Here is a 108,045-nt window from a genome sequence, read left to right as displayed (position 1 = left end):
CTCCGTCACCCTCGCTACTCCAAGGCCAGCATTTGAATGATGTTTGTCATGGGCAGCGGATGGTTGGCGGATTTTTTCATTTTAGGGCTTGACTTTTAATAGTTAGTCTTCGTACAGTTCACACAGGGCCAGCTGCAGGTCGGTCAGCTGGCAGGTCAGGCTGGCAATCGTCTCGGGCAGACGGGCTGCTTCCTCGGCCTGCTGGCGCTCTTTTTCCCGCGCGGCCAATTCTTCTTCCGTATAGCGGATGTATCTCTGCACCGGCACCTGTTCGGTCCATGCGGCCTGCGCAGGCACGCCCGGCACGTCGATGACCTTCCGCACATCCCTGCCGCCGCCGGGATACTCCGTTACGGTCTCGTAGTGGCTCACTTCTTCCACGCCTTCCACGGCGGGGTGCTCCACTGGCTCGGTGTCGTCCACCAGATACCCAAGCGTCAGGTCAGGGTTTTCAATGGCTGCGCCGTTCTCGTCAATGATCTTCATGGTTCAAAACCTCCTTTCTCAGGCCACGCGCCGCCAGATGTGCACATAGTAGGCGGCAGGCTGCACGGTGGCGCTGCGGCCGTAGATGGCATTAGACTTGGACGCATCCAGACTGAACTTATATACATCAGAAAAGGAATTGTATTCGCCCGTAGATGCGATCAGATCGCCGGCAGTGAATGCGCCGGATACCTTATGTTCACCCTTTTTTACATCCGCGACAAAAGAGCCTGTGATGTTCGGCAGTCCGGCCTTTACTGTTGTGCCTGCCGCGTGGCTTCTGCTGGCACCCATCAGCACGCGGTCGGATGCGATCTGCTCCCATGTGCCGCCAAACCGGGCGGCGGGACTGGTGGGGTCGGTGCTCTGGTAGATGCTGCCCACCGGGTAGGCAGCGGAGCTGGGTGCGGCCAGCAGAGCATCGACATCTTCCTTTGTATAATAGGAAGAAAAATCGGCACCGAAGGTGCGCAGGGCGTTTGCCTTTTCGGCAGCGGTCCATTCCCCGGCGGCTGCGGCGGTGGTCAGAGCCTTCTTCACGCCATAAGGCAGCAGGGCTGCGGTCAGCGGCAGAAGTGCATCCGTCATGCTGTCCAGCTGTTCGCGGGCAGCTGGTGCGATGATCAGGGTTCCGTCGCTGCGCACGTTGATGCCGCAGGCGGGGTCCACCCGCACTGCGCCGGGGGCCGAAGCCGTGGGCACCGTGCTGCTGCGCAGATAGGGCGACAGATCCGGCATGGCGGCAGTATCGGTCAACACGGCCCCGGTGTTGGGGTCCACGCTCAGCACCCGAAGCAGCTGGCCGGAGACCGGAACTGCCGGGCAGGGAAGCGCCCCCACATCCTGCGCCGTCAGTTTTACGATGCCGCTTTTGCCGTTCACGCTCACTACCTGACCGTCGGTAGGCACCAGCTCCTCTGCCCGTGCGGCAGCAGCCTCGGCACGGGCTGCACAGCGGGATGCAGCGGCACTGTCGGCGCTGGTGCGCTGTGCCGCGGTCTGGGCCTGTGCCGCATTGGACGCCGTGCTTGCAGCACTGGCTGCGGCACGCTGTGCGGCGGTGGAGGCGCTGCTGGAGCTTTCCAGCACGCGGGCCACGAACTGCTCATACTGCGAGGGCGGCAGCTCTTCCGCGCCGCCGTCGGTGGGCAGGATGGCGTAGGTGTCGTAGCTGCCGGGCCGGGTATAGGCGGCGTAGCCGCTGGCATCGATGGCTGCCAGCATCCACTGTCCGCCGGTGCTTCCGGTCAGGCGGCGGTCCACGGTGACGCAGTGCTGCGTGTCCAGTGAGACCGGTGCCAGCAGGGTGCCGTCGCTGCGGCGCAGGTAGAGCGCAACGGTGCACCCGGCCCATGCTTCCGGCAGCGTGAAGCACAGCTCGTCCACACCGGCAGCGTTCTGTGCACCGAGGTGCAGGCGGTGCGGCTGGGACAGAAATTCGGTGCCGCCGCACTGCCTTTGAATGATCTTGATGTTCACTTGAAAACCTTCCTTTCTGTTTTTTGTTTGATTGTACAGCCGCTGCCCGGCAGCTGCCAGTGTGGTCTTTTGCTGCACAAATTTCTGTGCTTCGGCATTTTGCCGGGAGGCGCTTTTCATGAGTAATTCGCACAGTTCTTTGTGGGTGAAAAATGGGATGAAAAAGAGGTGGCTTTGTACGGAAAACCAGCGATTTTTGGCCGCTTGCCGCATGGGAAAACGAACCCAAAAGTGCAGTTTCCGGTGCAAAAAGTCCAAAATAAATGTTAAAAATTCGTGAACAAAACACCCCAGAAAACAGGTCGAAAATCGGAAGGAAATAACCGAAAAAACAATATTTTGGAGAAAACAATGTTAAAGTTGCACAAAAAATAACGTCAAAAAACTAACAAAGTATGAGAAGGTGATTTGACAAATGGCCATTGGACTGGTAAAATAAGAGCCGCTCAACGGAACCAACAGACGTTGCAGCGTTTAAAATTTATCTGGATGAAGTAAAAAGCCGTCTTATATACGGCGCGGCGCGGGCAGATGGGGTCCGGGCCGGGAGGGTAACTGCACCCTCCGCAGCGGAGTCCAAATTGTATACGATGCTCGATTTTACCAAAAAGAGGGCATCGTATTTGATTGTGGGGCCAGATGGCTTCTGCCCGCCCTGCAGTCCGGGCGGCCGGGGCATGAAAAACATGTCCGCAGCCGCAGCCAATTTTGAAAAGAGAGGAGTTGTCTCGTATCGCTTCCGTAAAATTGAAGAAAGCATTGTCTGACTGCAAGCATGCAGTCTCTCCCCGTGTGCTGGCGTTTTGTGTCATGGTCGTGTGCCTTGTGGCTACACTCAGTGTGACCGCTGCGAATCTGCGGCTGACCTACGTCACAGACTCCAATGGTGCCCGGCAGGTGATCCTCACCTCCGAGACCGACCCTGCACAGGTCATGAACCTTTCCGGCATCCAGTCCGAAGAGGGCGATCAGGTCTATTACACGGCCTACAGCGGCAACCTTGCCGCCCTGAACATTGAGCGCGCATTCTCCGTCAGCATCACTGCCGACGGTCAGGAGTACCCCGTCAAAATGGTGTTCGGCACCGTGGCGGATGCCCTGAAGCGTGCCGGTATCACCCTGGAGGGTGACGACTACACCGAGCCTGCTCTGGACCAGCTGGTGAGCGCAGGTTCCACCATCACGGTGCACCGCGTGGACTACACCGACCGTGTGGAGACGCAGGCCATCCCCTACGATACCGAGTACGTCTACACCAGCCTGTATTTCCGCAACACCGGCCGCGCCACCACGGTGCGCCATGGTGCGGAAGGCCAGCAGACGATCACCACCCGCGACCGCTATGTGGACGGCGAGCTGGAAAACAGCATCGTGGTGGATTCCACCACCACTGTGGAGCCGACCAACCACATCGTAAAGACCTATGGCGCAGGCGCGCCGGTCTCCCCGCTGACCGGCCCGGACGGCACCACCAATGCACCCGCCTCTTACAGCAAGGTGCTCACCGGCAAGGCCACCGGCTACTATTCCAAGACCGGCAAGGGTTCTTCCGGTCTGGGTCTGGGCTACGGCACTGTGGCTGTGGACCCGGATGTGATCCCCTACGGCACCAAGCTGTATATCACCTCCACCGACGGCAAGTTCGTGTACGGCTATGCGGTGGCTACCGATACCGGCATTGCCGTGCAGAAGGGCCAGATCCTTGTGGACCTGTTCTACGAGACCTACGCCGAGAGCGTGATCAATGGAGCCATTCAGGTGAACGTCTACGTGGTGGACTGAGCAGGCTGAAAAGAACCGGGGAAACCGGAACTGAAAATTTTCAACAGAAACAGAGAGCTTCTGTACACCTTCCCTTTGGGAGGGTGCGCAGAGGCTCTTTTTTATTGTCAGATTGGCAGGATTCACCATAAAATTTGTAAAAATTTAGCGGGTATGTATATAAGAGAAAAATATCAATGAAAAGATTATGGTAAATTTTACAGTAAAATGCGGCGAAACTCTTGAAAAACAGACCGAAATTCTTTAATATAAAAGGGTAAAAAGCTACAGGTGCGCTTTGTGCATCTGTACGGGGAGGAGCAGTCTATGAAACCGACCGAGGAGAAGATCCAGAGCAATGCATCGGACCTGCCGGTGTATCTGTTCAAACAGGGCAATAACTGTGAAGCATACCGCTACTTTGGCGCACACATGGAAACGCGTGCCGGTGAAGCAGGTGTGGTGTTCCGCGTGTGGGCACCCCATGCTGTAGCCATCAGCGTGGTGGGCGACTTTAACAGCTGGAAGCCGGGCAGCCACCCGATGCGCAAGGTGGATGGCGATTCCGTATGGGAATTGTTCATCCCGGGCATGAAGGAATATGATGTTTATAAATACTGCGTGACCACCCGCGCAGGTGATCTGGTCTATAAGGCCGATCCCTATGCGTTTCACGCCGAGACCCGCCCGTCCAACGGCAGCAAGGTCTACGATATCAGTGGTTTTGCGTGGCACGATGATGCATGGCAGGCAGCACAGAAAAAGGCTGATGTGATCAACAGCCCGATGAATATTTACGAGATGCACGCCGGCAGCTGGAAGATGAAGGAGGGCGGCAAGCCCTACAATTATTCCGAGCTGGCAGACGAGCTGATCCCGTATATCACAGAGATGGGCTATACCCATGTGGAACTGCTGCCGGTCATGGAATATCCGTTTGACGGCAGCTGGGGCTATCAGGTCACCGGCTATTTTGCACCCACCAGCCGCTACGGCACCCCCAAGGACCTGATGGCCTTTGTGGATAAGCTCCATGCCGCCGGCATTGGTGTGATCATGGACTGGGTGCCTGCTCACTTCCCGAAGGATCAGTTCGGCCTGTACAACTTTGATGGCGAAGCCTGCTACGAGGACCCGAATCCGAAGCGCGGCGAACATAAGGAGTGGGGCACCATGGTGTTCGACTTCGGCCGCAGCGAGGTGCAGAGCTTCCTGATCTCCAGCGCACTGTATTGGCTGGAGCAGTACCATATCGACGGCCTGCGCGTGGACGCGGTGGCATCCATGCTGTATCTGGACTATAACCGCAAGCAGGGCGAGTGGGAGCCGAACAAGGACGGCGGCAAGGAAAATCTGGAGGCTGTTGCTTTCCTGCGCAAGCTGAACGACACCGTGCTGGGCCGTCACCCCCACAAGTACATGATCGCGGAAGAATCCACTGCATGGCCCATGGTCACAAAGCCTGCTTCGGACGGCGGCCTTGGCTTCAACTTCAAGTGGAACATGGGCTGGATGAACGATATGCTCAGCTACATGAAGACTGACCCGCTCTTCCGTTCCGGCAACCACAACAAGGTCACCTTCAGCTTCTTCTACGCCTTCAGCGAGAACTTTGTGCTGCCCATCAGCCACGATGAGGTGGTGCACGGCAAGGGCAGCCTGATCAACAAGATGCCCGGCGAGTACGACGCCAAGTTTGCAAACCTGCGCACCTTCTTTGGCTACATGATGGCCCACCCGGGCAAGAAGCTGCTGTTCATGGGTCAGGAGTTCGGCCAGTTCGCCGAGTGGAACGAGACAAAGCCGCTGGACTGGATGCTGCTGGGCTACGATAAGCACACCGAGCTGCAGACCTACGTCAAGACCCTGAACGCCTTCTACAAGGAGCATCCCGCCTTCTGGCAGGTGGATTACAGCTGGGAGGGCTTCCAGTGGATCGTGCCGGATGACTCGCAGCAGAGCGTCATCGCCTTCCTGCGCAAGGACACTTCCGGCAAGCAGATCCTTGTGGTGTGCAACTTCAACCCCGTCCTGCGCGAGGGCTACACGCTGGGCGCACCGGTGGCAGGCTCCTACAAGGAGATCCTGAACAGCGACGATGCAGAGTTTGGCGGTTCCGGCGCAGTCCACAACAAGGCCGTGCGCACCCACAAAAAGCCGATGCACGGGTTTGAGCAGAGCATCACCATCACCCTGCCGCCCATGAGCACCCTGTATTTTGAAGTGCCCGCCAAGCGCACCCGCAAGGCCGCAGCGGACAAGACCGATAAGGCGGGAAAAAAGACCGCAGCCAAAAAGGCAAAGACCGCTGCGGAGAAAGCTGCAGCAAAGGTGGTAAAGAAGCCGGGCCGCAAGCCCAAGGCAGAAGCTGCCGCTGCAGAGGAAAAACCGGTGAAAAAGACCGCCCGCAAGGCAAAGGTTGAGCCGGAAAAGGCCGAGGAAGCACCCAAAAAGTGCGGCCGCAAGCCCAAGGCAGAGGCAGAACCCAAGGCGGAAAAAGCACCCGCAAAACGCACCCGCAAACCGAAGGAGCCCAAGGAATGACCCGGCACTTCGGCCGACCCATACCGCACATGTTGACGCTCATTTCCGAACAACGGAAATGTTAATGTTAAAGGGGAGAATAAAGCTATGGCAAAAGAAATTGTGGCAATGATCCTTGCCGGTGGACGTGGCTCGCGCTTGTACGCGCTGACACAGAAAACGGCAAAACCCGCAGTGTCCTTCGGCGGTAAGTACCGCATCGTGGACTTCCCGCTGTCCAACTGCGTGAACTCCAACATCGACACCGTTGGCATCGCGACCCAGTATCAGCCCCAGAAGCTGAACGAGTACATCGGCAATGGCCAGCCCTGGGATCTGGATCGTCTGCACGGCGGCGTGCACACCCTGCCGCCCTACGAGCAGGCAAAGGGCACCGACTGGTACAAGGGCACTGCAAACGCCATCTACCAGAACATCGGCTTCATCGACAGCTACGATCCCGAGTATGTGATCATCCTGTCCGGCGACCAGATCTGCAAGCAGGACTATGCCGACTTCCTGCGCTTCCACAAGGAAAAGGGCGCAGAGTTCTCTGTGGCTGTTATGGAAGTGGACTGGAAGGAAGCCTCCCGCTTCGGCCTGATGGTGGCTGACGAGAACGACCGCATCACCGAGTTCCAGGAGAAGCCCCCGGTACCCAAGTCCAATCTGGCTTCCATGGGCATCTACATCTTCAACTGGGATGTGCTGAAGAAGTATCTGGAAGAGGACGAAGCAGACCCCAACTCTAAGAACGATTTTGGCATGAACATCATCCCCGCCCTGCTGCGCGACGGCCGCAAGATGTACGCCTACCGCTTTGCCGGCTACTGGCGTGACGTGGGCACGATCGACAGCCTGTGGGAAGCCAACATGGAAGTGCTGGACCCCGAAAACTCCGGCATCGATATCTTCGACGAGAAGTGGAAGATCTACAGCCGCAACCCGGTCCTGCCTCCGCAGAAGATCGGCCCCCGCGCTGTGGTGCAGGATTCTCTCGTCACGGAGGGCTGCAAGATCTACGGCAATGTGCATCACTCTGTGCTGAGCGCAGGCGTTGTTGTGGAAGAGGGCGCTACCGTTGAGGACGCAGTCCTGATGGACGGCGTTGTGGTCAAGGCTGGTGCTGTTGTCAAGCGCTGCATCCTGGCGGAGGATGTTGTGGTCGGTGCAGGTGCACGAGTGGGCGGCGATGGCCCCATTGCCCATGTGGGCACCGGCCTGACCGTCGGCGCAGGCGCAACCGTCAAGGAAGGTGCCAAAGTCTTTGAATCCGTCAAGGAGGGTATGGAAGTATGCTGAGCCAGAACACCAATGCGTTGGGTATTATTTTCCCCAACAGTTATGATAATACCGTCCCCGAGCTGGTGACCGAGCGCGCAATGGCTTCGATCCCCTTCGCGGGCCGCTACCGTATGGTGGACTTTGTTCTGTCCAGCATGGCAAACTGCGGTATCTCCAATGTCTCCATCGTGGTGCGCAAGAACTACCACTCCCTGATGGATCATCTGGGCACCGGCCGTGAGTGGGATATGGCCCGCCGTCACGGCGGCCTGAACATCGTGCCGCCTTTCGCTGAGAAGGGCGTGCGCATCTATTCCGGCCGTGTGGAAGCTCTGGGCTCCATCATGAACTTCCTGGAGAACCAGAAGGAAAAGTACGTGGTTATGAGCGATGCCAATGTTGCTCTGAACTACGACTTCAACGCCCTGCTGGCCGCCCATCAGGCAAGCGGTGCCGATGTGACCGTCGCTTACCAGAAGACCGAGATCCCCGAGGGCCGCAAGAATGACAACTACACCCTGACCGTTGATGCCGACGGCCGTGTGACCGAGCTGCTGTTCAACGATTACCGCCCCGGCGTGCAGAACCTTGACCTGAACATCTATGTTCTGGAGCGCGAGACCCTGCTCAAGCTGGTCCGGGATGCAACCTCCCGCGGCCTGATCTACTTCGAGCGCGATATTCTGGCCCACAATGTCAACATCCTGAACATCCACGCTCTGGAGTACACCGGCTATGTGGCACATGTCTGTGACATGAAGAGCTACTTCGACGAGAACCTCAAGCTGACCGATGACGAGAATCTGGAAAAGCTGTTCCCCAAGAAGAGCCCGGTCTACACCAAGATCCGCGACGACAACCCCACCCGCTATGTGCCGGGCTGCAAGGTGACCGACTCCATTCTGGCCGACGGCTGCGTCATCGAGGGCACAGTGGAGAACTGCGTGCTGTTCCGCGGCGTCAAGGTCAAGAAGGGTGCCGTCGTCAAGAACTGCGTGCTGATGCAGGATACCGTTGTGGAAGCCAATGCCGAGCTGGACTGCGTTGTTACCGATAAGAACGTGAAGATCACTGCCGGCAAGAAGCTGTCCGGCACCGAGAGCTTCCCGGTGTACGTGCAGAAGAAGCACACCGTCTGATTTTACTGAGTTATCCATAGGGGCGGCTTCCTCCCCGGTAGCCCCTCTTGAGAGGGGCGGGGGCATCTGTGTGCCCCCGCCTGCTCTTTTGTAAAAATGGTTCGTGCTGCCTGCAAGGGCGGTGGGGGAGAACGAAAATATCCCACTATATGGAAGGAGCGATCCTATGAGAATCCTGTATGCTGCTTCGGAAGCTGCCCCTTTTGCAAAGTCCGGCGGTCTGGCCGACGTTGCGGGTGCCCTGCCCAAGGCTCTGGTCAAGGACGGCGTGGATGCCCGCGTCATTATGCCCTTGTACGGCGACCTGAAGTTCCGTGATACGCTGGAGTACGTGACCAATTATTCCGTCCCCGTGGGCTGGCGCAGCCAGTACTGCGGCCTGTTCAAGACCGAGCGGAACGGCGTGACCTACTACTTCCTGGACAACGAGTATTACTTCAAGCGCCGCGGCCTGTACGGCTTCTACGATGACGGCGAGCGTTTCGCCTTCTTCTCCCGCGCCGTTTTAGAGACCCTGTTCTACATCGATTTCACCCCCGATATCATCAACTGCAACGACTGGCAGACCGCTCTGGTGCCGGTGTACCTGAACCTGTACTATCGCCATCTGGATAAGTTCAACCGCATCAAGACCATCTTCACCATCCATAATATCGCTTATCAGGGCAAGTACGGCACCGACATTCTGGAGGACACCTGCGGCATCGGCCGCCGCGACCAGCACATCGTAGAGTACGACGGCTGCGCAAACTTCATGAAAGGTGCTTTCGAGACTGCCGATAAGATCACCACTGTCAGCCCCACCTATGCCATGGAGATCCTCGACCCGTGGTTCAGCTATGGTCTGGACGCTCTGCTGCGCGAGAAGCAGTACAAGCTGTGCGGCATCCTGAACGGCATCGATACCGATTCCAACGATCCCGCTACGGATAAGAACATCCCCTTCAACTACGACATCACCAACTTTGAAGAGGGCAAGGCAAAGTGCAAGGAAGCCCTGCAGGATAAGTTCGGCCTGAACAAGGACGGCAGCCCCGTCTTTGCCATGGTCAGCCGCATGGTCGGCATGAAGGGCTTTGACCTGGTGCAGAGCATCGCCGATGGCCTGGTGGATCGCGGCATCGAGCTGGTCATTCTGGGCAGCGGCGAGAGCCAGTATGAGAACTTCTTCTCCGACCTGTGCGCACGCCATCCGGGCCGCGTTGGCACCTACATCGGCTTCGAGCCGGCCCTGTCGCAGGAGATCTACGCAGGCGCAGATGCCTTCATCATGCCTTCCAAGAGCGAGCCCTGCGGTCTGGCACAGATGGTGGCCTGCCGCTACGGCACGCCTCCCATCGTCCGCGAGACCGGCGGTCTGCGCGACTCCATCCACGACAGCACCATGGGTGAGGGCAACGGCTTCACCTTTGCGGGCTACAATGCCCACGAGCTGTATGTGGCCTGCTGCAACGCACAGAATGCTTACTATGACAAGGAGAACTGGAAGAACCTCGTGCATCACTGCATGGAGTGCGATTTCAGCTGGGATGTCTCCGCCAAGAGCTATGAGGGCCTGTACAACGAGACCGCAAACCTCTGGTAATGTCCTGAAAACTGCATAACGGCTGCCGCCCGGTTCCCAAAGAGCCGGGCGGTTTTTTTGTGTGACCCTCTCAGCTTCGCTTCGCTCAGCAGCTCCCCCGAAAGGGGGAGCTTTATTTGTGCTGCCCGAAAGATGCATAAAAGCTCGCCCTTCGGGAGAGCTGGCGCGTCAGCGCCTGAGAGGGTTCGCCCGTTTTTTGCATTCTGCACAACAGATCCATCAAACTTTTGGTATTGATGTGCCCGCAGACGCACAAACTCCATACAGGGCGTACAGTTACGGCATTAGTGTAAACAAACTATGAAATTTTACTAGAAAACAGTGGAAAATTGATTGAAAAAACGGCCGGTTTGAATTATACTATCGTTATAAGATTTTTCGCTGACTGCAAATCCTTGGCAAAGAATCCAGAATCTGGCTTTTGCAAAGGCACATCACACAGGGAGGAAACGCAGGTTGAAGGGCTGGTATAAGGCACTGGAGGATCTTGTCTGGCTGACCCAGCTGGGCCTGAATATGCTGCTGCCGCTGGTCATGTGTCTGGGCGGTGCATGGTGGGCGGTGAACAACTGGAGCTGGCCGGAATGGGTGTTCCTGCCGGCCATCCTGCTGGGGCTTGCTGCCGGGGCACAGAACTTCTGGTATTTTGCAAAGGAACACATGGACCGCACCAAAAAGGAAAAACCAAAGCGGGTGGGGTTCAACTCGCATCAGTAAACTTAACAGGAGGTTTCCCTTTATGAAACTGCAGCCGGAATCCAAAAAGGAGCTGACCCGCATCGCCTGCGGCACGGCCATCTGTACCGCCGTCATGTGGGTGATCTTTGCAGCTCTGCACCTGGTTGGCTGGGTGAAATTTGATTACACTGTTGTTCTGGGCAGTCTCATCGGCGCGGCCGTGGCCATCGGCAACTTTGCGGGCATCTGCCTCGTGTGCCAGAAGGTCATCGACGAGCAGGATGAGAAACGGCGCAAAGCGACATTGCAGGCTTCCTACAATGTCCGGATGCTTTTGCAGGCGGTGTGGATCATCGTTGCCATCGGGGCACCGGTGTTCCAGCCGTTTGCCGGTGTTCTGCCGCTGCTTTTCCCGCGCGTTACGATCTACTACCTGCAAATAACCGGAAAGTACAAGCCTCTTGCACCGGCCGGGCCTTCGGTGGACGTCTCTGTGGAGGACGACCCCGAACCCGCACCGGAGCCGGAAGCTGAACCCCGTGACGAAGGGGGTGAAACGTAACAAATGGAACTGAACGGCGCAAAGATCCTGTATACCATCCATACGGACATCCCCCTGCTGGGTGATTTCAAGATCTCCCAGACCTTAGTCAGTACCTGGATCGTCATGGCGCTGCTTTCGGGTCTTGCCATCTGGCTGGGCAGCAACCTCAAGCTGGAAAATGTCTCAAAGCGGCAGGCCGCCGCCGAGTTCATCGTAGAACGGCTGGATCAGTTCGTGCACGACAACATGGGCTATCACTTTGATAAGTATATCCCGCTCATCGGCGCGATCTTCGCTCTGAGCATCGGCTGCAACCTCATCAGTGTCATCGGCCTGTGGAGCCCCACAGCCGACCTGAACACCGAGGCGGCGTGGGCCATTGTGGTGTTCGTGCTGATCATGTACTACAAGATCAAGACCAACGGCATCCTTTCCTACCTGAAAGGTCTTTTGGACCCCATCTTCATCATGGCACCCATCAATGTGCTGTCGGAGGTTTCCACCCCCGTCAGTATGGCGTTCCGTCACTTTGGCAACATCTTGTCCGGTACGGTCATTTCCACACTGCTGTACTGGGCGCTGGCAAGCCTGAGCCACGTCATTTTCGGCTGGCTGCCGGGTGCCTTGAGTCAGATCCAGCTGTTCCAGATCGGCATCCCGGCCTTTACGGGCCTGTATTTCGACTGGTTCGGCGGCTGCATTCAGGCGTTCATCTTCTGCACCCTGACCGCAATTTTCATCAAACGTGCTGCCGGTGAGGACTAAGCCCTCACAACGGCATCTCCCAAAACAAAAAACTTTTTTGGAGGACAAATCTTATGACTGACTTTCAGTACCTCGCTCGTGGTATCGCTCTGGCAGGCTGCGGCATCGGCGCAGGCTGCGCACTGATCGCAGGTATCGGCCCCGGTATCGGCGAAGGCAACGCAGCAGCTGCTGCCTGTGAAGCTGTGGGCCGTCAGCCCGAGTGCAAGAGCGACGTTACCAGCACCCTGATCCTGGGCGTTGCACTTTCCGAGACCACCGGTATTTACGGCTTCGTCACCGGCCTGCTGCTGATCTTCCTGGCACCCGGTATGTTCATGAAGTTCCTGGCATAAGCGGAACCTTTTACAAAATAACGAAAGGAGACGCTTATGGAACTGTACCAGGCGTTGATCACGCTGGACGGCTGGACCTTTCTGGCCCAGATCTGCAACCTGATGATCCAGCTGTTCATCTTCAAAAAGTTCCTGCTGAATCCGGTCAAAAACGTGATCGCAGAGCGCAAGGCGAAGGCAGACAGCCAGATCGCCGATGCCACCAAGCTGCGCACCGAAGCCGAAGCCATGAAGGCAGAGTACGAGCAGAACCTGCAGAATGCCCGCACCGAGGCCAACGAGATCGTTGCCAATGCGCAGAAGACGGCCACCGCCCGCGGCGAAGAGATCGTGGGCGAGGCCCGCGCGCAGGCTGCTGCCCTCAAGCAGAAGGCCGAAGCCGACATTGCGCAGGAGCGCAAGAAGGCCGTGAACGAGGTCAAGGACGAGATCGGCGGCATCGCCATGGAGATCGCCTCCAAGGTGGTGGAGCGTGAGATCAGCGAGAAGGACCACAAGGATCTGATCGACGAATTTATCAAAAATGTGGGTGAAGCATCATGACCGAGACTGCAAGGATGTACGGCGGAAGCCTGTACGATCTGGCGGCGGAGGAAGGGCTGGAGGCCCGCATTCTGGGTGAGCTGGACGAAGCCGTGGCGCTTTTTAAGGCAAACCCGGACTACCTGCATCTGCTCAGCACCCCCAGCATCCCGAAAAGAGAGCGCTGCGGCCTGCTGGATGAAGCACTGCGGGATCAGGTCCACCTCTATGTGCTGAACTTTTTGAAGATCCTGTGCGAGAAGGGCACCCTGCGAGAGCTGTCCGGCTGTGCACGGGCTTACCGTGTGCGCTACAATCAGGCACACGGCATTCTGGAAGCAACGGCGACCACTGCAGTGGCAATGACGGAGCAGCAGGCAAAGAGCCTGCACGAAAAGCTGGAAAAGCTCACCGGCAAGACCATCGACCTGAAAACAAAGGTCGATCCGGCAGTGCTGGGCGGCATCCGGCTGGATATCGAAGGCACCGAGCTGGACGGCACGGTGCAGAACCGTCTGGCGGCCCTGCGCAGGGACATTGCTTCCGTGACACTGTGATCGAATTTCCACCCGAAAGATTTTTAAGAATTGAGTGGTGAACAAACAAAGATGCAACTGAAACCTGAAGAGATCTCCAAGATCATCCGTGCGCAGATCAAGCATTACGAAAATGCCATTGAGCAGAGCGAGACCGGCACGGTCATTATGGTGGGCGACGGCATCGCCCGCGCCAGTGGTCTGGAAAAGTGCATGGCAGGTGAGCTGCTTCAGTTTGATAACGGCGAATACGGCATGGCCCAGAATCTGGAGGAGAACACCGTCTCCATCGTTCTGCTGGGCTCCGACGTCGGCATCAAGGAAGGCAGCACTGTCAAGCGCACCGGCAAGGTGGTGTCCGTGCCGGTGGGCGAAGCCATGATCGGCCGCGTGGTCAACGCGCTGGGCCAGCCCATCGACGGCGCAGGCCCCATCGAGACCACCGAGTTCCGCGCCATTGAAAGCCGCGCTCCCGGCATCATCGACCGTCAGCCGGTCAAGGAGCCGCTGCAGACCGGCATCAAGGCCATCGACTCCATGATCCCCATTGGCCGCGGCCAGCGCGAGCTGATCATCGGCGACCGCCAGACCGGCAAGACCACCATCGCCTCCGATACTATCATCAACCAGAAGGGCAAGGATGTCATCTGCATTTACGTTGCCATCGGTCAGAAGCGCTCTACCGTGGCAAACCTTGTGCAGAGCCTGACCGAGGCCGGTGCTATGGGCTACACCATCGTGGTGTCCGCAACGGCATCCGAGCTTTCGCCCCTGCAGTATATCGCACCCTACTCCGGCTGTGCCATGGGCGAATATTTCATGCATCAGGGCAAGCATGTCCTCATCATCTACGACGATCTGTCCAAGCACGCCGTGGCCTACCGTGCACTGTCGCTGCTGATCCGCCGTCCCCCGGGACGTGAGGCCTACCCCGGCGACGTGTTCTATCTGCACTCTCGTCTGCTGGAACGCGCGGCCAAGCTCTCCAATGAGCTGGGCGGCGGCAGCCTGACGGCTCTGCCCATCATCGAGACGCAGGCGGGCGATGTTTCCGCCTACATCCCCACGAATGTCATTTCCATCACCGATGGTCAGATCTTCCTGGAGACGGAGCTGTTCCACTCCGGTGTCATGCCGGCAGTCAACCCCGGCATCTCGGTGTCCCGCGTGGGCGGCAATGCCCAGATCAAGGCCATGAAGAAGGTCGCCGGCACCCTGAAGCTGATCTACTCCCAGTACCGCGAGCTGCAGAGCTTTGCACAGTTCGGTTCCGATCTGGATGCCGACACCAAGGCCCGCCTTGCACAGGGCGAGCGCATCGTGGAAGTGCTCAAGCAGAACCGTTCCGCTCCCGTGCCTGTGGAAAAGCAGGTGGCCATCCTGTATGCGACCATTCACGATCACCTTGTGAAGGTCAAGGTGCCGGACGTGGCCGAGTATGAGAAGGGCCTGTACGAATATCTGGACAACAATGCTGCGGGTGCCGCCGTCATGGAGACCATCCGCACCACCGGCAATCTGGATAAGGACACTGAGGAGCAGCTTAAGAGCGTGCTCACAGCCTATACCGACAGCTTCGTCAAGGCGCACTAAGGAAGGAGGCGTAACGCATGGCTGGTTCCATGAAGGACATCAAGCTGCGCATCAAAAGCGTAGAGAGCACCATGCAGATCACCAAGGCAATGGAACTGGTGGCTTCCTCCAAAATGCGCCGCGCCAAGGAACGGGTGGAGCACAGCCGCCCCTACTTTGAAACGCTGCATGAGACTTTGACCAAGATCGCCGCGGCCGACCCCCGCGCCCGCAACCCCTACCTGCGCCGTGACGAAGTGAAGCGCACCCTGCTCATCGTCATTGCAGGCGACCGCGGCCTTGCCGGCGGATACAATTCCAACGTGCTCAAGCAGGCCGGGGCCGAAGAAGGCGAAGTGCTGGTGCTGCCCATCGGCAAGCGTTCGGCAGAGTATTTCGTCCATCACGAGGTGCCCCTGTTCACGCAGGAGGTGCTGCTGGCGGCAGATGTCTCGGTGGGCGAGTGCTTCCAGCTGTCCCGCCAGATCACGGAAGGATATCTCAAGGGCGAGTACGATGCGGTAAAGATCTGCTACACCCGGTTCGATTCCATGATGACCCAGACCGCAGCCACCATGGAGGTGCTGCCGCTGTCCATCGAACCTACCGAGCAGCAGAAGGCGGATGCCCGCCGCAGCCAGATCCTGTACAAGCCCAGCAGCGAGGAAGTATTCAGCGCAATCATCCCGGAGTATGTGGCAGGCATCGTCTACGGTGCCGTGTGCGAGAGCGTAGCCAGTGAGTTGGCAGCCCGCCGCACTGCCATGGATGCCGCCACCAAGAACGCCGGTGAGATGATCGACCATTTGAACCTGTATTATAACCGTGCCCGTCAGGCTGCCATCACGCAGGAGATCACCGAGATCGTGGCCGGCGCGGAGATTTAAAACCTATCAAAAAGGAGTTGTAGCCTATGTCCGAAAAACATATCGGCAAGGTGCTCCAGGTCATCGGCCCGGTGCTGGACATCCAGTTTGAGGATGGCCAGCTGCCGGAGCTGCTCAACGCCATCGAGATCGACAACCACGGCGAAAAGCTGGTGGTCGAGGTGGCACAGCACACCGGCGATAACGTGGTGCGCTGCATTGCAATGAACAGCACCGATGGTCTGGTGCGCGGCACCGAAGCCGTGGATACCGGCGAACCCATCAAAGTGCCCGTGGGCGACCAGTGTCTGGGCCGCGTGTTCAACCTGCTGGGCGAGCCCGTGGACAACAAGCCCGCCCCGGCCCCGGAGGCCTACTGGCCCATCCACCGCCCTGCTCCCAGCTACGAGGAGCAGCAGTCCACCACCGAGATCCTCGAGACCGGCATCAAGGTCGTGGATCTGATCTGCCCCTACGCAAAGGGCGGCAAGATCGGTCTGTTCGGCGGTGCAGGCGTCGGCAAGACGGTCCTAATCCAGGAGCTGATCTATAACATCGCCACCGAGCACAACGGCTACTCGGTGTTCACCGGCGTTGGCGAGCGCACCCGTGAGGGCAACGACCTGTACGGCGAAATGACCGAGAGCGGCGTTATCAACAAGACTGCGCTGGTCTATGGCCAGATGAACGAACCCCCAGGAGCCCGTATGCGCGTGGCACTGTCCGGCCTGACCATGGCGGAGTATTTCCGCGATGTGAAGAATCAGGATGTGCTGCTCTTCATCGATAACATCTTCCGCTTCACGCAGGCAGGCTCTGAGGTGTCCGCACTGCTGGGCCGTATGCCCTCTGCCGTCGGCTACCAGCCCACGCTGGCCACCGAGATGGGCGCTCTGCAGGAGCGCATCACCTCCACCCGCAAGGGTTCCATCACCTCGGTGCAGGCCGTCTACGTGCCCGCCGATGACCTGACCGACCCGGCCCCTGCCACCACCTTTACCCATCTGGATGCCACCACGGTCCTGAGCCGTGACATTGCTTCGCAGGGCATCTACCCCGCTGTGGACCCGCTGGATTCCACCAGCCGCATCCTCAGCCCGGAGGTCGTGGGTCAGGAGCACTACGAGATCGCCCGCGCCGTCCAGAAGGTGCTGCAGCGCTACAAGGAGCTGCAGGACATCATTGCCATCATGGGTATGGACGAGCTGAGCGAGGAAGACAAGCGCACGGTCAGCCGCGCCCGCAAGGTGCAGCGCTTCCTGAGCCAGAGCTTCCACGTGGCAGAGCAGTTCACCGGTATGCCCGGCCAGTATGTGCCGCTCAAGGAGACCCTGCGCGGCTTCAAGATGATCCTGAACGGCGAGTGCGACGAGCTGCCTGAGAGCGCATTCCTGTTCGCGGGCACCATCGATGACGTGTTCGCAAAAGCGAAGAAAGGGTAAACCATGACGACCTTTCATCTGACGGTGGTCACGCCGGACGGCTGCGCCTTTGACGGGCAGGCCGAGCGCATCGTCTGCCGCGCCATTGACGGCGATCTGGCCATCCTTGCCAAACACGGGGATTACTGCACCGCGCTGGGCATGGGCGAAGCCCATATCGTGGATGCCGAGGGCCAGCGCCGCCGCGCCGCCTGCATGGGCGGGCTGCTGAGCGTGCTGGATGGCGAAGTGCGTCTGGTCGCCACCACATGGGAGTGGGCCGAGGAGATCGATCAGGCCCGCGCCGAGGCTTCCAAGAAGCGCGCGGAGGAGATCCTTGCGCAGAAGAACCTCGACAAGCGGGACTACGAGCTGGCTCAGGCGCGTCTCAAGCGCGCACTGGTGCGTACCTCTATCCACTGAGATAAGAAAAAAGGAGCCATTGCACAACCTGTGCGGTGGCTCCTTTTGCGTGCATGATGAAATTAAAATAAGATTTCCGCTGAACATGCCCAGAGCGAATGCGGAGGGCATTTAAATCGTAAAGACGTTACATCATATTTGCCTTCTCGATCAGGTTACGGATGTGATGGGCCAGCATCTCCACCGCAGCGGTGTTCTCGCCGCCGTTGGGCACAATGATGTCTGCGTTGCGCTTGCTGGGCTCTACAAAGGCCTCGTGCACGGGCTTGACGGTGGTCAGGTACTGATTGATGACGCTGTCCAGACTGCGGCCCCGCTCCTTCACATCCCGCACCAGACGGCGCAGGATGCGCTCGTCGGCATCGGTGTCCACATAGATCTTGTAGTCGAACAGGGCGCACAGCTCCGGCTCCACAAAGGGCAGGATGCCTTCCACGATCAGCACCGGTGCGGGCTCGATGTGCTGTACCTTGTCGCTGCGGTTGTGGTTGGAGTAGTCGTACACCGGGCAGTCGATGGCGCGGCCTGCCTTCAGCTCCTGCAGATGGTAGATCAGCAAAGCGTTGTCAAAAGCATCCGGGTGGTCGTAGTTCAGCTTGCAGCGCTCCTCAAAGGGCAGCTCGTCGTGGCGCTTGTAATAGCTGTCGTGGGAGATCAGGCGCACTTCATCCTCGCCAAAACGCTCCTTCAGCCGCAGAGCAAGGGTGGTCTTGCCGCTGCCGGAGCCGCCTGCAATGCCAATGATCAGATTATTCATAGGGGTCCCTCCTGCATCATCCTGCCGCTTTGGGTGGAAAAAAGGGCAGGAATGGATTATAATAGGTGCAAAGCTGCCTGTCCGGGACACAGCGCCGGGCGGGTTTGTTCCTGTACATCATAACACAAACCGGCACATTTTTACAGCCCCAGGGCTGCAAATGTGTGAGATAAGGGAAAATGCCATGCAGAAAAAACAATTTCAGCAAAATATGAAGGACAAGGTCCGGGTGTTTGAGGATGGCGGCATCCGCCTGCTCAAACGGGGACAGAAGGGCGTGGTACACGCTATTTTCAGCCGTTTTGGCCTAGTGCTGGTTCTGCTGCTTTTACAGGCGTTCGCGCTGTTCAGCCTGCTGCAGTGGTTCGGCGAGCTGCTGCCGCATTATTTTGGCGGCACCCTGCTGGTAACAGCGGCAATGATGGTCTATCTGCTCAATCAGGACATGGACAACAGCGTGCGCATCACATGGCTGGTGGTCACAGCGCTGATGCCGGTGCTGGGCGTGCCGCTGTTCTGGTACACCAAAAGTGATGTGGGCCACAATGCCCTGAAGCGCCGCCTGCTGGATCTGGAGGGCCAGACCCGCGCCCAGCTGCCGCAGAATGAGCAGACCGTGGAGCTTTTGCAGGAGCAGGCACCCGAAGCGATGCCGCTGGCACGGTATCTGCGGGGCAAGGGAGGCGGATTTCCGGTCTATGCCGACACGGTGGCCACCTACTTCAACGGCGGCGAAGCTATGTTCGATGAAATGCTGCGCCAGCTGGAAACGGCAAAAAAATACATCTTTCTGGAATATTTCATCGTGGATGAAGGCCTGATGTGGGGCCGCATTCTGGAAGTGCTGGCCCGCAAGGCGGCGCAGGGGGTGGATGTGCGGGTAATGTATGACGGCACCTGTGAGTTCTCCACCCTGCCGCGGGATTACCCCAGCCGGCTGGAAGCGCTGGGCATCCAGTGCAAGGTGTTCTCGCCGGTCACGCCCTTTGTTTCCACCCACTACAACTACCGCGACCACCGCAAAATTCTGGTCATTGATGGCCAGGTGAGTTTTACCGGCGGCGTGAATCTGGCAGATGAGTACATCAACCACATAGAAAAGTATGGCCGCTGGAAGGACTCGGCCCTGATGCTGGAAGGCGAAGGCGTGCGCTCCATGACGGCACTGTTTTTGCAGATGTGGAGCATCCTGTGCCAGCCGGAGTTTGAGCAGTTCCTGTCCGATCCCATCCCGGCGGCAGCAAACGCCAAGGGCTTTGTGGTGCCCTACGGAGACTGCCCGCTGGACGGTGAGCGGGTGGGCGAAATGGTGTACATGGATATGCTCAACCGCGCCCGGAAGTATGTGCACATCATCACGCCGTATCTGATTTTAGACGGCGAGCTGGAAACGGCCCTGCGCTTTGCGGCAGAGCGCGGTGTGGATGTGCACCTGATCCTGCCCGGCAAGCCGGATAAGTGGTTCGTTTATGCACTGGCCAAGACCCACTACAAGGCGCTGATTTCTTCGGGTGTGAAGATCAGCGAGTGGCAGCCCGGCTTTACCCATGCGAAGATCGTGATCGCCGACGGCGTGGAAGCTGTGGCGGGCACCATCAATCTGGACTACCGCAGCCTGTACCATCACTTTGAAAACGCGGTCTGGATGCGCGGCACCGACTGCATTGCCAACATGGAAGCGGATTTTCAGGATACGCTCACCCGGTGCCGCAGGGTGGAGCAGACGAAAGAAAGTATCTGGCAGGGCAAAAAGCTGCTGCATCTGGCGGGCATCCTGCTCAAGTTTATTGCGCCGCTGGTGTGAAAGACTTCCTCCGTTATGGCTGCGTAATCAGACTGGAGAAGCTCTGAATACAAAAAGGCCCACTGCCTTTCGACAGCGGGCCTTTTGTTACCGATTTAAATAAAAATCAGCGCTTAGTTCTGCTTCATGCGAGCAAAGCAGTCAGAGCAGTAGACCGGACGATCCTCACGGGGCTGGAAGGGGACCTTGCAAGCCTTGCCGCAAGCTGCGCAGACAGCATCGAACATCTGACGCTCACCGCTGTTGCTGCGTGCGCCGCCGTTCTTGCGGGCGTCACGGCAGGGCTTGCAGCGCTGGGGCTGATTCTCGAAGCCGCGAGATGCGTAGAACTCCTGCTCACCAGCAGTCCAAACAAATTCCTTACCGCAGTCCTTGCAGACCAGAGTCTTGTCTTCAAACATAGTAGTATCTCCTCTTTAGTTAGTTCTTGCCCACGGAAGGATTGTAACCATACCTTTGGTTTTGGGACCATCGCGCTGATCAGTAAGCTTACCAGGGGCTTGAATGAATGGACGTCCTCCAATTGAGGACTTTTCTATTGTACCGTTCTTTTTGAAATTTGTCAACCAAAAAACAACCATTCGCCTTGTTATTTGTATAGATAGCACAATCCGACAGGGCTGATTTGGGTAAAATAACTGCCGGAAGATGAAAAAGGGGCTGCCGCACATTCCGTGCAGCAGCCCCTGCAAAGCCCTTTGGAAAACGATTACTTCTCGAGGACTTCCTTGGTGTCGCGGGCGATCATCAGCTCCTCGTCGGTAGCAATGACCAGAGTGCGCACCTTTGCGCCCCAGGCAGTGATCTCGCACACATCGCCCACGGGGTGCTTGTTCTTCTCGGTATCGATGCGGATGCCCAGCCAATCCATGTGGTGGCAGACCTTTGCACGGGCAATTGCATCGTGCTCGCCGATGCCGCCGGTGAAGACGATGGCATCCACGCCGCCCATTGCAGCGATGTAAGCGCCAACGGTCTTCTTGATCTGGTAGTTCAGCATGTCGGAAGCCAGCTGTGCGCGCTTGTTGCCGGCAGCAGCTGCCTCTTCCACGTCACGCTTGTCGCTGGAAACACCGGAGATGCCCAGCAGGCCGGACTTCTTGTTCAGGATCTCGTCCAGCTCGTGGCCGGTGATGTTCAGGGTGTACTTCAGGTAGTTGACCACAGAGGGGTCCAGGTCGCCGCAGCGGGTGCCCATCATCAGGCCGGCCAGCGGGGTCATGCCCATGGAGGTGTCCACGACCTTGCCCTGATCCACAGCGGCAATGGAGGAACCGTTGCCCAGATGGCAGGTGATCAGCTTCAGGCGCTCAATGGGCTCTTCCAGATACTCGGCAGCCTTGTGAGCAACGTACTTGTGGCTGGTGCCGTGGAAGCCGTAGCGGCGCACGCCGTACTTCTCATAGTACTCATACGGAATGGCGTACATATAAGCCTTCGGAGGCATGGTGCTGTGGAAAGCGGTATCGAACACGGCCACCATGGGGATGTTGCCGAACACCTTGCGTGCGGCCTCGATGCCCAGAATGCCGGCGGGGTTGTGCAGGGGAGCCAGAGGGCTCAGCTCGCGGATGGTCTCGATGACCTCGTCGGTGATCAGGCAGCTCTCCTTGAACTTCTCGCCGCCGTGCACGACACGGTGACCGATGGCATCGATCTCGCTGACGTCGTTGATGCACTTGCCTTCGCCGGTGGTCATCTTCTTCACGACCTCGGCAAATGCCTCGGTGTGGGTGGGGAAGATGGCGGGCGTGGTGGCCTTATGGCCGTTGGCCTCGTGGGTGATCATGCTGCTTTCCATGCCAATGCGCTCGCACAGGCCCTTGCACAGCACCTTCTCGCCGTCCATATCGATCAGCTGATACTTCAGGGAAGAAGAGCCGCAGTTAATAACCAGAACTTTCATCTGTGTTGCCTCCTGTATGTTTTTGGTCTGCCCTCTTTTTAAACCTGAGGACAGAATTTTACAGATTCCTGTGTTTATTATATAATAGGGTGGGCGGCTTTTCAAGCCGCAACCCGGGCAAAGCGGTAAAGCTTGTGTACAAGGTTTTTGTACATCCTGCCCACAAATGCGCAAAACCACTGCAGTTTTCTGTATATACGATATAAATTTAACAATCTTTCCGAGGGCGCAGCAGCCCTGCAGAGGAGCTTATCTATGAAATTTGCCGGTATCATTGCAGAGTACGACCCCTTTCACAACGGCCATGCATGGCAGCTGGCGCAGGCAAAAGCGCTGGGAGCACAGCATGTGGCGGTGGCCATGAGCTGCGGGCTGACCCAGCGCGGCGCACTGCCTCTGCTGCCGGAAGCGGTGCGGGTGCAGGCCGCCCTGCAGTGCGGGGCAGATCTGATATTTGCCCTGCCTGCGCCCTGTGCCTGTGCGGGGGCAGAGGCTTTTGCCCGGGCGGGGGTGCGCATCCTTGCCGCCGCCGGGTGCGATGCGCTGGTGTTCGGGGCAGAGACGCCGGACGCAGCCCTGCTGATGGAAGCTGCCCGGGTACTGAACAGCGAGGCCTACCGCACCGAGCTGAAGCGCCGGCTTGCAGCCGGTGCCCGCAGCTTTGCGGCGGCGCGGCAAGCGGCGGTGGAAACGCTCTGCCCTGGCACGGCACTGGCCGCGCTGTTGGATAAGCCCAACAACAATCTGGCAGTGGAATACTGCAAGGCCATTCTGGAACAGGAGGCACCCATGACCCCGGTGCCGCTGCCCCGCGTGGGGGCGGGCCACGGGCAGGCCCTTGCCGAAAGCGGCCACGCACAGTTTGCCAGTGCCAGCGCGCTGCGTGCCCTCTGGGCAGAGCAGGGCGCGGATGCGCTGACTCCTTATGTGCCGGAAAAAGCACTGGGGCTGTATAAAAAAGCGGAAATCGACGGAATGTATACCGACTATGCCGCTGCGGGCCGGTGTGAGCTGGCTCTGCTGCGGGCGGCCTGTGCACGACCGGAACCTTTTGCCGCAGTGCGGGGCGTTTCCGAGGGGCTGGACCACCGGCTGGAAAACGCCGTGCGCAGCTGCACCGGCCTGCCCCAGCTGCTGGACGCGCTGACCACTGTGCGTTACCCCCGGGCCCGGATGCGCCGCCTTGCCATGGATGCAGCACTGGGCTATACGGCAGATACCGTGCCTGCCCTGCCGCCCTATCTGCATTTGCTGGGGGCAAGGCGGGAAGCACTTGTGCTGCTGAAGCATGCATCCCTGCCGCTGAGCCACTCGCTGGCAAAGCTGGAAAAAGAAAACGATGCCTGCGCCCGCATGGCGGCGGCACAGGCAGGAGCCAGCGATTTTGGCGCACTGTGCCGCCGGGTGCCCGGGCCGATGGGGGGAGTATATCGTCAAAAAATTATCTTTTTGACGAATTGACAAAAAATAATCGAAGAAATTTTATGCAGAAACACTTGTGCCCGGACGGTTTGTGGTGTATGATTAAAGCAATGCAATGTTGGATACAACAAATGAGAACGGAATCAGAAAACTGCACGCAATAAGGAGGAAACTTCATGGCACTTCACGTTCTGGACGAAGCCAACCGCTGTCTGGGCTGCAAAAAGCCGCTGTGCCAGCAGGGCTGCCCCATCCACACCAACATCCCGGAGGTCATTCGGCTGCTCAAGGCAAACCAGATGGACGAAGCTGGCAGGATGCTGTTTGAGAATAACCCGCTGACCACCGTTTGTGCGTTGGTGTGCAACCACGAGAACCAGTGCGAGGGCCACTGCGTGCGCAACCGGATGCCCAGCCACGACCCGGTGCACTTCTCCATTATTGAGGACTACATTTCCACGACCTACGCCAACAAAATGACCGCCGGCCCTGCCCCCAAAAATGGCATGAAGGCGGCAGTCGTTGGCTCCGGCCCGGCGGGCCTGACCATTGCGGTGCTGCTGGCACGCTGGGGCTACGATGTGACCATCTTTGATGCCCGCGATAAAATTGGCGGCGTCATGCGCTACGGCATCCCCAACTATCGCCTGCCGGACAGCGTGCTGGACGATTTCCAGTACCGCCATCTGGAGCTGAAGGGCATCAAGGTGCGGCCCAACACCACCATCGGCAAGACCATCACCATCGATGATCTGTTCCGCGACGGCTACAAGAGCGTGTTCATCGGTGCCGGTCTGTGGAAGGCAAACGCCATGCATATCAAGGGCGAAACTTTGGGAAATGTAGCCTTTGGCATCGATTATCTGGCAAACTCCAAGGCGTTCCGTCTGGGCAGCGATGTTGCGGTGATCGGCGTGGGCAACTCTGCCATGGACTGCGCCCGCACCGCCATCCGCAACGGTGCCCGCCACGTCACCTGCTATGCCCGCCGCGACGAGAGCTGCATCAGTGCTTCCGAGTACGAGGTGAGCTATGCAAAGCTGGAGGGCGTGGGCTTCCGCTTCTGCAAAGCACCGGTGGAGATCCGCGAGAACGGCCTGATCTGCCGCGATACCGTCAAGGGCGAAGATGGCAGGTTCACTCAGGTGGAGGGCAGTGAGATTTTCTACCCCCACACCGGCGTCATCGTCTCGGTGAGCCAGGGCTCGGAGAGCAACCTCGTCAAGACCACTACCGGCATCGAGACCAACCAGAAGGGTCTGCTCACCGTCAGCGAGGACGGCAGCACCACCCGCGAGGGCGTATTTGCCGGCGGCGATGCCGTGATGGGCGCACGCACCGTGGTGGAGGCGGTGGCTGTGGCCAAGAAGGTGGCCGAGAGCATGGATGCTTACATGAAGAGCCTGCCTGCAGAAGAAGTGGCTGACCCCTACGCCAATATCCCGGTGTTCCAGACCCCCACCTCGGACGTGCTGGCAAAGCAGGAGATCTGACGAAATAAAGACAAACTTGGAAGAAACTGTAAAGCTTTTGCGTCTTTGCCGATCTTTGCCGCTCCGTTTGTTGACGGGGCGGCTTTTGCCTTGTATACTATTCATATACTTGTTTATGATTTGTACAAACTGGATATAAAACGGTGAAAGGCGGTGGACGCTATCCTGAAAGCATCCCTCCCGAAACTGCGGGAAAAACTATTGGAAGCGCTGCAGGCAGTGCTGCCCATTGCAGCCATCGTGCTGGTGCTCTGCTTTACCATTGCGCCGGTGTCGCCCAGCATCCTGCTGTGCTTTTTGCTGGGGGCCGCCATGATCGTGGTGGGCATCATGTTCTTCACACTGGGCGCGGAGATGAGCATGACCCCCATGGGCGAGCGCGTGGGTGCGGTGATCACCAAAAGCCGGAAGCTGCCGGTGATCTTGGGCATCGGCTTTCTGCTGGGCTTCCTCATCACCATTTCGGAGCCGGACCTGCAGGTGCTGGCAAATCAGGTGCCCTCCATCCCGAACCGCACCCTTATTTTATCGGTGGCGGCGGGCGTGGGCCTGTTTCTGGTGTTTGCCTTCCTGCGTATGCTCATTGGCATCTCGCTGCCAAAGCTGCTGGTGCTGTTCTACGGCATGATCTTTCTTCTGGCGGCGTTTGTGCCCAAGGAATTTCTTGCTGTGGCCTTTGATTCCGGCGGCGTGACCACCGGCCCCATGACGGTGCCCTTCATCATGGCACTGGGCGTGGGTGTGTCAGCTATCCGTGGCGACCGCCACGCGGCGGACGACAGCTTTGGTCTGGTGGCCATGTGCTCCATCGGCCCCATTCTGGCAGTGCTCATTCTGGGCATCGTGTTCCGCGCCTCGGACAGCACCTATATCCCGCCGGTGCTGCCGGAGGTGAGCGATTCGGTGGAGCTGTGGCAGCTGTTCCATGTCAGCCTGCCTACGTATCTGGAAGAGATCGCTGTCTCGCTGCTGCCCATCATCGTGATGTTCGGCATTTTTCAATTTGTGGCTCTGCACATGGACCGCCGGTCGCTGGGCCGCATTGCGGTGGGTCTTGCGTATACCTACGTGGGCCTTGTGCTGTTCCTCACCGGCGCAAATGTGGGCTTTATGCCCGCCGGTAATTATCTGGGTCAGGTGCTGGCCGGGCAGAGCTTCCGCTGGATCATCATTCCCATTGGAATGCTCATCGGTTACTTCATCGTCAAGGCCGAGCCGGCCGTCTATGTGCTGAACAAGCAGGTGGAAGAGGTGACCGACGGTGCCATTTCGGCCAAGGCCATGGGCATGGCACTCTCGGCAGGTGTTTCCATCTCGGTGGGCCTTGCCATGGTGCGGGTGCTCACCGGCGTTTCCATTTTGTGGTTCCTCGTGCCGGGCTATGTGTTTGCCATCGGCATCTCCTTTGTGGTGCCAAAGCTGTTCACCGCCATTGCATTTGACGCGGGCGGCGTGGCATCCGGCCCCATGACGGCCACCTTCCTGCTGCCGCTGGCACAGGGTGCCTGCGTGGCCGTGGGCGGCAATATCGTCACCGACGCTTTCGGCGTGGTGGCCATGGTGGCCATGACCCCGCTCATTACGGTGCAGCTGATGGGCCTTGTGGCACAGCTGCGCACCCGCAAGGCCCGGCGGCTGCAGCCTGCGGCCATGGGTGCGGCCTTTGCCGGTCTGCCGGACGATGATATCATTGAACTGTAAGGAGGGCGCGGCATGAGTTCGTTGTTTTTGATGGTGACCATCACCGACCGCCGCTCCACCGATGCCTTTTTGCAGCTGTACCAGCAGCGCGGCGTGGATGTGAACCTGCGCACGGTGGGCAGCGGCACAGCGGTGCGGGAGACTCTGGCCACGCTGGGTCTGGAAAAGACCGAGAAGGCCGTGCTGCTGGCGGTGGTGACAGAGGATACATGGAAGGCCGTCCGGACAGACCTGCGCCGCAAAATGCGCATCGACGTGCCGGGCACCGGCATTGCATTCACGGTGCCGCTGAGCAGCATCGGCGGCAGAAGGGCGCTGATGTTCCTCACCCAGCACCAGCCGCTGACATTGAAGGAGGAGAGCACCTTGAAGGATACCCGTTACGAACTGCTGCTGGTAATTGCCAATCAGGGCCACACCGGCACCATTATGGATGCCGCCCGCGCAGCAGGTGCTGGCGGTGGCACGGTGATCCACGCCAAGGGTACCGGCATGGAAGGCGCAGCCCAGTTCCTTGGCGTGGAGCTGGTGAATGAAAAAGAGCTGGTGCTCATCGTGGCCCGCACGCCGGAAAAGAACCGCATCATGAAAGCCATCATGGACGGTGCCGGGCCAAAGGCGGGTGCGATCGTGTTCTCGCTGCCGGTGACGGATACCGCCGGTCTGCGTCTGCTGGAGGACGAGGAACCGGTGCAGGAGACTTCTGCGCAGTAAACAACAAAAAGTAATTTATTCCGGGATTATTCCGCATTTATGGGCGAAACGCTTGATAAATGCGGATTTTTTCGTTATCATAGAAGAAAGAAATTCAAGAATGAGGGACAAAAGATGATAAAGCTTTCATATGAGCAGCAGATCGCATTCAATTCGCTGTCCATCATCGTGGGCAATGCACTGTATGCGCTCACGGTGGTGCTGTTTCTTGTGCCGTCAGGCCTGATCACCGGCGGTGCCACCGGCATCGCACTGGGCATCAACCGTGCATTGGGACTGCCGGTGTCCGGTGTGTTGTTCGTCATCAACATGACCATGCTTACGGTGGGCTGGGTGCTGCTGGGGCGGCACTTTGCCATCACCACCATTGCCAGCACCGTGCTCAGCCCCCTGTTTCTGGCCCTGTGGGAGCGGGTGTTCACAGGCTTTGTGCTCACCGATGATCTGGTGCTCAACACCATTTTTGCAGGCCTCGGCGTAGGCATTTCGCTGGGCATCACCATCCGGGCAGGCGCATCCACCGGCGGCATGGACATCCCTCCGCTGGTGCTGAACAAATATTTCCACATCCCGGTGTCGGCCAGTATGCTGGTGTTCGATATGCTCATCCTCTGCCTGCAGGCGGCGTTCAGCCCGCTGCAGCAGTGTCTGTACGGCATCGTGATGGTGATCGTGTATACGGTGGTGCTGGACAAGGTGCTCATCTTCGGCACTACCCGCACTGAGGTAAAGATCATCAGCCAGCACGCCGATGATATCCGCGAGGCCATCTTCACCCAGCTGGACCGCGGTGTGACCGTGCTGCATGGCGAGGGAGGCTACAGCCACGAGCCGGAGCAGGTGCTGCTGAGCATCGTGAGCAACCGCCAGCTGCCGAAGCTGGAAAAGCTGGCCCATGCCATCGACCCCACCTGCTTTATGATCGTGAGCCATGTGACCGAGGTGAGCGGGCGCGGCTTCTCGCTGGATAAGAATTACCAGTAAACGCTGAAAATCCCAGCAGATACTTGAAAAACAGTACCGGTTTAGGGTATAGTATAGAAGAACGGTAGGTTATGCCGTGATTTTACCCAACAGGAAAGGAAAACCATCATGTTTGATATTTTCAATATGCTCAAGAAGGAAGAACACAAGGACGCAAAGCAGGTGACCCGCGAGACCATCATCGGCGATATCCTGGATATGGACCAGACCACCGCTCCCTACTTCATGGAGATCGGCATGCACTGTCTGGGCTGCCCTGCATCCCGCGGCGAGAGCATCGAGGAGGCCTGTGCTGTCCACGGCGTGGACTGCGATGAGCTGATCGAGAAGCTGAACGAGCATCTGGCCGCAAAGAAGGCATAAATTGCTGCCCACACTGGATGCGCGTCTGGCTGCCGCCGCAGAGCTTGTGCGGCCGGGAGAGCCGGTGGCAGACATCGGCTGCGACCACGGCAAGCTGACGGCGGTGCTGGCGGCTTCGGGAAAATACCCGAAGGTGATCGGTGCCGACCTGCGGCCCGGCCCGCTGGCAAAGGCAGAGCAGACGCTGGAACATGCAGGCTGTAAAGACCGCGCTGAGCTTCGGCTTGGCGACGGTCTTTCTGTGCTTACGGAGAACGAAGTAGGCAGCATCGTGCTGGCTGGCGTTTCCGCCCAGACCACTTGGGAAATTTTAGAGAAAGCCCCGTGGGTGTTCACCGTGGGAGGGCCGCGGATCATCATGATCCCGGCCACCCGCCACGACGCGCTGCGCCGCTGGTTGTGGGAGCATGGCTTCTCCTTTGCAGCCGACCGCCCGGTGCAGGCGGCGGGCCGCTGGTACGCGGTGATGGCGGCGGAGTACACTGGCAGGGTGTATGCGCCCACCTTTGCCGAGTGCCTGTTTGGCAGTACGGGAGAGTGGCCCGAGGGAAAAGGCTACGCCGACTGGCAGAAGGCAAAGCTGCCCCGGATGCGCCTTGGCGTGCCGGATGGCAGTCCGCTTGCCGCCGAGATCGATGCAATTTTAAAAGAGGGGACAGAAGGATGACAACAGTACGGCAGGTATACGAAGCAATGCAGGCCATCGCGCCGCTGGAGCTGGCGGAACACTGGGATAATCCCGGCCTGCTGGTGGACTGCGGCGGGCAGATGCACCGGGTGCTGGCAGCACTGGACATCACCCCCGAAGTGGTGGCCGAAGCCGCTGCAAAGCAGTGTGAGATGATCGTGTCCCACCACCCGGTCATTTTTGATCCGCTCAAAAAGATCGGCCCGCAGGATGTGCCTTTCCAGCTGGTGCAGGCGGGCATTTCTGCCATCTGTATGCACACCAATCTGGATGCTGCCGAGGGCGGCGTGAACGAAGTGCTGGCAGGCATCTTTGACATGAAGAATATGGAAACCTTTGCCGAGGGCTGCGGCCGTGTGGGAGCCATTGAAGAAATCGCGGTTCCGGAGCTTGCCCGCAAGGCACAGCAGGAGCTTGCTGCGCGCTGCAACCAGCCGAAGAACGGCCCGGCGGTGCAGGTGAAGTTTGTGGATGCGGGTAAGCCGGTCAAGCGCTTGGCGGTCATCAGCGGTGCGGGCGGAAGCCTGTTTGCAGATGCCATTGCTATGGGCGCGGACTGCCTGCTGACCGGTGAAGCCAACCACCACCACGCCATCGATGCCAAGCGGCTGGGCCTTTCGCTCATTACGGCGGGCCACTATGCCACCGAATTTCCGGTGACTGCCGCCGTGGCTGCAAAGCTGCGCGCCGCCCTGCCGGAGCTGGAAGTGCTGGTGAGCACTGAAAACCGGGATCCGTATACGTATTTATAAGGGAAAGCTGCTGCTTTTTCTTGCAGCGATTTTCCGGCTGAGATGAAGATTGCCGCTGCAGCCTCTTCTGTGAAAGAGTAATTCGGCAAAGCCCGTAGGCTTGGCCGAGTTACAAATACAAATAAAAATTCCGCTGATTATGGCCAAAGCGAATGCGGCGGCCATTTAAAATCGTTAAATGAGGTAAACACTATGGCATTGGATGCCGCGACACTGGCCCTTACGGCAGCAGAGCTCAAAGCAACGCTGACCGACGCCAAGATCGCAAAACTATTTGAACCCACCCGTGATGAGCTGGTGCTCACCCTGCGCACCCGCACGGATACCTATGCGCTGCTGCTTTCGGCCCGCAGCGGTTCCGCCCGCGTGTGCCTGACCGAAGAAAGCTTTGAAAACCCGGAAACGCCGCCCTCCTTCTGTATGCTGATGCGCAAGCATCTCACCGGCGGCAGGCTGCTGGACGTGCACATGGAGCCGGGAGACCGCATCGTCTATTTTGATTTTCAGTGCACCAACGAGATGGGCGACCTTGTGCGCAACACCCTGTGTGCCGAATTGATGGGCCGCTACTCCAATCTGGTTCTGGTGCAGAACGGCAAGATCATTGACGCACTCAAGCGCGTGGATTTTGAGGACAGCGATGTGCGCCAGCTGCTGCCGGGCCTGCCCTACACCACGCCGCCCAAGCCTGCAAGACCGGACTTCCTGCTGGTGAGCAGTGCGTCCATCGTGGCAGCAGCCTGCCAGAGAGATCTGCCGGTGGCAGATGCCCTCAACAAGACCGTGGCCGGTGTTGGCCCGGTGGTCTGCCGCGAAGCTGCATGGCGTGCCTTTGACGGCGAACATCTGCCCGCCAATGAGCTGACCGAGGAACAGAAGCGCAAGCTTATGGCTGCCATCGACGAGCTGAAGGAAGAGCACGCAACCGGCGGTACGCCCTGCAGCGTCACCGACCCCAGCGGAAAGCCCATCGAGTATACCTTCTTCCGCCCGCAGCAGTACGGCGAAAAATATATTATAAAGGAGTGGCCCTCCTTCAACGCCATGCTGGAGGGCTACTACGCTGAGAAGGACCGCGCGGAACGCCTGCGCACCAAAAGCAAGGAGCTGCACAAGGCGGTGCACAATATGTACGAGCGCGCCGTGCGCAAGCAGGCCGCCCGTCAGGAAGAGCTTGCTGCCAGCGGCAAGAGCGAAAAGCTGCGTCTGTACGGTGAGCTGCTCTCGGCAAACCTCTATCTGGCCCAGAAGGGCATGAAGAGCATCACCGTGCCCAACTGGTACGACGAGGGCAAAGAGGTGACCATCCCGCTGGACCTGCGCTTCACCCCCAGCCAGAACGCTCAGAACTTCTTCAAAAACTATAAAAAGAAGCAAACCGCCGCCCGGATGCTGGTGGATCTGCTGGCAGAGGGTGAAAAGGAGATCGCCTATCTGGAAACGGTGCTCTACGAGGTGGAGTCCGCTTCCGGTGAAGCGGCCCTTAACGAGATCCGGGCAGAGCTGAAGAGTCAGGGCTACCTGAAATACTACAAGCAGCGGGATAAGCGCCAGAAGCCTGCAGATTTCCTGCGGTTCACTTCCACCGATGGCTTTGAGATCCTGGTGGGCCGCAACAACGCCCAGAACGACAAGCTCACCCTGCACACCGCCCGGGGCAAAGACCTGTGGTTCCATGTGCAGAAGGCCCCCGGCAGCCACGTTGTGGTCATGAGCCGGGGCGAGGAGATCCCGGACACCACCAAGCAGGAGGCCGCGGAGCTGGCAGTCATCTACTCCAGCACCTACAAGGCAGGCACCGGCGCCAAAGTGGCGGTGGACACCACCGAGGTGAAAAACATCTGGAAAGCCAGTGGTGCCAAACCCGGCATGGTGCTGTACGAGGTGTACACCACGGTCTACATCACGCCCCGGGATGAGCTGGCGGAACAGCTGAAGAAGAGATAAAAAACGAACTCCTTCAGGCGCTTACGCGCCAGCTCCCTCACGGAGGGAGCCCTTGGCAGTACGGAAAAGTTTCCCTCTTTGCCAAGGGCCCTCCCTTTGGGAGAGCTGTCACGAAGTGACTGAGAGGGTGAGGCCGCTTCCCTTTATATAATAGGTATAATCCGCAGCAAAACCGTCCATACTACCTCTGCAAAAGCGGGGCAGGGGAGTTTTCCACCGGCAGAAAAGCCTGCGGATTGTGCATCTTGCACAGAAAATGCGCTCTTTGACAAAACGGAGAAAATAAAAAAGAAAATTCGTTCTTTTTTCTAAAAAACACTTGCCAAATGCACGAGGGTGTGATAGAATAACTCTCGGCTGCAAAGGGCTTGTGCGATACAAGTCGTGCAGGCCAGCGATATGCGTAGATGCGGGAGGTTGTCATCCGGCGATAGCTGCGATGGGTTATTTCCGCGGAGTATGTCCGATCTTAGAACCGGGCGAAAGAATTACTGACAGCGATGGAATACGTTCCCTCGGCAGAGAAGTTACTCCTCTGCGAAACGGGCGGAACCAATGTTCGGATTTGATTTGCTAATATGTTTCCGGGAGAACTGCCATGCGGTTCACCGGTTTTTATAGTGCCAAATCGAGGAACACCCGGAACTGTGTAGAGCAATTTATCGGCTCGCCTAGGGCAAAATCAATTTTTTCAGGAGGCGTAAGCAATGGCAGTCAAAGAGAAAATCAGAATCCGTCTGCAGAGCTATGATGCTCAGCTGATCGATGCCGCAGCAGAGAAGATCGTGGAGACCGCAAAGCACACCGGTGCACGCGTGTCCGGCCCCATCCCCCTGCCCACCGATCGTGAGATCGTTACCGTTCTGCGCGCTACCCACAAGTACAAGGATAGCCGCGAGCAGTTCGAGAGCCGCACTCATAAGCGTCTGATCGACATTCTGAAGCCGTCCAACAAGACGGTCGAGGCTCTGATGAGCCTCCAGCTCCCCGCTGGCGTGGACATCGAGATCAAGCTGTAAAAGACACTCGATCAAATTCGATGCCCTCGTTTCCCGAGGGGTCATGTTGGCAGTGACGTGCGCTGCCAACCAATAACCTTTACAGGAGGAAAAGAAAATGGTTAAAGGCATTATCGGCAAGAAAGTCGGTATGACCCAGCTGTTCGACGCGAACGGCAAGGTCGTTCCCGTCACCGTCATCGAGGCTGGTCCCTGCACCGTCGTGCAGAAGAAGACCGTCGAGAGCGATGGCTACCAGGCTGTTCAGCTGGGCTTCGGCGAGGTTTCCGCCAAGAAGGTCAACAAGGCAGCTGCAGGCCACTTCAAGAAGGCAAACGTTGCCCCCAAGAAGACCCTGCGCGAGTTCCGTCTGGAAGATGTTTCCGCAATGAACGTTGGCGACGTGCTGAAGGCTGATGTCTTCGCAGAGGGCGACAAGGTGGACGTTGTGGGCGTTTCCAAGGGCAAGGGCTACCAGGGCGTTATCAAGCGCTACGGTCAGCACCGTCTGCGTGAGAGCCACGGCACCGGTCCTGTTGCTCGTCATGCAGGTTCTAACGGTTCCACTTCTACCCCTGCTCGCGTGTTCCCCGGCAAGCGCCTGCCCGGCCACATGGGCTTTGTGCGCGTCACCGTGCAGAACCTGACTGTTGTCAAGGTTGACACCGAGAACAATCTGATCGCTGTCAAGGGTGCGGTCCCCGGTTCCAAGGGCACCATCATCACTCTGGCCAACAGCGTGAAGGCGTAAGGAGGAAAGCTACAATGGCAAAGTTTAACGTAGTCGATATGAACGGTCAGCATGTTAGCGAGATCGAGCTTTCCGACGCCGTGTTCGGTATCACCCCGAACGAGAAGGCTGTCCACATTGCTGTGGTGAACTTCCTGGCCAACCAGCGTCAGGGCACCCAGAACACCAAGATCCGCATGGAAGTTTCCGGCGGCGGCAAGAAGCCCTGGCGTCAGAAGGGCACCGGCCACGCTCGTCAGGGTTCCATCCGTGCACCGCAGTGGACTCACGGCGGCGTCGCTCTGGGCCCCAAGCCCCGCAGCTACAACTACCACATCAACAACAAGGTCAAGCGCCTGGCTCTGCTGAGCGTGTTGTCCGACAAGGCTGCCAATGGCAACATGGTCGTTGTTGACAAGTTCGCTTGCGATGAGTACAAGACCAAGACCGTGGTTGCAATGCTGAACGCTGTTGGTGCCGGCAAGAAGAACCTGCTGGTCAACGAGACTGTCGATGCAAAGTTCGTCAAGAGCGCTGGCAACATTGCCGGTGTGAAGACCACCTTCGCAGGCAGCGTGAACACCTACGATGTGCTGAACGCCGACAAGCTGATCATCAGCGTCGACGCAGCTAAGAAGCTCGAGGAGGTGCTTGGCTAATGAAAACCGCACATGATATCATCCTGAAGCCGGTCATTACCGAGAACTCCATGGCTGGCATCGCTGACAAGAAGTACACCTTCAAGGTCGCTACCGATGCTACCAAGGTCGAGATCGCTCAGGCCGTTGAGGTCCTGTTCCCGGGCGCTAAGGTCGCAAAGGTCAACACCATCTCTGTGCGCGGCCGTTTCCGCCGCCAGGGCATGCACGCCGGTTACACCGCTGCATCCAAGAAGGCTATCGTGACCCTGACCAAGGACTCCAAGGAAATCGAGTTCTTCAACAGCATGGTCTAAGCCGAACCCGCCGAGGGTTCCTCTATGGGGATATGACCCCGATAATAATTCATAAGATAAACAAAGGAGAATAGCACTATGGCTATCAAGAAGTATGGCCCCACTACTCCGGGCCGCCGCGGCATGACCGTCACGGATTACAGCGTCCTGTCTAAGGTCGCTCCCGAGCGCAGCCTGCTGGAGCCCATGAAGAAGCACAGCGGCCGCAACAACACCGGTCGCATCACCGTCCGTCATCAGGGCGGCGGCAACCGCACCAAGTATCGTGTCATCGACTTCAAGCGTCAGAAGACCGATATGCCCGCTACCGTCAAGACTCTCGAGTACGATCCGAACCGCAGCGCATTCATCGCTCTGGTCGAGTACACCGATGGCGTCAAGAGCTACATCATTGCTCCCGATGGCCTGAAGGTGGGCGATGTGGTCATCAGCAGCAAGTCTGCCGACATCAAGCCCGGCAACTGCCTGCCCTTCGAGAACATCCCCGTCGGTACCATCATCCACAACATCGAGCTGTATCCCGGCCGCGGCGCTCAGCTGGTTCGTTCCGCTGGCAACATGGCTCAGCTGATGGCTAAGGAGAACGGCTACGCTCTGGTTCGTCTGCCCTCCGGTGAGATGCGCAACGTGCCCGTGAACTGCACCGCAGTCATCGGTCAGGTTTCCAACATCGACCACGAGAACGTCAACCTGGGCAAGGCTGGCCGCAAGCGCCACATGGGCGTTCGTCCCGGCAGCCGTGGTACCGTCATGAACCCCTGCGACCATCCCCACGGTGGTGGCGAGGGCCGCGCACCTGTTGGTCACTCCGGTCCTATGACTCCCTGGGGCAAGCCCGCTCTGGGTCTCAAGACTCGCAAGCATCATAAGCGCTCCGATAAGCTGATCGTGAAGCGTGCAGGTAAGTAAGAGAGGAGTTTAAGACAATGGGTAGAAGCATTAAAAAAGGACCTTTCGTCCAGGCTGCTCTTATGAAGCACGTTGAAGCGATGAACGCTTCCGGCAAGAAGCAGGTCATCAAGACCTGGAGCCGCGCCTCCACGATCTTCCCCGAATTCGTTGGTCACACCTTTGCCGTTCACGACGGCCGCAAGCATGTGCCTGTGTATGTGACTGAGGACATGGTTGGCCACAAGCTGGGTGAGTTCGTTCCCACCCGTACCTTCAAGGGCCACACTGGTAATTCTAAGTAATAGAGGGAGGAACACAACATGGAAGCTCGGGCAATTCTTCGTTATGCCCGCATTAGTCCTCGTAAGGTGTCTATCGTTATGGACCTGATCCGTAACAAGCCCCTGGACGAAGCGCTGGCAATCCTGCAGTACACCCCGAAGGCAGCTTGTGAGCCCCTTCTGAAGCTGGTGAAGTCTGCAGCCGCTAATGCGGAAAACAACTTCAATATGGACAAGAACAACCTCTACGTCGCCGAGTGCTACGTCTGCCCCGGCCCGACGCTGAAGCGCATGATGCCTCGTGCACAGGGCCGCGGCTACCGCATCCTGAAGCGCACCAGCCACATGACCGTTGTTCTGAAAGAGAAAGAGTAAGGAGGGAAAACAATGGGCCAGAAAGTAAATCCGCACGGCATTCGTGTCGGCGTTATTAAAGACTGGGACAGCCGCTGGTTTGCCTCCAAGAAGGATTTCAGCGATAACCTCGTCGAGGACCACAAGATCCGCACTGAGCTGAAGGCTCAGCTGAAGGATGCTGGTGTGCCCAAGATCGAGATCGAGCGTACTGTGGACCCGTCCACTTCCGCTCCTCGCGTAACTGTCAACATCTACTGCGCTAAGCCCGGCATGGTCATCGGCAAGGGCGGCGAAGAGCGCGTTGCTCTGCAGAACAAGCTGACCAAAGAGTATGGCAAGACTGTCATCGTCAACGTCATCGAGGTCAAGAGCGCTGCTACCAACGCTCAGCTGGTTGCTGAGGATATCGCTCGTCAGCTGGAGAACCGCGTGACCTTCCGTCGTGCCATGAAGCAGTGCATGCGCAATGCCATGAGCCCCCGCGATCGCGCAACCGTTCCCGCAAAGGGCATCAAGGCAATGTGCTCCGGCCGTCTGGGCGGCGCTGATATCGCTCGTACCGAGAGCTATCACGAGGGCACCATCCCCCTGCAGACCCTGCGTGCTGACATTGACTACGGCTTTGCAGAGGCTGCTACCACCTACGGCCGCATCGGCGTCAAGGTGTGGGTCTACAAGGGCGAAGTCCTGAAGAGCGCTAAGACCGCTCAGAAGAAGGAAGGAGGCAACAAGTAATGTTACTGCCTAAGCGTGTTAAGTACCGCCGCGTCCAGCGCGGCCGCATGACCGGCAAGGCTACCCGCGGCAACGTGGTGTGCCAGGGCCAGTACGGCCTTGTTGCTCTGGAGCCGGCATGGATCTCTTCCACCCAGATCGAGGCTGCTCGTGTTGCCATGACTCGTTACATCAAGCGTGGCGGCAAGGTGTGGATCAAGATCTTCCCCGATAAGCCCGTGACTGAAAAGCCCGCTGAGACCCGCATGGGTTCCGGTAAAGGCTCTCCCGAATACTGGGTCGCTGTTGTGAAGCCCGGCCGCGTTCTGTTCGAGCTGGCAGATGTCGATGAGGCAACTGCTCGTGAGGCACTGCGCCTGGCTATGCACAAGCTGCCCATCAAGTGCAAATTTGTTGTCCGTGAGGACTCCGTGAAGGAGGATGGCACCAATGAAGGCTAATGAACTCCGCGAAATGCAGACCGCAGAGCTGACCAGCAAGCTGGCAGACCTGAAGGCCGAGCTGTTTAACCTGCGCTTCCAGCATGCCATCAACCAGCTGGAGAACCCCGGCCGCATCGAAGCAGTCAAGAAGGACATCGCCCGCGTGATGACCGTTCTGGCTGAGAAGCAGTAAGGAGGTTAAACGATGGAAGAACGTAATCTGAGAAAGACCCGCGTCGGCGTCGTCGTGTCCGACAAGATGGATAAGACCATCGTGGTTGCCGTTAAGGATAGCGTGCAGCACCCCCTGTACAAGAAGATCCTGAAGCGTACCGCCAAGTTCAAGGCTCGTGATGAGCAGAACGAGTGCGGCATCGGTGACCGTGTTGAGATCATGGAGTGCCGCCCCCTGTCCAAGGATGTGCGCTGGCGCCTGGTCCGTATCGTTGAGAAGGCAAAGTAATTTGCCCGCTGCTTTGAACAGTTTGAAAGGAGATATCTGATATGGTTCAGATGCAAACTTATCTCAAAGTTGCCGACAACACCGGTGCCAAGGAGCTGATGTGCTTCCGCGTGCTGGGCGGCACCCGCAAGAGATACGCAAACATTGGTGACGTCGTGGTCTGCTCTGTCAAGAAGGCAGCCCCCGGCGGCTCCGTTAAGAAGGGCGACGTTGTGAAGGCTGTCATCGTGCGCAGCAAGCATGGCGTGCGCCGCGACGACGGCTCCTACATCCGTTTCGATGAGAACGCCGCCGTTATCGTTATGGCCGACAAGAGCCCCAAGGGTACCCGTATCTTTGGACCCGTTGCTCGCGAGCTGCGTGATGCCGGCTACACCAAGATCCTGAGCCTGGCTCCGGAATCGCTGTAAGGAGGTTTTAAAAATGAATAATCTTCATGTTAAAACCGGCGACAACGTTATGATCATCAGCGGCAAGGACAAGGGCCACACTGGTAAGGTCCTGCAGGTCAGCCCCTCTGAGAACAAGGTCATCGTTGAGGGCCAGAACATGGTTACCAAGCACGTCAAGCCTCGTCGTCAGGGCGAGCAGGGCGGCATCGTCAAGGCTGAGGGTGCTATGTACGCATCCAAGGTCATGCCCATCTGCCCCAAGTGCGGCAAGGCCGTGCGTGTGGGCCACGTCGAGAAGGACGGCAAGATGGTTCGCGTCTGCAAGAAGTGCGGCGCTGAGCTGTAAGAAAGGAGTAAGGAACAATGGCTCGTTTGAAAGAACAGTATGTCAATGAAATTGCTCCTGCTCTGAACTCCAAGTTCGGTTACAAGAGCGTTATGCAGATCCCCAAGCTGGACAAGGTCGTCATCAACGTTGCCTGCGGCGAAGCCAAGGACAACGAGAAGATCCTGGAAGCTGTCATGAAGGATCTGGGCCAGATCACTGGCCAGAAGGCAGTTGTGTGCCGTGCCAAGAAGAGCGTTGCTAACTTCAAGCTGCGCCAGGGCACTCCCATCGGCTGCAAGGTCACCCTGCGCGGTGAGCGTATGTATGAGTTCGTCGATCGCTTCTTCAACATCGCACTGCCCCGTGTCCGCGACTTCCGCGGCATCAACGGCAACGGTTTTGATGGCCGCGGCAACTTTGCATGCGGCATCAAGGAGCAGATCATCTTCCCCGAGATCGACTTCGAGAAGGTCGATGCAGTCCGCGGCATGGATGTCTGCTTTGTCACCACTGCCAAGACTGACGAAGAGGGCAAGGAGCTGCTGAAGGCTCTGGGCGCTCCGTTCGCAGAGAACAACTAAGGGAGGAGATTTCTACAATGGCTAAACTGTCTATGAAGCTGAAGCAGTCTCGTCCTGCTAAGTTCTCTACCCGTGCATACACCCGCTGCCGCATCTGCGGCCGTCCCCACTCCGTGCTGCGCAAGTACGGCGTGTGCCGTGTGTGCTTCCGTGAGCTGGCCTACAAGGGCGAGATCCCGGGCGTGAAGAAGGCTTCCTGGTAATCAAGCCAGAGGGCCGGATAATTTGTCGGATATCCGCCCCGGGGCAACGATGTTTCGGGGCGGTATCATTATAAAACAAACGAGAGCTAATCTAAGGAGGTTAGTGGCAAATGCAGATTACTGATCCTATCGCGGACCTGCTGACTCGCATCCGCAACGCTAGCACTGCCAAACACCCTTCTGTGGAGATCCCCGCTTCCAACATGAAGAAGGCTATCTGCCAGATTCTGGTTGACGAGGGCTACATCAAGGGCATGCAGGTCAAGAACGACACCGTTCAGGGCACCATCGTTGTCACCCTGAAGTATCAGGCTAACGGCGAGCCCGTTATCGCTGGTCTGCGCCGCGTGTCCAAGCCCGGCCTGCGCATCTACACCAACTGCGAGGATATGCCCAAGGTCATGAAGGGCCTGGGCACCGCAATCATTTCCACCTCTAAGGGCATCATGACTGATAAGGCTGCACGTGCTGCACACGTCGGCGGCGAAGTCCTGGCCTACGTGTGGTAAGAAAGGGGTAAAAGACAATGTCGAGAATTGGAAGAAAACCCATCGTCATTCCTGCCGGCGTTACTGTCACTGTCGATGAGGCAGCACATCACGTCGCCGTCAAGGGCCCCAAGGGCAGCCTGAATTCCAACTATCATCCCCTGATGACCGTCAAGGTCGAGGGCAATGAAGTTCTGGTTACCCGCCCCAATGACGAACCCCAGGCCCGCAGCCTGCACGGCCTGACCCGTACCAACATCGCCAACATGGTGAACGGTGTTGTGAACGGCTACGAGAAGAAGCTGGAGATCGTGGGCGTCGGCCTGCGCTGCCAGAAGCAGGGCTCCAACCTGGTCATGAACCTGGGCTTCTCTCATCAGGTGAACATTCCTGATACTGAGGACTGCACCATCGTGTGGCAGGATCCCAACCACTTCACCGTTACCGGTATTGACAAGCAGAAGGTCGGCCAGTATGCTGCCGAGATCCGCGCCAAGAAGCCGCCCGAGCCTTACAAGGGCAAGGGCATTCGCTACGAGGGCGAGGTTGTCAAGCACAAAGAAGGCAAGGCCGGCAAGGGCAAGAAATAAGGTAAGGAGTGAAAGACAATGGTTAAGCAGATCGACAAGAACGAAGCTCGTCTTCGTCGTCATCGCCGCGTTCGTAACAAGATCAGCGGCACCGCAGCACGTCCTCGCCTGGATGTTTTCCGCTCCGCCAAGCACATTTACGCTCAGATCATCGATGATGAGCAGGGCGTGACTCTGGTGTCGGCTTCTACTATGGACAAGGACTTCAACGGCAACGGCGGCAACGTCGAGGCCGCTGCTGAGATCGGCAAGAAGATCGCAGCAAAGGCTCTGGAAAAGGGCATCACCGAGGTCGTGTTCGACCGTGGTGGCTACGTTTATCATGGCCGTGTTAAGGCCCTGGCTGATGGCGCCCGTGAGGGCGGCCTGAAGCTGTAATGAGAGGAGGAAACACATTATGGCTATGAGAAACCGTGAAGACGACGGCATGATCACCAAGGTTGTCTCCATCAACCGCGTTTCCAAGACTGTCAAGGGCGGCCGCATCATGAAGTTTGCCGCTCTGGTTGTCGTGGGCGACGGCAAGGGCACCATTGGTTACGGCATCGGCAAGTCCGGCGAAGTGCCTGAGGCAATCCGCAAGGGCGAAGCTGCTGCTAAGAAGAACATGCACAAGGTTGCCCTGAAGGGCACCACCATCCCCCACGAGATCGTCGGCAAGTACGGCGCAGGCGCCGTTCTGCTCAAGCCGGCTGCACCTGGTACCGGTATGATCGCCGGCGGCCCTGTGCGTGCCGTCATTGAGGCTGCTGGCATCAAGGACATTCGTGCGAAGTCTATGCGTTCCAACAACCCCATCAACGTTGTTTCTGCTACCTTCGCAGGTCTGTGCGGCCTGGTCAGCGCTGAGTCTGTCGCTGAGAAGCGCGGCAAGACCGTGAAAGAAATTCTGGGTTAAGGAGGTAACAAACCATGGCAGATAAGATGCTCAAGATCGAGCTGAAGAAGAGCCTGATTGGCCGCGGCGCTAAGCAGATCGCTACCGCTGAGGCTCTGGGCCTGAAGAAGCCGGGCGACGTTACCGTTCAGCCTGACAATGCCGCTACGCAGGGCAAGATCGCAAAGATCGGCTTTATGCTCAGCGTCACCGAAGCCTAATAGCAGGGGGTATACGCATAATGAAACTTCATGAATTGCACGCGATTCCCGGCGCAAACAAGGCTGTGACCCGCAAGGGCCGCGGCATTGGCTCCGGCAATGGCAAGACTGCCGGCTTCGGCAGCAAGGGCCAGAAGGCCCGTTCCGGCGTGAAGCACGCTGGTTTCGAGGGCGGCCAGATGCCTCTGGCACGCCGCCTGCCCAAGGTTGGCTTTAACAACATCTTTGCTACCCAGTACGCCATCGTCAACGTGGCTGATCTGGAAGCTGCTTTCAATGCCGGCGATGTCGTCGATACCGAGGCTCTGAAGGCAAAGGGTCTGGTCAAGAAGACTCTGGACGGCGTTAAGGTTCTGGGCAACGGCGAGCTGACCAAGGCTCTGACCGTGAAGGCCGCAGCCTATTCCGCTTCTGCCAAAGAGAAAATCGAGAAGGCAGGCGGAAAGGCTGAGGTGATGTAAGGTGTTCCAGACATTCCGTAACGCATGGAAGATCCCCGAGCTTAAAAATCGTCTCCTGTTCACGCTGGCGATCCTCGTGGTGTACCGTCTGGGCTGTGCCATCCCCGTTCCGTTCGTTTCCGGCTCTGCGCTGACGCAGATGTTCGCAAACGGCGACATGCTCTCCTATCTGAACATGATGAGCGGTGGTGCTCTGGCCCGTTGCACGCTCTTCGCGTTAGGTGTGACACCCTATATCAACGCCTCCATTATTGTGCAGCTGCTCACCGTGGCAATTCCCGCGCTGGAAAATCTGGCAAAGGAAGCCGACGGCCAGCAGAAGCTGCAGCAGATCAACCGGTACGCAGGTGCTGTGGTCGCTCTGATCATGAGCATCGGCTACTACTTCGTGATCCGCAATATGGGCGCACTGAAGTACGTTTCCGGCGGTGCCGGCATCTTTGCCGCCATCGTCATCATCGCAACCTTTGTGGCCGGCGCACAGCTGATCACATGGTGCGGTGAGCAGATCGATGACAAGGGCATCGGCAACGGTGTCTCGCTCATCATCTTTGCTTCGATCGTCTCCAACTGGTCTTCGCTGTACACCTCTGTCAAGGGTCTGCTGACTCAGGCAGCGTCCGGCAAGCCCCAGTACTACTTCTTCCTGCCGCTGCTGATCGTGCTGGCACTGGTGGCTGTGGTCTTCGTGGTCGTCATGACCAACGCAGAGCGCCGCATCACCATTCAGTACGCAAAGCGCGTGGTAGGCCGCAAGCAGATGGGCGGTCAGAACAGCTATCTGCCCCTGAAGCTGAACATGAGCGGCGTTATGCCCATCATCTTCGCTTCGGCTCTGGTGTCCATCCCGGGCACCATCGGCAGCTTCCTGCAGATCGACCAGCAGGCACACCCGGTGTGGTATGCATTCTTCCACACCTTCAACTACACCTCCTGGCTGTACGTTGTGATTTACCTGCTGCTGATTCTGGCATTCAACTACTTCTATGTGGCCATCCAGTACAACCCCGTTGAGATCGCCAACAATCTGCGCCGCAACAACGGCTCGATCCCCGGCTTCCGTCCCGGCAAGCCGACCAGCGATTTCATCACCCGCACCCTGAACAAGATCACCCTCATCGGTGCCATCTTCCTGGCTGCGGTGGCTGTGCTGCCGATCATTCTGGGCAACCTGACCGGTATGAGCATCCAGCTGGGCGGTACCAGCCTGCTGATCGTGGTCGGTGTGGCACTTGATACCACCCGCAGCCTCGACAGCTTCATGACGATGCGCAACCACAAGGGCTTCCTTGGTTGATCCACAATAATTAAGATGTGAGAAAGCACTGGAAAGGAGAGTACGCTCGAACTTTTCAGTGCTTTTTTACTTTTTTGGAGTTTACATCCTCTAGCAAAGGAAAGGAATGATCCTATGAATCTGATCCTGTTGGGCGCACCTGGTGCTGGTAAGGGCACTCAGGCCGAGATCATCTGCGCCAAGCTGAACATCCCCTCCATCAGCACCGGCAACATTCTGCGCGCTGCTGTCAAGGAAGGCACCGAGATGGGCCTGAAGGCAAAGAGCTTTATGGACGCTGGCGCTCTGGTGCCCGATGAGGTCATCATCGGCATCCTGAAAGAGCGTCTGGCTCAGCCGGACTGCGCAAACGGCTTTATCCTGGACGGTGTGCCCCGCACCATCGCTCAGGCCGAGGCCATCGAGACCATGGGCATCCGCATCGACAAGGTGCTGGAGCTGCAGGTCGAGGACAATGTGATCGTTGACCGCATGAGCGGCCGCCGCGTCTGCGAGAAGTGCGGCGCAAGCTACCACATCGTCAACAAGAAGAGCAAGGTCGAGGGTGTATGCGACCTGTGCGGCGGCAAGACCGTCATCCGCAAGGACGACCAGCCTGCCACCGTGCTGGATCGTCTGAAAGCATATCATGAGCAGACCGAGCCTCTGGTGGAGTTCTACCGTACCCGCGGCAAGCTGGCAGAGATCAAGTTCTGCCCCTCCATCGAGGAGACCACGGCTGAAGTCATGAAAGCTTTGGAGGCATAATCGTGATTCAGATCAAAAATGCGAAAGAGCTGGACGGCATGCGCAAGGCAAATGCCCTGAGCGCAGCTGCCCTGAAGTACGGCGGTGAGCATATCGAAGCAGGTATGACCACATGGGAATTGGATAAGCTGATCTACGACTTCATCGTGAAGCACGGCGGCACCCCTAATTTCAAGGGTCTGTATGGCTTTCCGGGCACGGCCTGTATCAGCCTGAACGATACCATCATCCATGGTATCCCTTCGCATGACATCGTCATTCGTCCCGGTGATATCGTCAGCATCGACACCGGTGCAAAGATCGACGGCTTCAACGGCGACAATGCCTGCACCTATGCGGTGGGCAAGGTCGATCTGGAAGCACAGCGCCTGCTGGATGTGACCAAGGCTGCTCTGTATAAGGGCATCGAGCAGGCTGTGGCCGGCAACCGCATCGGCGACATTGGCTATGCCGTGCAGAGCTACTGCGAGGATGCCGGTTTCTCGGTCGTCCGCGAGTTCGTGGGCCACGGCACCGGCCGTGAGCTGCACGAGGACCCGGAAGTGCCCAACTACGGCCATCAGGGCCGCGGCCCGCGCCTTGTGCCCGGCATGACCATTGCCATTGAGCCCATGATCTGCCAGTACGACTGCAAGATCACCCAGTCCAAGGACGGCTGGACCGTCAAGACCAAGGACGGTGGTCTGGCTGCGCACTTTGAGCACTCCAATGCGATCCTGAAGGATCACACTGAGATCATGACCCGCTTCTGGGATGACCCGGATTTTGACCCGGAAAAGTTCAGCCTGAAGTAAGCTGATCCCTGAAATATGAGAAGCGCCGCCTGTGAAGAGCAGAAATGCTCCGCCGCAGGCGGCGTTTTTGCAGGGACAGACCTGCTGTTTGTGCAATTATGACAACTTTTGGTGAAAAAGTTTCATCTTTGCGGTGGAGAAAAACCAAGACCGGGGAGAGAAAGGACAGCTTTTGAATTTCGAGAATTTTTTATCGGAAATACGGAAAAAAGCTCTTGCAAATTGACAACAAAAGGTGTATAATCTATAAATGGCTGTGGAAGCCAGATACTTCCTCGGCGGACAGGGATTTTCTGCCCGTTTTGCGGATTTTGTGCCGCGAAAGATGAAGTATGTGGCGATCATCGCCGCCTGTCCGTCTGTGGACCGGCACTGGAACTGGAGAACGCTGAAGCGGCAAGCTGCGGTCAAACGGGCGCAGGCACGTGAAAACCGCGGCGCTTTCAGGGTTCCAAGGCAAAGGCACCGGTTCAGGTTCAACGACAAACTGAGCAGATCCAATGAGGAGGCAAATAGCTTGTCTAAGGAAGACGTTATCGAGATCGAAGGCATTGTGCGTGAAGCCATGCCCAACGCCATCTTTAAGGTGGAAATGTTGAGCGAGGATAAGAACACCGGGAAGCTCACTCCCAGCGGTCACATCCTCTTAGCGCACATCTCCGGCAAGCTGCGGACCAATTTCATCCGTATCCTGCCCGGGGACAAGGTTACCGTGGAAATGTCGCCCTATGATCTTTCTAAGGGCCGCATCACCTGGCGCTCCAAATAAGCACCAGGGTATCAACCAAAAGGAGGTTCAACATCATGAAGGTCAAGCCTTCCGTGAAACCCATCTGCGAAAAGTGCAAGGTCATCCGCCGCAAAGGCCGCGTGATGGTCATCTGCCAGAACCCCAAGCATAAGCAGCGCCAGGGCTAATTCGGGCGCCTGGGGGTCAAGTGCGTAGAGTCCCGGCGCAGACCCCGACACTGACATGGGATGATTTTTGGAGGAAACTACTATGGCACGTATTGCCGGCGTTGACCTGCCCCGCGAGAAGCGCGTTCAGGTGGGTCTCACCTACGTTTATGGTATCGGCCAGACCACTGCTAACAAGATCCTGGAAGCAACTGGCATCAACCCCGATACCCGCGTCAAGGACCTGACTCTGGAAGAAGAGGCTAAGATCCGTGACTACATCGATCAGGCTAACATCATCGTTGAAGGCGACCTGCGCCGCAACGTTGCTCTGGACATCAAGCGCCTGGTTGAGATCCAGTCCTTCCGTGGCACCCGCCATCGCAAGAATCTGCCCTGCCGCGGCCAGCGTACCAAGACCAATGCACGTACCTGCAAGGGTCCCAAGCGCACTGTCGCTAACAAGAAGAAGTAAGGAGGATTTGAGAAATGGCAAGTGCAAATAATGCCAAGAAGGGCGCTAATGTCCGCATGAAGCGCAAAGAGCGCAAGAACATTGCTGCTGGTCAGGCTCATATCCAGTCTACCTTCAACAATACTGTTGTCACCATCACCGACCTGCAGGGTAATGCAGTGTCTTGGTGCTCCTCCGGCTCCCTGAACTTCCGCGGCAGCCGTAAGAGCACTCCGTTCGCAGCCCAGTCTGCTGCTGAGACCGCAGCCAAGGTTGCTATCGAGCATGGCATGAAGACCGTTGAGGTCTACGTCAAGGGCCCCGGCGCTGGCCGTGAGTCCGCTATTCGTGCGCTGCAGGCTACCGGCCTGGAAGTCACCCTGATCAAGGACGTGACTCCCATCCCCCACAATGGCTGCCGTCCCCCGAAGCGCCGTCGTGTCTGATCGAAGGAGGAAATTGAATTATGGCAAAGAATACGCAGCCTATCGCAAAGCGTTGCAAGGCCCTGGGCATTTCTCCTGCGGTCATGGGCTATGCAAAGAAGAATACCACCCGCAACTCCAATGGCAACATGCGCAAGAAGCAGTCTGAGTACGCATCTCAGCTGAAGGAGAAGCAGAAGGTCAAGTTTATCTACGGCGTTCTGGAAAAGCAGTTCCACAATGCTTACCTGCGTGCTGAGGCCCGCCCCGGCAAGACTGGTGAGAACCTGCTGCAGATCATGGAGTGCCGTCTGGACAACGTCGTGTTCCGTCTGGGCTTTGCTCAGACCCGCCGCGACGCTCGTCAGCTGGTGTCCCACGCTCACTTCACCGTCAACGGCAAGAAGGTCAACATTCCTTCTTACCAGGTGAAGGCTGGCGACGTGATCGAAGTGCGCGAGTCCAGCCGCAGCTCTGCAAAGTTTGCAAAGCTGACCGGCCCCGAGGCTCCCGTTGTTGCTCTGCCCGCATGGCTGAACCGTGAGACCGGTTCTCTGAAGGGTGTTGTCGCAAAGCTGCCCGAGCGCAGCGATATCGACTACGAAGTCGCAGAGCACCTCATCGTCGAGCTGTACTCCAAGTAATCCATTAAGAAGGCTGGGCCTTCCCCATGGACGGCTCACTTTCGCATTCTTTTCTTTGAAAGAATTTAATAATGGGCCGGCGGCAGCGCCGGTTTGACAAGGAGGGCATAGATATGATGGAGATTGAACGTCCCAAAATCGAAACGGCAAGCCTGTCCCCGGACGGCCGCTACGGCAAATTCGTGGCAGAACCGCTGGAGCGTGGCTTTGGCATCACACTGGGCAATAGCCTGCGTCGTGTGCTTCTTTCCTCTCTGCCCGGTGTCGCCGTGACCAGCGTCAAGATTGATGGCGTGGTTCACGAGTTCTCCACCATTGAGGGCGTCAAGGAAGACGTTACCGAAATTGTCCTGAACCTGAAGGGTATTGCTGCAAAGCTGTACACCGATGGTCCGAAGACAGTGCGTGTTGAGGCAGTCGGCCCCTGTGAGGTCACCGCTGACAACATCAAGCAGGGCGACGACATCGAAATTCTGAACCCTGAGTGGCACATCGCAACCCTGGGCGAGGGCGGCAAGCTCGTCATGGAGCTGACCTTCGATAAGGGCCGCGGCTATGTGCCCGCAGAGCGCAACAAACAGGCTATCATCGAGAAGAACGATATCAACACTCTTCCCGTTGACAGCATTTACACCCCTGTGCTCAAGGTGAACTACAACGTCGAGAGCACCCGTGTTGGCCAGGCGATCGATTATGACAAGCTGACCATTGAGGTTTGGACCGATGGCACGATCAATGCGCAGGAAGCCGTTTCTCTGGCTGCCCGTGTGCTGACCGAGCACCTGAACCTGTTCGTCAACCTGTCCGATGAGGCAGCCGGCGCTGAGATCATGGTGGAGAAGACCAACGACGACAAGGAAAAGGCTCTGGAAATGACCATTGAAGAGCTGGATCTGAGCGTGCGTTCCTTCAACTGCCTGAAGCGCGCAGGCATCAACACGGTGGAAGATCTGGTCAGCAAGAGCGAGGACGAGATGATGAAGGTCCGCAACCTCGGTCGCAAGAGCCTGGAAGAGGTCATGGCAAAGCTGGATTCTCTGGGCTTCAAGCTGAACACGGATGACGATAACTAAAAATAATTAAGGAGTGAAACGGGATGCCCGGTACCAGAAAGCTCGGTAGAACCAGCGACAGCCGCAACGCTATGATGCGCGCTATGGTTACCTACCTGTTAGAGAATGGCAAGATTGAGACCACTGTCACTCGCGCTAAGGACGTTCGTTCCATGGCCGAGAAGATGATCAGCCTTGGCAAGGCAAGCGACCTGCACACCAAGCGTCAGGTTTATGCCTACATCACCAAGGAAGATGTTGCAAAGAAGCTGTTTGATGAGATCAGCCCCAAGTACGCTGACCGCAACGGCGGCTACACCCGCATCATCAAGATCGGCGCTCGCCGCGGCGACGCAGCTGAGATGGCAGTTCTGGAGCTCGTCTGATCTGCTCTGACTGTTTGATACAGTGTTCAAAAGCCCTTTCCCAGCAATGGGAGAGGGCTTTTTTTGCGTGGCATTTTCATTGCTTCTGAATGTTCCCGGGAATAGCGGGCCAAACCGCAAACATTTTCACAATTCCACTAAAAACTCGAACCTATTTTCTAGCAAAATGCCTCTTGATATGTTGTATGGGGGGGTAAACTTAAAGAGCAGACGGTGCCTTTTGGGGTGGGTGCCTGCAAAATAACAAACGAAAAGAGGAAGAGAACATGAGAAAAAAGAGTACGAGACTTCTCAGTGCAGCACTTGCGGTGTGCATGATGCTGTCGGTTCTGCCGGTGGGCGCGTTTGCGGCGGAGCCGGGGGCGGCAGAACCGGAAAATGGCGTGAGTGCGCAGGAAGAGACGGAACCCTACCGCTTGAAAGGCGGGGAGACTGTTAATGATACATTTGTAGCAGCGCATGGCGATGTGTATGAACTGAGCGGACCCTATACAAAGAGTATCACGGTCTATACGACAAAAAATGTTACGCTGAACATTGTTGGTAATGTGGATGTCAATATGGGGTCTGCACTGCTGAATGTGAAGGATGCCCGCGATTTGAAGATCAATGCAGGGCAGTATGAAGTCGTTGCAAAAGTGAAAAATACAGATGCCGCCGCTTTTATGAATTTGAATGCCTCGAGTGCAACGGTGGTTGTTCAGAACGGACGTTATCTGGATGGTGAACAACGTCTATCTTTTTTTACCGTTGTCGCGGGAACACTTGAACTGAATGACGTGTATATTGCCGCGAAAAAAACGACTTTCCCGATTTTGAATGGCAGTGAAGTTTATATCAATGGCGGTGACTTAACTGCAGAAGGGTATTACATGGTATACAATGCACCATGGCCTTGGGCGGGAATTGAAAAGGCAGGAACTGTTATTATAGACGGTGCAAAAATAAAAAATGGATTCGTCGGTAGTGAAAACGGAAGTGTTGAAATTAAGAACAGTACTTTGGAAAATAATGACGGATATTGTGTTTCAATTGAGGGAGGAACGATTACCCTTAACAATGTAAACGTATCCGCGAAGGGTGAAGAAAGTCACAACAGCAGAGTTTTGGATTTATGTGGAAAACTTTATGATGATACGGCGAAAGAGATACGGATCACAAACGGAGGAACTTATGAAGCACTTGCGGGCGGAATGACTGTGGTTTTTGGCGGAGGTCTGAATGCAGATGTTACGCTGGATAATATTACGATTAAAAACGGTAAATACGGTGTTGACTGTCGGGTAGATAAGAAACACGAACTGTTCATAAAGAATGTGACCTTTGAGGGCAACGATACAGATATATATTTGTCTAGTGGGGAAGATAGTGAGGAGTTTGGAAATCCGTATGTAACGATTGACCCGACCTTTACGAGCGAGGCAAAAATTGAGGTGCAAAATCCCTACGAAGGCAGACGAATCACGACATACACGAATGGAAAGGCATACCAGAAAAACCTGAAGCTGACCAGTGCGAACCCGGGCTATGTTATCGGTTACAAAAATGATTATAGAGGAGAGTATCGTTACCTGACCCGTGGCTATTATGTGGATTCTGAGAAGGCTGTAGCCACCGCAGAAATAAACGGCGAGCTGAATCAGCTGGACAGTACAAAGCTGATTGCAAAAGATACGGAAGTAACGCTGAAAGCAGCGGATACAGCACCTAAGGGCAAGAAGTTCAAAGGCTGGAAGCTGTATAAAGTCGTAAATGGTACTGAGACTGAAATCACGGACGGAACAGAGCTTTCAAAGCTGCTGAAGAATGGCACCGAAACCACTGCGACCCTGACCATGCCCGCCTATAATGTTAAGGTGGAACCGTATTATAGCAATATTCCGTATAATATCACGGCTGTAAACTGCACTGTGGATAAGACCGAAGCTCCTATGGGCGATACTGTAACAGCAACGCGCAGGGCGCTGAAAGCCAACGAGCGCTTTATCGACTGGACGGTGAAGGTGAATGGTGTTGAGCAAGACACGGACACCTTCCTGACCCCGGACGCGAACGACCCCGCCAAAGTGAGATTTACCATGCCGGCTGAGAACGTGGAAATAAAGGCAAACTTCAAGGGGATTCCCACGCTGAACACCACTCTGAGGGTCGGCGATCATGTGACTGCGAACATTGACGGCAGCGATGCGTCCGTACCGAGCGGCAGCGCTGTGCCGGTGGGTGAAACCGTGCACCTGACAGCCACTGTGCCGGATGGACAGCACTTCATCAGCTGGACGGTGCTGGTAGGCGGTGAGGAACAGAAAGCAGACACCTTCCTGACGACCCCGGACGCGAACGACCCCGCCAAAGTGAGCTTTGTCATGCCGGCTGAGAACGTGGAAATAAAGGCAAACTTTGCGAGCAACCCCACTCTGAACCCCACTCTGAGGGTCGGCGACCATGTGACGGCGACCATTGAAGGCAGCGATGCGTCCGTACCGAGCGGCAGCACTGTGCCCGTGCCAAAGAATAAAATTGTGCACCTGACAGCCAATGTGCCGGATGGACAGCACTTCATCAGCTGGACGGTGCTGGTAGGCGGTGAGGAACAGAAAGCAGACACCTTCCTGACGACCCCGGACGAGAACGACCCCACCAAGGTGACCTTTACCATGCCGGATAAGAACGTGGAAGTAAAGGCAACCTTCGCGGAGGACCCCATTCCTGAACCCGACCCGGTTGGACCCAGCGATACCGGCAACATTCAGGGCGCGATCTCTGCTGTGGTCGTGGGTGCTGCCGCAGGTGTTATCATTTACGAAGCCGGTACCGGCATCTACCGCGTCATCAATATGCCCAGCATCCCCATGCCCTCCAACCGCATCGAGCTGGCCGAGCTGCTGTGGGAGCACGCCGGGAAGCCGGAACCTGTGAGCACCGCTCTTTACAGCGACATCGAGCAGGACGACACCGATGCCCAGAAAGCTGCTCACTGGGCTGTGGAGCAGGGCCTGATGAAGGACGATGCGGACAACAATAAATTCCACCCGGCCTTCCCGGTCAGCAAGCTGCGCACCTGCCTGACCTGGAACGCCGCAAAAGAAAAAGGCTTGTTTGCCAAGACCGAAGAATAAAAATCAGGACCCCGAGGGGGCTGCTGCACCAAATGTGGTGCAGCAGCCCCTTTTCTCGTTTTCGGGTGTTGGAATTGCGCCCGCCCCGTGGTATACTGACAATAGCATGTTTTCGGCCTTTGGCCGGACAAGTTTTCCACACAGAGGAGGCGCAGCGGTTGAAACATCCGAATCATTTTGGCCGGTGGTTGGCTTGCGTGCTGCTGTGCCTGCTTCTGGCAGGCTGCAGCATGCCCGGTGAACAGGTGCAGGTGGAAGAGCTTCTGCGTGCGCCCAAGCTTTCCGGCGATTACGGCGATGTGCAGACTGCCCTGAACGACTGGCTGGGGGAGAGCGCACAGCTCAAATATCCCATGCAGGGCGACCTGCTTTCGCCTTTCCTGCTGCAGGATCTGGACGGTGACGGCAGGCTGGATGCCGCCGTGCTTTACACCACCGCCCAAAGCTCCAACGTGTGCATTGCCATCCTGCAGAAGGATGATGCCGACATCTGGCATGTGCGCCAGAACGTAGAGGGCCTTGCGGACACGGTAGAGTCGGTGGGGCTGGCCCAGCTGCAGCCCGGCGATGCCACCCAACTGGTGGTGGGTTATACAGCGGCACAGGGCGACCATTATCTGGCGGTGTATTCCTACACCGACGGCGTGCTTTCCACGATCCTGGAGCAGCAGTACCAGCAGTATCTGGTGGAGGATATCACCGGCGGCGGCAATCAGGACCTGATCCTGATGTCTACGCTGGAGGACGGCGGCGTGCAGATCGAACTGCTGACCGTGGATAAAGAGGGCAGCTTCCAGCAGGTGGCTGTTATGGGCCTTTCCGCCAATCGGTTCGCCGGCTGCGCCTCGGTGGCGGCGGGTGTGGGTGCGGACGGCAGGCATTATCTGGTGCTGGATGGCTGGACCGGCATTTCCGGCAACAATCTGGCCAGCGTGCTGCTGCGTTTTGACGAGGACACGCAGCAGATGGTGCCTGCCGATCAGATCAGCACCGAAAAGCTTTACACCGCATCCCTGCGCAATGTGCCCAGTCTGGTCAGTCAGGATCTGGACGGCGACGGCATCGTGGAGATCCCCACCCAGCCGGACGAAGCGGGCCTGCTGAACATGAGCCAGAGCCGCCGCATGGATTTTATCGTGTGGATGGACTATACCAGCCCGCACCCGGAAAAAAGCTTCGGGCTGCTGGACGAAGAGACCAACTGCTATATCGAGCTGCCCATGGAGTGGGAGGGCAACCTTAAACTGACCGACAGCGAACAATATGATGGTGCAGTGGAGCTGCGCACGATGGACGAAGACCAGCTGGTAATGACCCTGCGTCTGGTGCGCACCACCTCCAGCCTGAAGGGCTGGACCCGCCTTGGCATCGTGGCATCCCGCCAGATGCAGGCGAAGCTTGCCCCGGATGTGGAGATCCGTGATAAAAATTACCGCCTGTCCAAGGCGCTGTATCTGCTCAACTAAAGAACGGAGGAACAGTTCATGGTACGAGTGCTTGTCGTTGAAGATGAAGCCAACATCCGCGAGATGATCGCGCTGAACCTGCGCCTTGCGGGCATGGAGGCTGTGGAGGCCGAAAGCGCCGAGGCGGCTCTGCCGCTGCTGGAGAAGAAGCCGGGCTGCGATGCGGCCATTCTGGATGTGATGCTGCCGGGCATGAACGGCTTCTCCCTGTGCGAGACCATCCGCCGCACCGATCAGAAGATCGGCATTATCATCCTCAGCGCCAAGGGACAGGAGCAGGACAAGATCCGCGGCCTTTCTATTGGTGCCGATGACTATATGACCAAGCCTTTCAGCGTAAGCGAACTGCTGGCCCGTGTGAAAGCGCTGTGCCGCCGCGTCGGCCGTACTGCAGGCGGGGACGAAAAAGAAAAGGAAAACCCGCTGGGGATGCTCACCAGCGGCGAATTTGTGCTGGACGAGAACCGCCGCGTGCTGCTCAAGGCAGGCCAGCCTATTGAGCTGACGCAGGTGGAATTCCAGATCATGGAGCTGTTCTTCCGCAACCCCGGCATTGCGCTGGTGCGCGAGAAGATCTTGAAGGGTGTGTGGGGCGAGAACTATTTTGGTGACGTGAAGATCGTGGATGTGAACATCCGCCGTCTGCGCATGAAGGTGGAGGATGAACCCAGCCATCCCACCCATATCCTTACTGTGTGGGGCTACGGTTACAGATGGGAAGAATGAGAAGCGGGATCACCCGCCGGTGGCTGCGGGGCAACCTGCTCATCACCGTGCTGCTGGTGCTGCTGGCCGAAACCATGTTCCTGTACAACTACACACGCAGCTATTATAACAGCGTGCAGCAGACCATGTACCGGCGGTTCTCTTCGGTGTCCGGCCAGCTGAAAATGTACACCGGCGATACGGTGCAGAGCACGGCGGCTACCCGCAGCGTGGCCCTGCGCCGCATGGTGGAGCAGTTTGCCGATAAGGACAAATACGAGTTCATGCTGCTGGACAGCTATGGCGGGGTCATTGCGTCCTCCAGCGGCACAAATGCGGACGGCATTGTGACCGGCATCGACTTTGAGCAGGCGCAGGAGGCTTCTGATGGCCTTGGTGTGGCGGTCTACCGCACCCAGTCCGGCGAGCTGGTGATGGCGGCCTGTTATCTGGTGCCCTATGCTGCCGAGGATGTGGCGGCGATGCGTCTTGTCACCAGCCTGACCCTTGTGGGAGCGCAGATCAAGAACGCCATCGCGGTAAGTGTTGTGATCGCGGCGGTGATCCTTGCTTTCACCGTGATGTCCGGCCTGTACTTCATCCGCAGCATCGTGGTGCCGCTGGGACAGGTGGAGCGCACCGCAGCCAGCATCGCCCGGGGTGAGCTGGATGTGCGCCTGCCGGTCACCGGCAACGAGCACGACGAGGTGGACCGCCTGCGCGGCACCATCAACCAGATGGCCGAAGGGCTGGAAGAGACCGAGAAGATGAAGAACGAGTTCATCAGTTCCGTCTCTCACGAGCTGCGCACGCCGCTCACCTCCATCCGGGGCTGGGTGGAGACCCTGCGCACACTGGACGACCCGGCAGACGAGAACTACCGCAAGGGCCTTGAGATCATCAACAATGAGACGGGCCGCCTGTACAACATGGTGGAAGAGCTGCTGGATTTCAGCCGTCTGCAGAACGGCCGCATCCGTATGGACTGCCGCCCGCTGGACCTTGTGGCAGAGCTGACCGATGCGGTGCTGTTCTGTGAAGCACGCATCCAGCGCGAGGGCCTTGTGCTCAGCTACACCGAGCCGGAGGAGATGATCCCGGTCTATGCCGACCCGGACCGTCTGCGGCAGGTGTTCATCAACATCATGGACAACGCCATCAAGTACTCGGCCCCTGGCGGGCGCATCACGGTCAAGCTGTGGGCGGGCGAATACAAGGCTTTTGCGGAGATCATCGATCAGGGCCGCGGCATCCCGCCGGAAGACCTTGAGAATGTCAAGACCAAGTTCTACAAGGGCAGCAATTCGGTGCGGGGCAGCGGCATCGGCCTTGCGCTGGTGGATTCCATCATGACTGCACTGGACGGCACCATGGACATCAAGAGCACGCTGGGCCGCGGCACAGTGGTCACACTGGGCTTGCCGCTGTACCATAAGGCGTGAAGATTTTGTCACAATTCTGTGGTAAAATAACCGGGAAAAATATGATCCGATAGGAGAACCCAATGAATCAACCCAAAAAGGAACGTTTTAAGACCAGCGTCGGCGGGCAGGCGCTGATGGAAGGCATCATGATGCGCGGCCCGAAGCTCATCTGCTGCGCCGTGCGCAAGCCGGACGGCACCATTGAGACCAAGATCGACCCTGTGAAGAACCACGGCATCTGGACAAAGATCCCGCTGGTGCGCGGTGCCATCTCCATGATCGAAAGCCTGATCGTGGGCTACCGCTACATGATGTACTCGGCTCAGGTGAGCATGGGTGACGACTACGACCCCGAAGAGGAAGAGACTGCCTTTGAAAAATGGGTGGGCGACCACTTGGGCAAAAAGGCAGAGGACGCACTGCTGGCCTGTGCCGCCGTACTGGGCGGCCTGCTGGCGATTTTGCTGTTCACCGTGCTGCCCACCCTCATCGTGGGCGGCGTGAACCATTTTGTAACATTGGGCCGCTGGGCCAAGGTGGTGCTGGAAGCGGTGCTGAAAGTTGGCATCTTCCTCACCTATATGGTGGCCATCTCCAAGATGAAGGAGATCCACCGCGTGTTTGAGTACCACGGTGCCGAGCACAAAACCATTGCCTGCTATGAGGCCGGTGATGAGCTGACCGTGGAGAATGTGCGCAAGTACACTCGGTTCCATCCGCGCTGCGGCACCAGCTTCCTCATTCTGGTGGTCATCGTCAGCGTGTTCCTCTACAGCGTGCTGCCGTGGGGCAGCATCGGCCTGCGGGTGCTGTTCAAGCTGCTGCTTCTGCCGCTGGTCATGGGCATCAGCTATGAGCTGCTCAAGTGGTGCGGCCGGTCCGATAACATTGCTACCCGTATCATCCGCCAGCCCGGCATCTGGGTGCAGCACCTGACCGTGTTTGAACCGGACGACAGCATGATCGAGGTGGCCATTGCCGCCGTGACCCCTGTGCTGCCCGAGGACCCGGAGGATGGCAGATGGTAATTGCTGGTTTGACCCCGCGCGAAGCGGTGCGGGCCGTGGAAGCCCGGCTTTCCGCTGCAGGGTGTCCGGATGCCGATTACGATGCACGGGAGCTGTTCCGCGTGGCAGCCGGGCGGGATGCCCGCCTTTCCGACCGGGTGCTGACCACGGAGGAAGCGGAAAAGCTGGAAGCCCTCTGCACGCGCCGTGAGCAGCGGGAACCGCTGCAATACCTGTGCGGGATCTGGAGCTTTCTGGATTTTGACCTTGCCGTTGGCCCCGGTGTGCTCTGCCCCCGGGCAGACACTGAGGTGGTAGCGGAAGCGGCTGCCAATACCCTGACGGGCATTGCAGCGCCCCGGGTGCTGGATCTCTGCGCGGGGACCGGCTGTTTGGGGCTGGGCGTCAAGCGCTTCTGCCCGGCGGCGCAGGTGACCTGTGTGGAAAAAAGCCCGGAAGCTTTTGTTTATCTGGAAAAGAACTGCCGCTGCGCCCTGAAAGGGCAGGGCGGGCAGACGGAGGACTTGCTGGAGCCTACCGCGTTTGAGCAGGCAGATGCCCCGGCCTTTGACTGGGGGCCGGCGCTGAACGCTCTGCGCGCAAAGGCAAAGCCAGCCTATGCGGTGCAGCCGGTGGAGGGCGACCTGTTCACCTACTGGCAGGGCCTGCCGGAAGGGCAGCTTGATCTGATCGTATCCAACCCGCCCTACCTCACCGCCGAGGAGATGCGGCATCTGCAGCCGGAGGTGGCGCAGGAACCGGCCATGGCGCTGGAAGCAGGAAAGGACGGCCTTGTGTTCTACCGTGCCCTTGCAGAGCATTACCAGAATGCACTGCGGCCCGGCGGCGCACTGGTGCTGGAGATCGGCTGGCAGCAGCGGCAGGCTGTGGCGGCACTGCTGGCTGCAAACGGTTGGGCAGACATTGAGTGCCGCAAGGATTTTGGCGACAATGATCGGTGCATGATCGCCCATAGACCCGAAAAATAAAAGTGAAAATAGAAACAACTTCTTGTTGTAATATTTTGATTTTGTGGTATACTATACTGGAAAGTATACGGACAGCCCGCGCACGGCGGGCAGCAGGAAGAAAAGGAGCAGCACGCTATGGCAAAAAATCAGAACAACAACACCGTTGCCCCGGCGACCAAAAAGACCGAGCCGGAGGCCAAAAAGGATGCGCTGGCCACTGCGCTGGCCCAGATCGAAAAGCAGTTCGGCAAGGGTGCCGTGATGAAGCTGGGTGATAACGCCTCCATGCAGGTGGATGCCATTTCCACCGGCAGTCTGGGTCTGGATCTGGCTCTGGGCGTGGGCGGTGTGCCCCGCGGCCGCATCATTGAGGTGTACGGCCCGGAATCCAGTGGTAAGACCACGCTGGCTCTGCACATTCTGGCCGAAGCCCAGAAGCAGGGCGGCGAAGTGGCTTTCATTGACGTGGAGCACGCACTGGACCCCACCTATGCCGAAGCGCTGGGCGTGGATATCAACAATCTGCTGGTCAGCCAGCCGGACACCGGCGAGCAGGCCATGGAAATCTGCGAAGCACTGGTGCGCTCCGGTGCCATCGATGCCATCGTGGTGGACTCGGTTGCCGCCATGGTGCCGAGGGCTGAGATCGAGGGCGAAATGGGCGACAGCCATGTGGGCCTGCAGGCCCGCCTGATGAGTCAGGCCATGCGCAAGCTGACTTCGGTCATCGGCAAGACCAACACGGTCTGCGTCTTCATCAACCAGCTGCGTGAAAAAGTGGGCGTGATGTACGGCAACCCGGAGGTCACCACCGGCGGCCGCGCCCTGAAATATTACGCCTCGGTGCGCATCGACATCCGCCGCGTGGAGGGCCTGAAGGACTCTTCCGGCCAGTTCATCGGCAACCACACCCGCGCCAAGATCGTCAAGAATAAGGTGGCACCTCCGTTCCGTGAGGCAGAGTTCGATATCATGTTCGGCGAGGGCATTTCCAAGATGAGCGAACTCATTGATGTGGGCGTGAAGCTGGGCATCGTGCAGAAGAGCGGCGCATGGTTCAACTATGGCGATATCCGTCTGGGTCAGGGCCGCGACAACGCAAAGCAGTTCCTGAAGGACAATCCCGAGATCGCAAACGACATCGAGGGCCAGATCCGCGCCAATGCCGACAAGCTGTACGCATCCCGCCGCCCGGCCGGCAAGAATGCTTCTTCCAAGGCCGAAGAGCCTGCAGAAGCGGCAAAGGACGCTAAGGAGCCGGTGGTCAAAGCACCTGCCCGCAGCAGCGAGAGCGAGCTGGATATCATGGTGGAGGATTAAATGTCCTTTTATAAACGCCGCCGCCCGAAGCCGGAAGAGGAAAAGTGTGCCGACCCGGCCAAGGCCCGCGCCCGCGCATTGGATGCGCTGGCCTCGCGGGAGATGTCCTCGGCCCAGCTGTACGAGCGGCTGTGCTATGGCTTTACCGAGCAGGCTGCAGCGGCTGCTGTGGCTGAGATGGTGGAGCTGGATTACGTAAACGATGACCGCTATGCCGAAGCCCGGGCACACAGCCTGCTTGCCGCCCGCAAGAGCCGCCGTGCGGCGGCCCAGAACCTGCGGCAGAAGGGCCTTTCCGGCGCGCAGATCGAGCAGGCGCTGGAAAGCGTCTATGCCCCGGACGCAGACGGCGAAAGCCCGGAGCTGGAAGCTGCCGCCGCTCTGGTGCGCAGCCGCTACATGAAAAAGCTGGCCGATGGCCGCCGCGACCTTGTGGTGGCCGCCCTGCAGCGCCGCGGCTTTGCGTATTCGGTCATAAAAGAAGCGATAAAAAGAGCGGAAGAAGAATAAAAAGCACCCCTCAAAAGAGAAAGAGAGTATCATCCCCTATGAAAATTGCGTGTATTTCCCTTGGCTGCCCCAAGAATCAGGTCGATCTGGATGTGATGGTGCACATCCTGCTGTCTGCCGGCCACGAGACCGTGGCCGATCTGGCCGAAGCAGATGTGATCCTTGTGAACACCTGCGGCTTCATCGAGAGCGCCAAGACCGAAGCCATTGAAAACATTCTGGAAGCCTGCTCCTACAAGCAGCAGAACCCGGAGCTGAAGGTTATCGTCACCGGCTGTCTTGCCGAGCGCTACCGCAGCCAGATCGAGGAAGAGATCCCCGAGGTGGACGCGGTGGTGGGCTGTGCCTCCAACAAGGCCATCGACACCATCGTGGCCCGCCTGTTCCATGGTGAGGATCATCTGGAAAGCTACGGTGCCAAAAAGGACTTTCCGCTGGGCGGCAAGCGTGTCATCGGCACGCCTGCCCACTATGCGTACTTAAAGATCGCTGAAGGCTGCAACAACCGCTGCCACTACTGCGCCATCCCCGGCATCCGCGGCCCGCTGCACAGCCGCGATATGGCCGACTGCGTGGCCGAAGCCCGCTGGCTGGCCGGTGAGGGCGTGAAAGAGCTGATCGTGGTCGCACAGGACCCCACCGCTTACGGCGAGGACTGGGGCAAGCCCGGCAGCATCTGCGAGCTGCTGGATAAGCTGAACAAGGTGCCGGGCCTCGAGTGGATCCGCATTATGTACGCTTACCCGGAGCGCATCACGGATGAGTTCATTGCCGCCATGAAGCGCAATGAGAAGGTGGTGCCCTACCTCGATCTGCCCATCCAGCACTGCAATGACACCATCCTCAAGAATATGAACCGCCGTTCCAACCGCGCCGAGCTGCTGGAGGTGATCGGCAAGCTGCGCCGCGAGATCCCCGGCATCACCCTGCGCACCACTCTGATCGCAGGCTTCCCCGGCGAGACCGAGGAGCAGTTCGAAGATCTGTGCAATTTTGTCAAGGAAGTAAAGTTTGACCGTCTGGGCTGCTTTGCCTACTCTGCCGAGGAGAACACCGTTGCTGCCAAGATGGACGGCCAGATCGAGCAGGAAGTCAAGGACAAGCGCGCCGAACTGGTGATGCAGATCCAGACCGGCATCATGGCCCAGAAGCAGGCCGAAAAGGTGGGCCAGACCGTGCATGTGCTTTGCGACGGCATCGACGAGGAGAGCGGCCTGTATCTGTGCCGCACCACTGGCGATGCTCCTGAGGTGGACGGCAATGTGTGCGTTTCCAGCGAGGAGCCGCTGTACCCCGGCCAGTTCTACGATGTTCTGGTGGACGACAGCGACCTTTACGATCTGTATGGTACTGTTGCAAAATAACAAATTGGAGGAATCTGTATGAATCTGCCCAATAAACTCACTTTGACCCGCATCCTGCTGGTGCCCGTGTTCATGATTTTTGCGTCCCTGACCGGTCTGAGCGGCATCGCGGATGGCTCCTTCCAGCCGACGTATTACCTGATCGCAGGCATCGTTTTTGCTGCCGCCAGCTTTACCGATTTTCTGGACGGCCATCTGGCCCGCAAGTGGAACATGGTGACCGATTTCGGCAAGTTTGCCGACCCGCTGGCCGACAAGCTGCTGACCACCGTGGCCTTCATCTACATGATGCGGGACGGCGTGTGCAGCCCGGTGGTGCTGTGCATCATTCTGGCCCGCGAATTTGCCGTGTCCGGCCTGCGCATGGTGGCTGCCGGCGCCAAGGACGGCAAGGTGATCGCTGCCAACATGTGGGGCAAGGTGAAGACCGTGCTGCAGATGCTGAGCATCATCTTCTACTTCTTCGGCATGGCGATTGCGGCGAATGTGTCATGGGATGCCACGGTCATGGTTGTGGGGGCCTCGGTGGTGCTGTGCTGGCTGGTGGCTGCCGTGACGGCCATTTCCGGCATCAAATACCTGTGGGACAACCGCAGCTTCATCAACACCGCAAAATAAAGCGTTTTTTGAAAAAGGGCAGGGAGACCTGCCCTTTTTCAAATTTTCGAGGAAATATTACAAGACGGAAAGGCTTTCCATGAAAAAATTTGCTGATACGGCGCGCCGCCTGCTCTCCATCGCGCTGAACCTGTTCATCGTCTGGGCAGAGCCCATTGCCCTGCCCATGAGCTGGGATTGGGGCAAAGAGCAGATGTTCATTTTCTACACGGAGGATTCCAACATCCTTTCGGCCTGCATCTGCGCCATGGTGGCGGTGGGCCAGCTGGTGTGCATCTTTACCGGCAGGGAACTGCCGCGCTGGCTGCACACCCTCAAGTATATCGCCACCTGCTGCCTGACCATGACCTTTCTCACGGTGGTGTTCGTGCTGGGCCCCATGTATGAGGACGGCAACGGCTGGTACATCATGCTGTGCACCAGCTCCATGCTGTACCATCATCTGCTCAACCCGCTGGCGGCTATCTTCTCCTTTGTGCTGCTGGAGCGCTCACCGCGCCTGCCCCGCAGTACGGTCAAGTGGGCGCTGCTGCCCACGGTGCTGTACGGCGGCATCATTTTGTGGTTGAACATCCAGCGCGTGGTAGATGGGCCATATCCCTTCATGAAGGTGTATGACCAGAGCGTGCAGGCGTCGGTGCTGTGGTGCATCGCCATCCTGCTGATGAATTACTTCTATGCATGGCTGCTCTGGAAGCTGAACGGCGGGAAGAAAGAAAAAGCCTGACGATCTGAAATGCCCTCCGCTTCGCTCTGGGCATAAATAGCGGAAATACTATTTTTTATTAGAGCAATACCGGACAGACTGCGGTCTGTCCGGTATTGCATTTTTCACAGAAGGGGCCGCAAAGAAAAACAGCATCTGAAAGCTCCGGCCCTTCCTGTGAAAAAGCAGCTCCGAAAAGCCCGCAGGCTTTTCGGAGCTGCAAATTAAAGATAAATTATCCTCTGAATATGCCCAGAGCGAAGCGGAGGGCATCTAAATAGTTCTTGTGTTTTTACGCTACGGTGGAATTCTCTTCCAGCCAGTCCAGCACACAGGACTGCAGGGCGTTCAGGTGCGCACGGTTCTCACCGTAGGTGTCGGCATAGGTGCTCTTGGCGTCGTCCAGCTCTTCCTGCGTGGGAGCAAGGCTCTTGGTTTCGGCCACGGCCTGAAGGATCAGGTCCTGCTTTGCCAGATGCTCAAAGTAAGCGTCGGATGCGGCCAGCATGGCATCGGCATCGGTGTAGCCCTGCGTCTGGGCAAAAGCATTCAGATCCATGCCGTAGGCGGTGGCGTACTGGTTGTAGTAGTTCAGGAACATGCGGATGTAATAGCTGGTGATCTCGCTGGGCAGCTCCTTGAAGGTGGAGTTCGACATCAGGTAGTCCACGATGGCGTTCTCGTAGTTGGTGGCATACAGCGCATCGTTAAGGTAGCTGCGCAACTGGTCGGCGGTGTGCAGATCATCGCTGGTGCCAAAGTTGGAGTCCACCCACTCGTCGGTCAGCTCGGGGGTCACGCTTTCGGAAATGGAGTTCAGGGTCACGCTGAACACGGCTTCCTTGCCGCTGAGGGTGATCGTGTTGCCCTCGGCATCGGTGGAATCGCCGTAGCCGTCCGGGAAGGTGACGGTCACATCAAAGGTATCGCCCACATTGTGCCCGATGATCTGATCCTCAAAGCCATCGATAAAGGAACCGCTGCCAAGGGTCAGGTCGTAGCCGGTGGCAGTGCCGCCGGTAAAGGCCACGCCGTCCACGGTGCCGGTGTAATCAATGTTGGCAACATCTCCGCTCTGGGCGGAACGGCCGGTAACGGGCTGGGAAGAGGTGTACTGGTTCAGCAGGTTGTCCACCTGCTGCTGCAGTTCATCTTCGGTGGGGTTCAGGTCGTTCTCCTTCAGGGCAATGGAGCCGAAGTCCTCCGGCAGGGTCACATAGTCCAGCGCTTTGATGCCGCTCCAATAGCCGTTTTCGTCCAGACCATCGCTGTAATCAAAGGCCTCGTAGTCGAAGTCGGCAACAGAGCCAAACTGCGAGACGGATGCGGCAGCTGAAGAAGCGCTGTCGGTCTGCTTGTGCTTTGTCAGCATGAAACAGGCAAAAATGACGCACACCGCTGCGGCGATGGCCAGCAGGATGCACAGGAGTTTTTTGGTGTTGTTTTTCAAAAGAAATACCTCCATAAAAATCGGCCTGATGCACAGCAAAAGACCGGTACAGGCAGAACAGATACCCATTTATTATATACGTTCTGACGGCAAAAGGAAAGTTCTTTGCAAAATTTCCACAAATCCTGCGGCGGGTTTGTATCACTTTTGCCCGTCTACAGGCGCAAAAGTGACCAAAACCGGTGGAAATGGGCGGGCGGTTCTGTTACAATAAAAATAAGTGAGCCTTCCCGGGAATATAAGGCCCCTCCCTGAGGGGGTTGTCGAGCGTATGCGAGACTGGAGGAGTTCCTCCTTCCGTCATCGCTGTGCAATGGAGAGGGCGAGGACGGTAAGATATTGGAGGAAATTCAAATGGATTACAATAAAGCTGCTCTGGAAATGCACGAGACCCACAAGGGCAAGGTGGGCATCGTAAGCAAGGTGGAGGTCGCCACCCGCGATGACCTGTCCACCGCCTACACTCCCGGTGTGGCCGAACCCTGCCGCAAGATCAAGGAAAACCCCGACGACGTGTATAAGTACACCTTCAAGGGCAACATGGTGGCTGTCGTTTCCAACGGCACCGCCGTGCTGGGCTTGGGCGATATCGGCCCGGAAGCCGGTCTGCCGGTCATGGAGGGCAAGGCGGTGCTGTTCAAGGAGTTCGGCGGCGTGGATGCCTTCCCCATCTGCATCGATGCCCACGACGCTGCCAGCGTCATTGCTGCCTGCAAGGCCATTGCGCCCACCTTTGGCGGCATCAATCTGGAGGACATCAAGAGCCCCGAGTGCTTTGAGATCGAAGAAACGCTGGAGCGTGAGCTGGACATCCCTGTGTTTCACGATGACCAGCACGGCACTGCTATCGTCGTTACTGCTGCCCTCATCAACGCCCTGCGTGTGGTGGGCAAGAAGATGGAAGATGTGCACATCGTGCTGAACGGCCCCGGTGCTGCCGGTACTGCCATCATCAAGATGCTCATGACCGCCGGTGCAAAGGACATCATTGCAGTGGACCAGTTCGGCACCCTGTACAAGGGCTGCAACAGCGCCGAAGCCCACAAGAACTGGCTGGGTGAGGTGACCAATCCCCGTCAGGTCAAGGGCGGCCTGAAGGAAGCACTGGAAGGTGCCGACGTGTTCATCGGCGTTTCCAAGCCCGGTATCCTGACCACTGAGCTGTGCAAGACCATGAACAAGGATGCCATCGTTTTTGCCATGGCCAACCCCACCCCGGAGATCATGCCGGACGAGGCCAAGGCCGGCGGCGTGCGGGTGATGGCCACCGGCCGCAGCGACTTCCCCAATCAGGTGAACAACGTGCTGTGCTTCCCCGGCCTGTTCAAGGGCGCACTGAGCGTCCGCGCCCGGGACATCAACAATGAGATGAAGCTGGCCGCCGCCTACGCCATCGCCGACCTCATCACCGATGCCGACCGCAGCGAGGAGAACATCATCCCCGGCGCGTTCGACCCCCGCGTGGCCGAAGCTGTGGCAAATGCCGTGGCAAAGGCTGCCCGCGAGACCGGCGTTGCCCGTCTGTAAGCGGAGGAAGCGTTTATGAGAACCATTTCCGCACAGAAGATCACGGATACCGTTGCACGGCTGTGCATCGAAGCCAACACCCGCCTGCCGCAGGACGTGCAGGCGGCGCTGGACAAGGCCCGGCAGGAAGAGCCGTGGCCGCTGGCAAAGAGCACTCTCGACCTTTTGTGGTCGAACCTTTCCGCCGCAAAAGAAGAAAACCTGCCCATCTGTCAGGATACCGGCATGGCCTGCGTGTTTGTGGAGCTTGGCACCGATGTGCACATTGACGGCAGCTTTGAAGCTGCCATCCATGAGGGCGTGCGCCGGGGTTACACCGACGGCTACCTGCGCAAGAGCATCGTGGCAGACCCTTTGCGCCGGGGCAATACCGACGACAACACCCCGGCGGCCATCACAGTGCATCTGGTGGACGGCGAGGGCTGCCGCATCACGGTGGCACCCAAGGGCTTTGGCAGCGAGAACATGAGCCAGATCAAAATGCTCAAGCCCGCCGACGGCGTGGAGGGCTTCAAAAAGTTCGTGCTGGACACGGTGAAGCTGGCAGGCTCCAACCCCTGCCCGCCCATCGTGCTGGGCATCGGCGTGGGCGGCAGCTTTGACAAGGTGGCGTATCTGGCAAAGAAGGCCCTGCTGCGTCCGCTGGATGTGCCAAACCCGGACCCCTATTACGCACAGCTGGAGCAGGAGCTGCTTGCCGCCATCAACGAGCTGGGCATCGGCCCGCAGGGCTTTGGCGGCAGGACCACCTGTCTGGGCCTTGCCATTGAGCAGATGCCTACCCATGTGGCGGGCCTGCCTGCGGCGGTGAATATTTCCTGCCATGTGACCCGCCGTGCAAGCGCGGAACTGTAAGGAGGGGCAAAGATGGAATACAGACTGACGACTCCCTGCACGGCCGAGGACCTTGCCCCGCTCAAGGCGGGCGACACCGTGCTGCTTTCCGGCGTGGTGTACACTGCCCGGGATCAGGCCCACAGGCGGATGATTGAAGCGCTGGAAAAAGGCGAACCGCTGCCCTTTGATCTGACCGGCAGTGCCATCTACTACGTTGGCCCCACGCCGGAACGCCCGGGCCAGGTGATCGGCTCGGCGGGACCCACCACCAGCGGCCGCATGGATGCCATGAGCCCGCGCCTGCTGGACCTTGGCAATAAGATCATGATCGGCAAGGGCAAGCGGGACGATACTGTAAAGGCAGCTGTGGTGCGCAACGGGGCTGTGTATCTGGCAGCGCTTGGCGGGGCCGGTGCGCTGATGGCAAAAAGCGTGCAGACGCTGGAAGTGATCGCATGGCCGGACCTTGGCTGTGAAGCCGTGCGCCGCCTGACTGTGAAAGATATGCCGCTGACGGTGATCCTGGATGCCCACGGCGGTGACCTGTACCAGTCCGGCCCGACGGCATATCTGGAAGCAAAATAATTTATCGCCTTTGCACAAAACGCGGCCGACTAAAAACCGGCAAAACAGCAGATTTGCGCAGGATAAATTTGGTTTGTTTTAACAAACTTCCGCGAATTGCTTGCACATCGGCAAAAAGTGTGATATCTTGTACTATATGAAACCGTGGTGCTTTGCATCCCGGCACAGACAGGAGGCAAACATACCATGCAGATCCACCAATCCGCAGAAGATTATCTTGAAACGATCCTTATGCTCACCCAGCGGATGGGCCGTGTGCGCTCCATCGATGTGGTCAATGAGCTGGGCTTTACCAAAGCCAGCGTCAGCATTGCCATGAAGAAGCTGCGCGAGAACGGCTATATCGCGGTGGACGGCGAGGGCAACCTGACCCTGCTGGCACCGGGACGCGAGATCGCAGAGCGCATCTATAGCCGTCACCGTCTGCTGACCCACTTCTTTATGCAGCTGGGCGTGGACGAAAAGACTGCCGCCGAAGATGCCTGTAAGGCAGAGCATATCCTCAGTGAGCAGACGCTGGAAAAGATCCGTGAGCGCGCCATTGAGACGGATGCTGAGCTTGGCAAGACTGTCAAGTGATCCCCGCAGCATTCCAAGATCGTAAAATGATCCCGTTCCTGAAAAGGAACGGGATTTTTTTGTATGGAAATTGGGCGGCAGATCCCTCTTGCATCCGGGGTGCGGGTGCGGTATTCTTATAAGATAAGAAGGTTTTACAGCCAAACCGGGAGGAAACAGCCATGGATGCAGACGAGATCCGCACGCTTTTGGGCGATAACATTTTTGAGCGGGCCAAGAAATACCGCAAGCGCATCCAGCAGAGCACCTGTACCGTGAACGCCGATGGCGTGCGGCATATTTCGGCCATGGTACAGGGCAGCGGCGGCAGCTATTACTATACGCAGGCATGGCTGCGGGAGAACGGCAGCTTTGTCAGTGCGTCCTGCAGCTGCCCGTATAACCAGAACGGCGAGGGCACCTACTGCAAGCATATCGGCGCATTGCTGCTGGACGATGCCGAAAAGAATGCCCCTGCACCGGCGGCAAAGCCGGATGCTATTCCCGGTGTTGTGCGCGGCGCGGCGGGCCTTGCCCCGGAACCGGCCCGGCGGGACAGCTATGCCTCCGGGCTGGAAATGCTGTTTGGCAAAAAGTGGCACGGCGAAACGCCGGTGTCGGATCACGAGGCCCTCAGGCTGCTGGATACCTATAAGGAAGCAGCCCTTGAAAACCTTGGTGTGGACGAGACCGCCCAGCGCACCGGCTTTGCCCATCTGGAACCGGAGCTGACCCTCGTGCCCGGCGCACAGCCATGGCTGCGGCTGCGCATCTCGGACGGCGGGCGGCAGTATGTGGTAAAAAGCATCCCGAACCTGATGGAAGCCGTCGAGATGGGCAAAAGCGTCAGCTACGGCAAGGCACTGGCTTTTGTGCACCGGTGGGATGCCTTTGATGAAGAGTCCCGTGCACTTTTGCAGCTGCTGCGCCGTCAGGTGAACGCAAGGCAGAGCATGGACAAAGCCGCCGTGCGGGTGTACGGCGGGGCCGAACAAGGCCCGGCGGGAGGCATGATCCTGACCGGCGAGATCTTTGATGATCTTGTGCAGCTGTACGAGCATACCGGTTTTTTGGGCGGGTACGAGCTGCGGGAAGGTCTGCCCGTCATTACCATGACCGTGGAGCGCCGCCGCGGCGGTGTGCAGGTGGAAGGCGAACCCGCACTTTCCGCTGTGCAGGGCCTTGACTATGATTACCTGTTCAGCGAGGATACGCTCTGGCGGCTGCAGCGGCCCGGGTGCACCCGCATCCTGCCCGCATTGCAGGCGCTGGGCGGCAAAAGCCTGTTCTTTACCAGCGCAGATGCCACGGCCTTTTGCAGCTATGTGCTGCCGGAGCTGGGCAGCAAGCTGAACATCGTGGACCCGGAACGTCTGCTGCTGAACCAGATCCCGCTGGAACCGGTGGTGCAGTTCTATCTGGACGCACCGGACAGCTTCCGCATCGAAGCACACGCGGAGTTTTTGTACGGGGAGGATAAGGTCACGCCGTTCGTGCCGTCTCCGGCAGGGCTTTTGCGGGATGTGCGCGCCGAGAGCCGGGCAAAGCGGCTGCTGGCCTCTTATCTGCAGCCCGGTGTGGGCGGCAGAGAGGAAGTGTACGGCACCGCTGACGAGGACGAGATCTACCGCATGTTGGAGGAGGGCGTGCCGGCCCTGCTGGCCGAGGGTGAAGTATACCTGACGGATGCCTTCCGCAGCCTGCAGGCCGCGCCGCCTCGCATCACGGTGGGCGTTTCGGTGCACGGCAGTGTGCTGGATCTGGAAGTGGATACCGGCGAGTTCCCGGTGGCAGAGCTGAAAGACCTGCTGCGCTCCCTGCACCAGAAAAAGCGCTACCACCGCCTGCGGGACGGCCGTCTGCTGCGGCTGGACGACAGTCTGGAAGGGCTGGACGAACTGAACGATACACTGGAACTTTCCGGGGCCAAGCTCAAGAGCGGCCACGCCGAGCTGCCGCTCTACCGTGCACCCAGTCTCGACTGGGCGCTCTCGGGCCAGAACGGCCTGCGTTTCAACCGCGACGATGCGTTCCGCCGCATCAGCCGCAGCTTTCACGCCGTGAAGGACAGCGAGTATACTCCGCCGGAAAGCCTGCACAATGTGCTGCGCAAGTACCAGCGGGATGGCTACCGCTGGCTGCGCACGCTGGACGGCTACGGCATGGGCGGCATTCTGGCCGACGATATGGGCCTTGGCAAGACCGTGCAGGTGCTCAGCTACCTGCTGGCCATGAAGGAAAGCGGCCAGCGCCTGCCCAGCCTCATCGTCTGCCCGGCATCGCTGGTGCTCAACTGGCAGGAGGAATGCCAGAAGTTCACGCCGCAGCTTTCCTGCGTGGCTGTGGACGGCGACGCAACTCACCGGGCAGAGCTGGCAAAGCAGTGGGCGGAAGCCGACCTTGTGGTGACCAGCTATGACCTGATGCGCCGGGACGAGGAGCTTTACAGCGGGCAGCAATTCTACGCCTGCATTCTGGACGAAGCGCAGGCCATCAAGAACCACGCTACCCAAAAGTACAAGGCGGTGTGCGGGGTGAACAGCAAAGTGCGGTTTGCTCTTACCGGCACCCCGGTGGAGAACCGCTTGGGCGAATTGTGGAGCATCTTCTCCTTCCTGATGCCGGGGTATCTGCCGCCCTACAAGACCTTCTGCGCCCGGTTTGAAAAGCCTATCGTGCAGGAGGACGACAAAGACGCACTGCGCCGTTTGAACCAGCTCACCGGGCCGTTCATCCTGCGGCGCATGAAGTCCGAGGTGCTCAAAGAGCTGCCCCCCAAGACCGAGAATCTCCACCGTATCGAGCTGGACGAGCAGCAACGCAAGCTCTACCTTGCCGCTGTGGTGGACGCGCGGGAAAAGCTGCGCGCTGCAAAGCCGGAGGATAAAATGGCGGTGTTCGCAGTGCTCATGCGCCTGCGGGAGATCTGCTGCGACCCGCGCCTTGTGGCAGACAACTGGGACGGCGGCAGTGCCAAGCTGGATGCCTGCATGGAGCTGGTGACGGCTGCTGTGGAGGGCGGACACCGCATCCTGCTGTTCAGCCAGTTCACCTCCATGCTGGAACTGCTGGCAAAACGGCTGGACGAAGCGGGCGTGAGCCACTTTACCCTGCAGGGCTCCACCCCAAAGCCGGTGCGTGCGGAGCTTGTGCGCCGGTTCAACAGCGGCGAAGCGGACGTGTTCCTCATCTCGCTGCGGGCGGGCGGCACCGGCCTGAATCTGACGGCGGCAGATATCGTCATCCACTACGACCCGTGGTGGAACGTGGCTGCGCAGAATCAGGCCACCGACCGCGCCTACCGCATCGGCCAGCGCAATCCGGTGCAGGTGTACAAGCTCATTGCGCAGGACACCATTGAAGAAAAGATCGTGGAGCTGCAGCAGGCAAAGCAGGACCTTGCCGAGACGGTCACCGGCTCGGCAGACGGAGCGATCCTGTCCATGAAACCAGAGGAATTGCTGCAGCTGCTGCAAGAGGAATAAAGAGGAGAAAACATCATGAAAGTCTGGGATCTGCACTGCGATACCCTCAGCGAGCTGCGCAAAGCCGAACATGCGGGCCGGCCCAAGAGCTTCGCGCAGAACGATCTGCATATCGACCTTGAAAAATTACAGAAAGGCGACTATCTGCTGCAGTGCTTTGCAGCATTCGTCAATCTGGGTGACAAAACGCCCGGAGCGGACCCGCTGGTGACAGCGCTGGAAGAGATCGACCAGTTCAAGCGTATCATGGCGGCATACCCGGAAAAAATTGCTCCGGTGTACACGGCGGCGGACATCCGCCGGAATGCTGCGGCGGGAAAGATCAGCGGGATGCTCACCATCGAGGAAGGCGCCTGCTGCAAGGGCAGCGCGGGGGTGCTGCGCCGGATGTATGAGCTGGGCGTGCGCATGATGACCCTGACATGGAACCACGAAAACGAGCTGGCAAGCCCGCAGCGGAACCCCGGCGGCGTGCTGGTGCCCCAGACCGAAAAGGGTCTGACCGGGAAGGGCTTTGAATTTCTGGCCGAGATGGAACGGATGCACATGATCGTGGATGTGAGCCACCTTTCGGACAAGGGCTTCTGGGATATCGTGGAGCACGGCACCCGGCCTTTTGCGGCCAGCCACTCCAACTGCCGCGCACTGGCACCCCACACCCGCAACCTGACCGATGAGATGATCCGCGCCCTTTCGGAGCGCGGCGGCATTGCGGGCCTGAACTACTATGCGCCCTTTCTGGACACCGACCCCACCCACCCGGAAAACTGCCGCAGCACGGTGGAGCTGATCGCGAAGCATGCGGGCCACTACAAACAGGTGGGCGGTGCACAGATGATTGCCCTTGGCAGCGATTTTGATGGCATCGATGGCCCCCACCAGCTGGAAAATGCTGCCTTCCTGCCGCTGCTGGCGGATGCCCTGCGCAAAGAGGGCTTCACCGAGGACGAGGTGGAAGGCATCTACTACCGCAATGCCATGCGCTTTTTTGAGGAGAACCTGTAATAACAACGGAGAATATGCCGATATGGATAAAAACATGACGCTGGAAAAGCGCATTGCTGCGGAGCTGTACTGCTATCAGGGCAAAATGAGCGTGTTCGTGGACGACCTGCAGGGCCATACCGTGGAGGTGGGCGCGGACGAAGAATTTGAGACGGCATCCACCATCAAGGCGTTCATTCTCGCTGCATTGTATTTGCAGGCGCAGCGCGGCAAAGCAGACCTTGCCGAAGAGATCACCTATGAGCAGAGCCAGTTCGTGGACGGCAGCGGTATGCTGCGCGCGCTGGGCGTGGGCGCAAAGCTCAAGGTGAAGGACACCGCCACCATGATGATCATTTGCTCGGACAACATCGCCACCAATATGATCATCGACTATCTGGGACTGGATACCATCAACGCCTGCATCCGGGAGCTGGGCTTTGCGCATACTGTGCTGCACAATCCGCTGCACTTTGACCGCTACCGCCGGCTTGGCACCACCACGCCGCGCGACTACGCGGCGCTGTTCGCCCGCATTGCAAAAGGGGAGCTTGTCAGCCGGGAAGCCAGCGCGGAGATGCTTGCCATCCTGCGCCAGCAGCACTACAACACCATGCTGACCCACGACTTCCCGCAGTATTACCTCGACTGCGAGGAGACCGGCGCGCCGGAGCTGATCTGGGTAGCCAGCAAGAGCGGCAGCATGAACGCCTGCCGCAACGACGGCGGCATCGTCCACACCCCCTACGGCGAGTATGTCATCGTGCTGATGAACAAGGATTTTCACGATATCATCGAGTACAATGAACACCCCGCCATGGTGTACGGTGCCCGCGTCTCGCGGATGATCCTGGATCAGGTGCTGGCCTGTGAGGGCCGACTGTCCCTGTCCTGAGACGCACGTTCTCCCAAAGAACAAAATTGGAAAAATAAAAGGAATTATAACAATGGGTATCACGCTCTCGCCATGGATGATGGCGTTTCTCGTTCTGATGACGGGCTTTGCAGGCTTTGTGGATTCGGCAGCCGGAGGCGGCGGTCTTATCAGCCTGCCGGCCTATCTGTTTGCCGGGCTTCCGCCCCACTACACCTATGCTACCAACAAATTCAGCGCCGCCTGCGGCACCACTTTTGCCACAGCCAACTTTTTCAAAAACGGTGCAATGAACCTGAAGGTGGGCATCCTTGCAGCCATTGGCAGCTTTGCGGGCAGTGCCCTGGGGGCACATATCGTGCTGCTGCTCAGCGATGAACTGCTGCGCACCATGATGTTCCTCATCCTGCCAGTGGCGGCAGTGGTCATTTTGTGGCAGCGCGACCTGCCGGACCAGAACCGGGACGACGGCACCCTGAACCTGAAAAAGATCCTGCTGGCGCTGGGCATCGGCTTGGGCATCGGCCTGTACGACGGCATCGTGGGCCCGGGCACCGGCACCTTTGCCATCATTGCCTTTACCACCCTGATGGGCTTTGACCTGCGCACCGCCAACGGCAACGGCAAGGTGCTGAATCTTGCCAGTAACTACGCCAGCCTGTTCACCTATCTGATGAACGGTCTGGTGGTGTTCCACATCGGCATCCCCTGCGCCGTCAGCAACATTCTGGGCAACCTGCTGGGGTCCCATTTCGCCCTGAAAAAGGGTGCGCGCTTCATCCGTCCTATGATGCTGGTGGTGCTGGTGCTGCTGCTGGGCAAGCTCATCTCGGACGCAGTGCTGTGAGCGCCGGGCGCGCCAGAGGCTCCCTCTCCGAGGGAGCTGGCAAAACCGTCAGGTTTTGACTGAGGGAGTTTGCGCCCGTTTCCCGCTGCAAAAAAACAAGTCGGGCAGCCCGCAGGCTGCCCGACTTTGCTCGGATGATCTTTTTTCGGTGGTCGCTTATTCCAGCACCAGCCCTTTGTCAAAGAATGCCAGACCAAATGCACCGGGGCCTGCGTGGGTGCCGATGACGCAGCCGATCTGGCGCACCAGCGGTTCGCCCATGTGCAGATTTTCACGGAAGTAGTTCTCGATGGGCTGCACTTCCCGCAGGCTGGAAGAATAACCGGCAACAGCGGCAAAGTCCGGGCTGATGCCGCCCAGCTCTTCGATCTTCTTGAACAGGGCCACATAGGCACCGGGCAGGCCGCGGGCCTTACCGGCCATGGCTACCTTACCGTCCTTGATGGTGATGAGGGGCTTGATGCCCAGCATCCCGCCCGCGACGGCCACAGCGGCAGGCAGACGGCCACCCTTGCGCAGATACTTCAGATCGTCGATGGCGGCAACCAGATGCAGGTGCTCCTTGGCGTGCTCCAGATCGGTGGCGATCTGCACCAGCGTCTTGCCTGCGTCACGCAGCTGCACGGCCAGACGCACCAGCAGCGATTCACCCAGACACACGGTGGCACTGTCCACAAACAGCACGTTGTCTACATTGGCGAGGTCTGCGGCCAGCTTTGCGCACTGCCATGTGCCGGACAGCTCGTGGGACAGGAAGATGCCAAGCACTTCGTCCCCGGCGGCAGCGGCTTCCAGATAGAACTTCTCGAACAGCTCCGGGCTGGGCTGGCTGGTGGTGGGCAGCTTGCGGCAGCTGGCCAGATGGGCATAGTACTCGGTTGGGGTCATGTCGATGCCATCCCGCAGGATGCTGCCATCCTCCAGCGTCACGTTCAGAGGAATCACGGTCACGCCCAGCTGCTCGGCTTCGGCGGGCAGGATGTCGGACGCAGAATCGGTGAGAATACGGATCATAAAATACCTCCGGATTTCCGGTAAAAACAAATTCAAGTCATGTTTCCCGACGCTTTGCAACAAAACGTCGGGAAACATTATACCAGAATCCACAGGGAAAAGTCAATTACCTGAGCGAAAATTGCTTCGTCCCAGCGCAAAATACTTGCGTAAAAGCCGCTGCTTATGATAAGATAGGCGCTGAGAACCGCACGGCAGGGAGGGCAGGCCATGGAGCAAAAGGCAAAAACAAGGGCGCTGCTGGCTGCGTTCGGCTGCGCACTGGCCTACCTGCTGGCAGGAAAAGTGCTGGCATTTCTGCCTGCCCCGGCGTGGGATGTGCGGGCGCTGAGTTTTGTGTACCACTGCATCGCTGCACCTGTCGTGGAGGAACTGGTGTTCCGCGGGGTCATCCAGCAGCTGGCGCAGCCCTTGGGCAGATGGCAGGCCGCGGCGCTGCAGGCGGTACTGTTTGCGGTGCAGCACGGCACCCCGGCGGGCATGGCGTGGGCGCTTGGCTGCGGCCTTGTGCTGGGCGCACTTCGTGAACGCACCGGCAGGGTATGGCCGGGGATGCTTTTGCATACATTGAATAATCTGCTGGTTTTTGCAGCAGGATAAAGGGGAACCTATGACCGATTCTGAACTGATGGGCCTTGCGCTGGAAGAAGCCCGCAAGGCGGCTGCACTGGGCGAGGTGCCGGTGGGGGCCGTGGTGGCCCGCAACGGCGAAGTGGTAGCTGCCGCCCACAACACCCGCGAGACCGAAAAAAACGCCCTGCATCATGCAGAGCTGCTGGCCATTGATGCCGCCTGCAAAAAGCTGGGCGGCTGGCGGCTGTGGGAGTGCGAGCTGTTCGTCACGCTGGAGCCGTGCCCCATGTGCGCCGGGGCCATCATCAACAGCCGTATCCGGCGGGTGGTATACGGCGCGGCAGACACTAAGGCGGGCTGCTGCGGCAGTGTGACTGACCTGTTTGCAATGCCCTTCAACCACCACCCGGTGGTAGAGCAGGGGCTGCGCGCAGAGGAAGCACAGGAGCTGTTGCAGGCGTTTTTCAAGGATCTGCGGGCACGGCTTGCGGCCCGGCCGAAGTGGAAACCGCCTGTATGACCGGCATGGAATATGAAGAAACCGTAAAAAAGTGGAAGCTGCGTGAAAAAGTAGGCGGCTTCCACTTTCTTTTTTCGGCAAATTGTGCTATATTATTTAATGGTGTTTTGTCGAAACCCATCTTATGCAGCTGTCTGCCGCGCCGAGCACCGGACTTTGACCGGATAAGAAATGGACGCTGAACGGACGGCGATGGGCCGCACAGACATCTCCTGCACGGCATACCTTTGCAGTGCAGAGATCACGACAGGAGGACTATACTCTTGTACGAAGATGAATTTGAACTGACGTTCAATCTGTCGGGTGAGGAGCCGCAGCCGGAACAGGCTGCACAGGAGCCGCCCGTACCGCCAAAGCCAAAGGCGGCAGCACCCGTGGTGGACGAACCCACCCGGGTGATGGTGCTGGAAAAGCCCCAGCCTGCGCCGCAGCCGGAAATGCCGGAGCCTGTGCAGGAAGAGCCGGAGAAAACACCGGCACCTACCGTGCAGGCAGCAGCCAATGGCCGCTGTGTGCTGATCTCCGGCGGCGACCGCGGCATTGGTGCCGCTGCGGCCCGGGCGTTCTATGCGGCGGGCTACCGCGTGGCGGTGCTGTACCACAGCAATGCCAAAGCCGCTGCAGAGCTGGAAAAACAGCTGCCCGGCATCACCGCCGTGCAGTGCGATGTGGCGTCCCGCGCCAGCTGCGAGCTTGCGTTCCGCACCGCAGAACAGGCACTGGGCCGTGTGGATGTGCTGGTGAGCAATGCGGGCATCGCCCAGCAGAAGCTGTTCACCGACATCACCCCGGAAGAGTGGCAGCATATGCTGGACGTGAACCTGACCGGTGCGTTCCACCTGTGTCAGCTGGCGTTGCCGGGTATGATCCGCCGCAAGGCCGGACGCATCCTGACCGTGAGCAGCATGTGGGGCCAGACCGGCGGCAGCTGCGAGGTGCATTACTCTGCAGCAAAGGCAGGCCTGATCGGCCTGACCAAGGCTTTGGCCAAAGAAGAAGGCCCAAGCGGCATCACAGTGAACTGTGTTGCGCCCGGGGTCATTGATACCGATATGATGGCAGCATTCACCGCCGAGGATAAGGCCGCGCTGGCCGAAGAGACCCCTGTGGGCCGTCTTGGCAGCGCAGACGAAGTGGCGCAGCTGCTGGTGTTCCTTGCCGGCGAGGGTGCGGGCTACATCACCGGTCAGGTGTTCGGCGTGAACGGAGGACTTGTGATCTGATGCGCAGGAACACTTTATTACAGGATTTCCCCCGGCGGGAGCATCCCCGGAGCAAGAAGGAGAGAGCAAAATGGGCATGACTTTAAAGGAACTGTTGACGAAAGGCGAAGGCACCATTTCGGCCAAGGAGGCCAAGGCGCTGGCTGCACAGTGCAGAATGGATGAGGAAACGCTCTACACCCTTCTGGAAGAACGCGGCATCAAGGTTCTGGAAGAGGATGCAGAGCCTACGCTGGATGTGGACAGCATCATGGCCGAGGTCGAGAATGCCGAGAACAACAACGATGATATGGGCATCAGCGAGGACGAGGAAGAGCAGAGCGAGGAGAACCCTGCAGACCTGAAGGCTGCCATGGACGAACTGCTGGACGACCCCGTTAAGAACTACCTCAAGCAGATCGGCCAGATCCCGCTGCTGAGCGCGGAGCAGGAGGTGGAGCTGAGCCGCCGCATCCATGCCGGTGCCGAGGCGGCGCACATCCTGCAGGCCGACCGCCAGAAGTACGGCGGGCCGGAGTACATCAAAAAGAACAGCGCCCGTTTCTCGTTTGAAGAGGATGAGAACAGCCGCAGCTATACCGAAGATCTGGACGAGGAGGGCAACGAGAAGCCCAGCGAGGATGCCGAGGAAAAGGCTGCCGAAGAGGAAGCTATGGAGGCTGTGGAGAACGGCCCCCTGAGCGACGAAAAGCGCGCTGAGCTGCTCAAGACCCGCCGCGATGGCCTGAACGCCCGCCGCAGCCTGAGCGAAGCAAACCTGCGTCTGGTGGTGTCCATTGCCAAAAAGCATGTGGGCCACAATCTGGCATTCCTGGATCTGATCCAGGAGGGCAACATCGGCCTGATCAAGGCTGCCGAGAAGTTCGACTGTGACCGCGGCTTCCGCTTCTCCACCTATGCAACCTGGTGGATCCGTCAGGCCATCACCCGTGCCATTGCGGATCAGGCCCGTACCATCCGCATTCCGGTGCACATGGTGGAGACCATCAACCGGATGCGTCAGGCCACCAACCAGCTGGTGTACCAGAACGGCCACGAGCCGACCCCGGAAGAGTTGGCAAAGGCCATGGATATGAGCGTGGAGCGTGTGCGCGAGATCCAGCGCATGGCACAGGAGCCGGCAAGTCTGGAAAGCCCCGTGGGTGAGGAAGAAGATTCCTCTCTGGGCGATTTCGTCGCAGACGAAAACGCCGAAGCCCCTGGCAAGGCCGCAGACCGCGCCATGGTGGCACAGCAGATCAATCTGGCTCTCAAGAGCCTGACCCCTCGTGAAGAGAAGGTCATCCGCCTGCGCTTTGGTCTGGACGATGGCCGTCCCCGTACGCTGGAAGAGGTTGGCCGTGACTTTGGCGTTACCCGTGAGCGTGTGCGCCAGATCGAGGCAAAGGCGATCCGCAAGCTGCACAGCCGCAAGTGCCTGTCCCTGCTGAACGGCCTGATCGAGTGATAAAGTAAGACTCCTTCAGTCATCGCTGCGCGATGCCAGCTCCCTCAGAGAGGGAGCCCTTGGCAAAACCGGAAAGTTGTCCGTACTGCCAAAGGCCCCATCTCCGAGGGGGCTGTCTGCGTAAGCAGACTGGGGGAGTTTTTTCGTAAAAAACGACTTTTTTGCAAAAATCCAGATTTTTTTGCAAAAACCTCTTGCCAAACGGTGGAAACTGTGGTATTATAACTGAGCTGTGATTGCGCTGCTATAGCTCAGTTGGTAGAGCGCATCCTTGGTAAGGATGAGGTCTCCAGTTCGAATCTGGATAGCAGCTCCAGCTCAGATGCCCTGAAGTCGAAAGATTTCGGGGCGTTTTTCTTTTGTAGATCGTTTCTGCTGTGCGGGTCCGGAACAGGGCAGAGCGGGCTTTGAACGGCTCTTTCAGGCTTTTTTGCGTTTTTCGTAAATTCATGCTTGACAAGCGGACGCTTTTTCGATATAATAAAGCACGTTCCGGCGGTAAGCGCCGCGCGAAACTTGAGCGATCATGGCCCGGTAGCTCAGTTGGTTAGAGCACCAGCCTGTCACGCTGGGGGTCGTCGGTTCGAGCCCGATCCGGGTCGCCATTTGCTGCTATAGCTCAGTTGGTAGAGCGCATCCTTGGTAAGGATGAGGTCTCCAGTTCGAATCTGGATAGCAGCTCCACAGCAGACACCTCGAAGCCTTAGGACTTCGGGGTGTTTTTTTGTTGTATGACTGCAAAAGCAGGCTGACGGAGTGCGGATTGCTTTGAGTACAAAAACAAAACGCACAGGCTCCGAAGAACCTGTGCGTTTATGGCAGGGGTAGTAAGTTTCGAACTCACGGCACGCGGTTTTGGAGACCGCTGCTCTACCAGCTGAGCTATACCCCTATAGGCATTCGCTGAATGCTTTGTTATTATAGCCGATGCAAAGGCGAATGTCAAGCATTTCTTTCAAGATTCAGGCATTTTTCGTGCCGCAGCTGCAACAGCCTTCTTTTTTATCGGATGCAGGCAGCTGGCTGGAAAGCTGTTCCAGCGTTACGCTGTCGATATACTGGTTGATCACCTCATCAAGGCCGGTCCAGAAGGGCAGGGTGAAGCACTGCTCCCACATGGGGCACTCGTTGGTCTCGCTGCCAAGGCAGGGAATGGGTGCCACGCTGCCCTCAATGGCGCGCAGGATCTCGCCGGCGGTGTAGTCGGCAGGGGCTTTGGTCAGGCGGTAGCCGCCCTGACTGCCGCGCTCGCTTTTTACAAGGCCCACACGGGCCAGCGGGGTCACGATCTGCTCCAAATATTTCAGGCTCAGGTTCTGCCGCTCACTGATCTCCTTCAGGCTCACGGTGGTGCCCGGCGCATAACGTGCCAGCTCGGCCATCAGGCGCAGGGCATAACGGCTTTTGGTCGAAAATTTCATGGCGATCCTCTCCTTATTGCTTCCTATAGTATAGCACGTTGCTCGGATTTTGCAAAGGTATCCTCTTGTGCAAACAAAAAAGGTCTGTTATCATAGGATGGATAAGAGGATATTATAAGGAGTGAGAGTATGAGTGAGAAGATCACGGCTGCCGATGCCATCCGTCTGCTGGATGCACACGAGGCGGCTGCTGTAGATGTCCGGGAGCCGGACGAGTTTGCCGTGGGCCACATCCCCGGCGCAAAGCTGCTGCCACTGGGTCAGGTGCTGAGCCGTGCGGCTGAGGTGCTGCCGGATAAGAACGCTGTATGGCTGATCTACTGCCGCACCGGCCGCCGCAGTGCCGATGCCGTGCGCAAGCTGGAAAGCCTTGGCTACACCCGCCTGTACGATCTGGGCGGCATCCTGAGCTGGCCCTATGAGATTGAGGGCGACTTTGAAGGGCATTTTTAAAAAGAAAGAAGGATCACTCCATGTCGTTCCACGCAAAAGATTTTGCCGGCAGTCACTGCGGCTGCCGCTACCAGCAGGACTACCGCCCCACCTTGGGCCGCGACGGCAAAAAGGAATCCGGCACGCTGGAGGTCATCAAGTTCTATTACGATGGTGCCATCCGCTTTGAGCAGCACTGCTACGGCGAAGCCGCAACCTTCGTGTTCGGCGTATGGGCATCCGGCATGGACGAGGACGGCACCCTGCACTGGGTGCTGCCCGACCGCCGCAAGAGCTACTACGACGAGGCGTATCTGCCCAAAAAGCTGGACCGCGTGGACGAGACGGGCAATCTTTACTTTGACGGCAGCAATTTTCCGTGGAAGCTGGCGGACGATTTTGCCGAGGATAAGCGCTGGGGCTACCCCAAGTGGAAGGTGGTACTGGGAAAACTGACCGGAAAGGGCAAAAAAGGTGACTGAATCACGAAAATCCAGTATTCATATTGACATACTAGGGAATGATATGGTATAACTTATCCGTTGAAAGGATTCCGCATCTGCACAGGGCATTCAAGGCTCCCGCAGACGCGTTCAATAAGAAAGGATCATTCCTATGGAAAACATGGAAAAAGTGGTTTATCTGGATAATGCTGCCACCACTCCCTGTGCTCCCGAGGCACTGGAAATGATGGTCAAAGCCCTGAGCGGTGCCTGCGGCAACCCCAGCAGCCATTACAGTGTGGGCTATGAGGCTAAGGAATTCGTGGACACCGGTCGTGCGCAGGTGGCAAAGGCCATCAATGCAAGTCCGGCTGAGCTCTTCTTTACCAGCTGTGGCTCCGAGGCCGACAACTGGGCCGTAAAGGGCACCGCCTTCACCAAGGCACGCCAGAACAAAAAGCACCTCATCACCAGCGCTTTCGAGCACCATGCCATCATGCACAGCATGGCTGCACTGGAGCGCATGGGCTTTGAAGTGACCTATATCAAGCCCACCGCCGAGGGCTACATCCGTCCCGAGGACGTGGAAGCTGCCATCCGTCCCGATACCGCGCTGGTCAGCATCATGATGGCCAACAACGAGATCGGCACCATCCAGCCCATCAAGGAGATCGCCGAGGTCGCTCACAAGCACGGTGTGTGGATGCACACCGACGCGGTGCAGGCTGTGGGTGCCATCCCCGTGGATGTGAAGGAACTGGGCGTGGATATGCTGTCCATGAGCGCCCACAAGTTCAACGGCCCCAAGGGCATGGGTGCCCTGTATTGCCGCAAGGGCGTATGGCCCCAGAACCTGATCGATGGCGGCAGTCAGGAGGCCCGCCACCGTGCAGGCACCGAGAACGTGGCTGGTATTGCTGCCATGGGCAAGGCACTGGAGATCGCCACTGCGCATCTGGATGAGCGCATGGCCCACGAGAGCGAGCTGCGCGATTATGTCATTGACCGCGTCCTCAAGAACATCCCGGAAGCCCGCCTGAACGGCGGCCGCAGCCCCCGTCTGCCCAACAATGTGAACATCAGCTTCCCGGGTCTGGAAGGCGAGACCATCCTGCTGGATCTGGATATGCACGGCATCTGCGCCTCCACCGGCTCTGCCTGCAACTCCGACAGTCTGGACCCCAGCCACGTCCTGCTGAGCATCGGCGTGCCTGAGGAGATCGGCCACGGCTCCATGCGGTTCACCTTTGGCCCGCAGAACACCATGGAAGAAGCAAAATATCTGTGCGACGTGCTGGAGGAAGTGATTCCCCGCCGCCGTGCTATGAGTTGTATGTGGCTGCAGGGCCAGAACACGGCCCGCCAGTTCAGCCTGAAGGGAGAGCAGTAATTATGGCAAGCATGTATAGCGCAAAGGTCATGGAGCATTTTGCAAATCCGCACAATGTGGGTGAGATCCCCGACGCAAACGGCGTGGGCGAAGTGGGCAACCCCAAGTGCGGCGATATCATGCGCATGTACCTGAAGATCGAGAACAACGTGATCGTGGATGTCAAGTTCCTCACCTTCGGCTGCGGTGCCGCCATCGCCACCAGCAGCATGGCCACCGACCTCATCAAGGGCAAGACCATCGACGAGGCGCTCAAGCTGACCAACAAGGCCGTTGTGGAAGCTCTGGAAGGTCTGCCTCCCATCAAGGTGCACTGCTCTGTTCTGGCCGAGCAGGCCGTCAAGGCTGCTCTGTCCGACTACTACCGCCGTCAGGGCATCGATCCGGAACCCATCGTGGGTAAGCTCGAAGAGGACTGCGACCACTGCGAGAGCTGCGGCCACTGATCCCCGCATTATGGAAGCCTGCTATTGGACAATGTGCCCGATGGCAGGCTTCTTTTTTGTGGAAATGGGAATCCTTTACAGCATATTGAAAAATGATATAATAGAGAAAAGATTGTTGCCTTTTCAAAAAAGGAGGAAATATGAAAAAATGCAAACTTGCGGCGATGGCATGGTTAAGTGTATGTATTGTTCTGTTTACTTCCTGTGGCAATTCTGCGGGGGTGTCTGCTGGTTCCACTAGCGAGGTAAAAAGTACGGCTGTAAGCGAAAGCACAGCGGAAGAAAAACAGCCCTATGAGATACTTCGTGAGAAAGAAGATGAAACAAAACAGATTGCGGCAGACGAAGAACAGCAGGTAAAAGAACTTCAAGATGCGCTGAATGCAGTTAATTTCTATTATGAAGAATTTGACGGCGGTGATGCTCTGATGGGGGTAAGCCCCAATTGCGAAAATAACGAAAAACAGGGAAAAAGCTGCATTGTCCCAGTTATTTATGTTTTTGGTCCGTCGGTGGACCCAATAGCATGTATAGGGTTTGATTACATAGGTGATACGTATCTGGATATGGATACGGTGGAAATTGATACGGTTAACTATAGATATACCTATGGAAACACAACGTTTATAACTGATGTTCAGAAGGACAAGCTGACAATATCTCCGAATGGCGATGAAAAAACAGAAGAGGCTGCATTTCGCCTTGCGACAGAAGATGACTTGGATGCATTAGTGGATATTGTGGAATCGGATGAAGTTGGTCTGACATTCGCAAAATACAACACCGCAAAGCCGGTTTTCGTAGAATGCGAAATGCCGGAAGAAGATAGACAGGCTATCACAGATGTGTTGAATGCGTATTACCTGTATCTGAATGCCAGTGAGAAGGTGCGTGCAAAAGCACTTGCAGATATTTCGTATACAGAAGTTGAATCGTGAATAGGAGGAGATAAGAATGCGGAGAAAAATTTCAGCGATCCTTGTAACAGTGCTGATAATGCTGATGGTAATGCCAATGGGGGCTTTTGCGGCAGTGCCTTCGGTGCAGGAAGTGGAAACGCTGATTGCACAGATCGGGACAGTCACGCGCGAGAACCGCAGTGCAGTCGAAAAGGCTGTCAATGCTTATAACCAGTTAGACGATGCTTCTAAAGCGGGCGTGTCAAATTTTGATGTGCTGGCCGAAGCACAGCAGATTCTTGGCATCAAGGACGCGCTGGCGAAATTGAATGTCGAACACGATAGAGTAGAAAATAATTACACAATATCGGATTCTTATGTTGAGAGTACGCTGAATACAGGGCTATGTATGATTGCACCGAGCATTCGTGTTTATGGTGATAGAGACGAACTGGTTTTAATGATTTCTTTTGTCTATGTTGGAGATGAACTCCTAAATGCAAATAGGGTCATCGTGCGAGTAGGGGATAACAAATATACTTATAATCAAGATGCCTTTAGTGCGATCGGCCGAGATATTTGTAAAATCAATACGGGTAAACTCAAATGGGTGGAGGGTTTTGTAACAAGAGCAGAAGATTTCGATATTGAACTGCTGCGGGATGCATTAAGTTCACAGGAAGCAATTTTCCGATTTAGCGGATATCAGAACTATGACTATGTATTAACGCAGCAAAATCGTCAGGCTATCACGGATGTACTGAATGCCTACAATCTTATGTGCTCTGTCAGCCCGGACGTATTGCGCAAAGCGCTGGCATGACTTTTGAACTGTGAGAACAGGCCGTTTTGAAAAGTTGGCACTGTTGTATCCTATCCGATTTGTAATAAACTGACTATAAAATATCATAAGTTTATAAAAACACCCTGTTCACCTACTCGTTCACGAAAAATTCATATATTGTTCAGAATGAGTTCACCACTTTTCGGTATAAGTAGGGCAACACAGGCGCAAAGAGCGCCGAACTCCCACGGAAGCGGACGAAGAACAGGGCAAAGAACGGTTCACGGCACGCGCTGCAATGCAGGTGCGTCGGCCCCGGAAAACGTCCCGCCGCACAGGAAAGGAAACGAGTTAGTATGAAAATTGGTTTTTGGGAACTTGTCGTCATCGTGATCGTGGCGTTCGTGTTCATCGGCCCGGATCAGCTGCCCGTCTACGCAAAGAAGATCGGCAAGATGCTGCGTGAACTGAAAAAGTACACCGGCGCTGCTTCTGAGGAGATCCAGAAGAACGTTGTGGAGCCGCTGAATGAGATCCAAGCTCCCTTGAAGGAAGCTGTTGCCCCGCTGACCGATATCAAGAAGGATATCGACAACAGCGTCAAGGATGTGACCAAGAGCTTTACCGGTATCGGCAAGACCAGCAAGGAGGAAGCTGCCAAGGCGGAAGCCGCCGAGGAAGTGACCGAGCTGACCGAGGAGCCGGTGGAAGAGCTGGAAGAGGACGCTGCATCTGCCGCCAAGGCAGAGGAGAGCACTCCCGCTGAGGAGACCGCTGCACCTGCCGAGAAGGCCGAAGAACCCGCCGCCCCGGTTGAAAAGGCTGAGCCTGCCGCTGCACCCGCAGAGGAAAAGGCCGAGCCTGCTGCAGAAGCGGCTCCCGCACAGGAAGCTGCCGAGGCTGCTCCTGCGGCCGAGCCGGTGGAGGAAGACCCTCGTCAGAATGATGTTCTGCCGAAGGACTGATTACTTACTGGATGCACCCGCGCCCGCGGTTGCCTGATACATGCAATAAGCCCGCCACGCGGCGCGGCAAAGTAAAAAGGAGATTTTTATTATGCGTATTGGTACTAACGAACTGCTGATCATCCTGGTCGTCGCTCTGCTGATCTTTGGACCCAAGAACCTGCCGAAGCTGGGCAAGATGTTCGGCAAGACCATCAACGGCTTCAAGAAGGGCATGGAGGACGAGGAAGGCTCCGATGATTCCGCGGAGAAGACCGAGAAGCAGGTTTCCAAGAAGGACGAAGACGAGGAGTAATTGTGGCTACGAACGTTAAGCGCAAAAAGAAAAAAGCCGAAGTCATGGCAGAGGACGGCAGCATGACGCTGACCGGCCATCTGAAAGAACTGCGGAACAGGCTGATCATCTGCGCGGTGGTGTTCGTGGTGGGTGTTGTGGTCTCGCTGGCATATGCCGACCGTCTGATCGATCTGCTCACTGCCATGGGCCGCGACTATTACGAGTTTGTTTCCATTGCCCCGCAGGAAAAGCTGATGCAGTATTTCCGCGTCTCCATTCTGGCAGGCGTGGTGGTCACTGTGCCGGTGGCGTTCTACCACATCTATGCATTTGCAAGGCCGGGTCTGAAACGGAGCGAGAGCACCTTCTTCAAGCTGGTCATGCTGCTGGGCCTTATCCTGTTCTGCGTGGGCGTGCTGTTCGCCTACAAGCTCATGATGCCCTTCATGCTGCGTTTCCTCAGCACCGGCATCGAGGGTGCCGAGTACATCCAGACCACCACCAGTATCGAGAGCTATGTCAACCTCTGCTTGACCATGTTCATCATTTTTGGCTGCGTGTTTGAGATGCCTCTGATCACCATCATCCTGTCCAAGATGGGCATTATCAACCCGCAGCTGCTCAAGCAGGTGCGCGGCGTTGCCATCGTGATCATCTTCTTTATCGCGGCCGTTGTCACCCCGCCGGATATCGTGTCTCAGTGCATGGTGGCCGGCCCCATGGTGCTGCTGTACTTCATCAGCATTCTCCTGAGCGGCATCTTCTATAAGCCGAAAGAGGACGATGATGACGAAGAGGATGACGAGGATGAGGACGAAGAGTAAGCTCTGACTTCTGGTTTTCTGTTTTATCATTGCAAAAGCAAAGGCTGCTGCGCCATTTGGTGCAGCAGCCTTTTTGTATGTGGAAAATGCTTCCGGTGCAGAGCGTAATCGCGTGGGGCCGTGGCCAGCAGACGCTGGGTGCCACAACTCGTCCAAAGCGAACGCGGAGACAATTTTAAATCGTCGTTGCTTAGTCTATACAAGCCACCCGCCCTGTGCTAGAATGAAACCAACAAATCAAAGGCGGTGAAACCATGCACCCACTCCCGGAATATCCTCGCCCGGCTATGCGCCGGGACAGCTATGAGAACCTGAACGGCCTGTGGAAGTACGCCATTACTCAGACGGCAGAATACCCCGCTGCGTGGGACGGCAGCATTCTGGTGCCCTACTCTCCGGAAACAAAGGCCTCCGGCGTGGGCCGCACCCTGCAGCCCGGCCAGTGGCTGCACTACCACTGCACCTTTGCTCCCCCTCCGGGAGAAGGGGGTCGGGTGCTGCTGCACTTCGGCGCGGTGGACGATGCCTGTGCGGTGCAGGTGAACGGTCATCTGGTGGGCGGCCATCGGGGCGGCTACTGGCCCTTCACACTGGATGTCACCGCCCAGCTCAACGATACGGGCCGCAACAGCCTGTGGGTGGCCGTGCAGGACCCCACGGACAGCGGTACGCAGGCCCGGGGCAAGCAGACCCTGAAGCCCGGCGGCATGTTCTATCCGGCCCAGAGCGGCATCTGGCAGACGGTCTGGCTGGAGCGTGTGCCGGAAAACTACATCCAGTCGCTCACGGTCACGCCGGACTACGATGCCCGCACCGTGACCGTGAAAGCCCATACTTCCATGCCCGGAGGTGCAGTGAACCTGTGGGCCGTGGTGCGGGCCGGGGGCGTGACCATTGCCGAGGACTGGGGCAGCGACGAAGCGGACCGGGACGGCGAGGTGACGCTGAACATCCCGGAGGAACATTTCTTTCCGTGGAGCCCGGATACCCCGTTTTTGTATGACCTGACCGTGGGCACCACGCAGGGAGGAGAGGAACAGTTCGACACCGTGCACAGCTACTTTGCCCTGCGCAAGTGGAGCTGTGAGCCGGATGCGCGGGGCGTGCTGCGCTTCTGCCTGAACGGAAAGCCCATCCTGCTCAACGGCCTGCTGGACCAGGGCTACTGGCCGCAGGGCCTGTATACCCCGCCTTCCGATGCAGCGGTGGAGCGGGAGCTGAGCGAGGTGAAAGCGCTGGGATTCAACCTGCTGCGCAAGCACGCCAAGATCGAGCCGCAGCGCTGGTACTACCACTGCGACAGGCTGGGCCTTGTGGTCTGGCAGGACATGGTGAACGGCGGCAGCAGATACAACCTGTGGTTCGTCACCTACCTGACCAATGTGCTGCAGCCCCTTGTGCGCCGCCTGCCCGACGCAGAGCCGCTCTGGGGCCTGCTGAGCCGCGGAAAAGCATCCAGCCGGGAAACATACCGCAAAGAGCTGCAAGCCACCGTGGAAGCCCTGCGCTGCCATCCGTGCATCGGCTGCTGGGTACCCTTCAACGAAGGCTGGGGCCAGTTTGATGCGGCCGGGGCAGTGCAGGCCATCCGCACGCTGGACGATACCCGCCTTGTGGACGAGGCCAGCGGTTGGTATGATCAGGGCGGCGGAGATGTGTGCTCCATCCACAACTATTTCTATCCGCTGCATGTAAAGCCCGGAAAGCGCACTGTGGCCCTGAGTGAATACGGCGGCATTGCATGGCCCATGCCGGGGCACGAAGCACCGGGCAAAACCTACGGCTACGGCACGGTCAAGAGCCGCGCAGACCTGACCGCCCGCTGCAAAAAGCTGCAATTGGGCACGGTGCTGCCGCAGCTCAAAAAAGGACTCTCGGCGCTGGTGTACACCCAGCTGACGGATGTGGAAGATGAGGTGAACGGTCTGTTTACCTATGACCGGGCCGAGATCAAGCCGGATGCCAATGCCGTCCGCTCGGTGAATGCTGCCCTTGCCGCAGAGTTCGCAAAAGTGACGCGGTGAAAGAAAAAACTCCCTCAGTCATCGCGCAGCGATGACTGAGGGAGTTTTATGTTACAGCAGCTCTCAGCTGTTGGCGCTGTTGTTCACGATCTTTTTGGCGGGCAGCTTGTTCATGGCAGAGCTGTCCAGATCGTGTGCCAGCTCTGCACCGCCTGCGGCCAGTGCGTCGTCCAGCTCGCCGCCCTTCATATCGCTCAGGATCTGGCTGCGCAGGTCGTCCAGCGAAGAAACGCTCAGCGGGTCTACACGCACCATCAGGAGCAGGGTGTGGCTGTTGATCTGCACGGCAGCGGCTTCGCCGTAGGAAAGGCTGCGCAGAGCATCGGCTGCGCCATCCTGCGTAAAGGCCGAAGCAACATCGCTTTCGGTCAGCAGCTCGGTCTGGACGCTGGCGCTGTCGTCGGAAGTTTCGCCGTCCAGCACAGCGTAGATGTCCGGCAGGGCATTCTGTGCGGTCTCATGCAGGACACTCACCTGATCCGAGACCGTCTCGCCGCCTGCGGCGTTGACGCTGTCGGCAGCGGCCTGTGCCAGCTTGAGCATCTCGGCCTTCTGGTCATCGTCCGCAAAGGCGTAGGTGCTGGTATTGTACAGCGGGATGCTGATGTAGCAGATCTCATACATGCTGTCGTCCAGATGGCTGGTCAGCTCGTCGTCCTCCACCGGGGTCTCGCCGTCCGGGCCGTAGACCATATCCAGCAGGGCGGTGTGCTCCACCTGCAGACGTTCATATGCCTTGACGGTCTCCAGACCAATGCCGTTGGCGGTGTAGGTGTCGCCGTACTGGTCCATCATCTGCTGGGCATAACGGTCGGCAGTGGAAAGCTGATCTGCAGTCAGCTCACCGCCCAGCGCCTTGAAGCGGGCATCCACAGCGGCCAGCGTTTCCAACGTTTCCTGCGTTTTCTGGGCCACATAGTCGCTCACAACTGCGGTCTCGCCGCTGTCAGAGTCGGTGGTGATGGTCTCTTTCAGGAAGGCTTTTACGTCGGTGGTGTCCTGATCGGTGCCGGCAAGCTGGGCGGCCTGCTGGTAAGCACCGTACTGTGCCAGCAGATACATGCCGGAGGTGATCTCAAAATCACCGATGCTGCCCACGGTGTCCGGGGCGGAAATGGTGCAGCCCACAAGGCTGAACACCAGTGCAAGTGCGCAGATCAGCGCGAGAAGTTTCTTTTTCATGGTAATGCTCCTATGATGTTTATTTTTGCTCGGCGGAGGCAAGGATCTCTGCCATCGCCTTGAGGATGCTTTGCAGCAGCTCCAGCGGCTTTTCGTCGGGCTGAAGCGTGACCGAGAGATAGGGCCGGTTGCCTGCACCGGCGGTGACGCGGCCATTGAAGGCCACCAGCAGGCCCCGGATCATGGGCAGCTCCAGACTTTCCAGCTGCAGGGTGAGGGTGTCCTTTTTCTGGGTCACTTCGGTCACGCCCACAGTGCTGGCCTGCACGCGTACCAGCGACACGTTGACCAGATCGCTTACCGAGGGCGGCGGGTCGCCGTAGCGGTCGATGAGCTCGTCCAGCACATCGGCGGCATCCTCTGCCGTCTGGATGGCGGCAATACGCTTATAAGCTTCAATGCGGCCCGGGCCGTCTGCGATATATTTCTCCGGGATGAAGGCATCCACCCGCAGGTCCACAAGGCATTCGCTCTTGTCCCGCCGGACAGGTTCGCCCTTGGCCCGGGCGATGGCCTGCCCCAGCATCTTCACGTAGAGGTCGTAGCCCACGGCCTCCATGTGGCCGTGCTGGCTGTGGCCCAGAAGACTGCCCGCACCCCGGATCTGCAGATCCCGCATGGCGATGCGGAAGCCGGAGCCGAAGGCCGTGAACTCCCGGATAGCGGAGAGCCGCTTCTGGGCGATATCGGTCAGGGTCTTGTCCCGCCGGAAGGTGAAGTAGGCATAGGCCTTGCGGCCGGAGCGGCCCACCCGGCCTCTGATCTGGTACAGCTGGGCAAGGCCCATGCGGTCAGCGTCCTCGATGATGAGGGTGTTGCAGTTGCGCACATCGATGCCGGTCTCGATGAGAGTGGTGCACACCAGAATATCGATCTCGCCGTTCAGCAGATGCTGCCACACGGGGTTCAGCTCTTCCTCGGTCATCTTGCCGTGGGCAATGCCGATGCGTGCGCCGGGCACCAGCTTGCTCACATGGGCGGCGCAGGCTTCGATGTTGTCCACCCGGTTGTGCAGGTAGTACACCTGCCCGCCCCGGGCAAGCTCCTTCTTCATGGCTTCGGCAAGGATCACGTCGTTGTATTCCAGCACAAAGGTCTCCACGGGCTGCCGCTCGATGGGCGGCTGCTCGATGGTGGAAAGGTCCCGGATGCCGCTCATGGCCATGTTCAGCGTGCGGGGGATGGGAGTGGCCGACAGGGTGAGCATGTCCACCCCGATGAAGTTCTCCTTGAGCTTTTCCTTGTGCTTCACACCGAAGCGCTGCTCTTCATCGATGATGACAAGGCCGAGGTCATGGAACTTCACGTCCTTGGACAGCAGCCGGTGGGTGCCCACCACGATGTCCACACTGCCCGCCTGCAGGCCCCGGAGGGTCTCCTTCTGCTGTTTTGTGGTGCGGAAGCGGGACATCATCTCCACTTTCACGGGGAAGGCTTCCATGCGGGAAAGAATGGTGTTGTAGTGCTGCCACGCCAGCAGGGTGGTGGGGGCAAGGATGGCGCACTGCTTGCCGCCCATCACGCACTTGAAGGCGGCGCGCAGGGCCACTTCGGTCTTGCCCACGCCCACGTCGCCGCACAGCAGGCGGTCCATGGGCCAGCCCTTTTCCATGTCCTGCTTGATCTCGGCGGTGGCGTTCAGCTGGTCGTCTGTCTCGTCGTAGTCAAAGCGGGTCTCAAAGTCCCGCTGCCAGTCGCCGTCCGGCGGGAAGGCGTAGCCCGTGGCCTGACGGCGGCGGGCGTAGAGCTCGATCAGTTCCTGCGCCATTTCCTCGGTGGCTTTTTTTACCTTGGCGCGGGTGCGCTGCCACTCGGCACCGCCCAGCTTTGCCAGCTTTACCTTTTCCTCGTCGCCGGGGGCGGTGTAGCGGCTCAGCAGGTCCAGCTGGGTCACCGGCACGTACAGCACGTCCGAGCCGGAATACTGTACCTTGAGGTAATCTTTCGTGGCACCCTGCACTTCCAGCCGCTGGATGCCCGCATACATGCCAATGCCGTGGCTCTGGTGCACCACATAGTCCCCGGGCTTGATGTCCGAAAGGCTGGAAAGGGCGTTCTTGTTCTTTTTGCGCTTCTTGGTCTCGGCGGAGGTCTCTTCCTCCAGACCGTGCCTGCGGCTGGACAGCACTGCCGCATGGGCAAACGGAAAGGTGCACCCGGCGGTTAGATGGCCCGGCAACACCTGTACGATGCCTTTTGTGGGCCGCACATCCCGGCTCATGCTCACGGAGTAGCCCTTGTCGGCAAGGTCGCGGGTGAGGGCGGCGGCACCCTTGGGCGTTCCGGAAAACAGGGTGACGGCATAGCCCTGCGCAATGAGCGGGTCAAGGTCTTCTCGCAGGGAGACAAGGTCGCCGTTCCAGTTGGGGGCGGCAAAGGCCTCGGCGTTGATGAGGTCTTTCAGCTTAAATTCGTTCATGCCGCGCAGGAAGTTCTCGCACAGCAGGGTGCTCTGCTTCTGGGCGGCAGCGGCAAGGTCGTCCATGGTCTGGTAGAGTACATCCAGCCCGGGGCAGAGCACACCCTCTTCCAACAGGCCGGTCAGCTCTTCGCTGCGACGGAACTCGGTGGCCTTCTGGGCATCCCGGATGCCGCCCACCTCGTCCAGAATGAACAGCGGTGTGTCCAGATGATCCAGCAGGGTGGCCGGGCTCGGATAGCGCAGGCCGTAGTATTTATCCATGGCTTCCGGCATCAGGCCGGAGTCCAGCTGAGCAAGGTCGGCTTCCGTGGCCTTTTCCAGTGCGGTGCGGTGCCGGCCACGTGCCTTTTTGATGGCGGCACGCAGGGCCTCGGCAGTCTCGGCGGTATCGCCGAACAGCACCTCGCGGGCAGGGGAAAGATAGATCTTTTCCAGTGCGCTGTCCCGCCGCTGGGTGAGCAGGTCGAAGGAAGAAATGGAATCGATCTCGTCGTCCCAGTACTCCACGCGGGCAGGCTGGCGCATATCCGGCGCATAGATATCCACGATATCGCCGCGCACACTGAACTGTCCCGGGCCGTCCACCTGACTGCGCCGCACATACCCGGCGGCGAACAGCCGGGCCACAAGACCCTCACGGTTATACACCATGCCGGGTTTGAGGGTAAGAGTGTTCTTTAAAAATTCATCCCGGGGCACGGTGTACTGCAACAGCGCTTCGGCGGGCACGCAGACCGCGTTCAGCCGCCCGCCTGCAAGGGAGCCCAGCACCGAAAGGCGGCGGTACTCGTACTCGCGGCCCGCGCCCTCCACTGGGCGCAGCATAAAGTCCCGGGGCGGGAACACCGCAGCGGCAAGCCCCAGTGCCTTGAGGTCGTCCGCAAAGTGGGTGGCCTCGGCCTCGCCGGGGGTCACGATGCACAGCACCCGGCCAAGGTCTTTTTGCAGCGCGGCGTACAGCAGGGCACGGCCTGCGGGCGGCAGACCGAACAGCGCGGCAGGGCCGGGCTTTGCAAAGCTGGCGGCGATCTTCTGATATTCCGGTGTGGCCTTGAGTAAGGCTTCGTACATGGAAAAACCTCCTTTCCTGCTGGGATGACGATTTGAAATTGCCGCCGCATTCGCTTTGGCAATGGCAGAGGAATGATTATTTTTTATTTGCAGCAGAGAAAAGCCTGCGGGCTTTTCTCTGCTGCTTTTTCACGAGAGGGGGCGTGACCTCAAAATGCATCAAAGAACATAAATGCAGCTTGCCAGTGCTGCCCCACTCGGTGAAAATGTGTTTGGAGCGGCCCGCAGGCCGCGACAAACACAAACAATAAAAATAAAATTCCGCTGAAAATGCCCAGAGCGCAAGCGGAGGGCGTTTTAAATGGGGCTCTTACCCGTTATATTTGCTCTGTGCCAGACTCAGCTTGCCGTCCATGATGAGCTTTGCGGCGGCTTCCAGATCAGGGTAGCGGCCGCTCAGAGCCTTGGCATCCTCTGCCGGGAACTTGCCCAGCACCCACGCGGCAAGGTCGTAGTCCGGGTGGGGCTTGGCACCCACGCCGATGCGGATGCGGGGGAAGTTCTCCCCGCCCAAGCGGACGATGATGCTCTTCAGGCCGTTATGTCCGCCTGCGGAGCCGGAGGGCCGGATGCGCAGCTTGCCGGGGTTCTGGGTGATATCGTCGCACAGAACGATGACGTGGTCGGCAGGGATCTTGAAAAAGCCCGCCGTGGGGGCGATGGAGTCGCCCGAAAGGTTCATGTAGGTCAGGGGCTTGAGCAGCACCACCTTGTGGCCGTCCACTTCGCCCTGACCCCACAGGCCTTCAAATTTGGTTTTGCTGACCGAAATGCCCCACTTGTCGGCCAGATAGTCCAGCGCGGCATAGCCCGCATTGTGGCGGGTGCCGTCGTATTTTGTTTCCGGGTTGCCAAGACCGGCGATCAGCCAGATGTCATTTGTATTCATGAGTGTTATATTTTCCTTTTTGTGATAAATTGTCCGATGCAAGTCCTAAGTATAACATACGCGCGTGCAAAAAGATATACATTATAAGCGAAAAAGATGCACCTGCAAACAAAAACCGCCGCGCAGGGCCATCCTGTGCAGCGGTCTGTACGCGAAAAACGGACAGCTTACTTGCTCTGCTCGTCTTCCAGCTTCTTTTTTTTGGCAATGTAGGCTTCCATCTTGGGCTCTGCCCAGCCCTCCAGATTGGTCTGGCGCTCCCGGGCGATGCCCAGCGCCTGTGCGGGCACGTCCTTGGTGATGGTGCTGCCGGCGGCGGTGTAGGCACCATCGCCCACCTTCACGGGGGCCACAAGGTTCGTGTTGCAGCCGATGAAGCAGTAATCGCCGATCTGGGTGCGGAACTTATCCTTGCCGTCGTAGTTGCAGGTGACGGTGCCGCAGCCGAAGTTGCAGTACTTGCCCACATCGCTGTCGCCGATATAGGTCAGGTGGCTCACCGTGTTGCCCCGGGCAAAGTTGGAGTTCTTGGTCTCTACATAGGCACCCAGATGCACGCCGTAGTCGGTGACGGTGTTCACCCGCACATGGGTGAAGGGGCCGATGTTGTTGTGAGGGCCGATGTGGCTGCTGTATACCTGACTGGCGTTGACGGTGCTGCCCTCGTCTACGATGCTGTCCTCGATGAGGGTGTTGGGGCCGATGATGCAGCCCGCACCGATGACCGTTCTGCCGCGCAGGATGGTACCGGCCAGAATGACGGCACCCGGGGCGATGACCACGTCCGGTGCGATCTGCACGGTGCGGCTGTCGATGATCACGCCGTTTGCGATGTGCTGCAGCAGAATGACCTCGCGGGCGGCTTCGGCGGCATCCAGCTGCTCACGCGCTGCATTCAGCGCAGCAGAAGAAACAGAATTTTCCATACGATAGATCTCCCTTCCGGCACGGCGGCTCCCGGCGGGTGGATGATAAGGCCCGACCCGGAAAAATGATGCATCCATATCCAAAGATGGATACAACAGAAGCTTTGCGCCGACAAAAAAGAAAAAGCTGAAATTACAGGGATAGAAAGTTGTATCCAACAGACGGATAATCCGCATCAGAAAACGAAAAACCTCTCGAACTTTCTCCCATTCTATACTACCTTAAAACTTGGCAAATTTCAAGGGATTTGCATAAAAAATAACAGACAAATTCGGGATTTTGCATGGTGGAAAGGAATGGATTTTCTGGTATAATAGTTTAGCATTCACAAACAATGTTCATCGGTCGAGTTTTTAAGACAAGGCAAACGATGAGACTGCGGTGCGGCTGTGCTGCAGTCACGAATGGGAGGTAAACAACGCATGAGCAAAAAGTATCTGTACTACTTCAGCGAAGGCAATGATGCTTTCGGCGGCGACAAAGTCACCATGAAGAATACTCTGGGCGGCAAGGGTGCTGGTCTGGCAGAAATGACCGCAGCCGGTATGCCGGTGCCGCAGGGTTTCACCATCACCACCGACGCCTGCACCCAGTATTATGCAGACGGCCGTCAGATCAATGACGAGATCACTGCTGATATCTTTGAGCACCTCAAGGGTCTGGAAGAGATCACTGGCAAGAAGTTCGGCGATAACCAGAACCCCCTGCTGGTCTCCGTCCGTTCCGGCGCACGTCAGTCCATGCCCGGCATGATGGACACCATCCTGAACCTGGGCCTGAACGACGAGGCTGTTGAAGGTCTGGCAAAGAAGACCGGCAACGCCCGTTTTGCATACGACTGCTACCGCCGCTTTGTGCAGATGTTCGCGGACGTCGTTATGATGGTCCCGAAGAGCCTGTTCGAGGTCGAGATCGACAAGATGAAGGAAGCCAAGGGCGTCAAGAACGACGTTGACCTGACTGCTGATGACCTGAAGGAACTGGTCGGTGTCTTCAAGAAGATCTACGAAGAGAACGAGGGCAAGCCGTTCCCCCAGGATCCCCGCGATCAGCTGATCGAGGCTGTCAAGGCCGTCTTCCGCAGCTGGGACAACCCCCGTGCAAATGTCTATCGTAAGATGAACGAGATCCCTTACGAGTGGGGCACCGCTGTCAACGTTCAGCAGATGGCATTCGGCAACTCTGGCGACCGCTCCGGCACCGGCGTTGCATTCACCCGTGACCCCGCCACCGGCGCTAAGAAGCTGATGGGCGAGTACCTGATCAATGCACAGGGCGAGGACGTTGTTGCCGGCGTGCGCACTCCTTCTCCCATCAGCCACCTGAAGGATCAGATGCCTGAGGTGTACGATCAGTTCGTTGAGATCGCAACCCGTCTGGAGAACTACTTCCGCGATATGCAGGATATGGAGTTCACCATCGAGGACGGCCATCTGTACATGCTGCAGACCCGTAACGGCAAGCGTACCGCTCAGGCTGCTCTGCAGATCGCATGTGATCTGGTGGACGAGGGCATGATCACCGAGCAGGAAGCTGTCCTGCGCGTGGAGCCCAAGCAGCTGGATACCCTGCTGCATCCCCAGTTCGACGCCGCTGCCCTGAAGGCCGCCGAGGTCGTCGGCAAGGGTCTGGCAGCTTCTCCCGGTTCTGCCTGCGGCCAGATCGTCTTTACTGCTGAAGAGGCAGAGGAGATGGTCAAGTCCGGCAAGATGAAGAAGGTCGTTCTGGTCCGTCTGGAGACCAGCCCCGAGGATATCGTGGGCATGCAGGTCTCTCAGGGCATCCTGACCGTCCGCGGCGGCATGACCAGCCACGCAGCTGTTGTTGCCCGTGGTATGGGCACCTGCTGTGTCTCCGGCTGCGGCAATGACAACGAGGTCAAGATCGACGAGGAGGCCAAGACCTTCGAGATCAACGGCCACAAGTTCGCCGAGGGCGACTGGATCTCCATCGACGGCTCTACCGGCAACATCTACGGCGAGCAGGTCGCTACTGTGGCCGCTACCGGCAATAAGAACTTCAACCGCTTCATGGGCTGGGCAGACGCTGCTCGTCAGCTGCTGGTCATGACCAACGCTGATAACCCGCGCGACGCACAGCAGGCAGTGGATCTGGGTGCTGAGGGCATCGGCCTGTGCCGTACCGAGCACATGTTCTTCGCAGAGGATCGCATCAAGGCTGTGCGTGAGATGATCTGCGCACGTACCGTGGAAGAGCGCGAAGCTGCTCTGGCCAAGGTCGAGCCGTTCCAGCAGGGTGACTTCGAGGCCATGTACCGCATCATGGGTGAGCGCCCGATGACCATTCGTTATCTGGATCCGCCTCTGCACGAGTTCCTGCCCACCAAGGACGAGGACATCAAGGAGCTGGCTGCCGATATGGGCATGACCTTTGATGACCTGAAGAACGTGGTTACTTCTCTGCACGAGTTCAACCCCATGATGGGTCACCGTGGCTGCCGTCTGGCTGTTACCTACCCTGAGATCGCAGCCATGCAGACCCGCGCTGTGATCAAGGCTGCTCTGAACGTCTCTGCTGAGACCGGCCATGTGATCACCCCGCACATCATGATCCCGCTGGTCGGCGAGGTCAAGGAGCTGAAGTTCGTCAAGGACGTTGTGGTCAAGGTCGCAGACGAGCTGATCGCTGCTGCAGGCGTTGAGATGAAGTATCAGGTCGGTACCATGATCGAGATCCCCCGCGCAGCCCTGACTGCCGGCGAGATCGCCAAGGAAGCCGAGTTCTTCAGCTTCGGCACCAACGACCTGACCCAGATGACCTTCGGCTTCAGCCGTGATGATGCCGCCAAGTTCCTGGGCGCATACTACGAGAACAAGATCTACGAGAGCGATCCGTTCCAGCATCTGGATCAGATCGGCGTTGGCAAGCTGGTCAAGATGGCTGCACACGACGGCCGCGAGACCCGTCCCGATCTGGGTCTGGGCATCTGCGGCGAGCACGGCGGCGACCCCACGAGCGTGGAGTTCTGCCACAATGTCGGTCTGGACTACGTCAGCTGCTCTCCCTTCCGTGTGCCTATCGCACGTCTGGCTGCCGCTCAGGCTGCTATCAAGAACCCCCGCAAGTGATTGCGTGAGCGCTTGAGAAAGCACGAATAAAGCATAACAAACCGCCCCGGTTTCCGTAACAGGAAGCCGGGGCGGTTTGTTATGCCTTACAGGCCAGCTGGAGAAAACGGGCAAAAGGTACATGCTCAGATGTTGTCAATGGGGAACATGGGGCGCATGATGCGCTTGAAGGGAATCAGACGGGTGTCCTGCGGGGTGGCACCGTCGGTGAGGGACATCACGCACAGGGCACCGGCAGCTTTGAGCTCTGGATGGATATAACCCTGTTTGACTACGATGATGTCAAAGTTCTTCCAGTCCACGCCGCAGGCATCCAACTGGTGCTCCTCCACAAAGGAGTGGTTGTTGTCGGTGATCGTTAGTACCAGCGGGGTGCCCTCTACAGCAACGGTCACCAGCGGGCCATAGCTGCCGTCCTCGCCGTACATGTGGGTGCCCTCCTGTATGCCTTTGTATAGTACCCGCAGAGTCAGCGGAACTGGAGCCGACAGCGAATCAAAACCCATGCCGACAGAAGCATTCGTTACGGTGTCAATGGGCAGGCTGAGCAGGGCGTGGCAGAGTTTTGCATCATGGATGGCAGCAAACAGCACCTTTTTGTGCAGATCCGGCACAGCCAGCACCTGACGCAGGATAAAGGTGTTAGCGCCCTGAGCACCGCTGGTCACGTTGTCGCCGGAGTCGGTGATAAACGACGGTTTGTCCGGGCAGTTCAGCGCCATGCGCAGAGCTTCGTCCGGCTGGGCGGTAGTGCCGGTGTAGTGGAACTCATGGCGCTTGCCCCACACATAGGCGGCCAGCTCGTCGGCTTTCTGCTCGGCATAGGCATGGTCGGCTCCGGTGGCAGGGATCACCACCACGCCGCAGCCGGCCTCTGGGCAGTCATGCCGCAGGTAGCCCACATGCCAACTGGCGCTGAGGATGCGGGGATCTTTCTCCATCTCGTCCATGTACTGGTTGAAGGAACGCACCGGCTCGTCGGCAGAAACGCTCTGTTCTCCACCCAAAATCAGCGGCAGCTTGCGGTATACCGGTGTGATGTTCTGACGGTGGCGGATCAGTTCGATCAGGGCGCGGCAGGTGCGCTGTACGGTCTGGGCAATGTCGGTGTGGGGAGCCTCACGGTAACTGCGGATAAAGGTGGTGTTCTCCACATACTCTTTGGTCAGGTTGCCGTGCGGATCACAGGAGACCGCCAGTGGCAGGTAAGGACCCACGATCTGCCGGATGGCGGCCACCAAATGGTGCTCGCCGGAACCGATCTCTTCCACATAGCTGGCACCGTGCAGGTGCAGGTAGATACCGTCCAGATCCCGCAGGTTGTCGCGCACGGCATTCAGGATGGTCTGTTCAATATAATCAAAGCAGGTCTTTTTCATCACGCCGCTGCAGGCAGCGTCTGCACAGATCACGGGCACCAGTTCAATGCCTAGGTCATCGAATACGTCGCCCACCTGCATATGGCTCAGGGCGTCACGTCCGTAGGAAAGGGCCACGTTGGGCAGGTCGCACTTCATGTCTACATGCTCATTGGCTTCCAGCTGAAATTTTGCAACAAGGATCTTCATAAGGCAGTTCTCCTTTTTTATCAAATGTCGTCTACCGGGAACATGGGACGCATGATGCGCTTGAAGGGCAGGCGGCGGGTATCCTGCAAGGTAGCGCCGTCGGTCAGGGACATCACGCACAGCGCGCCCTGCTGGGTCGGTTCAGGAAAGGCGTAGCCGGTCTTGACGATCACCACATCGTAGTCCATCCAGTCCACCCCGGCGGCAAGGGTCTGATGCCGCTCTACAAAGGGATGGTTCGTGTCAGTGACGATGACATCAATGGGCAGGCCCTCTACCGACACGGTGGCACAGCCGCCAAAATCGCCATGTTCAGCAAACAAGACGGTGCCCTCTTGACGGCCCAGATGCTTCAGGGTTACAGTGAGCTGTACCGGCTCGGTCAGGGAATCCAGACCCATGCCAAGGGTCAGAGGCAGGGTGTCACCAACGGTATGACCGGCCAGCAGGGTATAGACGGCGGGGTCCTGAATGGCGGCAAACAGCACCCGCTTGCCCTGCAGGGCTTCGGGTTTAGCCAGCACCTGCCGCAGTACCCATGTGTTGGCACCCATGGCACCGCTGGTGGTGTTGTCGCCGGAGTCGGTGAGGAAGGCGGGCTTGCCGGTGCAGTGCAGTGCGGTCTGCAGGGCCTCGTCTGGTTCCTGAGTCAGGCCGGTATAGTGGAACTCATGGCGGCGGTCCCACACATAGGCGGCCAGCTCATCGGCCTTCTGCTCTGCATAGGGGCGGAACTCATTGGAAGAGGGAATCACCACGACACCGCAGCCGGCTACATCGGTGTCGTGGCGGATGTAGCCCACATGCCAGCTGGCGCTGAGGATGCGGTCATCCTTTTCCATCTCATCCATATACTGGTTGATGGAGCGCACCGGTTCGTCGGCGGAGACGCTCTGCTCACCGCCCAGAATTAGCGGCAGTTTGCGGTACACAGGAGTGATGCTGCGGCGGTGCTCCAACAGCTCCAACAGGTGGGAGCAGACAAAGCGGATGGTCTGCTCCACATCAGTGTGGGGGGACTCACGGTAGCTGCGGATGAGGGTGGTGCCTTCCACATATTCCTTGCACAGGTTACCGTGGGGATCGCATACCACAGCAATGGGCATGTAAGGGCCTACGATGCGGCGCACTTCCTTTAAGATATGGTGGTCGCCGGAGCCGATGCCCTCTACCTCACTGGCGCCGTGCAGGTGGAGGTAGATGCCATCCAGTTCGGAAAGATGCTCCTGCACAGTCTGCAGGATGGTGGACTCAATGTAATCAAAGGCGGTGCGCTTCATCACGCCGTTGGAAGCCGCATTGGCGTCCAGCGCTGGCACAAGGGTCACGTCAGGACGGTCAAACACGTCCCCCAGCTGCAGATGCGCAATGCAGCCCTGCCCGAAGTGCAGGCTGACATCATTTAGATTGCACTTTTTGGGGATGTTCTCATTGGCCTCCAGGATAAAGCGTGCAACAAGGATATGAAACATGCAAGATACCTCCTGTGTTGATCGAATTTGCAATGGAATAAGTATATAAGACATTATAATACAATATAAGACGATTTACAATAGGCTCTCGGGCAAAATTTGCCGATGAAATACTGGATTTTACCACACAATTGTGTTATGCTCATAGTAGATTATAGAATGTGTGCTTTTGGAGGAAAAACAATATGCTGGTGCCGGACAGCGCGACCCCGCTTTATCTGCAGCTGGAAGAGATCCTGCGGCAGGAGATCCTTTCCGGCAGCCGCCGGGAGGGCGACAAGCTCTCCACCGAGAATGAACTGGTGGAGCAATACAAGGTGAGCCGCATCACGGTGCGGCGTGCCGTGGAGGAACTGTGCGAGGAAGGGCTGGTGGTGCGTCACCCGGGCAAGGGCACTTTTGTGACCGGGGTGGTGATGCGCAACGACCTGAACGCGCCCCGCGGCTGGACCGAAAATGCCATTGCCAACGGGTACAGGCCCTCCACCGTGTGCACAGAGCTGGACATGGTGCCAAGCACTGAAGTGTGCCGCCTGTTTGAGGTGAAGCAGGGCGAGGAACGCTACTGCCGCGCCCGGCGGGTGCGTGCCCTGAACGGCAAGCCGGCGGTGTATGAGATCGATTACTTTCCGCCGCAGGATGCGGAATTTTTGACAAAAGAGCTGTTGAGCGGGTCGGTGTTCCGGCTGCTGCGGCAGTGGAGAAAGCTGCGAGTCATCCGGGAAAAGGAGACCATCATTCGGGTGCGGTACGCCGATGCAGAAACAGCGGCTGCGCTGGGGTTTGCTAAGGGGCGGCCTGTGGTATACACCCGCACCTGCTATCTGGACGGCAAAGACCGGGTGGTGCTGCTGAATGAGCAGTACATTGACAGCGAACGCTATATGATCCGCACCGGCGGGCACGAGCTGCGACTGGACGAAACGGAAGAGAACGGGTAAAGAAACTGGGAAAATGGTGTAAGAGGGGCCATGGGAGTCCCGGTGAGGAAATGCTATGAATGCAATCGAACGAAAACGCTATATTCTGGATGAATTGCAGCGCAACGGCAGTGTGGTGATCACCGACCTGGCAGAGCGTATTCAGGTGTCCTCCATGACCATCCGGCGGGATCTGAATGCGATGGCTGAGGATGGCATGGTTACGCTGGAACACGGCGGCGCAGTGCTGAACAGCGGCTCGCTGTTTGAATGCAGCATCAGCTTCAAAAATGAGATCAATGTGTCCGAAAAGCAGCGCATCGCGGCCAAGTGTATGGAGTACATCAACGAAGGCGATTCCGTTTTTCTGGATGCGGGCACCACGCCCAACGAGCTGGCTGCGCTGCTGCGCGGCAAACGCAACATCAGTGTACTGACCCACTCTCTGCTGGTAGCCAACACCACCGCTACCATGCGGAACATCAAGCTCATCATGTGTCCGGGCGAGTTCCGTGAGAACTCCATGGCTTTTCTGGGGCCGCTGACCGATGATTTCATCCAGCATTTTCAGATCGATACCTTGTTTCTCTCGCTGGAGGGCATCGATCTGACTGATGGCCTTTCGGTGGTGGATGTGCAGGATGGCCATACCAAAAAGGTGCTGGTGGAAAAAGCTAAGCGGGTGATCTGCATGGCCGACCACAGCAAATTCAACAAGTCGTTCTTCTACAAGATCGCCCCCATTACGGATGTGGATCTGGTGATCACGGACGATGGTCTGGATGCAGCTACGCAGGAGCTGTTCCGGCAGAACAATATCCCGTTGGTGCTGGCCTGAGAATAACTTGAAATTAAAAGTAACATAAAATAACAAAAAAGAATGAACTTTTCGGAGAAAATGTTATCTTTCACCGGAAAGCTCATTCTTTTTTGCGTAAACGAGTCGAAAATTTAGTGAAAATGATGCAAAACTCGATTTTTTGTTTGTTAAAAGCAACAAATAATAACATTTACGAACAAAATGTAACAAAAACTGATTGACTTTGACCCGGAGTGTGGTACAATGTAGAAAAGACGATGAATGGTTAAAACTCAACGAAATTCTGCGGGTTTTCGCTGCGGCCGAGCGGTGAATATATTTCACAGCTGTTCATCACATGAAGTGCAAAATGTGATATTTTGTAACATTTTACGGTACGAAAGGGAGGCATTTACTCATGGGCAAATATACAAAGATGTCCCAGCAAGTCCTGGAGAAGGTCGGCGGACTGAGCAACATCACCTTCGTTGAGCGCTGTGCAACACGGCTGCGCATCCATTACGCCAGCAAGTCCAAGGTGGATGTGGAAGCCATCAAGGGCATTGAACATGTCGTGGGCGTTGTGGACAAGACCGGCCAGGTGCAGATCATCATCGGACCGGAAGTCAACGATGCATTCAACGATTTCCTGGAGGTCTCCGGCTGGAAACCCACCGATGACCGCCCCACGGTCGTGGAGGAAGAGCCTGAAAAGAAGGGCTTTATGTACTGGGTCACGAAGTTCGGCAACTTCAGCGCAGCTGTCTTTATGCCGATCGTTCCCGCTCTGATCACCGGCGGCCTGATCCTTGCCATCAAGAACCTGCTGGTCAACTACCTTGGAATGAGCACCGACAGCGGCACCGCAAAGGTCTGCCTGGCTATCTTCAGCGCCGGCTTCTCCATGCTGCCCGTCTGGATCGGCTACACCATGGCCAACAAGCTCAAGATGGAGCCTATCATGGGCGCGTTCCTGGGCGCTGTCCTCGTCAGCAGCTCCATCAGCGGTGTTGAGGGTCTGGATTTCTTCGGCATCCCCATTCCCACCGTAGAATACACCTCCAGCGTGATGCCCATCGTCATGGGCATCATCCTGATGTACTGGGTGGATAAGCTGCTCAAGAAGATCATCCCTGAAATGGTGCGTTACTTCTTAAAGCCGCTGCTTACCATGTTGATCGTCGTTCCCATTACGCTGATCGTCCTCGGACCCATTGGCACCGAGCTCAGTGGTGTGGTCGGCAATGCTCTTCAGGCATTCTTTAGCGCAGCAAGTATTATTGCAACTCCTGTTTGCTCTGCTATCTATCCCTATCTGGTCATGCTGGGCCTGGATAAGGCCATCACCCCCATCATGGTGGAAGGCATCTCCAGCATCGGTTACGACCTGGTTGTTACGCCGATGGGCTTTATCTCCAACCTGGCAGTCGGCGGCAGCGCACTGGCTGTTGCCATGCACCTCAAGGATAAGGGCCGCAAGGGCATGATCGCTTCCTTCGGTGTTACCGCACTGTGCGGCGTTACCGAGCCTGCTTTCTACGGCTCCCTGATCATGCGTCCCCGTGTGCTGGTGGGCACTGCCATCGGCGCAGCGGCCGGCGGCCTGATCGCAGGCATCTTCCAGCTGAAGAACTACGTTGTGGGCGGCTGCCCGGGCTTCCTGGCCCTGCTGTTCTTCCTGCCTCCTGACGGTTCCATGGGCAACATGATCGTGGCGCTGGCCTCCGGCATCGTGGCCGTGGTCGTGGCGTTCATCGCCTGCACCGTCATCCTCAAAAAGGCATACAAAGAGGACGTCTGATCCCTGTTTAGACTTTTGACATTCACAGCCATAATTTCATCATAAAGCAAAGCACAAAAAGCCAAGCACATTGATGCCTGTCGCCGCTACGGCGGCGGGCATCAATGTGTGCTCAGGCTTCTTTTGAGAGGGAGGATCTGCTATGGGCAGAAAAGTTCTGGTGGCGCAGTTTGTGACCGAGTCCAACGCCAACATCCCCTACAAAACTGATCTGGAAAATTATGACCTGCGGTTTGGCGAGGACGCCATTTCTCAGATGAACATGGGCACCGTGTTCGCGGATGCCGGCATCGAAGTGGTACCCTCGGTCTATGCCAATGGCTTTTCGGGCGGTGTGGTCACCCGCAACGCCTTTGATTACATCGAGAACCGCCTGCTGAACGATATCCGCGCAAACCTCGGCACGCTGGACGGCATGTTCCTGCATCTGCACGGTGCCAGCGAGGTGGAGGACATCGGCTCCGGCGACCATCACATTTTGAAGGAAGTACGCAAGCTGGTGGGTCCGTATATGCCCATTGTAGTGGCCTGCGACCCCCACGGCAATCTGTGCAAGGAGTATGTGGACGGCACCACCGTGATCCGCAGCTACCGCGAGTCGCCCCACACCGACCTTGCCGACACGGTCAAGACCTGCTGCCGGTATCTGGTAGATCTGTTGGAGCACCGCCGCAACATCCGCCCCGCATACCGCAAGCTGCCGCTGATCCTGGGCGGCGAGCAGAGCGTCTCCGCCGATGAGCCGGTGCGCTCCATCAACCAGTACATGGACGAGATGGAGAAAGATCCCCGCATTCTCAGTGCCAGCTGGCATGTGGGCTACATCCGTCACGACACGGACGTAGCAGGCTGCGGCGTCGTGGTGGTGCCAAACTCCGAGGCTGATCAGGACTACGCCGAGCAGAAGGTTGACGAACTGGCCGCTTATGTGTGGGAGCGCCGCCATGAGTTCCACTACACCGGCCTGACGCAGGAACCGGAAGAGGCCATTCAGTCCGCGCTGAACTGCCCGGGCAAGCCGGTGTTCCTCACCGACTCCGGTGACAACACCACCAGCGGCTCTGTGGGTGCCAATACATGGGTGCTGCGGCAGGTCATGGCGTTGCCGGATACCAAGGGCAAGAACTTCTTGTTCGGCTGCATCACCGACCCGGCTGTAGTGGCACAGCTGGCCGATGTTCCGGAGGGCACAAAGACGCATATCCGTCTGGGCATGGATCTGGACGAGCTGTCCCGCCCGGTAGAGCTGGACGTGACCGTGAAGCACAATGGTCGTCTGGAAGGCTTTATGGGCTATGAGGGAGATTACGGTGCCTGCGTGCTGGTGTCGGTAGAGGGCTACCCCATTGATATCATCGTAGCCGAGGCGAGCCATGCTGTGGTGGAGCTGCATCAGTTCGAAGCAGCCGGTGCCCACTGCGCGGACTACGGCGTGGTGATCGTAAAACAGGGCTACATCTTCCCGGAGCTGAAGGAGCTTGGCGCGCTGTGCGTGATGTCCCTGACCGATGGCGCTACCCTGCAGGATACCCGCCGCCTGCCCTTCAAGCGCATCATGCGCCCCATGTTCCCGGTGGACGATATTTAAAAAACAAAACGAGAGCTTATCAAAGAAAGGACTTGTACAGTATGGAAAAGCAGAAATTTCTCTGGGGCAGTGCAACTGCCGCATATCAGTGTGAAGGCGCTTGGGATGAGGACGGCAAAGGTCTGGGCGAGTGGGATGTATTCTCCCACGGCAACCCGCTGAACCTGAACGGTGCCACCGGCGATGTCTCCTGTGACTTCTATCACCACTACAAAGAGGACATCGACATGATGGCTGCCGGCAAGCAGAACACCTACCGCTTCTCCATTGCATGGGACCGTATCCTGCCCAACGGCCGGGGTGAGGTGAACCCCAAGGGCATTGAGTTCTACAACAATGTGATCGACTACTGCCTGGAAAAGGGCATCGAGCCAAATGTCACCCTGTTCCACTACGATCTGCCCAATGTCCTTGCGGAAGAAGGCGGCTGGGAGAACCGCTCCATCGTGGACGACTTTGAAGCCTATGCCAAGGTCTGCTTTGAGGCCTTTGGCGACCGGGTCAAGCTGTGGAGCACCATCAACGAGCCCAAGTACTACGCCTACTGCACCAATATGGTGGGCAACTATCCCCCGAACCACAAGCTGGACTTTGACCGCTACTTTAAGCAGATGTACTACGAAGTGCTGGCCAGTGCCAAGACGGTGGCCCTGTACCACTCCATGGGTCTGAAGGGTCAGATCGGCATCGTGCACGACAGCAGCAACGTGGAGATCGCGCCGGGCACCAAAGAACCGGGAAAGGTCCGCCTGCTGGGCGACCTGTTCTATAACCGCCTGATCCTGGACACCTCCATCAAGGGCGAGCTGCCCGGCGAGCTGATCCCTCTGCTGCGGGAGAACGGCATTGAGAACGACTATATCAAGCTGGACGATGCCCTGATCTTTGCCAAGGGCAAGGTGGATTACATCGGCATGAACGTTTACAACCGCATGTACCTGACCGACTGGTCGGAGGGCGAGACCGAGGTGTTCCACAACAACCGCGGCGCAGGCTCCAAGGCCAAGGAGGGTATGCGCATCAAGGGCTGGTACGAGACCGCCATTGCCCCCGACACCAAGCGCAACCTCTGGGGCCGCGAGATCTACCCCAAGTGCATGTACAACACCCTGATGGAGATCCGGGAGCGCTACGGTGACATCCCGGTGTACATCACCGAGAACGGCCATGGCTGCTACGAGACCCCGGACGAGAACGGCTATGTGCAGGACGATGACCGCATCGAAATGATGCAGGGCTACATCGACTATATGCTTAAGGCCAAAAAAGAGGGCTGCAATGTGCTGGGCTACTATGCATGGTCTACCATGGATTTGTACAGCTGGGTCAATGGCTACGAAAAGCGCTACGGCTTTGTGCGTGTGGACTTTGACCATGACAACAAGCGTACCCCCAAAAAGAGCTATTACTGGTTCAAGAATTTGATCGAGGAATACCAGAAAACCGAAGAAGCGGGAGAGTAATATGAGAGCCACAGGAGACGGCTCCCCCAAAAAGCCGTGACGTATCCGCCATGGCGTGGATGTGGTGCTGGACTTCATTGCCGGCTGCGTCTCGCCGGTGATCCCGGTGCTACTGGTTCACTGGCGGCATGATATGGGCGAGCGACACCTTTGGTACATGGGCCGTAGGCCTGTACGCCATTATTACCCCGGGACTGTGTGCCTTGCTAGGGTATATCGACCCGGATGGCAGCCTGACCAATTTGTTGCTGACACTGAGTCCGGAACTGGTGCTGATATTCCATCTGGACTTTACTACCCTGCGGGAAGATACTTGGGTTAGTATGCTTCTGCTGGGGCACTGCATGGGCTGGTTTTTGCCAGTAACCATGCGGCTTTCGCCGCACCAGCGCATGAAAAAAGCGGCCTGTCCGGTTGCGGATTGATGGTGGAAACGGTACAATAAAAGGAGAAACAACAATGAAAATCTTGGTCGGCGAATTTATCACGGAGTCCAATGCGAACATCCCGCAGAAATGCGAGATCAGCAATTACAAGATGCTTTTTGGTGATGACTGCATTCAGGCACTGCATGTGGCCGATGTGTTTGAGCAGGCCGGTTTTGAACTGATCCCCTCGGTGGTGGCGGATGCCGGTGCTGCGGGCGTGATCAAAAAAGATACCTTTGATTACATCGAATCTTGCTTCGTGCGGACGGTC

The 108,045-nt window shown here is 57.9% G+C and carries 112 protein-coding genes and 4 tRNA genes (1 of these 116 only partly in view); 101 read left to right on the top strand and 15 right to left on the bottom strand.

All coding sequences use genetic code 11. The annotated features are described in order from the left end of the window. Positions 1–102: 102 nt before the first annotated feature. Positions 103–486, bottom strand: coding sequence for a hypothetical protein (locus GKG36_RS05905; protein ID WP_154259633.1), 384 nt, complete (start codon positions 484–486; stop codon positions 103–105). An 18-nt stretch (positions 487–504) separates the two neighbouring features. Then, positions 505–1,965 (bottom strand): hypothetical protein, encoded by a 1,461-nt coding sequence (locus GKG36_RS05900; protein WP_154259631.1) that lies wholly within the window; start codon positions 1,963–1,965, stop codon positions 505–507. A gap of 759 nt (positions 1,966–2,724) precedes the next feature. Here GKG36_RS05900 and GKG36_RS05895 point away from each other — a divergent pair. The 15 genes from GKG36_RS05895 (at position 2,725) to atpC (ending at position 17,919) form a co-directional block, all read left to right on the top strand. Beyond that, complete coding sequence (locus GKG36_RS05895) at positions 2,725–3,747, top strand: 3D domain-containing protein (RefSeq protein WP_242702886.1); 1,023 nt, start codon at positions 2,725–2,727, stop codon at positions 3,745–3,747. A gap of 306 nt (positions 3,748–4,053) precedes the next feature. Then, positions 4,054–6,270 (top strand): 1,4-alpha-glucan branching protein GlgB, encoded by a 2,217-nt coding sequence (glgB, locus tag GKG36_RS05890; protein ID WP_154259629.1) that lies wholly within the window; start codon positions 4,054–4,056, stop codon positions 6,268–6,270. 87 nt (positions 6,271–6,357) lie between these two features. Continuing rightward, positions 6,358–7,551, top strand: coding sequence for a glucose-1-phosphate adenylyltransferase (locus GKG36_RS05885; protein WP_005938116.1), 1,194 nt, complete (start codon positions 6,358–6,360; stop codon positions 7,549–7,551). After that, on the top strand, positions 7,545–8,672 hold the full coding sequence (gene glgD / locus GKG36_RS05880) for a glucose-1-phosphate adenylyltransferase subunit GlgD (protein ID WP_005938113.1): 1,128 nt from the start codon (positions 7,545–7,547) through the stop codon (positions 8,670–8,672). The genes GKG36_RS05885 and glgD overlap by 7 nt, the downstream gene beginning before the upstream one ends. Before the next feature lie 166 nt (positions 8,673–8,838). Beyond that, positions 8,839–10,257 carry a glycogen/starch synthase gene (locus GKG36_RS05875; protein WP_097774381.1) on the top strand — a complete coding sequence of 473 codons (1,419 nt, stop codon included), beginning with the start codon at positions 8,839–8,841 and terminating at the stop codon, positions 10,255–10,257. Positions 10,258–10,713: 456 nt separating this feature from the next. After that, a complete protein-coding gene (locus GKG36_RS05870; RefSeq protein ID WP_044953278.1) occupies positions 10,714–10,974 on the top strand; it encodes an AtpZ/AtpI family protein in 261 nt (86 codons plus the stop codon). Between the two features lie 22 nt (positions 10,975–10,996). Next, positions 10,997–11,497, top strand: a complete 501-nt coding sequence (locus GKG36_RS05865; RefSeq protein ID WP_005938105.1) for an ATP synthase subunit I — start codon at positions 10,997–10,999, stop codon at positions 11,495–11,497. A 3-nt stretch (positions 11,498–11,500) separates the two neighbouring features. After that, complete coding sequence (locus tag GKG36_RS05860; protein WP_154259627.1) at positions 11,501–12,244, top strand: F0F1 ATP synthase subunit A; 744 nt, start codon at positions 11,501–11,503, stop codon at positions 12,242–12,244. Positions 12,245–12,297: 53 nt separating this feature from the next. Beyond that, on the top strand, positions 12,298–12,579 hold the full coding sequence (gene atpE, locus GKG36_RS05855) for an ATP synthase F0 subunit C (RefSeq protein WP_005930278.1): 282 nt from the start codon (positions 12,298–12,300) through the stop codon (positions 12,577–12,579). A gap of 36 nt (positions 12,580–12,615) precedes the next feature. Beyond that, the gene (atpF, locus tag GKG36_RS05850; protein WP_005938099.1) at positions 12,616–13,122 is read left to right on the top strand and encodes a F0F1 ATP synthase subunit B; all 507 of its coding nucleotides are present in this window, start codon (positions 12,616–12,618) and stop codon (positions 13,120–13,122) included. After that, complete coding sequence (atpH, locus tag GKG36_RS05845; RefSeq protein WP_097781253.1) at positions 13,119–13,658, top strand: ATP synthase F1 subunit delta; 540 nt, start codon at positions 13,119–13,121, stop codon at positions 13,656–13,658. The genes atpF and atpH overlap by 4 nt, the downstream gene beginning before the upstream one ends. A 51-nt stretch (positions 13,659–13,709) precedes the next feature. Beyond that, complete coding sequence (atpA, locus tag GKG36_RS05840) at positions 13,710–15,230, top strand: F0F1 ATP synthase subunit alpha (RefSeq protein ID WP_097774385.1); 1,521 nt, start codon at positions 13,710–13,712, stop codon at positions 15,228–15,230. 17 nt (positions 15,231–15,247) lie between these two features. After that, complete coding sequence (gene atpG, locus GKG36_RS05835; RefSeq protein WP_005938091.1) at positions 15,248–16,096, top strand: ATP synthase F1 subunit gamma; 849 nt, start codon at positions 15,248–15,250, stop codon at positions 16,094–16,096. Positions 16,097–16,122: 26 nt separating this feature from the next. Next, complete coding sequence (gene atpD, locus GKG36_RS05830) at positions 16,123–17,517, top strand: F0F1 ATP synthase subunit beta (protein ID WP_005938088.1); 1,395 nt, start codon at positions 16,123–16,125, stop codon at positions 17,515–17,517. A gap of 3 nt (positions 17,518–17,520) precedes the next feature. After that, positions 17,521–17,919, top strand: coding sequence for an ATP synthase F1 subunit epsilon (gene atpC / locus GKG36_RS05825; RefSeq protein ID WP_005938085.1), 399 nt, complete (start codon positions 17,521–17,523; stop codon positions 17,917–17,919). 127 nt (positions 17,920–18,046) lie between these two features. Here the strand turns inward: atpC and udk are convergent, their stop codons facing one another. Next, a complete protein-coding gene (gene udk, locus GKG36_RS05820; protein ID WP_154259625.1) occupies positions 18,047–18,676 on the bottom strand; it encodes a uridine kinase in 630 nt (209 codons plus the stop codon). A 184-nt stretch (positions 18,677–18,860) separates the two neighbouring features. On the opposite strand from udk, the gene GKG36_RS05815 reads away from it, so the two are divergent. Further along, entirely contained in the window at positions 18,861–20,480 is a 1,620-nt protein-coding gene (locus GKG36_RS05815; protein ID WP_154259623.1) for a phospholipase D-like domain-containing protein, read from the top strand. A gap of 113 nt (positions 20,481–20,593) precedes the next feature. Here the strand turns inward: GKG36_RS05815 and GKG36_RS05810 are convergent, their stop codons facing one another. Then, the gene (locus GKG36_RS05810; protein WP_005921120.1) at positions 20,594–20,881 is read right to left on the bottom strand and encodes a zinc-ribbon domain containing protein; all 288 of its coding nucleotides are present in this window, start codon (positions 20,879–20,881) and stop codon (positions 20,594–20,596) included. A 308-nt stretch (positions 20,882–21,189) separates the two neighbouring features. Beyond that, entirely contained in the window at positions 21,190–22,386 is a 1,197-nt protein-coding gene (locus tag GKG36_RS05805; RefSeq protein WP_097781256.1) for an acetate kinase, read from the bottom strand. Positions 22,387–22,641: 255 nt separating this feature from the next. On the opposite strand from GKG36_RS05805, the gene GKG36_RS05800 reads away from it, so the two are divergent. From GKG36_RS05800 to GKG36_RS05550, 51 genes are all read left to right on the top strand, one after another. Next, on the top strand, positions 22,642–23,847 hold the full coding sequence (locus tag GKG36_RS05800) for a nucleotidyltransferase family protein (RefSeq protein WP_154259621.1): 1,206 nt from the start codon (positions 22,642–22,644) through the stop codon (positions 23,845–23,847). 137 nt (positions 23,848–23,984) lie between these two features. After that, on the top strand, positions 23,985–25,301 hold the full coding sequence (locus tag GKG36_RS05795; RefSeq protein ID WP_097774390.1) for an NAD(P)-dependent oxidoreductase: 1,317 nt from the start codon (positions 23,985–23,987) through the stop codon (positions 25,299–25,301). Between the two features lie 153 nt (positions 25,302–25,454). Beyond that, complete coding sequence (locus tag GKG36_RS05790) at positions 25,455–27,002, top strand: DUF1538 domain-containing protein (RefSeq protein WP_097777138.1); 1,548 nt, start codon at positions 25,455–25,457, stop codon at positions 27,000–27,002. 12 nt (positions 27,003–27,014) lie between these two features. Next, positions 27,015–27,716 carry a hypothetical protein gene (locus GKG36_RS05785; protein ID WP_005938065.1) on the top strand — a complete coding sequence of 234 codons (702 nt, stop codon included), beginning with the start codon at positions 27,015–27,017 and terminating at the stop codon, positions 27,714–27,716. Positions 27,717–27,830: 114 nt separating this feature from the next. Beyond that, positions 27,831–28,700 carry a YitT family protein gene (locus tag GKG36_RS05780; RefSeq protein WP_173012891.1) on the top strand — a complete coding sequence of 290 codons (870 nt, stop codon included), beginning with the start codon at positions 27,831–27,833 and terminating at the stop codon, positions 28,698–28,700. 108 nt (positions 28,701–28,808) lie between these two features. Beyond that, positions 28,809–29,063, top strand: a complete 255-nt coding sequence (locus GKG36_RS05775) for a DUF1858 domain-containing protein (RefSeq protein WP_005938058.1) — start codon at positions 28,809–28,811, stop codon at positions 29,061–29,063. A 1-nt stretch (position 29,064) separates the two neighbouring features. Beyond that, the gene (locus GKG36_RS05770) at positions 29,065–29,730 is read left to right on the top strand and encodes a class I SAM-dependent methyltransferase (RefSeq protein WP_154259616.1); all 666 of its coding nucleotides are present in this window, start codon (positions 29,065–29,067) and stop codon (positions 29,728–29,730) included. Beyond that, positions 29,727–30,503, top strand: coding sequence for a Nif3-like dinuclear metal center hexameric protein (locus tag GKG36_RS05765; RefSeq protein WP_154259614.1), 777 nt, complete (start codon positions 29,727–29,729; stop codon positions 30,501–30,503). The genes GKG36_RS05770 and GKG36_RS05765 overlap by 4 nt, the downstream gene beginning before the upstream one ends. A gap of 192 nt (positions 30,504–30,695) precedes the next feature. Beyond that, positions 30,696–32,450, top strand: coding sequence for an NFACT RNA binding domain-containing protein (locus GKG36_RS05760; RefSeq protein WP_154259612.1), 1,755 nt, complete (start codon positions 30,696–30,698; stop codon positions 32,448–32,450). Between the two features lie 707 nt (positions 32,451–33,157). Beyond that, complete coding sequence (rpsJ, locus tag GKG36_RS05755) at positions 33,158–33,469, top strand: 30S ribosomal protein S10 (RefSeq protein ID WP_005934923.1); 312 nt, start codon at positions 33,158–33,160, stop codon at positions 33,467–33,469. Positions 33,470–33,566: 97 nt separating this feature from the next. Further along, on the top strand, positions 33,567–34,199 hold the full coding sequence (gene rplC / locus GKG36_RS05750; protein ID WP_005938036.1) for a 50S ribosomal protein L3: 633 nt from the start codon (positions 33,567–33,569) through the stop codon (positions 34,197–34,199). Between the two features lie 14 nt (positions 34,200–34,213). Continuing rightward, the gene (rplD, locus tag GKG36_RS05745) at positions 34,214–34,837 is read left to right on the top strand and encodes a 50S ribosomal protein L4 (protein WP_005938033.1); all 624 of its coding nucleotides are present in this window, start codon (positions 34,214–34,216) and stop codon (positions 34,835–34,837) included. Next, a complete protein-coding gene (rplW, locus tag GKG36_RS05740) occupies positions 34,837–35,133 on the top strand; it encodes a 50S ribosomal protein L23 (protein WP_005938030.1) in 297 nt (98 codons plus the stop codon). The genes rplD and rplW overlap by 1 nt, the downstream gene beginning before the upstream one ends. Positions 35,134–35,211: 78 nt before the next feature. Further along, positions 35,212–36,042 (top strand): 50S ribosomal protein L2, encoded by an 831-nt coding sequence (rplB, locus tag GKG36_RS05735; RefSeq protein ID WP_005938027.1) that lies wholly within the window; start codon positions 35,212–35,214, stop codon positions 36,040–36,042. A 17-nt stretch (positions 36,043–36,059) separates the two neighbouring features. Continuing rightward, complete coding sequence (rpsS, locus tag GKG36_RS05730; RefSeq protein ID WP_005921883.1) at positions 36,060–36,326, top strand: 30S ribosomal protein S19; 267 nt, start codon at positions 36,060–36,062, stop codon at positions 36,324–36,326. Positions 36,327–36,344: 18 nt separating this feature from the next. Then, entirely contained in the window at positions 36,345–36,680 is a 336-nt protein-coding gene (gene rplV, locus GKG36_RS05725; RefSeq protein WP_005921882.1) for a 50S ribosomal protein L22, read from the top strand. 12 nt (positions 36,681–36,692) lie between these two features. After that, positions 36,693–37,397 carry a 30S ribosomal protein S3 gene (rpsC, locus tag GKG36_RS05720; RefSeq protein ID WP_005938023.1) on the top strand — a complete coding sequence of 235 codons (705 nt, stop codon included), beginning with the start codon at positions 36,693–36,695 and terminating at the stop codon, positions 37,395–37,397. Next, a complete protein-coding gene (rplP, locus tag GKG36_RS05715; protein ID WP_005938020.1) occupies positions 37,397–37,837 on the top strand; it encodes a 50S ribosomal protein L16 in 441 nt (146 codons plus the stop codon). The genes rpsC and rplP overlap by 1 nt, the downstream gene beginning before the upstream one ends. Then, complete coding sequence (gene rpmC / locus GKG36_RS05710) at positions 37,827–38,012, top strand: 50S ribosomal protein L29 (RefSeq protein WP_005921879.1); 186 nt, start codon at positions 37,827–37,829, stop codon at positions 38,010–38,012. The genes rplP and rpmC overlap by 11 nt, the downstream gene beginning before the upstream one ends. 12 nt (positions 38,013–38,024) lie before the next feature. Further along, positions 38,025–38,282, top strand: a complete 258-nt coding sequence (rpsQ, locus tag GKG36_RS05705) for a 30S ribosomal protein S17 (RefSeq protein ID WP_005938017.1) — start codon at positions 38,025–38,027, stop codon at positions 38,280–38,282. A gap of 41 nt (positions 38,283–38,323) precedes the next feature. Further along, positions 38,324–38,692 carry a 50S ribosomal protein L14 gene (rplN, locus tag GKG36_RS05700; RefSeq protein ID WP_005938014.1) on the top strand — a complete coding sequence of 123 codons (369 nt, stop codon included), beginning with the start codon at positions 38,324–38,326 and terminating at the stop codon, positions 38,690–38,692. Positions 38,693–38,705: 13 nt separating this feature from the next. Beyond that, positions 38,706–39,020: a 50S ribosomal protein L24 gene (gene rplX / locus GKG36_RS05695; protein WP_005934911.1), complete on the top strand. Its 315-nt coding sequence runs from the start codon at positions 38,706–38,708 to the stop codon at positions 39,018–39,020. Between the two features lie 17 nt (positions 39,021–39,037). After that, the gene (rplE, locus tag GKG36_RS05690; protein ID WP_005938011.1) at positions 39,038–39,583 is read left to right on the top strand and encodes a 50S ribosomal protein L5; all 546 of its coding nucleotides are present in this window, start codon (positions 39,038–39,040) and stop codon (positions 39,581–39,583) included. 17 nt (positions 39,584–39,600) lie between these two features. Beyond that, positions 39,601–39,786 (top strand): type Z 30S ribosomal protein S14, encoded by a 186-nt coding sequence (locus GKG36_RS05685; RefSeq protein ID WP_005921866.1) that lies wholly within the window; start codon positions 39,601–39,603, stop codon positions 39,784–39,786. A gap of 110 nt (positions 39,787–39,896) precedes the next feature. Continuing rightward, a complete protein-coding gene (rpsH, locus tag GKG36_RS05680) occupies positions 39,897–40,295 on the top strand; it encodes a 30S ribosomal protein S8 (protein ID WP_005938007.1) in 399 nt (132 codons plus the stop codon). A 17-nt stretch (positions 40,296–40,312) separates the two neighbouring features. Then, entirely contained in the window at positions 40,313–40,864 is a 552-nt protein-coding gene (gene rplF, locus GKG36_RS05675) for a 50S ribosomal protein L6 (protein WP_005938003.1), read from the top strand. A gap of 18 nt (positions 40,865–40,882) precedes the next feature. Further along, entirely contained in the window at positions 40,883–41,242 is a 360-nt protein-coding gene (rplR, locus tag GKG36_RS05670; RefSeq protein WP_005938000.1) for a 50S ribosomal protein L18, read from the top strand. 19 nt (positions 41,243–41,261) lie between these two features. Next, positions 41,262–41,762, top strand: a complete 501-nt coding sequence (gene rpsE, locus GKG36_RS05665) for a 30S ribosomal protein S5 (protein ID WP_005937997.1) — start codon at positions 41,262–41,264, stop codon at positions 41,760–41,762. Between the two features lie 14 nt (positions 41,763–41,776). Next, entirely contained in the window at positions 41,777–41,962 is a 186-nt protein-coding gene (gene rpmD, locus GKG36_RS05660; protein ID WP_005934904.1) for a 50S ribosomal protein L30, read from the top strand. 20 nt (positions 41,963–41,982) lie between these two features. Continuing rightward, positions 41,983–42,423, top strand: coding sequence for a 50S ribosomal protein L15 (gene rplO, locus GKG36_RS05655; RefSeq protein WP_005934902.1), 441 nt, complete (start codon positions 41,983–41,985; stop codon positions 42,421–42,423). 1 nt (position 42,424) lies between these two features. Further along, complete coding sequence (gene secY / locus GKG36_RS05650; protein ID WP_005937994.1) at positions 42,425–43,720, top strand: preprotein translocase subunit SecY; 1,296 nt, start codon at positions 42,425–42,427, stop codon at positions 43,718–43,720. 114 nt (positions 43,721–43,834) lie between these two features. Further along, positions 43,835–44,467, top strand: a complete 633-nt coding sequence (locus GKG36_RS05645) for an adenylate kinase (protein WP_005937991.1) — start codon at positions 43,835–43,837, stop codon at positions 44,465–44,467. A 2-nt stretch (positions 44,468–44,469) separates the two neighbouring features. Continuing rightward, a complete protein-coding gene (gene map, locus GKG36_RS05640; RefSeq protein ID WP_097777145.1) occupies positions 44,470–45,261 on the top strand; it encodes a type I methionyl aminopeptidase in 792 nt (263 codons plus the stop codon). A 517-nt stretch (positions 45,262–45,778) separates the two neighbouring features. After that, positions 45,779–46,030, top strand: coding sequence for a translation initiation factor IF-1 (gene infA, locus GKG36_RS05635; RefSeq protein WP_005937979.1), 252 nt, complete (start codon positions 45,779–45,781; stop codon positions 46,028–46,030). A 35-nt stretch (positions 46,031–46,065) separates the two neighbouring features. Continuing rightward, positions 46,066–46,179, top strand: a complete 114-nt coding sequence (gene rpmJ / locus GKG36_RS05630) for a 50S ribosomal protein L36 (protein ID WP_005921832.1) — start codon at positions 46,066–46,068, stop codon at positions 46,177–46,179. A gap of 82 nt (positions 46,180–46,261) precedes the next feature. Beyond that, a complete protein-coding gene (rpsM, locus tag GKG36_RS05625; RefSeq protein ID WP_005937976.1) occupies positions 46,262–46,633 on the top strand; it encodes a 30S ribosomal protein S13 in 372 nt (123 codons plus the stop codon). A gap of 14 nt (positions 46,634–46,647) precedes the next feature. Beyond that, positions 46,648–47,058 (top strand): 30S ribosomal protein S11, encoded by a 411-nt coding sequence (gene rpsK, locus GKG36_RS05620; RefSeq protein WP_005934894.1) that lies wholly within the window; start codon positions 46,648–46,650, stop codon positions 47,056–47,058. A 20-nt stretch (positions 47,059–47,078) separates the two neighbouring features. Beyond that, a complete protein-coding gene (gene rpsD / locus GKG36_RS05615; protein WP_005937973.1) occupies positions 47,079–47,681 on the top strand; it encodes a 30S ribosomal protein S4 in 603 nt (200 codons plus the stop codon). A gap of 113 nt (positions 47,682–47,794) precedes the next feature. Next, on the top strand, positions 47,795–48,754 hold the full coding sequence (locus GKG36_RS05610) for a DNA-directed RNA polymerase subunit alpha (protein WP_044953267.1): 960 nt from the start codon (positions 47,795–47,797) through the stop codon (positions 48,752–48,754). A 23-nt stretch (positions 48,755–48,777) separates the two neighbouring features. After that, entirely contained in the window at positions 48,778–49,119 is a 342-nt protein-coding gene (rplQ, locus tag GKG36_RS05605; RefSeq protein WP_005921819.1) for a 50S ribosomal protein L17, read from the top strand. Positions 49,120–50,318: 1,199 nt separating this feature from the next. Further along, complete coding sequence (locus tag GKG36_RS05600) at positions 50,319–52,235, top strand: hypothetical protein (RefSeq protein WP_154259610.1); 1,917 nt, start codon at positions 50,319–50,321, stop codon at positions 52,233–52,235. A 158-nt stretch (positions 52,236–52,393) separates the two neighbouring features. Then, a complete protein-coding gene (locus GKG36_RS05595) occupies positions 52,394–53,701 on the top strand; it encodes a hypothetical protein (protein WP_243138976.1) in 1,308 nt (435 codons plus the stop codon). Between the two features lie 18 nt (positions 53,702–53,719). Then, on the top strand, positions 53,720–54,427 hold the full coding sequence (locus tag GKG36_RS05590; RefSeq protein WP_005937958.1) for a response regulator transcription factor: 708 nt from the start codon (positions 53,720–53,722) through the stop codon (positions 54,425–54,427). Next, positions 54,424–55,848 (top strand): HAMP domain-containing sensor histidine kinase, encoded by a 1,425-nt coding sequence (locus tag GKG36_RS05585; protein ID WP_097781266.1) that lies wholly within the window; start codon positions 54,424–54,426, stop codon positions 55,846–55,848. Before GKG36_RS05590 ends, GKG36_RS05585 begins: the two co-directional genes overlap by 4 nt. A gap of 62 nt (positions 55,849–55,910) precedes the next feature. Continuing rightward, positions 55,911–56,858: a DUF1385 domain-containing protein gene (locus GKG36_RS05580; protein WP_005937952.1), complete on the top strand. Its 948-nt coding sequence runs from the start codon at positions 55,911–55,913 to the stop codon at positions 56,856–56,858. Then, positions 56,852–57,826, top strand: a complete 975-nt coding sequence (locus tag GKG36_RS05575) for a HemK/PrmC family methyltransferase (RefSeq protein WP_154259608.1) — start codon at positions 56,852–56,854, stop codon at positions 57,824–57,826. Before GKG36_RS05580 ends, GKG36_RS05575 begins: the two co-directional genes overlap by 7 nt. 117 nt (positions 57,827–57,943) lie before the next feature. Next, a complete protein-coding gene (gene recA / locus GKG36_RS05570) occupies positions 57,944–59,128 on the top strand; it encodes a recombinase RecA (RefSeq protein ID WP_154259606.1) in 1,185 nt (394 codons plus the stop codon). Then, positions 59,129–59,638 carry a RecX family transcriptional regulator gene (locus tag GKG36_RS05565; RefSeq protein WP_097777150.1) on the top strand — a complete coding sequence of 170 codons (510 nt, stop codon included), beginning with the start codon at positions 59,129–59,131 and terminating at the stop codon, positions 59,636–59,638. Between the two features lie 38 nt (positions 59,639–59,676). Beyond that, positions 59,677–61,002, top strand: coding sequence for a 30S ribosomal protein S12 methylthiotransferase RimO (rimO, locus tag GKG36_RS05560; protein ID WP_005937940.1), 1,326 nt, complete (start codon positions 59,677–59,679; stop codon positions 61,000–61,002). Positions 61,003–61,020: 18 nt separating this feature from the next. Beyond that, on the top strand, positions 61,021–61,620 hold the full coding sequence (gene pgsA / locus GKG36_RS05555; protein ID WP_118526591.1) for a CDP-diacylglycerol--glycerol-3-phosphate 3-phosphatidyltransferase: 600 nt from the start codon (positions 61,021–61,023) through the stop codon (positions 61,618–61,620). A gap of 79 nt (positions 61,621–61,699) precedes the next feature. Beyond that, complete coding sequence (locus GKG36_RS05550) at positions 61,700–62,347, top strand: hypothetical protein (protein ID WP_154259604.1); 648 nt, start codon at positions 61,700–61,702, stop codon at positions 62,345–62,347. Positions 62,348–62,618: 271 nt separating this feature from the next. Here the strand turns inward: GKG36_RS05550 and GKG36_RS05545 are convergent, their stop codons facing one another. Continuing rightward, positions 62,619–63,776, bottom strand: coding sequence for a trigger factor (locus GKG36_RS05545; RefSeq protein ID WP_243138977.1), 1,158 nt, complete (start codon positions 63,774–63,776; stop codon positions 62,619–62,621). Positions 63,777–64,130: 354 nt separating this feature from the next. Between GKG36_RS05545 and GKG36_RS05540 the strand changes: the two genes are divergently transcribed. The 8 genes from GKG36_RS05540 (at position 64,131) to GKG36_RS05505 (ending at position 73,473) form a co-directional block, all read left to right on the top strand. Beyond that, complete coding sequence (locus GKG36_RS05540) at positions 64,131–65,303, top strand: malic enzyme-like NAD(P)-binding protein (RefSeq protein WP_005937919.1); 1,173 nt, start codon at positions 64,131–64,133, stop codon at positions 65,301–65,303. Positions 65,304–65,318: 15 nt separating this feature from the next. Then, positions 65,319–66,158, top strand: coding sequence for a fumarate hydratase (locus GKG36_RS05535; RefSeq protein WP_154259600.1), 840 nt, complete (start codon positions 65,319–65,321; stop codon positions 66,156–66,158). Between the two features lie 12 nt (positions 66,159–66,170). Continuing rightward, the gene (locus GKG36_RS05530; protein ID WP_154259598.1) at positions 66,171–66,725 is read left to right on the top strand and encodes a Fe-S-containing hydro-lyase; all 555 of its coding nucleotides are present in this window, start codon (positions 66,171–66,173) and stop codon (positions 66,723–66,725) included. A gap of 186 nt (positions 66,726–66,911) precedes the next feature. Then, positions 66,912–67,304 carry a metal-dependent transcriptional regulator gene (locus GKG36_RS05525; RefSeq protein ID WP_005937910.1) on the top strand — a complete coding sequence of 131 codons (393 nt, stop codon included), beginning with the start codon at positions 66,912–66,914 and terminating at the stop codon, positions 67,302–67,304. A gap of 161 nt (positions 67,305–67,465) precedes the next feature. Further along, on the top strand, positions 67,466–70,768 hold the full coding sequence (locus GKG36_RS05520) for a DEAD/DEAH box helicase (RefSeq protein ID WP_154259596.1): 3,303 nt from the start codon (positions 67,466–67,468) through the stop codon (positions 70,766–70,768). Between the two features lie 15 nt (positions 70,769–70,783). Next, complete coding sequence (locus GKG36_RS05515; RefSeq protein WP_154259594.1) at positions 70,784–71,773, top strand: dipeptidase; 990 nt, start codon at positions 70,784–70,786, stop codon at positions 71,771–71,773. A 22-nt stretch (positions 71,774–71,795) separates the two neighbouring features. Beyond that, the gene (locus GKG36_RS05510; protein ID WP_097774416.1) at positions 71,796–72,647 is read left to right on the top strand and encodes a serine hydrolase; all 852 of its coding nucleotides are present in this window, start codon (positions 71,796–71,798) and stop codon (positions 72,645–72,647) included. A 52-nt stretch (positions 72,648–72,699) separates the two neighbouring features. Further along, on the top strand, positions 72,700–73,473 hold the full coding sequence (locus GKG36_RS05505; protein ID WP_097774417.1) for a TSUP family transporter: 774 nt from the start codon (positions 72,700–72,702) through the stop codon (positions 73,471–73,473). 156 nt (positions 73,474–73,629) lie between these two features. On the opposite strand, the gene GKG36_RS05500 is transcribed toward GKG36_RS05505, so the two are convergent. Further along, entirely contained in the window at positions 73,630–74,487 is an 858-nt protein-coding gene (locus GKG36_RS05500; RefSeq protein WP_044953264.1) for a DegV family protein, read from the bottom strand. Positions 74,488–74,697: 210 nt separating this feature from the next. Between GKG36_RS05500 and GKG36_RS05495 the strand changes: the two genes are divergently transcribed. From GKG36_RS05495 to GKG36_RS05460, 8 genes are all read left to right on the top strand, one after another. Next, positions 74,698–75,087 carry a CPBP family intramembrane glutamic endopeptidase gene (locus GKG36_RS05495; RefSeq protein ID WP_154259592.1) on the top strand — a complete coding sequence of 130 codons (390 nt, stop codon included), beginning with the start codon at positions 74,698–74,700 and terminating at the stop codon, positions 75,085–75,087. Positions 75,088–75,097: 10 nt separating this feature from the next. Beyond that, complete coding sequence (locus GKG36_RS05490; protein WP_005937887.1) at positions 75,098–75,580, top strand: nucleoside deaminase; 483 nt, start codon at positions 75,098–75,100, stop codon at positions 75,578–75,580. Beyond that, positions 75,577–75,762, top strand: a complete 186-nt coding sequence (locus GKG36_RS05485; protein ID WP_143405584.1) for a hypothetical protein — start codon at positions 75,577–75,579, stop codon at positions 75,760–75,762. Before GKG36_RS05490 ends, GKG36_RS05485 begins: the two co-directional genes overlap by 4 nt. Positions 75,763–75,843: 81 nt before the next feature. Beyond that, entirely contained in the window at positions 75,844–76,803 is a 960-nt protein-coding gene (fabG, locus tag GKG36_RS05480; protein WP_173012890.1) for a 3-oxoacyl-ACP reductase FabG, read from the top strand. Between the two features lie 70 nt (positions 76,804–76,873). After that, on the top strand, positions 76,874–78,250 hold the full coding sequence (locus GKG36_RS05475) for a sigma-70 family RNA polymerase sigma factor (RefSeq protein WP_005937878.1): 1,377 nt from the start codon (positions 76,874–76,876) through the stop codon (positions 78,248–78,250). 240 nt (positions 78,251–78,490) lie between these two features. Continuing rightward, positions 78,491–78,566, top strand: a tRNA-Thr gene (locus GKG36_RS05470). 212 nt (positions 78,567–78,778) lie between these two features. After that, positions 78,779–78,855: transfer RNA gene (locus tag GKG36_RS05465), tRNA-Asp, on the top strand. A gap of 3 nt (positions 78,856–78,858) precedes the next feature. Then, a tRNA-Thr gene (locus GKG36_RS05460) sits at positions 78,859–78,934 on the top strand. A 132-nt stretch (positions 78,935–79,066) separates the two neighbouring features. On the opposite strand, the gene GKG36_RS05455 is transcribed toward GKG36_RS05460, so the two are convergent. Together GKG36_RS05455 and GKG36_RS05450 are read right to left on the bottom strand one after the other, a co-directional pair. Further along, positions 79,067–79,142: transfer RNA gene (locus GKG36_RS05455), tRNA-Trp, on the bottom strand. Between the two features lie 70 nt (positions 79,143–79,212). Further along, on the bottom strand, positions 79,213–79,671 hold the full coding sequence (locus tag GKG36_RS05450) for an Rrf2 family transcriptional regulator (RefSeq protein WP_005937871.1): 459 nt from the start codon (positions 79,669–79,671) through the stop codon (positions 79,213–79,215). A gap of 129 nt (positions 79,672–79,800) precedes the next feature. Here GKG36_RS05450 and GKG36_RS05445 point away from each other — a divergent pair, with 129 nt between their 5' ends. The 10 genes from GKG36_RS05445 (at position 79,801) to GKG36_RS05400 (ending at position 88,155) form a co-directional block, all read left to right on the top strand. Beyond that, positions 79,801–80,124 (top strand): rhodanese-like domain-containing protein, encoded by a 324-nt coding sequence (locus tag GKG36_RS05445; RefSeq protein WP_097774419.1) that lies wholly within the window; start codon positions 79,801–79,803, stop codon positions 80,122–80,124. A gap of 20 nt (positions 80,125–80,144) precedes the next feature. Continuing rightward, positions 80,145–80,585 (top strand): hypothetical protein, encoded by a 441-nt coding sequence (locus tag GKG36_RS05440; protein ID WP_097777163.1) that lies wholly within the window; start codon positions 80,145–80,147, stop codon positions 80,583–80,585. Positions 80,586–80,718: 133 nt separating this feature from the next. Beyond that, positions 80,719–81,936: a cysteine desulfurase family protein gene (locus GKG36_RS05435; RefSeq protein WP_005937861.1), complete on the top strand. Its 1,218-nt coding sequence runs from the start codon at positions 80,719–80,721 to the stop codon at positions 81,934–81,936. 2 nt (positions 81,937–81,938) lie between these two features. Next, on the top strand, positions 81,939–82,382 hold the full coding sequence (gene nifU, locus GKG36_RS05430) for a Fe-S cluster assembly scaffold protein NifU (protein WP_005937858.1): 444 nt from the start codon (positions 81,939–81,941) through the stop codon (positions 82,380–82,382). A 140-nt stretch (positions 82,383–82,522) separates the two neighbouring features. After that, positions 82,523–83,320: a hypothetical protein gene (locus GKG36_RS05425; protein ID WP_154259590.1), complete on the top strand. Its 798-nt coding sequence runs from the start codon at positions 82,523–82,525 to the stop codon at positions 83,318–83,320. Between the two features lie 16 nt (positions 83,321–83,336). Further along, positions 83,337–84,104 (top strand): hypothetical protein, encoded by a 768-nt coding sequence (locus GKG36_RS05420; protein WP_154259588.1) that lies wholly within the window; start codon positions 83,337–83,339, stop codon positions 84,102–84,104. A 317-nt stretch (positions 84,105–84,421) separates the two neighbouring features. After that, positions 84,422–85,030, top strand: a complete 609-nt coding sequence (locus GKG36_RS05415; protein WP_097781274.1) for a twin-arginine translocase TatA/TatE family subunit — start codon at positions 84,422–84,424, stop codon at positions 85,028–85,030. 91 nt (positions 85,031–85,121) lie between these two features. After that, positions 85,122–85,325, top strand: a complete 204-nt coding sequence (tatA, locus tag GKG36_RS05410) for a twin-arginine translocase TatA/TatE family subunit (RefSeq protein ID WP_097781275.1) — start codon at positions 85,122–85,124, stop codon at positions 85,323–85,325. A 2-nt stretch (positions 85,326–85,327) separates the two neighbouring features. Continuing rightward, positions 85,328–86,131 (top strand): twin-arginine translocase subunit TatC, encoded by an 804-nt coding sequence (gene tatC / locus GKG36_RS05405; RefSeq protein WP_097781276.1) that lies wholly within the window; start codon positions 85,328–85,330, stop codon positions 86,129–86,131. Between the two features lie 254 nt (positions 86,132–86,385). Beyond that, positions 86,386–88,155 (top strand): sugar-binding domain-containing protein, encoded by a 1,770-nt coding sequence (locus GKG36_RS05400; RefSeq protein WP_154259586.1) that lies wholly within the window; start codon positions 86,386–86,388, stop codon positions 88,153–88,155. A gap of 63 nt (positions 88,156–88,218) precedes the next feature. On the opposite strand, the gene GKG36_RS05395 is transcribed toward GKG36_RS05400, so the two are convergent. From GKG36_RS05395 to GKG36_RS05380, 4 genes are all read right to left on the bottom strand, one after another. After that, on the bottom strand, positions 88,219–89,337 hold the full coding sequence (locus GKG36_RS05395; protein WP_097781279.1) for a foldase: 1,119 nt from the start codon (positions 89,335–89,337) through the stop codon (positions 88,219–88,221). 19 nt (positions 89,338–89,356) lie between these two features. Continuing rightward, on the bottom strand, positions 89,357–92,830 hold the full coding sequence (gene mfd, locus GKG36_RS05390; RefSeq protein WP_154259584.1) for a transcription-repair coupling factor: 3,474 nt from the start codon (positions 92,828–92,830) through the stop codon (positions 89,357–89,359). Positions 92,831–93,140: 310 nt separating this feature from the next. Further along, positions 93,141–93,719, bottom strand: coding sequence for an aminoacyl-tRNA hydrolase (pth, locus tag GKG36_RS05385; RefSeq protein ID WP_154259582.1), 579 nt, complete (start codon positions 93,717–93,719; stop codon positions 93,141–93,143). Between the two features lie 167 nt (positions 93,720–93,886). Beyond that, positions 93,887–94,645, bottom strand: coding sequence for a UDP-N-acetylglucosamine diphosphorylase (locus GKG36_RS05380; RefSeq protein WP_097781281.1), 759 nt, complete (start codon positions 94,643–94,645; stop codon positions 93,887–93,889). Between the two features lie 423 nt (positions 94,646–95,068). Here GKG36_RS05380 and ppdK point away from each other — a divergent pair, with 423 nt between their 5' ends. Further along, the gene (ppdK, locus tag GKG36_RS05375; protein WP_154259580.1) at positions 95,069–97,735 is read left to right on the top strand and encodes a pyruvate, phosphate dikinase; all 2,667 of its coding nucleotides are present in this window, start codon (positions 95,069–95,071) and stop codon (positions 97,733–97,735) included. Between the two features lie 125 nt (positions 97,736–97,860). Here the strand turns inward: ppdK and GKG36_RS05370 are convergent, their stop codons facing one another. Together GKG36_RS05370 and GKG36_RS05365 are read right to left on the bottom strand one after the other, a co-directional pair. Next, a complete protein-coding gene (locus GKG36_RS05370) occupies positions 97,861–99,303 on the bottom strand; it encodes a M81 family metallopeptidase (protein ID WP_154256828.1) in 1,443 nt (480 codons plus the stop codon). 20 nt (positions 99,304–99,323) lie between these two features. Further along, positions 99,324–100,775, bottom strand: a complete 1,452-nt coding sequence (locus GKG36_RS05365) for a M81 family metallopeptidase (protein ID WP_154256829.1) — start codon at positions 100,773–100,775, stop codon at positions 99,324–99,326. 185 nt (positions 100,776–100,960) lie between these two features. On the opposite strand from GKG36_RS05365, the gene GKG36_RS05360 reads away from it, so the two are divergent. From GKG36_RS05360 to GKG36_RS05330, 7 genes are all read left to right on the top strand, one after another. After that, positions 100,961–101,716, top strand: a complete 756-nt coding sequence (locus GKG36_RS05360) for a GntR family transcriptional regulator (protein ID WP_154256830.1) — start codon at positions 100,961–100,963, stop codon at positions 101,714–101,716. Positions 101,717–101,771: 55 nt separating this feature from the next. Further along, positions 101,772–102,533 (top strand): DeoR/GlpR family DNA-binding transcription regulator, encoded by a 762-nt coding sequence (locus GKG36_RS05355; protein WP_154259578.1) that lies wholly within the window; start codon positions 101,772–101,774, stop codon positions 102,531–102,533. 379 nt (positions 102,534–102,912) lie between these two features. Next, positions 102,913–104,295: a PTS transporter subunit EIIC gene (locus GKG36_RS05350; protein WP_154259576.1), complete on the top strand. Its 1,383-nt coding sequence runs from the start codon at positions 102,913–102,915 to the stop codon at positions 104,293–104,295. Positions 104,296–104,437: 142 nt separating this feature from the next. After that, the gene (locus GKG36_RS05345) at positions 104,438–105,883 is read left to right on the top strand and encodes a M81 family metallopeptidase (protein WP_154256223.1); all 1,446 of its coding nucleotides are present in this window, start codon (positions 104,438–104,440) and stop codon (positions 105,881–105,883) included. Positions 105,884–105,924: 41 nt separating this feature from the next. Further along, on the top strand, positions 105,925–107,346 hold the full coding sequence (locus GKG36_RS05340) for a glycoside hydrolase family 1 protein (RefSeq protein ID WP_005942538.1): 1,422 nt from the start codon (positions 105,925–105,927) through the stop codon (positions 107,344–107,346). A 128-nt stretch (positions 107,347–107,474) separates the two neighbouring features. Further along, complete coding sequence (locus GKG36_RS05335) at positions 107,475–107,771, top strand: hypothetical protein (protein WP_005942541.1); 297 nt, start codon at positions 107,475–107,477, stop codon at positions 107,769–107,771. Between the two features lie 34 nt (positions 107,772–107,805). Then, positions 107,806–108,045: the 5' end (the start) of a M81 family metallopeptidase gene (locus tag GKG36_RS05330; RefSeq protein ID WP_154259574.1), read on the top strand. It continues 1,203 nt past the right edge of the window; the window shows 240 of its 1,443 coding nt (coding positions 1–240); it begins with the start codon at positions 107,806–107,808; its stop codon lies beyond the right edge, outside the window.

Origin of the sequence: Faecalibacterium sp. BIOML-A1, assembly GCF_009679715.1 — a bacterium.
GTDB lineage: Bacteria > Bacillota > Clostridia > Oscillospirales > Ruminococcaceae > Faecalibacterium > Faecalibacterium taiwanense.
The sequence above is the reverse complement of the archived record's forward strand: the minus strand, read 5'-3'. Positions and strand labels throughout refer to the sequence as shown.

Excerpts from the sequence above, each read along its gene's own strand:
- GKG36_RS05905 (WP_154259633.1), bottom strand. The coding sequence starts at position 486 with ATGAAGATCATTGACGAGAACGGCGCAGCCATTGAAAACCCTGACCTG.
- rpsM (WP_005937976.1), top strand. The coding sequence starts at position 46,262 with ATGGCACGTATTGCCGGCGTTGACCTGCCCCGCGAGAAGCGCGTTCAG.
- rpsC (WP_005938023.1), top strand. The coding sequence starts at position 36,693 with ATGGGCCAGAAAGTAAATCCGCACGGCATTCGTGTCGGCGTTATTAAA.
- rplW (WP_005938030.1), top strand. The coding sequence starts at position 34,837 with ATGAAAACCGCACATGATATCATCCTGAAGCCGGTCATTACCGAGAAC.
- atpH (WP_097781253.1), top strand. The coding sequence starts at position 13,119 with ATGACCGAGACTGCAAGGATGTACGGCGGAAGCCTGTACGATCTGGCG.
- GKG36_RS05535 (WP_154259600.1), top strand. The coding sequence starts at position 65,319 with ATGAGAACCATTTCCGCACAGAAGATCACGGATACCGTTGCACGGCTG.
- glgB (WP_154259629.1), top strand. The coding sequence starts at position 4,054 with ATGAAACCGACCGAGGAGAAGATCCAGAGCAATGCATCGGACCTGCCG.
- GKG36_RS05485 (WP_143405584.1), top strand. The coding sequence starts at position 75,577 with ATGACCGGCATGGAATATGAAGAAACCGTAAAAAAGTGGAAGCTGCGT.
- GKG36_RS05810 (WP_005921120.1), bottom strand. The coding sequence starts at position 20,881 with ATGTTTGAAGACAAGACTCTGGTCTGCAAGGACTGCGGTAAGGAATTT.
- rpsH (WP_005938007.1), top strand. The coding sequence starts at position 39,897 with ATGCAGATTACTGATCCTATCGCGGACCTGCTGACTCGCATCCGCAAC.
- GKG36_RS05345 (WP_154256223.1), top strand. The coding sequence starts at position 104,438 with ATGGGCAGAAAAGTTCTGGTGGCGCAGTTTGTGACCGAGTCCAACGCC.
- GKG36_RS05510 (WP_097774416.1), top strand. The coding sequence starts at position 71,796 with ATGGATAAAAACATGACGCTGGAAAAGCGCATTGCTGCGGAGCTGTAC.
- ppdK (WP_154259580.1), top strand. The coding sequence starts at position 95,069 with ATGAGCAAAAAGTATCTGTACTACTTCAGCGAAGGCAATGATGCTTTC.
- atpE (WP_005930278.1), top strand. The coding sequence starts at position 12,298 with ATGACTGACTTTCAGTACCTCGCTCGTGGTATCGCTCTGGCAGGCTGC.
- GKG36_RS05500 (WP_044953264.1), bottom strand. The coding sequence starts at position 74,487 with ATGATCCGTATTCTCACCGATTCTGCGTCCGACATCCTGCCCGCCGAA.
- GKG36_RS05450 (WP_005937871.1), bottom strand. The coding sequence starts at position 79,671 with ATGAAATTTTCGACCAAAAGCCGTTATGCCCTGCGCCTGATGGCCGAG.
- rpsQ (WP_005938017.1), top strand. The coding sequence starts at position 38,025 with ATGGAAGAACGTAATCTGAGAAAGACCCGCGTCGGCGTCGTCGTGTCC.
- rpsD (WP_005937973.1), top strand. The coding sequence starts at position 47,079 with ATGGCAAAGAATACGCAGCCTATCGCAAAGCGTTGCAAGGCCCTGGGC.
- rplB (WP_005938027.1), top strand. The coding sequence starts at position 35,212 with ATGGCTATCAAGAAGTATGGCCCCACTACTCCGGGCCGCCGCGGCATG.
- GKG36_RS05585 (WP_097781266.1), top strand. The coding sequence starts at position 54,424 with ATGAGAAGCGGGATCACCCGCCGGTGGCTGCGGGGCAACCTGCTCATC.
- atpA (WP_097774385.1), top strand. The coding sequence starts at position 13,710 with ATGCAACTGAAACCTGAAGAGATCTCCAAGATCATCCGTGCGCAGATC.
- GKG36_RS05610 (WP_044953267.1), top strand. The coding sequence starts at position 47,795 with ATGATGGAGATTGAACGTCCCAAAATCGAAACGGCAAGCCTGTCCCCG.
- rplR (WP_005938000.1), top strand. The coding sequence starts at position 40,883 with ATGGTTAAGCAGATCGACAAGAACGAAGCTCGTCTTCGTCGTCATCGC.
- GKG36_RS05475 (WP_005937878.1), top strand. The coding sequence starts at position 76,874 with ATGGGCATGACTTTAAAGGAACTGTTGACGAAAGGCGAAGGCACCATT.
- pth (WP_154259582.1), bottom strand. The coding sequence starts at position 93,719 with ATGAATACAAATGACATCTGGCTGATCGCCGGTCTTGGCAACCCGGAA.
- rplX (WP_005934911.1), top strand. The coding sequence starts at position 38,706 with ATGAATAATCTTCATGTTAAAACCGGCGACAACGTTATGATCATCAGC.
- atpG (WP_005938091.1), top strand. The coding sequence starts at position 15,248 with ATGGCTGGTTCCATGAAGGACATCAAGCTGCGCATCAAAAGCGTAGAG.
- rimO (WP_005937940.1), top strand. The coding sequence starts at position 59,677 with ATGAAAATTGCGTGTATTTCCCTTGGCTGCCCCAAGAATCAGGTCGAT.
- GKG36_RS05380 (WP_097781281.1), bottom strand. The coding sequence starts at position 94,645 with ATGGAAAATTCTGTTTCTTCTGCTGCGCTGAATGCAGCGCGTGAGCAG.
- GKG36_RS05445 (WP_097774419.1), top strand. The coding sequence starts at position 79,801 with ATGAGTGAGAAGATCACGGCTGCCGATGCCATCCGTCTGCTGGATGCA.
- recA (WP_154259606.1), top strand. The coding sequence starts at position 57,944 with ATGGCAAAAAATCAGAACAACAACACCGTTGCCCCGGCGACCAAAAAG.
- GKG36_RS05420 (WP_154259588.1), top strand. The coding sequence starts at position 83,337 with ATGCGGAGAAAAATTTCAGCGATCCTTGTAACAGTGCTGATAATGCTG.
- rplN (WP_005938014.1), top strand. The coding sequence starts at position 38,324 with ATGGTTCAGATGCAAACTTATCTCAAAGTTGCCGACAACACCGGTGCC.
- rpsE (WP_005937997.1), top strand. The coding sequence starts at position 41,262 with ATGGCTATGAGAAACCGTGAAGACGACGGCATGATCACCAAGGTTGTC.
- GKG36_RS05355 (WP_154259578.1), top strand. The coding sequence starts at position 101,772 with ATGAATGCAATCGAACGAAAACGCTATATTCTGGATGAATTGCAGCGC.
- GKG36_RS05575 (WP_154259608.1), top strand. The coding sequence starts at position 56,852 with ATGGTAATTGCTGGTTTGACCCCGCGCGAAGCGGTGCGGGCCGTGGAA.
- GKG36_RS05580 (WP_005937952.1), top strand. The coding sequence starts at position 55,911 with ATGAATCAACCCAAAAAGGAACGTTTTAAGACCAGCGTCGGCGGGCAG.
- rpmJ (WP_005921832.1), top strand. The coding sequence starts at position 46,066 with ATGAAGGTCAAGCCTTCCGTGAAACCCATCTGCGAAAAGTGCAAGGTC.
- GKG36_RS05865 (WP_005938105.1), top strand. The coding sequence starts at position 10,997 with ATGAAACTGCAGCCGGAATCCAAAAAGGAGCTGACCCGCATCGCCTGC.
- rplD (WP_005938033.1), top strand. The coding sequence starts at position 34,214 with ATGGCAAAGTTTAACGTAGTCGATATGAACGGTCAGCATGTTAGCGAG.
- GKG36_RS05805 (WP_097781256.1), bottom strand. The coding sequence starts at position 22,386 with ATGAAAGTTCTGGTTATTAACTGCGGCTCTTCTTCCCTGAAGTATCAG.
- glgD (WP_005938113.1), top strand. The coding sequence starts at position 7,545 with ATGCTGAGCCAGAACACCAATGCGTTGGGTATTATTTTCCCCAACAGT.
- GKG36_RS05785 (WP_005938065.1), top strand. The coding sequence starts at position 27,015 with ATGAGTTCGTTGTTTTTGATGGTGACCATCACCGACCGCCGCTCCACC.
- mfd (WP_154259584.1), bottom strand. The coding sequence starts at position 92,830 with ATGTACGAAGCCTTACTCAAGGCCACACCGGAATATCAGAAGATCGCC.
- atpD (WP_005938088.1), top strand. The coding sequence starts at position 16,123 with ATGTCCGAAAAACATATCGGCAAGGTGCTCCAGGTCATCGGCCCGGTG.
- GKG36_RS05550 (WP_154259604.1), top strand. The coding sequence starts at position 61,700 with ATGAAAAAATTTGCTGATACGGCGCGCCGCCTGCTCTCCATCGCGCTG.
- tatA (WP_097781275.1), top strand. The coding sequence starts at position 85,122 with ATGCGTATTGGTACTAACGAACTGCTGATCATCCTGGTCGTCGCTCTG.
- rpsJ (WP_005934923.1), top strand. The coding sequence starts at position 33,158 with ATGGCAGTCAAAGAGAAAATCAGAATCCGTCTGCAGAGCTATGATGCT.
- GKG36_RS05815 (WP_154259623.1), top strand. The coding sequence starts at position 18,861 with ATGCAGAAAAAACAATTTCAGCAAAATATGAAGGACAAGGTCCGGGTG.
- rplC (WP_005938036.1), top strand. The coding sequence starts at position 33,567 with ATGGTTAAAGGCATTATCGGCAAGAAAGTCGGTATGACCCAGCTGTTC.
- rplV (WP_005921882.1), top strand. The coding sequence starts at position 36,345 with ATGGAAGCTCGGGCAATTCTTCGTTATGCCCGCATTAGTCCTCGTAAG.
- GKG36_RS05520 (WP_154259596.1), top strand. The coding sequence starts at position 67,466 with ATGGATGCAGACGAGATCCGCACGCTTTTGGGCGATAACATTTTTGAG.
- GKG36_RS05800 (WP_154259621.1), top strand. The coding sequence starts at position 22,642 with ATGAAATTTGCCGGTATCATTGCAGAGTACGACCCCTTTCACAACGGC.
- GKG36_RS05395 (WP_097781279.1), bottom strand. The coding sequence starts at position 89,337 with ATGAAAAAGAAACTTCTCGCGCTGATCTGCGCACTTGCACTGGTGTTC.
- udk (WP_154259625.1), bottom strand. The coding sequence starts at position 18,676 with ATGAATAATCTGATCATTGGCATTGCAGGCGGCTCCGGCAGCGGCAAG.
- GKG36_RS05775 (WP_005938058.1), top strand. The coding sequence starts at position 28,809 with ATGTTTGATATTTTCAATATGCTCAAGAAGGAAGAACACAAGGACGCA.
- GKG36_RS05525 (WP_005937910.1), top strand. The coding sequence starts at position 66,912 with ATGCAGATCCACCAATCCGCAGAAGATTATCTTGAAACGATCCTTATG.
- GKG36_RS05565 (WP_097777150.1), top strand. The coding sequence starts at position 59,129 with ATGTCCTTTTATAAACGCCGCCGCCCGAAGCCGGAAGAGGAAAAGTGT.
- rplP (WP_005938020.1), top strand. The coding sequence starts at position 37,397 with ATGTTACTGCCTAAGCGTGTTAAGTACCGCCGCGTCCAGCGCGGCCGC.
- GKG36_RS05645 (WP_005937991.1), top strand. The coding sequence starts at position 43,835 with ATGAATCTGATCCTGTTGGGCGCACCTGGTGCTGGTAAGGGCACTCAG.
- GKG36_RS05335 (WP_005942541.1), top strand. The coding sequence starts at position 107,475 with ATGATATGGGCGAGCGACACCTTTGGTACATGGGCCGTAGGCCTGTAC.
- GKG36_RS05530 (WP_154259598.1), top strand. The coding sequence starts at position 66,171 with ATGGAATACAGACTGACGACTCCCTGCACGGCCGAGGACCTTGCCCCG.
- rpmC (WP_005921879.1), top strand. The coding sequence starts at position 37,827 with ATGAAGGCTAATGAACTCCGCGAAATGCAGACCGCAGAGCTGACCAGC.
- rpsS (WP_005921883.1), top strand. The coding sequence starts at position 36,060 with ATGGGTAGAAGCATTAAAAAAGGACCTTTCGTCCAGGCTGCTCTTATG.
- nifU (WP_005937858.1), top strand. The coding sequence starts at position 81,939 with ATGGCAAGCATGTATAGCGCAAAGGTCATGGAGCATTTTGCAAATCCG.
- atpF (WP_005938099.1), top strand. The coding sequence starts at position 12,616 with ATGGAACTGTACCAGGCGTTGATCACGCTGGACGGCTGGACCTTTCTG.
- GKG36_RS05400 (WP_154259586.1), top strand. The coding sequence starts at position 86,386 with ATGCACCCACTCCCGGAATATCCTCGCCCGGCTATGCGCCGGGACAGC.
- GKG36_RS05425 (WP_154259590.1), top strand. The coding sequence starts at position 82,523 with ATGAAAAAATGCAAACTTGCGGCGATGGCATGGTTAAGTGTATGTATT.
- GKG36_RS05505 (WP_097774417.1), top strand. The coding sequence starts at position 72,700 with ATGGGTATCACGCTCTCGCCATGGATGATGGCGTTTCTCGTTCTGATG.
- GKG36_RS05435 (WP_005937861.1), top strand. The coding sequence starts at position 80,719 with ATGGAAAACATGGAAAAAGTGGTTTATCTGGATAATGCTGCCACCACT.
- GKG36_RS05440 (WP_097777163.1), top strand. The coding sequence starts at position 80,145 with ATGTCGTTCCACGCAAAAGATTTTGCCGGCAGTCACTGCGGCTGCCGC.
- GKG36_RS05360 (WP_154256830.1), top strand. The coding sequence starts at position 100,961 with ATGCTGGTGCCGGACAGCGCGACCCCGCTTTATCTGCAGCTGGAAGAG.
- GKG36_RS05760 (WP_154259612.1), top strand. The coding sequence starts at position 30,696 with ATGGCATTGGATGCCGCGACACTGGCCCTTACGGCAGCAGAGCTCAAA.
- GKG36_RS05350 (WP_154259576.1), top strand. The coding sequence starts at position 102,913 with ATGGGCAAATATACAAAGATGTCCCAGCAAGTCCTGGAGAAGGTCGGC.
- GKG36_RS05415 (WP_097781274.1), top strand. The coding sequence starts at position 84,422 with ATGAAAATTGGTTTTTGGGAACTTGTCGTCATCGTGATCGTGGCGTTC.
- atpC (WP_005938085.1), top strand. The coding sequence starts at position 17,521 with ATGACGACCTTTCATCTGACGGTGGTCACGCCGGACGGCTGCGCCTTT.
- GKG36_RS05765 (WP_154259614.1), top strand. The coding sequence starts at position 29,727 with ATGACAACAGTACGGCAGGTATACGAAGCAATGCAGGCCATCGCGCCG.
- GKG36_RS05780 (WP_173012891.1), top strand. The coding sequence starts at position 27,831 with ATGATAAAGCTTTCATATGAGCAGCAGATCGCATTCAATTCGCTGTCC.
- GKG36_RS05515 (WP_154259594.1), top strand. The coding sequence starts at position 70,784 with ATGAAAGTCTGGGATCTGCACTGCGATACCCTCAGCGAGCTGCGCAAA.
- rpsK (WP_005934894.1), top strand. The coding sequence starts at position 46,648 with ATGGCAAGTGCAAATAATGCCAAGAAGGGCGCTAATGTCCGCATGAAG.
- GKG36_RS05795 (WP_097774390.1), top strand. The coding sequence starts at position 23,985 with ATGGCACTTCACGTTCTGGACGAAGCCAACCGCTGTCTGGGCTGCAAA.
- GKG36_RS05860 (WP_154259627.1), top strand. The coding sequence starts at position 11,501 with ATGGAACTGAACGGCGCAAAGATCCTGTATACCATCCATACGGACATC.
- GKG36_RS05875 (WP_097774381.1), top strand. The coding sequence starts at position 8,839 with ATGAGAATCCTGTATGCTGCTTCGGAAGCTGCCCCTTTTGCAAAGTCC.
- rpmD (WP_005934904.1), top strand. The coding sequence starts at position 41,777 with ATGGCAGATAAGATGCTCAAGATCGAGCTGAAGAAGAGCCTGATTGGC.
- rplQ (WP_005921819.1), top strand. The coding sequence starts at position 48,778 with ATGCCCGGTACCAGAAAGCTCGGTAGAACCAGCGACAGCCGCAACGCT.
- GKG36_RS05590 (WP_005937958.1), top strand. The coding sequence starts at position 53,720 with ATGGTACGAGTGCTTGTCGTTGAAGATGAAGCCAACATCCGCGAGATG.
- GKG36_RS05885 (WP_005938116.1), top strand. The coding sequence starts at position 6,358 with ATGGCAAAAGAAATTGTGGCAATGATCCTTGCCGGTGGACGTGGCTCG.
- GKG36_RS05370 (WP_154256828.1), bottom strand. The coding sequence starts at position 99,303 with ATGAAGATCCTTGTTGCAAAATTTCAGCTGGAAGCCAATGAGCATGTA.
- rplE (WP_005938011.1), top strand. The coding sequence starts at position 39,038 with ATGGCTCGTTTGAAAGAACAGTATGTCAATGAAATTGCTCCTGCTCTG.
- GKG36_RS05340 (WP_005942538.1), top strand. The coding sequence starts at position 105,925 with ATGGAAAAGCAGAAATTTCTCTGGGGCAGTGCAACTGCCGCATATCAG.
- GKG36_RS05365 (WP_154256829.1), bottom strand. The coding sequence starts at position 100,775 with ATGTTTCATATCCTTGTTGCACGCTTTATCCTGGAGGCCAATGAGAAC.
- pgsA (WP_118526591.1), top strand. The coding sequence starts at position 61,021 with ATGAATCTGCCCAATAAACTCACTTTGACCCGCATCCTGCTGGTGCCC.
- GKG36_RS05540 (WP_005937919.1), top strand. The coding sequence starts at position 64,131 with ATGGATTACAATAAAGCTGCTCTGGAAATGCACGAGACCCACAAGGGC.
- GKG36_RS05685 (WP_005921866.1), top strand. The coding sequence starts at position 39,601 with ATGGCTAAACTGTCTATGAAGCTGAAGCAGTCTCGTCCTGCTAAGTTC.
- rplF (WP_005938003.1), top strand. The coding sequence starts at position 40,313 with ATGTCGAGAATTGGAAGAAAACCCATCGTCATTCCTGCCGGCGTTACT.
- rplO (WP_005934902.1), top strand. The coding sequence starts at position 41,983 with ATGAAACTTCATGAATTGCACGCGATTCCCGGCGCAAACAAGGCTGTG.
- GKG36_RS05490 (WP_005937887.1), top strand. The coding sequence starts at position 75,098 with ATGACCGATTCTGAACTGATGGGCCTTGCGCTGGAAGAAGCCCGCAAG.
- GKG36_RS05495 (WP_154259592.1), top strand. The coding sequence starts at position 74,698 with ATGGAGCAAAAGGCAAAAACAAGGGCGCTGCTGGCTGCGTTCGGCTGC.